The organism is Pseudomonas sp. PSPC2-3 (assembly GCF_049898265.1).
Taxonomy (GTDB): domain Bacteria; phylum Pseudomonadota; class Gammaproteobacteria; order Pseudomonadales; family Pseudomonadaceae; genus Aquipseudomonas; species Aquipseudomonas veronii.
In genome coordinates, this window is sequence record NZ_JAFCXJ010000002.1 from 344,515 (window position 1) to 456,864 (window position 112,350).

Below are 112,350 nucleotides of genomic sequence, written 5' to 3' on the forward strand. Positions count from 1 at the left end.
CGATCAGCACGCTGGTGAAAATGATCAACAGCAGCCAGCCGAACTGCCCTTCCAGCAACGTCCACTCCGGGTGCACCACCAGCATCGCGATCAACAGCACCGCGAGGATCGGCAGGCAGGCCAGGCGCACCAGCACCCCGGCGATGATCAACAGCGGGCACAGCACTTCGGCGCCAATCGCCAGCAGCAACGTGACGTGGGCGCCGAGGTGAAACGGGTCTTCGATCAGTTTCAATTGCTCGCTGTAATTGAGCAGTTTGGGCATGCCATGCACCCAACACAGAAACAGTGCGCCGCTGACCCGCAGAAACAGCAGACCCACATCCTGATTTCTTGATTCGTTCATAAGCGACCTGTCCGTGAGATGACTGCCGCCGATTGTGTGCGCAAAGATGCCGGCGAGCTTGCAAGCGTGTGCTGACCTCACTCCCCGGTGCCGGCAAACCCCGCGACGATTTCATCGATCACCACCCGCACCCGCGCGGTGTGGCGCAGGTCGGCGTGGGTCACCAGCCAGACGTCGTAAGGCATCGGCCGAGTGCGCTCCGGCCAGAGACGCACCAGCCCGTCGCGTTCGCCGGTACACACCGGCATTTCACCGATACCGATGCCGGCGGCAATGGAACGGCGCACCAGCAGGCCGGAGCTCAGGGTGGCCGCGATGCGGCCGCGGCCCAGGGGTTCGCAGACCAGGGTCATGTCCTTCTGGCTCTGCAGATAGGCGTGGTACACCACCAGATCATGGCCTTCGAACAGGCTGCCGGGCTCCGGTGCGCCGTGGCGGTCGATATAAGCCTGGGAGGCAAACAACCCAACCGGCCAACGTGCGATACGCCGCGCGATCAGGTCAGGGCTGTCCGGGCGCATGTTACGCACGGCGATGTCGGTTTCGCGCTTGGCCAGGCTGAGAAACTGGGTGGACGCGTCCAGATGCACGCGCACGTCGGGGTGCTGCTCGTGCAAGCGGGCAATCGCCGGGATCAGAAAATCGATGGCCAACGAGTCGGTGGTACTGACCCGCACGGTGCCGGTCAGGCGTTCGTCCAAGCCTTGTATCTGGCGCTCCAGCTCGAGGGCCGAGCGCTCCATTTTTTCCACGCTGCGCAGGGCGGCTTCGCCGACGGCGGTCAGCGCGTAGCCTTCGGAGGTGCGCAGGAACAGGGTGGCGCTCAAGGACTTTTCCAGCGCGTTGATCCGTCGGCCGACGGTGGCCTGGTCAACCCCCAGCACCCGCGCCGCGCCACGTAAGGTCGACTCGCGGCACACCGCCAGGAAGACCCGTGCATCGTCCCAATTCATGCCCTCTCCTTATGCTGCATATATGCATCGATGTGCCGCATACTCGCAGCGTTATTGCATCATGCAACGGGGCTATGCTGAGCGCCAGAGAAAACCCTCAGGACCGCCGTCATGCCCGACACTCACACCCCGCCCCGCCGCGCACTGTGGTTACCGATCTTCGCCGGCCTGTGCGCCAGCCTGGTCAGCATCGGCCTGGCGCGCTTCGCCTATACCCCGCTGATCCCCTCGCTGATCCAGGCTCACTGGTTTGCCGCCAGTGACGTGGTGTACCTCGGCGCCGCCAACCTGGTGGGCTACCTGGTCGGCGCACTGATCGGACGGCCCCTCGCCCGGCGCACCTCGAACACGGCCGCCTTGCGGCTGATGATGGTGGCCGTGACCCTGGCGTTCTTTGCCTGTGGCTTTCCCTTGTCGTTGCTCTGGTTCTTCGCCTGGCGCCTGCTGTCGGGCATCGCCGGGGGCGCGATCATGGTGCTGGTGGCGGCGACGGTGTTGCCCCACGTACCCGCGGCGCGTCGGGGCCTGGCCAGCGGCGCGATCTTCCTCGGCATCGGCCTGGGCATTGCAGGCTCCGGGACGATTGTGCCGCCGTTGTTGAGCCTGGGTTTGCAACAGACGTGGTTCGGCCTGGGCCTGTTGGCGCTGGTATTGACGGCAGCGAGCTGGTTCGGCTGGCCTTCGGGCACCCTGCATGAAGCGGCACCGCAAGCCAACGCATCCGTCGCGACCCCGCCGGGCGTATACCTGCTGTTTGGGCAATACGCGTTCATGGCCGCCGGGCTGGTGCCAGCCATGGTGTTCCTGGTGGACTACGTCGCCCGTGGCCTGGGGGCCGGGCCGCACGTCGGGGCGATGATCTGGGTAATGTACGGCCTGGGGGCGATTGTCGGCCCGGTCACGTATGGATTTCTCGCCGACAAGCTCGGTGCGCGCCTGAGCATCCGCCTGGTGCTGGCGGTGCAGGCGATTACGATCGGCCTGCTGCCGGTCTCCAGTTCGTTCACCGCGTTGGCGCTGCTGGCGGTGATCCTCGGTTCGTTCCCGCCGGGTATCGTGCCGCTGGCATTGGCGCGGGTTCATGAGCTGGTGCCCAACCATCACCATCAACAGCTCGCCTGGAGCCGCGCAACGGTATCTTTCGCCACGTTCCAGGCGCTGGCAGGCTTTGCCTACTCGGCGCTGTTCAACGGCAGCGGCGGCCAGCATGCCCTGTTGTTCATGATCGCGGCCGGGGCCATCGTGGTCGCGCTGCTGCTGGAACTGGGCATGATCCTGCTGAACCGCCGCCCGTCAGAGGCGGTCCCAACCCATACGCTCATCGCCACAGGAACTCTCGAATGACGCTCCCGCACGAAATGACCCTGATCGAAATCACCCAGCCCGGCGGCCCCGACGTCCTGCAACCGCGGCGGGTCGCCGTACCGGTGGCGGGCCCCGGCGAGATCCTGATCCGTGTGCAGGCGGCCGGGGTCAATCGCCCGGACGCCTTGCAACGCGCCGGCAAGTACCCGCTGAAACCCGGCATGAGCCTGATTCCGGGGCTGGAAGTGGCCGGTGAAGTGGTGGCGCTCGGCGACGGCGTCAGCGCATACGCCATTGGCGACAAGGTGTGTGCCCTGACCAATGGCGGCGGCTATGCCCAGTTTTGCGCGGTGCCCGCCAGCCAGGCGTTGCCGATCCCCGAGGGCATGGACTGGATTCAAGCCGCCGCCGTGCCGGAAACGTTCTTCACGGTGTGGTCCAACCTGTTCGGCCTCGCCGGCGCGCATAAAGGCCAGCGCGTGTTGATCCACGGCGGCACCAGTGGCATCGGCACCACCGCGCTGATGCTCTGCCGCGAATTCGGTATCGAGGCCTTCGCCACCGCCGGCAGCGCCGACAAATGCGCCGCCATCGCCAAGCTGGGCGCCGAACCGATCAACTACCGCGAGCAGGACTTCGCCGACGTCATCGCGCAGAAGACCGCCGATCAGGGGGTTGATGTAATCCTCGACATCATGGGGGCCTCGTACCTGAACAATAACCTCAAGGCCCTGGCCATGGATGGTCACCTGGTCATGCTCGGCTTTCTCGGCGGCGGCAAGGCGCATGACGTCGACCTGCTGACCATCCTCGGCAAACGCGCGGTGATAACCGGTTCACTGTTGCGCCCCCGCACCCGCGAGGAAAAGGCCATGATCGCCGAACAGCTGCGCGAACAGGTATGGCCTGTGCTGGCCGCCGGGCGTTGCCTGCCGATCATCGACAAGGTCTACGCCTACACCGACGCCGCCCAGGCCCATGCCCGGATGGAAGGTGGGGATCATATCGGCAAGATTGTGTTGCAGGTGGCGTGACGCCTGATGCTGTCACTGTCGGGCCTTGGCAGGGCCCGACAGCTCGCACAAGAAATGACCTATTGGGCATGCACCGGGTAATCGATATAGCCCACTTCATTGCCACCATACATCCCCTCCGCCCGCAGCGGATTCAACGGCCAGCCATTGAAGAGCCGTTGCGGTAAGTCCGGGTTGGCAATGAAGGGCCGCCCGAACGCAATCAGGTCGGCCAACCCCGCGTCGACCAACCGCGCACCGCGCTCGGCGGTGTAACGCCCGGCGTAGATAATCCGCCCGGTAAAGGTGTCACGCACGGCCTGACGGAACGTGTCGGGCAGGTCGGGGGCGTTGTCCCAGTCGGCTTCGGCAATCGAGACATAGGCGATGCCCGCCGCTTGCAGCACCTTGATCGCTTCCAGGTAGGTGTGGTGCGGGTCGTCTTCCACCAGGCCGATGTACACGCGGTCCTGATCGGTGCCGCTGAACAACGGCGAAAAGCGCACGCCCAGGCGCTGCGGGCCGACCACCTGGCTCACAGCCTCGACAATCTCCCGCAAAAAACGCAGACGGTTGTGCAGCGAACCACCGTACTCGTCGTCGCGCTGGTTGGCGTGGGCCGAGATGAACTGGTTGACCAGGTAACCGTTGGCCGCATGGATCTCCACCCCGTCAAACCCGGCGTCCAATGCATTGCGTGCCGCCTGTGCGTAGTGCCCGACCAATGCCTTGACCTCAAGGGTGGTCAAGGCACGGGGCACGGGCGGTTGGACCAGTTCACCCTGGCCAGGCCCGGTGGCGATGAACGCCTTCGCCTGTTCCGCCTGGAGCGCGGACGGTGCGACGGGCGCGGCGCCGTCAGGCTGCAACGCATTGTGGGACACCCGGCCCACATGCCAGAGCTGGGCGAAGATCACCCCGCCTTCGGCATGCACCGCGTCGGTGACGGTGCGCCAACCGTCGATCTGCGCCGGGGTGTAGATGCCCGGCGTCCAGGCATAACCCTGGCCACGCGGCTCGATCTGGGTGCCCTCGCTGACCATGAAACCGGCCGAGGCGCGTTGACGGTAATACTCGGCCATCAGCTCGGTGGCGACATCGCCGGGTTGCGCGCTGCGTTGACGCGTCAGCGGTGGCAGAACGACGCGGTTGGCCAAGGTGTGATGCCCGAGTTTTATCGGGGTACTTAAAACACTGTGGGTCATTTGAAAGATTCCAAATTCAGGACGAGCGAAACCGTTGGCGGCTCTTGAGAGCCGCCAATCCATGCAGGTTTAAAACCGTTGATTAACTTATGCGGTGAGCTTCAGCAGGGCCTTGGCAACAGCGCTGGAACTGGCAGGGTTCTGCCCGGTGACCAGCAAACCGTCTTCAAGCACAAAGGATTGCCAATCGGCGCCCTTCTCATACTTGCCGCCCAGTGCCTTGAAATCGTTTTCGATCAGGAACGGCACCACATCGGTCAGGCCGACCGCGGCTTCTTCCGCGTTGGAAAAGCCAGTGACGCGACGGCCCTTGACCAGCGGCTCACCATTGACCGCCTTGACGTGGCGCAAGGCACCCGGTGCGTGGCAGACAAAACCGATGGGCTTGCCGGCCCGCTCGAACGCCTCGATCAGGGCGATGGACACTGGCGACTCCGCCAGGTCCCACAGAGGGCCGTGGCCACCTGGATAGAACACGGTGTCGAAGTCGGCGGTGTTGATCGTGTCCAGCTTGACGGTGTTGGCCAGGGCCTGCTGCGCGGCCGGGTCGGCGGCAAAGCGGCGGGTCTGTTCGGTCTGCGCATCCGCTTGATCGCTCGCCGGGTCCAGTGGCGGCTGGCCGCCGGCCGGGGACGCCAGCACCACATCGGCGCCGGCGTCCTTGAACACGTAGTACGGTGCGGCAAATTCTTCGAGCCAGAAACCGGTCTTGCGCCCGGTATCGCCCAGCTGGTCGTGAGAGGTCAGTACCATTAATACTTTCATGTTCCAGTGCCTCGATAGGGTTAAGGTCAGTGTGTGTCAGGGCAACCCAACAGCTGTCGGGTCAGCAGCAGCGCCTGATCAAACGGCGCGGATGTACGGGTGATCTTGCTCATGACGCTGCTCCCCAGCCATAACGCATACAGGCTCCGGGCCAGGCTTTGCGGGGCTTGCGCCACTGTCAGCGAACCGTCCTCGACGCCGCGCCCGATCGCGTCGGCAAGCAAGGCGATGGTCCTCGACGTGCCGCGATCCAGGGCCAAGCGCATGGGTTCTGAAAGGTCTGACACTTCCGCACCGAGTTTGACGGCAAGGCATTTGCCCGCGTCGGTGCAGCCGGTCTGGTTGTCGATCCAGCCTTGCCAATAGCGCATCAACTTGGCGCGCGGGGACAACCCGGGCTGCTCGAACAGTTGCGCCATGCCCTCTACGTAGTGATCGAAGTAGTGGTCGAGCAATACCACACCGAATGCATCTTTGGAGTGGAAGTAGTGATAGAACGAACCTTTGGGCACATCGGCGGCTTGCAGGATTTCGTTCAACCCCACCGCAGAAAACCCTTTGGCGCCGACAATCGATTGCGCCGCGTCGAGAATGGTCTGCCGTGGACTTTTGCTGGCGCTGTGCATGCTTCACTCCGTCCGATTAGACCAGTCGTCTAGTGCATGGGGTGAATGTTAGGAGCCGGGCCGGGCGCCCACAATGTCATATCCGCAAGGATTGCGGACATGCGCCGAACCCGGTTGCCGTTTTCCCGGCACGCGCCGACAATCGCCCCTCCCGCCCGCGTTGGAGTATGGCGATGCATAGCGTTGCGCTGATGGTTTACCCGAACTTCCAGTCCCTGAGCCTCAGCCTGGGCTCGGTGTTCGAGTGCGCGAACCTGCTGCGCGGCGAGCCGGCCTACGAGTTTCACCTGGTGTCGGAAAGCGGCGGCGCGGTGATGACGTCCCAGGGGTTCTCGGTGAACACCACACCGATCCGGCCGCAGGGCTATGACACCCTGATCGTCAGCGGCTACCTGGAATTTCGCCTGCCGGAGGCCAACCTGCTGGCGCTGGTCAAGGCCGCGTCCGCTCAATCGCGGCGTGTCGCCTCGCTGTGCATGGGCATCTTCGTGCTGGCCGAGGCCGGGTTATTGGCGGGCAAGCGCACCACCACTCACTGGATTCACGCACCGGCGTTTCGCAAGCGCTACCCGGATATTCAGTTGGAAGAAGACAAACTGTTCATCGTCGACGGCCAGATCTGGACCGGCGCCGGCATGAGCGCTGGGGTCGACCTGGCGCTGGCAATGGTGGAGAACGACCTGGGCAGCGACCTCGCCCGGCGTATCGCGCGCAAGCTGGTGATTGCCCAGCGTCGGGGCAGCGAACAGTCGCAGTTATCGGCGTTGCTGGAATTGGACCCCAAATCCGACCGAATCCAACTGGCCCTGGCCTATGCCCGCGAGAACCTGACCCACGACCTGTCGGTGGAAGCCCTGGCCGATGTCGCACGGCTCAGCCCGCGCCAGTTCAGCCGGGTGTTTCGCGAAGAAACCGGGCAGACACCGGCCAAGGCCATCGAATCCCTGCGGGTGGAAGCGGCGCGGGCGATGATGGAAACCAGCCGCCACCCGGTCGAGGTGGTCGCCCGCGAAACCGGCTTCGGCGACCGCGAGCGCATGCGCCAGGCGTTTCTGCGTGCCTTCGGGCAGCCGCCCCAGGCCATGCAGCAGGCTTTTTTCAGCGAGCGCAGCGTTTAGTGCAACGACGCCCGCGTGATCAGGTAACTGGTCAGTTGCGGATCATCGTCCAGTTCGAGGGTCTGCACCGGGCGTGGCAGGTTATCCAGCACGGTGCGCCAGAACGCCTGGGACACTTCATCCTGGTCATAGAAACGCACCAGCCAGTTGGCCGCGCCGCTGCATAGCACCTGGGTGGCGATCGCGCTGCCGATGCCCTTGCGCCGGTAGCGCTTGAGGATGAACAGGTCGGCCAGTTCCAGGGCATCGATGCCCGGCAATTCACTGCCTTCGATCAGCAGGAAACCGGCGATATAACCGTCGACCAGCAGCAGGTTGGCGCTCCACTGCGGGTCGTGCCAATAGCGGTTCAGGTGTTCGTCATGGATGTAGAAACGGCCGTCCGCCTCGACATCTTCCTGCTCCCAGTCCGAGGACTCATAGGCGTAGTACTGGTACAGATTGCGGATCAGCTCGGACGCTTCCGGGCCGGTCTGGATCAATTCGACGGTGGTTTCAGGCATGAGGCTCTCGGTGAAAAAACGCAGGGCGCCATTGTTCACAAAACGCTGCCCCAGTCCAATAGCGGCATGAACCTTTCTACTTGCTGAACCGATTGCAAATAGCTGCCGCCCCGTCCGAACCTTCGAAACATTTCGAATAAACTTCGCCGGCTGCCTCTTTTTTCTCAAGGACATGTACTTTGACCAACGTCTGTTCCGCCGGCCTGGATGTGGGCTTCGCCTCCCTGGATTACCTGCAGATTTTCATCCTGGGCGTGATCCAGGGCATTACCGAATTGTTGCCGGTGTCGTCCACCGCCCATATGCGTGTGGTCCCCGCCCTGCTCGGCTGGCAAGACCCGGGCTCGGCGTTTTCGGCGGCGATGCAACTGGCGGCGCTGGCGGCGGTGGTCAGTTACTTCTGGCGCGATGTGCGCCAGGTGGTCACCGGCAGCATTGGCGCGGTGCGCCAGGGTGACTACAACAATCAGTGGTTCAAGCTGGCGGTGGCGATTGTGCTGGCGACCATTCCGATCTGCATTGCCGGCCTGGCGTTGTCGTCGACCTTGAATGCCTGTAACTCGCCGCTGCGCGGGTTGATGGTGATCGGCATTGCCTGCGTGGTGATGGCAGTGTTGCTGGCGGCCGCCGAACTGCGTGCGCGGCATACGCGGGAGGTGAGCGAAATGCGCCTGCGCGATGCGTTGATCGTCGGTATCGCACAGATTGGCGCCTTGATTCCCGGGGTCTCGCGCTCCGGTTCCACGCTGACCGCCGCGCTGTTCCTCAATTTCAAGCGTGAAGAGGCTGCGCGTTTCTCCTTTCTGCTGGGCCTGCCGGCGATCGCCCTCGCCGGCTTGAAGGAGCTGTGGGTGCTGCTGCACGCCGATATGCCGGTGCATGCCTGGCCGCACTTGCTGTTTGGCCTGGTAGTCGCCAGCGTCTCGGCGTTCTTCGCGATCTGGGGCCTGATGAAGTTCCTGGAGCGGTTCTCCACCTGGCCGTTCGTGATCTACCGTGCGCTGCTGGGGATCTTCCTGATCGTGGCGGTCAGCACCGGGTTGTTGAGCTGAGCCTCATCGACCTCAGCGCTCGAAATCGCGCGCATCGTGCCGCTCCGGCAGTTGCTCTTCGAGCGGCCCGGACACCCGGTTGACCCGTCGTCCACGCTGCACCGCCGGGCGCGCCTCGATTGCATCGGCCCAGCGCAGCACATGTTTGTAATCCTGCACCGAAAGGAACTGCGCCGCGTCATACAGGCGGCCTTTGACCAGGCCGCCGTACCAGGGCCAGATGGCGATGTCGGCGATGGTGTAGTCGTCACCGGCAATGTACTCGCTCACGGCCAGGCGCTTGTCGAGCACATCCAGTTGGCGCTTGGTTTCCATGGCAAAGCGGTTGATCGGGTACTCCATCTTGCTCGGCGCATAGGCGTAGAAATGCCCGAAGCCACCGCCCAGGTACGGCGCGCTGCCCATCTGCCAGAACAGCCACGACAGGCACTCGGCGCGGGCCGCAGGTTCGGTCGGGAAGAACGCCCCGAATTTCTCCGCCAGGTACTGCAGGATCGCACCGGACTCGAACACGCGAATCGGCGTGGCGCCGCTGCGGTCGAGCAAGGCGGGGATTTTCGAGTTCGGGTTCACCGCGACAAAGCCGCTGCCGAACTGGTCGCCGTCGCCGATCTTGATCAGCCAGGCGTCGTATTCCGCGCCGGTATGCCCGAGGGCCAGCAGCTCTTCGAGCAGGATCGTGACTTTCTGCCCATTGGGCGTGGCCAGCGAGTACAGCTGCAGCGGGTGTTTGCCGACCGGCAGTACCTTGTCGTGGGTCGCCCCGGCGATGGGCCGGTTGATACTGGCGAATGTGCCGCCACTTTCGGTGTCCCAGGTCCAGACCTTGGGGGGTACGTATTCGGTCATGCTCACGACTCCTGATGTGCTTGAGGTCAACGAATCGACCCAGACTAAACCAAAGGTTGGGGTTGCGTCACAACCCAGCCTTCATCCTTGAGCGCTGGGTGGACACTTATCGGTAACGCCTTTCAATTGCCCCAGGTAGCTGTCCACTTCCTTGAACAACCACTGGGAAAACGCCTGCTGCTTGGTGTGCGAACCTTCGCGGGGCGGCCAGACCAGCCAGTAGGGATACGCGTAGGGCACACTGATATCGCCGAGCTGCACCAGTTCGCCACGGGCGATGGCGTCCTGCACCAGGCTGCGCCGCTCCAGGGCGATGCCCTGCCCCAGGCGCACCGCCTCCAGGATCAGGTTGGAGTCATTGCTGCATAAGCCGGCGTGCTCGCCGGACATCTCGACGCCCGCCGCCTCGCACCATGGCAGCCAGGACTCGGTGCTATGGATGATCGGGCTGTCGACGATCTGCTGTGGTGTCTGCGGCAGTTGCCCATGATTGAAATGAGGCGCGGCCACGGCGATCACTTCATCGTGAAACAACAGCCGCTGCTCCACGCCGTCCCAATCGCCCTCGCCCATGCGGATGCCGATATCGACCGATTCCTGATGCAGGTTGGAAATGCTCAGGCTGGCTTGCAAGCGAATGCGGATATGCGGGTACAACGCCTGGAACGTCGGCAGGCGTGGGACCAGCCAGGAGCAGCCGAACGAGGGCAGCACCGCGACCACCAGTTCATCGGTCTTGGGTTGGGCCTGGATCAAGCGCGTGGCTTCGGCGATATCTCCCAGCGCCTTGCGAATCTGCAAGGCGTACAGGCGCCCGTCTTCGCTCACCCGCAGGCCGCGACCTTCGCGCACGAACAGGGCCAGACCGACGAGCTCTTCCAGCACCTTGATCTGCTGGCTGATGGCTGAGTGGGTAACGTGCAGTTCCCTGGCCGCCAAGGTCACGCTGCCCAATCGCGAGGTGGCTTCGAAGCTGCGCAGGCAGGTCAAGGGAGGAAATACGCTCATGTAAGCTCAGCTAACCTTTTACGGTAAAAATAATCGATATTGCAGGACCTACAGCCGCTTTAAAGTTACCTAAATTAACCAATCCTGCCAACTACCCATTACCAAGGAGGCTTTATGAAACTGGTCGGCATGCTGGACTCGCCTTATGTACGCCGCGTGGCCATTTCCCTGGAACTGTACGGGGTGGATTTTGTGCATGAGCCCTTGTCCGTGTTCAGCACCTACAACGCATTCGCGCGGATCAACCCCGTGGTCAAGGCGCCCACCCTGGTGCTGGACGATGGGACCGTGTTGATGGACTCCAACCTGATCCTGGATTACCTCGAAACCCTCGCGCCAGCTGACAGAAAGCTGCTGCCGCAGCCCCCCGCGGCACGCGCCAAGGACTTGCAGTTGCTCGGGCTGGCCCTGGCGGCCTGTGAGAAAAGCGTGCAGATCGTCTATGAACACAACCTGCGGCCGGCCGAGAAGCAGCATGCGCCGTGGCTCGACCGCGTCAGCGGGCAATTGCTGGCCGCGTATACGCTGCTGGACAAACACCTGAGCCAGGCCGACAGCGAAGCGCTGACCCAGGCCTCGCTGACGGTGGCGGTCGCCTGGTCCTTCAGCCAGTTCACCGTGGCCTCGGTGGTCAAGGCGGATGCGTTCCCCCATGTGCAACGCCACGCCGAACGCCTGGAGCAGCACCCGGCCTTCAAGCGCTACCCCATCGAGTGACCGGAGTTACACCCAGCCGCCATCGACAATGAAGTTCTGCGCCGAACACATCGCCGACGCCTGCGAGGCGAGAAACAGCGCCATGCTGGCGATGTGTTCCGGCAATACGCTGCCAGGCAGGCACTGGCTGCGGCTGATCAGTTCCTTGGCGGCGTCGTCGACCCACATCGTCAATTGTTTTTCGGTCATCACCCAGCCCGGCACCAGCGTATTGACGCGGATACGGTCCGGGCCCAGCTCACGCGCCAGCGCCCGCGTCATGCCATGGGCGGCGGCCTTGCTGGCGGCGTACACCGGGTAGCCAGCGGAGGCCATCATCCAGCCAACGGAGCCCAGGTTGATGATCGAACCGCCACCCGCACGTTTCATCATCGGCACCACAGCCTTGGCGGCAAAAAAGGCGTGCTTGAGGTTGACCGCGATCAGCTTGTCGAACGTCTCCGAATCAACTTCCTCCAGGGTATGACGCACGTCGTTGGCGGCATTGTTCACCAACACAGTGATCGGCCCCAGGGCGTATTCGAAGCGCGCAATCGCGGCCTTGTAGGCAATCTCGTCGGTGATATCGCAGTGACCGAACTCGACGGTGTGCCCCTGGGCACTCAACAACGCCGCCAGGCGCTCGCCCTGGCCTTGCGCGCGGTCGACGAACGCCACCTTGGCCCCCTGCCCGGCGAAGGCTCGCACCATGAATTCGCCGATCCCCGAAGCGCCTCCGGAAATCAATACGGTCTTGCCCTTGAGGTCGGGATAAACGGCCTGTTCAGTACTCATATCAAGGTTGCCTCGATCAATTAGTCTTATTTTATTTTACGAAATCGGCGTTTAAGGCTATAAATTTGCGGCCTCACCGACAAAATATCGCACATTAGTAGAACTATTCCACTCAAAACAACAAAAGGAAGTTCGACCATGAAGCACCCTCGATACCTGTTGTCCGGCCTCGCCTTGTCCATGCTGATCGCCAGCGGTGGCGCGCAGGCCGCCGGTCTGTCCAGTGAACACAAACCCTTCGGGAAAACCAACGACGGCACCGCTGTCGAGCAGTACATATTGCGCAACAGCCATGGCATGCAAGCCACGGTCATCACCTATGGCGGCGTGTTGCAGGCGCTGAAAGTGCCGGACAAGCACGGCAAGGTCGAGGACGTGGTGCTCGGCTTCGATGATGTGCAGGGCTATCAGCGCGGTACGGCGTTTTTTGGCGCGACCATTGGCCGCTTCGGCAATCGCCTGGCCGGCGGTGCGTTCGAGCTCGACGGCAAGCGTTATCAGGTGCCGCTCAACGACGGTCCCAATTCGCTGCATGGCGGCGCCCAGGGCTTCGACAAGCGCGTGTGGCAAGCCAAGCCCGTCAAGGACAAGGATTCGGTCGGCGTGACCCTGACCTACCTGTCCAAGGACGGCGAGATGGGCTTTCCCGGCAACCTGACCACCGAAGTCACCTATCGGCTCAACGACAACAACGAATTGCACATCGACTACAAGGCCACCACCGACAAACCGACGGTGCTCAACCTCACCAACCACAGCTATTTCAACCTCGCCGGCGCGGGCAACGGCGACATCCTCAAGCAGGTGGCGACCTTGCACGCCAGCCACTACACGCCGGTGAATGCCACCTTGATTCCCACCGGCGAAGTGGCACCGGTCAAGGGCACGCCGATGGACTTTCTCCAGCCCACCGCCATCGGCCAGCACATCAAGGACGCGCATCCGCAACTCAAATTCGCCGAGCCGAAACAGGGCGGGTTTGACTTCAACTGGGCGCTGGATACCCAAGGCGACATCAAGCAACTCGCCGCCGACGTGTACGACCCCGCCTCCGGCCGCCGTTTGCAGCTCTACACCACGGAACCTGGGGTGCAGTTCTATACCAGCAACTTCCTCGATGGCTCGGTGAAGGGCAAGGCAGGCAAAACCTACCTGCATTGGAGCGGTTTCACACTGGAGACCCAGCACTTTCCCGATGCGCCGAACCAACCGACGTTTGCCTCGACACGCTTGGACCCCGGGCAGACCTACACCCAGCGCACCATCTTGAAGTTTTCCGCCGATTGAGGATGGCGGCGGGCTTGCCGGCGACCGAAACGCTGTCGCCGGCAAGCCGGCGTCCGGCGCTAATGTGATGCAAATAGTCCCCAAAACCGTGCTTGGCTGCTATTGTGCCGCGCTTTGAAAAGCCGCCTACCAGCAAGGAATTGGACGTTGAACACTGACGAAAAAATGACCGGGGACCTGTTCGAGGTGGATAAGCGTCTGTCACTCAAACCCGTGGTGGACTTCAACGCCTACCTGCGCAACGCATTCGGCGACGGCCCCTGCACCTGCGTGCGCTGTGCTGCCGCTGGCGGGGAGGAAACCGGCTATGAGTTCCAGCACACCTTCAACCTCGACACCAAACCCACCCACCGCCGCTTTGCCTCGACGGCCGGCAGCGATGTGCTGTTGATGTTGAAAAAGGCGTGGCTGTCGTACACCAAGGCGGAGTTGCCGCTCAGTGGCGTGCTGGCATTGCCGACGGTGAAGGAGTTTGTCGAGCCACAGCTGCACAAGCGCCTCGCCCCGTTGTTTCTGGCCAGTGGGTTGGCCAAGGATGTCGAGGGCGAACTGCGCATCCAACCGCAGGCCATGGCCTGATCCCTCCCTTTGAGCCGCCCTTGAATGTGCGGCTCAGGCGTCGGGGTGATAAATCGAACCGTTGAGTGAGCACAGTAGCGAGCGTCCTACCCAGGGACGCCGCTGTCCCTACGCCAATCCTGCCTATTTCGGCTTTTTCCTTGCGCAAGTTTCATCAGTGGGATCAGCATGGCCCACGATGAATAGGCGCTTGATCGAATAACGCGCCTTCACCGCCAAAGCCGAACACCGTCGCACCGAGACGGGCATCCTGCGCGTGACAATGTCGCCCGACTGCCGCCGCGCAGGGTTGGCGCAGCAAAAGCACAGCTCAGGTTTTGCGTTGATCACAAGGAGTTCTGGATGGCCGCACCAAGCAAGAAGATGAGCCTGTTGGGCCTGACCACCCTGGTAGCGATCAACATGATGGGCTCGGGGATCATCATGTTGCCGGCCAGCATGGCGCAACTGGGCGCGATTTCGCTGCTGTCGTGGGTCGTCACTGCGCTCGGTTCGATGGCGATCGCCTACGGCTTCGCTCAATGCGGGCTGTTCTGTACCCGCAGCGGCGGGATGTCGGCGTATACCGAGGAGGCCCACGGCAAGTCGGGGTTTTTCCTGTGTTCGTTTCTGTATTTTCTGTCGCTGATCATTGCCAATGTGGCGATTGCGATTTCGGCGGTGGGTTATTTGTCGTCGTTCATTCCGTGGCTGGGCAGCGGGCCGGGACCGTTGTTCGTCGGCAGCCTGGCGCTGATCTGGCTGACCACCGTGGCCAACTTCGGCGGCCCGCGCATCACCGGGCGCATCGGAGTGGTCACGGTATGGGGCGTGATCATTCCAGTGGCGGGACTCTGCGTGATCGGTTGGTTCTATTTCAAGCCCGAGGTGTTCACGGCCGCCTGGAACCCACACCAACGGCACCTGTGGGACGCCGTCAGTGCGAGTATTCCTCTGACCCTGTGGGCCTTTCTTGGCATGGAGTCGGCCGCCCAGGGCTACGACGCGGTGGAGAACCCCAACCGCACCGTGCCCCTGGCCTGCCTGCTCGGCACGCTTGGGGTGGCGGTGGTGTATGTGCTGTCGACTGCGGTGATCCAGGGCATCGTGCCCAATGCCGAACTGGCGGCGTCCTCCGCACCGTTCGCACTGGTTTACGCACAGATGTTCAGCCCCTGGGTCGGCAAGCTGATCATGGCGTTGGCGGTGGTGGCCTGTATCGGCTCGTTGCTGGGCTGGCAATTCACCCTGGCGCAAACAGCCAAGATGTCGGCGGACCAACGCCTGTTTCCGCGTTTTTTCAGCCGCATCAGCGCCGCGAATGCACCGGTGCTGGGGCTGCTGGCGTGTGCCACGCTGCAAAGCCTGATTGCCTTGTCGACCATCTCGCCCAGCGCCAGCGCGCAGTTCAGCAAACTGGTGAACCTGGCCGTGGTGACCAACCTGCTGCCCTACGTGACCGCCCTCACCGGCCTGCTGGTGATGATGTACAAGGCACACGCCAGCGCAACGGTGCAGGCGCGCAATACGTTGGTGGTGCTGGTGGCCGTGGGGTATTCGCTGTATGCGATTTATGCCTGCGGTGAAGAGGCGGTGTTTGGCGCGATGCTGGTGCTGGCGTTCGGGTATCTGTTGTATGGCTTCCTGGCCAAGCGGTTTGTCGGGGAACCGGCAGATTCCCCTGGCAGATGAAGATCAAAATGTGGGAGGGGGTTTGCCCCCGATTGCGCCAGTCGATACATGCATTGACTGAACCTCCGCTATCGGGGGCAAGCCCCCTCCTACAGTGTTTACCGCGTTTGCCTGAACTGATTATTTACGCGCCGCCTCCCACTGCTTGAGCAGGTCGCCGTAGGCCACGGTTTCGCCTTTGGGTTTCTCGTTGGCCAGTTTCGGCTTCGGCGCGCCGGGCTGGTCGAACCAGTATTGGGCGTCACGTTCCGGGTTCATTTTCGGACCGCACACCGGTTGCACTTTGGAGCGCTCCAGGCGCGTCATGATCGCGTCTTGCTCCTTGGCCAGGTTGTCGAGCGCCTGTTGCGGGGTTTTCTCGCCGCTGGCCGCCGCCGCAATGTTGCTCCACCACAATTGCGCCAGGCGTGGATAGTCCGGCACGTTGGTGCCGGTCGGGGTCCACTCGACCCGGGCCGGGCTGCGGTAGAACTCCACCAGGCCGCCAAGCTTCGGCGCCAGGTCGGTCATGGCCTGGGAATTGATGTCCGACTCACGGATCGGCGTCAGGCCGACGATGGTTTTCTTCAGCGACACGGTTTTCGAGGTGACGAACTGCGCGTACAGCCAGGCCGCGAGCTTCTGCTTCTCAGGCGTCGACTTGAGGAAGGTCCAGGAACCCACGTCCTGATAACCCTTCTTCATGCCCTTTTCCCAATAAGGCCCGACGGGCGACGGCGCCATACGCCATTTCGGCGTGCCGTCGGCGTTGACCACGGGCAGGCCCGGCTTGGTCATGTCGGCCGTGAACGCGGTGTACCAGAAGATCTGCTGGGCGATGTTGCCCTGGGACGGCACCGGGCCGGATTCGGAGAAGGTCATGCCCGCCGCTTCCGGCGGTGCGTAGGCTTTCATCCAGTCCACGTATTTTTGCGTGGCGAACACCGCAGCCGGGCCGTTGGTGTCGCCGCCCCGGGTGACGCTGGAGCCCACCGGGTGGCAGTCCTCGACGCGAATGCCCCACTCGTCCACCGGCAAACCGTTGGGCAAACCCTTGTCGCCGCCACCAGCCATGGAGAACCAGGCATCGGTGAAGCGCCAGCCGAGGGACGGGTCTTTCTTGCCGTAGTCCATGTGCCCATAGATGCGCTTGCCGTCGATTTGCTTGACGTCCTCGCTGAAGAACTTGGCGATGTCTTCATAGGCCGACCAGTTCACCGGCACGCCGAGGTCGTAGCCGTATTTTTCCTTGAACTTGGCTTTCAGCTCCGGCCGCTCGAACCAGTCAGCGCGGAACCAGTACAGGTTGGCGAATTGCTGGTCGGGTAACTGGTAGATCTTGCCGTCCGGCGCGGTGGTGAAGGAGATACCGATAAAGTCCTTGATATCCAGGGTCGGCGAGGTGAAGTCCTTGCCTTCGTTGGCCATCAGGTCGGTGATGGATTCGGTTTTGCCGTAGCGAAAGTGCGTACCGATCAGGTCGGAATCGTTGACCCAGCCGTCATAGATATTCTTGTCGGACTGCATCTGGGTTTGCAGCTTTTCCACCACATCGCCTTCCTGCAGCAGGTCGTGGGTCAGCTTGATACCGGTGATTTCACTGAAGGCCTTGGCCAGCACCTTGGATTCGTATTCATGGGTGGTGAGGGTTTCCGACACCACGTTGATCTTCATCCCACGGAACGGTTCGGCGGCCTTGATGAACCACTTGAGTTCCTCGAGCTGCTGGTCGGCCGTGAGGGTCGACGGCTTGAACTCGCTGCCGATCCATTTTTTCGCCGCCTCTTCATACGCATCGGCCCAGGCCGTGGCACTCAAACCGCTGAGGGCCAGTACGGCGGCCAATGAAATGCTATGTCGCAGCTTATTGTTTTTATCGAACATAGAGACCTCCTGGTTGATTTCAAAAGGGACTACAAACGCCACACACCCCTTGTAGGAGCGAGCTTGCTCGCGAAAAACGCCCAGACACCGCGCACGCCCAGAAACGCCGCGTTATCGTTGACGAATTTCGCGAGCAAGCTCGCTCCTACAGGGAATAGAGGCATCCGCACTAGCCCCAACGCATCACACACAACAGCCATACAAGGGAGAGCGCGGACGCCACCCAGATGCTCCAGTCGGTTACGCCGATCACCAGCAGGTGCAGGTAGGCGCTACCGAGAAGACCGATAAACAAACGATCACCACGGGTGGTGCTGATCGGCAGAAACCCGCGCCGAGGGATACTCGGCGCGCGCAATTCCCAAGTGGTCATGCCCGCCAGAATCAGGGCGATACCGCCAAAGAACAGCGCAGTGGGGGTGGTCCAGGCCATCCATTCCATCATCGACTCCTCAGACCCGGCCGAGGGCAAAGCCCTTGGCCACGTGGTTGCGTACAAACCAGATCACCAGCATGCCGGGCAGGATGGTCAACACCCCCGCCGCCGCCAGTACGCCCCAGTCGATCCCCGACGCCGAGACGGTGCGGGTCATCACCGCCGCGATGGGCTTGGCGTTGACCGAAGTCAGGGTGCGCGCCAGCAGCAGTTCGACCCAGGAAAACATGAAGCAGAAAAACGCCGTCACGCCGATGCCGGAGCCGATCAATGGGATAAAAATCTTCACAAAGAACTTGGGGAAGGAGTAGCCGTCGATGTAGGCGGTTTCGTCGATTTCCTTGGGCACACCCGACATGAAGCCTTCGAGAATCCACACCGCCAATGGCACGTTGAACAGGCAGTGCGCCAGGGCCACCGCGATATGTGTGTCGAACAGGCCGATGGACGAATACAGCTGGAAAAACGGCAACAGAAACACCGCCGGCGGCGCCATGCGGTTGGTCAGCAGCCAGAAAAACAGGTGCTTGTCGCCCAGGAAGCGATAGCGCGAGAACGCATACGCCGCCGGCAGCGCCACGCTCAAGGAGATCATCGTGTTCAGGCTCACGTAGTACAGCGAGTTGAGATAGCCGGTGTACCAACTCGGGTCAGTGAAAATCACCTTGTAGTTGGCCAGGGTGAAATCCTGCGGAAACAGCGTCAGCCCACCGAGGATTTCGGTATTACTTTTGAAGGACATGTTCAGCAGCCAGTAGATCGGCACCAGCAGGAACAGGATGTAGATCAGCAGCGGTATGACTTTGCGCTTGCTCATGTTGGTGGCCTCAGCGGTTGGCGTCGGAATGGGTCATGGCGGTGTAGAACAGCCAGGACACCAACAGGATGATCAGGAAGTACACCAGGGAAAACGCCGCGGCCGGGCCCAGGTCGAATTGGCCGACAGCCATCTGGGTCAGCGTCTGGCTGAGGAACGTGGTGGCGTTACCCGGCCCGCCACCGGTCAGTACGAAGGGCTCGGTGTAGATCATGAAACTGTCCATGAAGCGCAGCATCACCGCGATCAGCAGCACACTTTTCATCTTCGGCAGCTGGATATGTCGGAAAACCGCCCAGGCCGACGCCCGATCGATACGCGCCGCCTGGTAGTACACGTCTGGAATAGCGCGCAGCCCCGAGTAGCACAGCAGCGCCACCAGGGAGGTCCAGTGCCAGACATCCATCACCAGCACCGTGACCCAGGCGTCCATGGTGTTGGCCGCGTAGTTGTAGCTGATGCCCAGCGCATTGAGGGTAGAGCCGAGCAGGCCGATATCGGCGCGGCCGAAAATCTGCCAGATGGTGCCCACCACGTTCCACGGAATCAGCAACGGAATGGCGAGGATGATCAGCACCAGCGACGACCAGCGGCCCTTGGTCGGCATGGTCAGGGCGATGGCGATGCCCAGCGGGATTTCGATCAGCAGCACGCACGCCGAGTAGATGAACTGGCGCAGCAGCGAGTCGTGCAGACGCGGGTCGAGCAGCACCTGTTTGTACCAGTCGGCGCCGACGAAATAGCGGCTGGACTGGTCGAAAATGTCCTGCACCGAGTAGTTGACCACCGTCATCATCGGGATCACCGCACTGAATGCCACCAGCAGGAACACCGGCAACACCAACCACCAGGCCTTGTTGTTCTGCACCTTGTTCATGGCCGCACCTCCAGCAGGTAATCGTCGGCGTAGAGCATCAGCCACTGCGCGGGGAAGCTGATAGAGGCGGTGCCTTCGGGCACCGGTTTGTCTTCGGCCAGGCGCACTTTCAGGGTGGCGCCGTCCAGGCTCAGGGTCAGGATCTTGTAGGTGCCGAGGTCTTCAATATGGGTGACGTCGGCTTGCAGTGCGTCGGGGTTATGCTCATCCCACACATGAATGAATTCCGGGCGGATGCCCACCTGCAAGGTCGTGTAGGGCGTGTCGGCGAGGCGTTGCTGCACGGCCTCGGACAACCGCAGATGGGTGTCGGCAAAGCGCACTCCGCCGGCCTCGGCCTGCACTTCGATCAGATTCATCCCAGGGCTGCCGATGAAATAGCCGACAAACGTATGGCTCGGTCGCTCGAACAACTCCCGCGGCGTGCCGAATTGCACGATTTGCCCGCCGTACATCACCGCGATCTTGTCGGCGAAGGTCGAGGCTTCCAGCTGGTCGTGGGTCACGTAGACCATGGTGATATTGAACTGCTCGTGGATCTGCTTGAGCTTGCGCCGCAGTTTCCATTTGAGGTGCGGGTCGATCACCGTCAGCGGTTCATCGAACAGGATCGCCGAGACGTCGTCGCGCACCAGGCCCCGGCCCATGGAGACTTTCTGTTTTTCGTCGGCGGTGAGGTTGCGTGCCTTTTTGCTCAGCAGGCTTTGCAGGTCGAGGACTTCGGCAATTTCCTGCACCTTGCTGTGAATTTTCGCCTCGGCCATGCCCTGGTTACGCAACGGGAAAGCCAGGTTGTCGAACACCGTCATGGTGTCGTACACCACCGGGAACTGGAACACCTGGGCGATGTTGCGTTTTTCCGGGGTCAGCTCGTTGACCACTTTATGGTCGAACAGCACGTGCCCTTCGGACGGGCTGAGCAGGCCGGAGATGATATTGAGCAGGGTTGATTTGCCGCAGCCCGAAGGCCCGAGCAAGGCGTAGGCGCCGCCCTGCTCCCATACGTGGTTCATTTCCCGAATGGCGTAGTCCTCGGGACCTGTCGGCGTAGGGCTGTAGCTGTGCGCCAGGTTCTGCAAATGGATCTCGGCCATCAGGCAACCCTCGCGACACGGCGTCCGGGGGCCTGGACCAAGCGGCCCTGGCCATCGAACACAAACAGTTTATGGGTGGGGATATACACACGGATCGGCGCGTCGACGTCGTACTCATGCACCCCCGGCAAGTGCAGCACCAGCAGGAAATGCTCGCTGCGCACATGCAGGAAGGTTTCCGAGCCGCTGATCTCGGCGACTTCCACGGTCACCGCCAGTTCGAGGTCGTCGTCGTTGCTGGGCACCAGGCTGATATGGCTGGGGCGCACGCCAAAGCGGAACTCGCCCTCGCCGATGGGACGCAGGTCAACATTGAGTGGGAAGTGTACGAAATTGGCGAAGCTCACTTCATTGCCGCGGATGCTGCCCGGCATCAGGTTGATCGGCGGTTCGGAAAACAACTCGGCGGCCAATACGGTCTGCGGCTGGTGATAGACCTCGGCCGCCTTGCCGCTCTGGATCACCCGGCCTTCGTGGAGGATGGTGGTGGTGCCGCCGAGTGCCAGCGCTTCGTTGGGCTCGGTGGTGGCGTAAATCGCAATGGTGTGGCGGGCCTTGAACAGCTCGCGCATTTCCTGACGCAGCTCTTCGCGCAGTTTGTAGTCCAGGTTCACCAACGGCTCATCGAACAGGATCAGTTCGGCATCCTTCACCAACGCGCGGGCCATCGCCGTGCGTTGCTGCTGGCCGCCGGACAGCTCCAGCGGGTGGCGCTTGAGGAACTTCTCGATGCGCAGCATCTTCGCGGTTTCCAGCACCTTGCTCTGGATCAGCTCGTTGGACACACCGGCCTGGCGCAACGGCGAGGCGATGTTCTCGAACACGGTCATGGTCGGGTAGTTGATGAACTGTTGATACACCATCGACACGTTGCGCAGGCGCACCGGTTTAGCGGTGACATCCACGCCGTTCATCAGGATGCGGCCGCTGTCGGGCTTGTCCAGGCCGGCCATCAGGCGCATCAGGCTGGTCTTGCCGGACAGGGTGCGACCGAGCAGCACATTGAAGGAGCCGGCCTCGAAACGCAGGTTGGCGTCGTCGATCCAGGTCTGGCCTTCGATGACGCGGGAGACATGTTCCAGGGTCAATGACATGACACGCCCTTTTTTATTATTGGAATGAATCTGGCCAGTGGTCACAGCGAGTTTCGTGCCAACCGCAGCAGGTGCTTGATCCACAAGGAAATGCCCTGAAAGCGAGGTTCGGGAGCGAACAAAAATGAACAATTCGGACTGAACAACTGAACACTCAGCGGGTTGACAATGAACAGTTCTGAACAACACTGTTTGAACCCGATTGACTGAACAACGCAGAACACATGCGGGAGGGGCGGTGCGACGATTCGACTTGCCCCCTCCCACATCGACCGGGTGACATCCGTTAGATTGCGCAAGACCCAAAAACAATAAAAAGAAGGTCTCCATGGCCGAACCGCTGACTCACGACACCCTCATCCAGGAGTCCTGGCGCCGCTGCCGCGCATTCGGCCTGGACCACCAGAGCCCACCCAGCTTTGACCAACTGCCCGCCGAGGGCATCAGCCAATTGCTGGAGAGCCAGCATTCCCTGGTGCAGACCACCCACCAGGAAGTGTTGCCTTACTACGAGAACATCCTGAGCAACTCCAACTGCCTGATCATGCTGGCCGACAACCAGGGCCAGGTTTTGACGTCGTGGGGCACCCAGCGCTTTATCGACCCCAAGTTGGCCCGTGGTTTCAGCCCCGGCGCCAGCTGGATGGAGCGTTCCAGCGGCACCAATGCCATCGGCACCGCGCTGGCCTGTGCCCAGGCGGTGCATATCGAACACGATGAACACTTCCTCAAGGCCAACCGCTTCATGACCGGTTCGGCGGCGCCGATCTTCGACGCCCAGCGCGAAATCATCGCGGTGCTGGACGTGTCCAGCGACAGCTACCTGCCGCCCTCCCACACCCTGGGCATGGTCAAGATGATGAGCCAGACCGTGGAAAACCGGCTGATCCTCAACCTGTTTCGCGGCGAGCATTTCCAGTTGACCTTCAACACCGGGCTGAACAACCTCGACAGCCAATGGGCGGGCCTGCTGATCTTTGATGAAAGCGGCCAGGTGTTATCGGCCAACCGCCGCGCCGACAACCTGCTGGGCATCAGCCTGTCGCGGGTGATGATCGACCGCTTGTTCAAGGTGTCGATGCTGGAGTTACTGAATCAGCCGGAGGGTTTGCCGTTCTCCTTGCAGGCGGCCGGCCGCAATCGTTTCCAGTGTTTATTGAAGCGGCCCAAGCAGATGCCGGTACACGCGCGGGTTTTCAGCGAACCGGCGCCGCCGCAAGCCGCACCGATCAGCCTCAAGACCCTGCATTTCGGCGATGTGCGCGTGGAAAAAGCCGTGCGCCAGGCCGAGCGCCTGCTGGAAAAGGACATTCCGCTGCTGATCCACGGTGAAACCGGCGTGGGCAAAGAGGTATTCGTCAAAGCCCTGCACCAGGCCAGTTCGCGCAGCCAACAGGCCTTTATCGCGGTGAACTGTGCGGCGATTCCCGCTGAGCTGGTGGAATCGGAACTGTTCGGCTACGAAAAAGGCGCCTTCACCGGCGCCAATCAAAAAGGCAGCGTCGGCCTGATCCGCAAGGCCGACAAGGGCACGCTGTTTCTCGACGAGATCGGTGATATGCCACTGCCGACCCAGGCCCGCTTGCTGCGGGTCTTGCAGGAACGCTGCGTGCAACCGGTGGGCAGCAGCGAGTTGTTCCCGGTGGATTTGCGCATCATCTCCGCCACCAACCATGTGCTACGCGAGCAGGTGCAGGCCGGGCGCTTCCGTGAGGATTTGTACTACCGCATTGGCGGGCTGACCCTGGAGTTGCCGCCACTGCGCGAGCGCACTGACAAGCGGGCGTTGTTCCAACAACTGTGGCAGCAACACCGCGAACCGAAGCAATGGGCCGGGCTGAGCGCCGAGGTGCTGGCGTTGTTCGAGCAGCACCCGTGGCCGGGCAATTTGCGCCAGGTCAGCAGTGTGTTGCAGGTGGCGTTGGCCATGGCCGAGGAGCAGCCGATCCGCCCGGAGCATCTGCCGGACGACTTCTTCGTCGATCTGAACGTGACGGCGCCGCTGCCCACCAGCGCGCCTCTGGAGGACAGCATCGACCTGACGCGGCGCTTGAAAGCGGCAGGCGGGAATATTTCCCACCTGGCGCGGGAACTCGGCGTGAGCCGCAACACCCTGTACAAGCGCCTGCGCCAAGGCAATGACTGAAACCCGGGCAGCAATCGACCGCTGCCCTCAGGCTTGAAACCGCCTCGCCCGCACGCGACACTGCGCCGCTCCATCACGAGGACACCGCCGATGACCGCAACCGCCGCCACCGTTTCTGCACGGGAGGCTTATCAAGTGCTCAAGGATATGGCCCTGGAAACGCGGGTCATCAGCGCCTGCGCGGCAGCGGATGACACGGTGAGCGTGGAAACCGACGGCTGGCGGATGGTGCTGCTGACCCAAGGTACGGTGCTGGTGGGGTGCCAGCACTGCCGCTCACCCGACGGGCGGCATGGCTCATTGGACAGCTGGCAACGCTATGGCACCAACCCAGTGGCATTGATGAGTACGTGGGAGCACGCGCAAGTCGAGCGCCTGTTGTCGGTGTCTCAGCGCCAGCTCCACGACACGCCGGTGTAGATGCCCCGACCGTCCCCGGGCGTGGAGCGGGCGGCGTCCAGGCCATTGTCGTCATAACCCGGGGTGACGGTGTTGGCGTAGCGGCGGTTGGTCAGGTTGCGCAGGTCGACCCAGGCTTGCCAGTCCTGCTGCGGGGCGTCGTAGCCGAACGTGGCGCCGAGTAAGGTATAGGCCGCCGCGTAGTAGGAATTGGCGTAATCCACCGCCACCCGCGAGGAATGCTCGGTGTTGAGGCTGGTGTAGAAACCGGTCGGATGGCTGTAGCGCAACTGTGCCTGGTAGTAGTGCTTGGGAATGCCCGGCAAGGTGTTGTCGCCGAAGCGGTCGTCGTTGCGGTAGTGGAAGTCGCTGAAGGTGTAAGCCTGGCGCAGGGCGAGCTTACCGCTGCCGCCGCCGTCCCACAGCGGGCTGAGCAGGCTCAGTTCGACACCTTGGTGAACCGTGGGGCTGGCGTTGGCCTCGGCGAGGATCGCGTTGCTGGTGGGGGTCTGGGCCTGGGTTTCAACGGTGAGCAACTCGTGGCGCACTTCCGAGCGGTACAGTGCCAGGTCCCATTGGCCGAACCACGCGTCACCACGGCCGCCGACTTCCAGGGTGGTGGCGGTCTGGTTTTTCAAACTCACGCCTTCGCGTTGCAGGCCGGTGGCCGGGCCGCTGCCCGGCCCGAAGTATTTGTTGGAACCCCAGATCATCGACCAGGCATGCGGCGGCTCGACCGAGCGGCTCAGGTTGCCGTACACCTGCAATTGCGGGGTGAAGTCATAGCGCAGGCCGATGCGCGGCGCATAGTCCCAGTCATGTTGACTGAGCGGCGCCTGGCCGTCGGGATAGGTCACCTGGGTTTCGCGGCGGGTGTAGATCGCGGCCAGGCCGGTGGTCAGCCACAGGTCCGGGACCAGTTCCAGGTCGTTGCCGATATGCAGCACCGTGTCGGAGCCCAGGTAGCTGTAGTCGCGGGTCTTGGTGCCGGGGGCGTAGCCTGCGGTATTGCCGACAGGAATTCGCACGTATTCCGACGCGCCATTGTTGGGCATCGCCTGGGTGGTGCGCAGGCCGATCGTGGTTTTACTGTCGTGACCGAACAGGGTGTCCTGGCGAATGTAGTTCAGCGTGCCGCTGATATCGGTGTAGGCGACTTTCAGGCGATTGGTGCCCTCGCGCAGGTCCATCGGGTAGTCGTGATAGGCCAGGCCGACTTCGAGCCGTGCGTTGTCGTCGAGCTGCAACGTGGTCTTGTTGGCGATCCAGGTGGAGCCCGGTTGCAGGCGTTTTGAATCGCGGGCGGCGTTGAGGCTGTTGGCGGCACGCGGATCATGGCTGATCTGGTAGCGCGTGAGCTTGCCTGGCGTGTCGTTGGTGGTTTCGCGGTAGCGCAAGTAAAAGCGCGTCTCCAGGTTCGGATTGAAACGGTAGCCGAAGTTGGCCGCGACGCCCTTGCCCGTGCCGGCGCTCTGCTGCTGATAGCCGTCGGATTCGGAATCGGTGAGGCTGATGTAATAGTCGGCATCCCCCAGCACCTGGCCCGAACTGATCTCGCGCTGGGCGTAGCCACGGCTGCCCGCTTCGTAGCGCACTTGCAGCTTGGGGGCGTCGTAGCCGGTGTGGGTCACGTAATTGACCGCCCCACCCAGGGCCAGCGCGCCCTGATCAAAACCGTTGGCACCGCGCAGCACCTCGACGCGGCTTTGCCACAAGGGGTCCTTGAGTTCATAGGGCGTACCGCCGGGGCCTGTCAGCGGCAAGCCGTCGAGCGTCTCGTACAACCCGGAAGCATGGGCGCCGGGGCTGCGGTTGAGGCCCGAGCCACGGATCGAGAGTTTGACGCCTTCATTATTCGCCGCCTTGGCGTACACCCCAGCCTGATACTTGAACACATCCTCGTTGGTGCTCACCCGCCCCTGTTGCACGCTGCCCATGTCGATGTAATTGGTGCCGCCGGGCACGCGCTTGAGCTGCGCCTGCGCCACTTCAGCCGCGCTGGCTTCGCTGGTGGTGACTTCGACCGGCGCCAGTTGCAGGTCTTCGGCCTGCACAAGGGAACTGAGGGTCAGGGCAGCAAAAAGCAGCGGGGGTTGGCGCAGCAACATGGGGCGGGTCCTTGGAATGCGGGGGCGTGAAGGCAAGGCCTGGCACGCGAACTGTGATGGGAAGACCGGGACGCTCGCCAGGTCACGCCTTATTCAAGGCGCAGAACCTTCCCGACCCCTGAAAAAACTACCTGTCTCCTAGCCCGCGGCGGACGCCAGCGCGCACATGAAGTCATCCGCCTCCGACCCCGCCGGAAAGCGGAACCCGTACATTTCGTCGGTCGTCAGAATGCTGTTGAGGGCGTCGCGAAATTGCGCCTCAGTCGGCGACTCCTGCAGCAGTTTGTGTGCCGGTAACAACAGCTCGGCAGAGACGCCTTGCGCACTCGCGGCGTCAATCACCGCAAACAGGATAAATCGCAGGCGAATTTCGCGATCCGTGGGCCAAACCGTTTTTCGCTTACCCAAGGTAGGGCCTCATATTTAAGAAAAGTCCGAGGCTATTGCCGACAGATGGGCGTTTCAAGCAGTGCAGTGCAAGATAGGGCACTTCCTACAGAGGAAACGGAAACACCGCACTCAACGGTCCTAACGCTCACTGCACCGGCAGAAAATTCATCAGCAACAGGCTTTGCGCGTAATTGACGCCAATGCGTCGGTAGCGCTCATCGAGCATCTGGGTCAGCAGGTCGAGTCGCGCGACGATCTTGCCGAACTCGACGGCGAAACTGAGGTTACTGCCCTCCTCCGAGATCTCGTTGGAAAACAGCAGCAGCACGCCATTGGCATCCTGACGCTGGCTGAGCAGCCAGGTGGCCTTTTCGATATTGCGCGCCGCGTTGCTGACGAATTGCGGGTTGATCGTGTCAGAGATATAGAACCGGGTGCGCCCGCCATGTGCAGTCACCAGCATGCTGCCAATCGCATAGATAAACGCCCCGACCCGATCGCCGCGAAACTCGGGGCTCAAGGAGTAACTCAGGGCCGCCAGATCGCGACGATCCCCCAGGGCGGGCAGCGGTTGACGGTTTTCGATGGCCGAACGGATTTCCCGCGCCGCGCTCACCGCGTCCAGGTAACCCGACTGCCGCCACTGGTTGGGGTTGCGCAGGTACAGCTTGTTCATCAGCAAATACAGGCTTTGCAGGTTATCGCGCATGCCGAGGGTGGCCATGCGGTCGACGCTGGTCTGGAGAAACTCATCAGGCTTGCCATTGCTGAATTGCCTGGCGATATCGCGCCCCTGTTGCTGGCTGCAGGCGGTGGTGCAGAGCAGAAACACGAGGACGAGCCAGCGCGGGCGGTTCATCCATCGGCAGGTAAGAGGCGGGAACGTATGATCCATCGGCACCATGTCTAGTTCTTATGTCCACACGCAGTATGAGTATGGCGGGGATAGAGATAGATCCGAAAAATCCGAAAAAGTGCAGGATTGGGCAACAGAAAACCCGGAATGACATGAGAAGCCCCCAGTGCATGTTAATGCGTTTCGCAAAGACACAACTTCGAGCACCCTATGCCGTATCGCGATCGGCAGGATTACCCAATCAGGATCTAGTACCGAGTGGCTTAGTCACAAATACAAAATAAGTGACTTTCAATATTTAAAATCACGCTCTGCAAAGCCCATACGCTGAAATACCGCTTCCTTTCAGACGTCTGCTGTTTAGATTGAAATGGGGACTCTGGCGCTCAACGCCGGTTCAACGACCGAAGTGACGCCGGCATCACCTATCGCTTGAACCAGCAGAAACGAGATTGAATACAATTAACAAAAACATAAAATTGATGAGCCTGCAGCCTGCCAGATCGTTACATCCCTGAGGTATCGGATCTAAACTGCAAAATATACTTAGCTATTTTGAATGAGGTTCCCGATCATGGCGTTCTGTTTTGGTCTATTCGCGCCACATTACCGTTATAAACATTACGTTTTGATCGACAACGACGGTTGCTGTATAGGATTCAAGACCTGCACTCGAAACCCTGGCGCAAAATGGGTTGAAACTGAAGAGATAAACCTGGCCTGGCTGAATAAACCATCTATCAACCGGTGCCCACCGCCCCCTTCAACAGCCCATCTAAAGACATAGAGCAAAAGACATTTTCATTCAAATCTACAGATTGCTTTTGCCTTATCGGCTTTCTTCGCAAACACACTTACAAGTACGCAATCCCTTCACATCAATATCACACTATTTTCACACTCCACGCGATTCAAAACCAACTAAGTTGCTTAAGTATGGGAAGTACTCTCAACTCGTTCTATTGCATTATTTTCACATTAATTGTTAAACAATGATGCTGGTAGCAGACCAGCCGCAATGGGGCAGACCAAAGCGACCTCAGGGTCGGTCGGCACCCGAACCAACACAACCGCGCAACGATCCGCAGGTTCAGGCGCCAAAATCGGCGACCTCAACCTTGCCGTGCAAAGCCCAGACATCAAGCGCTTTATACAAACAAAACGGCCAGTTTCAGCAGAACTGAAACTGGCCGTCAATGCGTTGCGTCTTCCGGGCTTGACCGGCGATCGTCCGCTTAGAAAATCGAGATTGGGTAATCCACGATCAGACGGGTTTCGTTGTAATCCCCTTCCGCCTGATCAGCGTTACCGCGGTGCCAGGCTTGACGCACGCGCATCGACAAGTCTTTGACTGGGCCGCTCTGTACCACGTATTTGGCTTCAAAGTTGGTTTCATGGTGCTTGCCGTCAGCACCATAACCATAGGCACGGTAGGCGCTGCCGACCGGCATGTGCGTGCCGTCGATATTGTCACCGTTGAGGTAGCGCGTCATAAAACTCAGCCCCGGCACGCCATAAGTCGCCATGTTCAAGTCGTAACGGGCCTGCCAGGACTTTTCGCCTGGGCCGTTAAAGTCAGAATATTGAACCGAGTTGGCCAGGAAGATGGAGTCGGCCAGATCACCCGACTTGTTATTACCCACGGCCACATAGTCGAACGGCGTGTCGCCGTGAACCTTCTGGAACGCCAGTGTGACGGTATGAGCACTCAGGAAAGAGTACGCCGCCGCCAACGACCAAGTGGTGTTGTTGATGGAGCCGGCTTTGGACTGGCCGGAGTCGGTGGTGCGGTAGATGTTGAAGTCCAGGTTCAATGATTGATCGGCAGTGAACGGAATCGTGTAGTTGGCATTACCGTAGTATTGATGCCAGACGTCCTTGAGGTCCGAGGCAAACACGCTCATGGACAAGTTATCGGTCAGCGTGTACTTGCCACCGAGGTAGTCAATACTCTTGGCCGGTATGTTGGCATAACCGGCATACAATTCGTGGCTATTGTTGGTCGTGGTCGGACCGTTACTGCTGGTGAAGTGCCCGGCGTCGAGGTTCAACCCTTCAATTTCGCTGCTCAACAGGTTGAAGCCAGTCGCCGTTTGAGGCGTGGCGCGAGTACCCGCCGTGGCCAGGACCGGGTTGTTGGGCTGCAAGTTGCCATAATGCAGTTCAGTTTTGGAGAACCGTGCCTTGATCGACGCGCCTGCACTGCTGAAGTCATTCTCCGGCCGGCCGTTGCTGTCGACCGGCAAGTTGCCAGAGCCTGCATTGCCTTTGCCACCGTCCAACTTTACGCCCCAGTATCCGTAAGCATCCACACCAAAACCGATGGTGCCTTGGGTGAAGCCGGAGGAGAAGTTGCCTTGCATCACCTGCAACCAGTCCTGTTTGTCGCCCGCCGAATTCTTACCGTCACGATCAAAATAAAAGTTGCGAAGCAGCAGGTTCAAACTACTGCCTTCAACAAACCCCTTGGCAGTCGCTTGGTCCTCCACACCCGCGGCTGACGCTAGTTGACTAGCACCCAGCGAGACCGTCAGCGCCACCAAATTCCACTTAAAAGACATTGTTTGTTCCCCTGTTTTTAATAGAGCTGCCTCGTCTCTCAATGCACAGTCAGCAGGATCTCCCCTGAAGTCAGGCGGTCAAAAGCGAAGAGTCATAAGTCGATGGCAGATGAGAAGGTTTCTAAGTCGCAACGCATTGACTGCGCAGCGCAAGGTACCGTTTTATAACGGTTTATTTTTAGTACAGGGCAGAGCCTAAGGTGAAAAACTTATAACACTTTCCCGCCGATGGAATGACCTCGTTTCCCGTGAAAGTAATTTTCCATTTCTGTAACAATTCAGGTTTATACAAGAAAGCCGGACGCGTGAAATGAGCTGGACATCGATGTTTCGCATACATCTAAAGTCCCAACTGCACGATGAAAACGGCACGCTCTGAGCCTGGATATCCGCAAAGGGCCGAACTGATTCAGGCGTTCTTGGAGCTCCCTTATCGAGAGCGGCGAATGCCGCAATATTTAAAGCAACGTTGTGCTAGCGTACCTGTAGGACGGATTACATGATGGTCTTAGACGCATGCCTCGAGGTCGATACGACTACAAGCCTCGAGACAGGACATCACATCGTTATAGAGCCAGCCTGCAGGTATCGCAGCGCCATGGGGGTACAGAACCTGATGACACACATTGCCCCATTGCCCCCCCTTGATTTGAATCACGATCACCCACTCATAACGGCCGCGCTGTGAACGCTGAGCTACCTCATTCAGGTTCGCAGACGCCGCTTGAGGGTTTGTGCGAGGCGCAGGTGCAGCAACGTCTGGCGCAGGACGGGCCGAACGAACTCCCCGCCTCCCGCCGACGCAGCGCCTTGCGCCTGATGTGTGACGTGGCCTTCGAGCCGATGTTTCTCCTGCTGGTCGCGTGCGGCGCTTTGTACATGGTGCTGGGCGATGTCCAGGAAGCCCTGATGTTGCTGGGCTTTGTCTTCGTCGTGATGAGCATCAGCTTTGTCCAACAGCGGCGCAGTGAACGCTCCCTGAATGCGTTGCGGGACCTCTCCAGCCCAAGGGCTAAAGTGCTAAGGGAAGGTAAAGAGTGCAGCGTTCCCTCGCGGGACCTGGTCGTTGGCGATGTTGTAATGCTGGCTGAAGGCGATCGCGTACCCGCTGACCTGCAACTGACAACATGCGCCAACCTATCAATTGATGAGTCCTTGCTGACCGGAGAATCCATGCCAGTCAGCAAGCTGGTCGCGCCGCAGTCTCATACACTTGGTGATCCAGCGCCGCCGCCAATGGATGCGGCCCTAGCGCAGGCATTTTCAGGCACATTGGTCACGTGCGGTACCGCCCAGGGACGTGTCACCGCCACCGGCGAGCGCAGTGCGCTGGGCCGGATTGGCCAGTCACTGGCAGACATCGAGGTGGAACCCACCCCGACACAACAGCAAACGCGTCGTGTGGTCAAGCGGGTCGCTGTCATAGGCCTGGCGCTGGCGGCGGCGCTCGCTATCGCTTTCGGGCTGCTGCGCGGTGACTGGCTGCATGGGATGCTGGCGGGCCTGACGCTGGCGATGGCAATCCTACCGGAGGAGTTGCCGGTTGTACTGACGCTCTTTCTAGGCCTCGGCGCCTGGCGACTCGCCCGTGAGAAGGTGTTAGCGCGTAGCATCCCTGCCGTCGAATTGCTCGGTGCGACCACCGTCTTATGCGTCGACAAGACCGGTACGCTGACGGCTAACAGAATGACGGTCAGGCGCCTTTGGTCCGAGGAGGCTGAGTATGAAGTCGCCAGAGATGGTACTGACGGCGGCACGCCTTTGCAGGAGGCACTCCATGGTGTGCTTGAGTACGCGGTTCTCGCCAGCCACCGCCATGCTTTCGACCCGATGGAGTCGGCCATCGGCGAGACCGGGCAGAGCCTGCTGGCGCTCACCGAGCACCTCCACGCCGACTGGACGCTGATCGACGACTATCCCTTGTCACCCCAGATGCTGGCAATGTCGCGGGTGTGGCAATCGCCGAATCAACGAGAGCGACTCATTGCTGCAAAGGGAGCGCCCGAGGCAATCGTCGATTTGTGCCATATGGATCCCGTTCGCAGCGCGCGCATTGCGGCTCAGGTGCTGGCGATGGCGGCAGACGGGCTTCGCGTTCTCGGCGTCGCACAGGCGACCTTCGCCGCCGAGGTATTGCCCGGTTTACAGCACGACTTCGACTTCAGGTTTCTAGGATTGGTCGGGCTCGAAGATCCGATTCGTCCAGATGTGCCGCAGGCTATTGCCGAGTGCCGGGCCGCAGGCATCCGTGTGGTGATGATGACGGGCGACCACCCGGCCACAGCGATGTCGGTCGCTAGGCAGGCCGGGCTGGGCACCGATGCGCCGGTGATCACTGGAACCGAACTGTCCACACTGAACGATTCTGAGCTGGCCGCACGACTGATCACGACGCAGATCTTCTGCCGTGTTCAGCCAGAGCAGAAACTGCGCCTGGTACGCGCGTTCCGTGCACAGGGTGATGTCGTCGCCATGACCGGCGACGGTGTCAACGACGCGCCTGCGCTGAAGGCAGCCGATATTGGCGTTGCGATGGGTGCGCGTGGCACCGAGGTTGCACGCGAGGCGGCCGCGCTGGTTTTGCTCAATGATGATTTCGAGTCGTTGGTGACCGCCGTGCGCTATGGCCGCCGCATTTTCGCCAACTTGCGCAAGGCGATTGTGTTTGTGGTGGCCGTACACGTGCCGATCGTCGGCCTATCGATGCTTCCAGTGCTTTTCGGCTGGCCGATGGTGCTGATGCCGGCGCACATTTTGTTCTTGCAACTGATCATCGACCCCGCCTGCTCGGTCGTGTTCGAGGCCGAACCGCTTGAGCCGGATGCGATGAAGGCTCCTCCACGTCGAAAGGAGCAACGGTTGTTCGACAGCGCAGTGATGATACGCGGCCTCTGCCAGGGCATTGGCTTACTGATACTGCTTCTCGCGACGTATGCAAGTATGAGGTTCTTTGCGCCGGTTGCGTCTGAGCGAGATGAGCTTGCGAGAACACTGACCTTCGTCGTCCTGGCGCTGGCCAACCTCGCCCTGATCCATACCAATAAGTCATGGGGCCGCACGCGCTGGGTGGGGCCTGGCGCGTTTGGCACCCAGCTCAGTTGGATCGCTTTCGCAACGTTGGCCATGTTGGCGATAGCGCTGTTTTTTCCGCCGGTTACCCAGCTGTTCTCATTCGTGACACCCGCGCCAGTACTGCTACTTTTCGCATTTGGCATCGTCGCGCTGAGCGTAATGTGGTTCGAAGTCGTGAAATGGCTAATACGAATGAGGAGCGGGCATAGCGACTGAGCGAAGCCTTTCGTGCTGATCCCCGAGTTCGCCAGGGGCTGCACATGTCGCAACCCAGGCGAGGTTTGTTCAGCAGTTAATCGCTTAGATTGGCTCCCAGCTTTGGAAAAGCAAACCGGATCAGCAGTGCAGCATCGGGTGCTTCGCCCCTCGAACATTATCGGGTAACGCGGCGAGTGGACTCGTCACGTTGGCGAACCTCTTACTCGGGTCAACGCCTTCATAAAAGGTGTACGTCAGGATTCGAACCCTGGAATCGCCAGTAACGTTCACCGGCTTCCAGGAATCCAAAGTAACTTTTTAAAACAATACGTTAGATTCTAATAATTACCGCACCAAGGCACTTTTGAATGCGTTGGAGCCCGCGCCGATCATGGGGCGCATAAGGTTGCGGAAATCATTCCGCCCTCCCCCGCGTGCTGCCGATCGAACACTATCGCCAATAGTCGTAGTGAAACATCCGGGGGCCGCTGATAATCTGCGACCACGTTCGCCAGCCGTTTAGGGATGGAGGCGAAAATAGAAGCCCTGGAGCCGCGAACCTCCGGGGCTTTGCTTTTTTGGCGCAGGCTGACACCCAACTCTTCTGGGCATTTTTCCTTTGGCCCTAAATTGTTCAGGGCGCTGGGCGAAATCCCTTTTCAGTACCGACATGGCCGAAATCGGAATGGTTGTGATGTGCCTTGATCTTTCCCGATAGGCACGTTCGATTGCACCCGCCGGATTGTTTGGCTGTCATGGATTTGGTGTGTTTGTGCATTGGCGTAGCCGTGAAGCAAGCCTACGATCAGCCCCTGAGGCAGCCGACCTTGCGATTGCTCATGGTCGCGTTTAGCGCGGATACAATAACGCCCGCGTGGCGGCGGGCGTTTGGCATAGATCGTCGAAGCGTTATCGCCTTAATCGAAGGCGCCGTTGAGGACTTCGTAGATTATGCCGGAAGCAATTGCGACCAGTATCAAGTCCGTGCCTGCCTGCTGCCATTCGTAGCCGTCGTAATGTGGAAGTCTGCCCAGCAATCGACCATCAAGCTTCTTGGCGATGCCTGGAGGAAGAGGCTTCCCTCTGGCGAGGTTCTTTTGTATTCCGGGTGGCAGTGAAGGGCCTGGGCTCCAGTAGTCACGGTAGCCGCCGAGCACTCCCAATACGCTGCCGCGGTCAATGCTTGGCCCGCGAGACCAGTCGTATCCGCTGGAACCTTTCCCCTTATTACCCTGGTTGCCATGACCTTGACCACCTTGTGAGTTGCCTTTTCCATTGCCTTGACCTTTCCCATTGCCAGGGTCTGCGAGTGCAGCCACCGAGCCAACGGCCAAAGTAAGGCAGATAGCAGCTACAAGCGTGCGTGATCTAAACATGACTGTCTTCTCCGGAAGGGAATGCTCCCTGAAATGTAGACGGTATTGAAGGTTTTAGTTCCGTAATACCCATCCCACTCGCTGCATCCGTTAACGGAGCGTGGCGCCCAACGATAACCGCCGATTAGGCCCCCTCCAGGTTAAAAAACTGCGGAATCAGGTGCTGCTTTCGATTTCACCAATCGTCGATGCCTTACACCCAGCACTGCCAAATACGTACATACATTCCCCTTGTATTTGATAGCTTAAAGCCATCAAGCGGCATGCCTCATGCGCAGAGCCACCTTGGACAAGACGTGGACGTCTGGCAATCATCACTCATTGGTGAATTGTTTCTATCAGGGAAGAGGATCTGAAGCGGGTGACCGCCACCCCATCCTCCATAGCCAAATGCTCAGGCATGCACGCGCGCCTATGGCTGACCCTGCCCGACCAAAGCGTTAAGCATTGGTGCCTTCCCAGGAATCTGTTTTGCGACCAACAGTCGTTGCCCAGGAGCACCCTCAGGAAATGGATTCCGGAAACCATTCAATAGACGGGGCGAACTCCGAAAAGCCAAACGAGTAGGAACTTAAATATGGAGATTTATAGTATGTCAGCTCAAGAAAACTACGTTGGTGTTGGCGGATGGACTGCTTACCACGAACTGACTCCAAAGGACCATGCTGTATTCAAAGAAGCCTTGGAAGGCTTTGTGGGGGTGCAATACACCCCTGAGACGGTTGCGACCCAGGTCGTCGCCGGCACAAACTATCGCTATCACGCCAAAGCACAGCAGCCTGGTTCGCCAGCAATCTGGGCAGCAATCGTAGAAATCTACGCCCCCCTCAAAGGTAAGCCGCACATCACCCAGATCATCCGCATCTAAGCGCGCTTAACACCCTTCGGGTCACGCGAGGATTGCGGGACTCGAAGGCTGATCGCGCGCCCTTGCTTGTGCTGCGCTTCTGGCTTCTCCCTCCCCTGGAGCCGCAAGCATGACGATTGATGGTATGCGTCCGGCCAAGTCATCTACCCAGCCCTGCAAAGCCAAGGCCTGATGTCCTCTTAATTAGTAGGTGAACACCTTCGCCTGCGAAAACTGGCGCAGAATAGTAGTCTCGTACAGTGCTCTTCCATCATTGCATAGCTGTAGCCGAGTCAGCTCTGCATCAGATGACCCCGCAACATGGCCAGCAACGGATAGGCCGGACGACCACCGTCCCCCTTGGATAATGCGGCTCGATCAAGGCAATCAAACCCTTCCAGGGCATAACCCGATCCATCTCAATCAGGAAGCGCTCGCGGCGGGTCTGCTTACGTTTGCCGGCGTACTCGGCATCCGCGAAGGTCGTCTGCTTCATCGGAAAACTCGACGGGTGGCAGTTGGGTATTTTTGCCAAATCTGGAAGTCTTCTTCAGAGTTTCCTAATTGATTTTAAAGGGTGTTAACAGATCCTCCGTTTGAAAAAATAGATCTTGTACAGCCCAGCAGAACTTGCAAAGTTTCTCCCCATCAAATTTCAACGTGAGGTGCGGAGGAAGAGCTTCACGATGATGTCAGCCATATGCTAGGATTTGTATGCGTATAGGCTCTTATTTCGAACAGCGCTTACAACCGGGTATTCATATTCCTTATGGAGATAAGTATGGCTACTATTACCGGTGACAGCGGCTACAACGTTTTGTCGGCTACTGAAGCTTCATATATCGAGTCCTCATTACACAGTTTGGCTTTGGCGTAACTTGCCAGCGGTAGACCTTGTTTAAACAGAAGGAGATTTATTTTATGGATATTTCCAAAGGCATACGTTTAACGACAAACATGTCGCGCAGCATTGCAGACCTGAATCTGCCGCAAGTGAAACTGCCTGCTAATTTCGCTCATACCTTAGAGAATGTGGCTGAAGATCTTCGTAAAGCGGAAGCGGTAGGACGAGGCGAAGGTCGCCTTGTTGCTGATAACTCACCCGAGAATGCAGTTCAAACTGTTGTAAAGAATAACCAGCTTGTTGCCACAATTTATAAATCCGGCGTAGTAGAGATTTCCAATCAGTTCGCTGAAAATTTAAGAAACTTGAGCCTTCCTGATTCAGGAGCGATTCGCGCCACAATGATAGCAGAGGCTGTGGGTGGGGAGGTTTTAGACGTACGCTCTCTTTCTTCGCAATCTCGGTTTTCAACAACCGTATAGATAAAAAAGTGGGGGGGGTCAGGCACGAGAAGCCATCAACGCATTGGTATGGTCGATCTGGCTCTGCATTTGTATGTCTTACTGTGTAGCCTTAGAGGCGACCTTCAGAGCCGCGTCGAGATCCTGCTCAGCGATGGAAAGAATGATCCATAGATTCTCCATCTCGTAATGATGATCCTTGGATACCGCAGCCATTTTGAGCAAATTCTGTTTATTGATTTCCTCAATTTCGGCGCGGTGCTCCTGGCTTAGGGCGTTCTGACGAACCACCAGTCCCGCTACAACACTTCGCATGTCGTTCCCTCTTTGGTTTGGCGGGACTGTAGCACCTGGCCGCAGAAGGCAAAAAGCCCAGCGCGAGGCTGGGCTCAAAGCAACTAATCTGCAAGAGACTAAGCGTCTGGAACTTCTTTATCGAGTGCAAGCTTTGGATCAGCCACCTCTACCCAGCCCTTCTTCAAATACTCATCTGCCACAATTCTACGTATCAAAAAACAGTAGATGATTGGCAGTCCAGCAATAGGTATAGCTGCCCATGGCGGGCCTGCAAACAGCCCCAACCCTATAGCAATACCCCAGATTAATAAATGGCGCCAAAGGCCGGCGAAGCAAAGATAGAGTGGGCCTAGGAACAATATTGCCAGAACCTGAAACGCATCGACTTCTTCAACCTTGCCATTGTCTAGACTTTTGAAGTATCGGGTCATTGCACTCTCCGTGTGGGGGTTAATTCGGAAAAATAGCACTGGGAAAGCCAGATGCAAAGAGCCCTGCGTGGGGCTGGGCTCTTCTGTTGTGAGTTCAGCCCTTCTTCAGTGCGATGAAAGCACCGCCGATTCCAAAAACAGCACTGTAGCCGGCCCCGCACGGAACGTCGGGTTGTACTTGGCTGCCTCAAGCATATGCGGAGCGAGATCATGGGCATCAAGCGCTTCTTTTGATGCCCACTTCTCGATCAATACAAAGCTATCGCTGTTTCCGACTACAGGGTGGATATCATATTGAATGCACCCTTGCTCAGCCCTGACCAAAGGAGCGAGTTTTTCAAAAGCCGCGAGCTGGTCCGAGCCTCGACCTGGCTGGGTATTGATGATGACGACAAGCCGAACTTCATCAGACATAGGTAACACGCCGCATACTAAAGAGGGGAAAATACAGTACGCTACAACCAAGTACAGATGCAAAAAGCCCAGCGATGAGCTGGGCCTAACTGGTTCAACTAGGCTCCGGTCACGGGAACTCTGCCAGCGTTGCAGTAAGGTAGTTGAATCTTTGATTTAGACTTATCGGCGGACTTCACCGTCCCATAGGCGGTTGCTAGTGTGGACACCGCGTCCACTGCCATCTTCAGTCCGGGTGTCGAATCGGCGCCCACCTTTGCCAAGCTACCGTTATCGTTTAGGTCTACCGAGAATTTAGAGGTTTCGAGCCATCCAGCCTCGTAACGGATATAGCTTTCCTGGGCCGCCGGGATTAGCTTCGTTTCAGTGACTTGGACCGCAAAGCAGCCAGTGTTTTCGTCGCCGCCGGCGTAACGTAGCATCTCACCTTCTTTATTCAGGATTTTGTCCTGAATGTAATGCTCCTTTACCTGAACTAGCCGAAAAAAAGGAACACCCTCACAACCATTCTTGCAGTCAGATTGCTCATACGTGACAATTTTCCCTGAGCATCCTGCCAGCACTGCTATCACTGAAAAAATCATAAACCGTTTCATGCCCACTTCCTCCCCTATATGGCTTATTGCCACAACAAGATCGTAGCGGGCGCTAGCGGAAGCGCCATTTTCTACGATCTCACCTGCTGAGAGATGGTTTGCGAGAAAGCTATCGAACAAGGAGATCCGATGCTCGCTGCAAAGATCGGCGGGTTTCAATTCCGAGATATCCGACCCAAGGCGGCGTCTGAAATTGTGGATATCGGCGATGCGAGCCTGCTATTGGGGCATAGCAATCAGGAAATCACAAAGCGCGTTTATAGGAGACTCGGCGCCACCGCGAAGCCGTCAAAATAGAAAAGTTATGGAACGCTTCCATAATAGTTCTGGAACGCCGAGCAAATTAAGATCGGAAGTGTCCAAGCCCCAGAAACGCAAAAGCCCCGCATCAGCGGGGCTTTCGTGTAAATCTTGGCGGGAAACCAGGGATTCGAACCCTGGGAACGCTATTAACGTTCGCCGGTTTTCAAGACCGGTGCATTCAACCACTCTGCCAATTTCCCTTTTGCATCACAGGATTATAGCAGCCCATCCTGTCTCAGCGGGCGCCATAATACCCGAATGAAACACACTGTCAAACTCTCGCCATCGCTTGTTACAGAGCGTCTGTTATGATCTTTGCGACTGAACGTTTCAAAACCGAAGGAGTGTCGCCATGCGCGAACAGAATTACGCAGTGAATGGTAACGCGCAGGCTGAGCAGCTTGAAGTCAGCCGCGTCTTGCGCAACACCTATGGCTTGCTCGCCCTTACCCTCGCATTCAGCGGCGTGATGGCGTTCATGGCGCAGCAGATGCACGTCGGCTACCCGAATGTCTTTGTCGTGTTGATCGGCTTCTACGGTCTGTTCTTCCTGACCAACAAGCTGCGTGACTCGGCCTGGGGCCTGGTGTCGGCGTTTGCCTTGACCGGTTTCATGGGCTTTATCCTCGGCCCGATCCTTAACCGTTACCTCGGCATGGCCGGCGGCGCGGAAGTGGTCAGCTCGGCGTTTGCCATGACAGCCCTGGTGTTTGGTGGTTTGTCGGCGTATGTGCTGATCACCCGCAAGGACATGAGTTTCCTGGGTGGCTTCATCACCGCCGGCTTCTTCGTGTTGCTGGGGGCAGTGGTCGCTGGCATGTTCTTCCAGATCAGCGGTCTGCAGTTGGCGATCAGCGCAGGTTTTGTGCTGTTCTCCTCCGTGTGCATCCTGTTCCAGACCAGCGCCATCATCCACGGCGGTGAGCGCAACTACATCATGGCGACCATCAGCCTGTATGTGTCGATCTACAACCTGTTCATCAGCCTGTTGCAGATCTTCGGCATCATGAGCCGCGACGACTGATTGCCAGCAGTACAAAAAATGCCCCGTATCGCAAGATACGGGGCATTTTTGTTTCAGGGCGCTTTGTTCAGGGCTCAGTACTGGTTGGGCTCCATCTCCAGATCGACCTTGAAACGCTGGGCAATATCCTGCTGGATACGTAGCGCCAGGTTGGCAATGTCATGCCCGGTGGCGCCGCCGTAGTTGACCAGCACCAATGCCTGCATCTTATGCACGCCGGCATCTCCATCACGAAAGCCCTTCCAACCGGCCTTGTCGATCAACCAGCCGGCAGCGAGTTTCATCTGCCCGTCGGCCTGGGGATAGGCCACCAAGTCCGGATACAAGCCCTGCAGCTCGGCGGCCAGCGCCTGGGACACCAATGGGTTTTTGAAGAAGCTGCCGGCATTGCCCAGTTCTGCGGGGTCCGGCAGTTTTTCCCGACGTATATCGCAGATCGCCCGGCTGACATCGCTCGGGGTGGCGTCGGTAATCCCCTGCCCGGCCAGGCGCTGTTGCACGGGGCCGTAGTCGAGCTTGAGGTGGCTGACGCGGCTCAGGGCAAACCGCACCCGCAGGATCAGCCAACGTCCGGTTTCGTGTTTGAACAGGCTGTCCCGGTAGGCGAAGTTGCATTCTTCCAGGCTGAAATCACGTAACTCGCCGGTCTGGCGATCGAGGGCCGTCAAGCCGGCGAACACATCCTTGATCTCCACTCCGTAGGCGCCGATGTTTTGCATCGGTGCGGCGCCCACGGTGCCGGGGATCAGGCTGAGGTTTTCGAGGCCGCAGAAGCCATGTTCCAGGGTCCACAGTACGAACGGGTGCCAGGCTTCGCCCGCTTCGGCCTCGACCACCACATGCTGGCCGTCATCCTGCAGCACCCGAATACCCTGGGTCGCCATGCGCAATACCAAGGCCGGAATATCCCGGGTCAGCAGCAGGTTGCTGCCACCACCGATCACCAGCAGCGGTACTGCCTGGGCGGCGGCATAGGCCAGGGCCTCGCGAACATCCGCGTCGCTGCGGGCCTCGGCGAAGAGCTGGGCACGCACGTCGATGCCGAAGCTGTTGAATGGCTTGAGCGATACCTGCGCAAGCACTTGCAAGGTCATAACCGCCCCTTCAATTCGATCACCAATAAATCACAGGCTCGTTCAATCAGGTCCAGGACCCGCTCAAAGCCTTGTTCGCCTTCGTAGTAAGGGTCTGGCACCTCGTCCACTTCAGAGTCGTAGCGGCGCAGGAACAGGTCGAGCTCGGCCTTGCCCTGCCCCGGCTGCATCGCTTTGAGGTTACGCAGGTTGCTGTGGTCCATGGCCAGGATCAGGTCGTAACGCGCAAAGTCGGCGCGGGAGACCTGCTGCGCACGCTGGGCCGACAGATCGTAACCGCGCTGCCGCGCTGCCTGTTGGCTGCGCGAGTCCGGTGGGTTGCCGATATGCCATTCCCCCGTGCCGGCGGACGCTACGTCGACCTGGCCAGCCAAACCCGCTTCGCGCAATTTATGGCGCAATACGCCTTCAGCGGTGGGCGAGCGGCAGATGTTGCCCAGGCAGACAAACAGAACCTCCATCAGGCCCCCAGCAGGCGGCGGACGCGCTCGAGGTCTTCGTGGGTGTCAACACCCGCAGGCGGTGCTTCCAGAGCATCGCCGACATGGATACGCACGCCATGCCACAGGGCACGCAGTTGTTCCAGGGATTCGGTGTTTTCCAGCCAGCACGGGCCCCAACTGACGAAGTCATGCAGGAAACCGGCACGGTAGGCATAGATACCGATGTGACGGCGGTACGGCACGCCTTCTGGCAACCGGTCAGGATGCCTGGCAAAAGCATCCCGCGCCCAGGGCAACGTCGAGCGGCTGAATGTCAGCGCCAGGCCGTTGATGTCGCTGACCACTTTGACCACGTTCGGGTTGAACAGCGTTTCAATGTCTTCGATGGGCTCGGCCAGGGTCGCCATGCGCGCTTCGCCATGAGCCGCCAGGTTCGCGGCCACCTGGTCGATCACGCGCGGCGGGATCAACGGCTCGTCACCTTGCACATTGACCACGATGGCATCAGGCGCCAGGCCAAGTTGTGTGGCCACTTCGGCCAGGCGGTCGGTGCCGGAATTATGGTCTTCGCGGGTCAGAATCGCTTCGGCACCGAAGGTTTTGCACGCATCGATAATGCGCGGATCATCGGTGGCCACCACCACGCGTTCGGCGCTGCTTTTGCAGGCCTGTTCCCACACCAGCTGAATCATCGGCTTGTTGCCGATCAGTTGCAGCGGTTTACCCGGCAAGCGGGTCGAGGCGTAGCGCGATGGAATGACAACGGTAAAGGCTGTAGTCATTTATCCAGGCGCTCGTCGGTGGTCAGCGTGCGGGCTTCGCTTTCCAGCATCACCGGGATGCCATCACGGATCGGGTAAGCCAGGCCGGCGCCTTTGCTGATCAGTTCGGTCTTGTCCGCGCTGAGCTTGAGTGGGCCTTTGCAGATCGGGCAAGCGAGGATGTCGAGCAGTTTGGTGTCCATGAGTGTTTCCTGGAATGAAGCGTTTAAGGCAAGAGACGGGCGGGCAACAGACGCATCAGTTGCATGTCGAACCAGGCGACAAACGCTGGCGACGGCACCGCATCCACCGCAAGGTACCACCAGTCGGACTGGGCAAAGGCGCGGCACTTCACCGCGTCCTTCTCGGTCATGACCAGCGGCAATGATGGCGTGAAATTCAAGACTTCCGCGCTGTAGGACGCATGGTCGGCAAAAGCATGGGGTATCGGCTGCCAGTGTAGCGTTTCAAGGGTGTTGAAGAAACGTTGCGGGTTGCCGATACCGGCGACCGCATGCACCTGCTGGCCCGCCGGGAAGTAATCGACCGGCTGGCGTTCGCCGGTTTGCAAGTTGACCAACGCCGTGGGCAGCAGACGAAAGGCGAAACCATCTTCGCGATCGGCCGCGGTGCCATTATAGAGCAGCGCATCCACGCTCTTCAGGCGCTCCGCCGGTTCGCGCAACGGCCCGGCAGGCAGGCAGCGGCGATTGCCCAGGCCCCGGGCGGCGTCGATCAGCACCAGCTCAAGGTCGCGAGCCAGGCGGTAATGCTGCAGGCCGTCGTCGGAGAGGATCAGGTCCAGGGTTTCGCTGGCCAGCAGCGTCTTCACTGCGCGGCTGCGATCGGGGTCGATCATCAAGGGGACGCCGCAGCGCTGCACGATCAGCAAGGGTTCATCGCCAGCCACTTCAGCAGCGTGGCCGGCCTCGACCCGCCACGGCAACTGCGGTGGCTTCGCGCCATACCCGCGACTGACCACGCCCACACGCAAACCTCTGCGCTGACAATGCTCGATCAACCACAGGATCAACGGCGTCTTGCCAGTCCCGCCCACGGTGATATTGCCGACCACCACCACCGGCACCGGCGATTGGTAGATCTCGCCCTCGCCCGCCAGGAAGCGCGCGCGCTTGCGCTGCACCACCGCGCGATACAGCGACTCCAGCGGCCGCAGCAACGTCAGCGCCGGATGGCCTTCGTACCAGGCCTTGAGCAAGCGATCGGACATGGCCATCAGGGTTGGCTCACTGCCTCGACGGTGCTCATGCGCAAGTGGCTGAACCCCAGCTTGCCGGCAGCGTCCATCGCGGTAATGACAGCCTGGTGCTGGGTCTTGCCATCAGCACTGATCGACAGCGGCATCTTGGTATCGCCACCGGACTCTTTCTGCAGGGCTTCCATCAGGCTGTTGAGGTCGTTCTTCTCGAGCAACTGGTTATTCACCGAAAACACGCCGTCGGCACTGATGGCGATATCCAGTTGCTTGACTTCCTGGTCCTCGGCCGGCGAGCCGCTGACCGCTTCCGGCAAATCTACCCGCAGTTGGGTCTGCCGCGTAAAGGTGGTGGTCACGACAAAAAACAGCAGCAGGATAAACACCACGTCGATCAGCGACGCGAGGTTGATATCAACATTTTCCCGTTGCTTGCGGCGAAATTTCACGCTTTGTCCCCGACCAAGTCCACGTCACGGTCGCCCTGCACCACTTCCACCAGCTTGATGGCTTCCTGCTCCATGCCGACCACCAACTCATCGATCCGGCGTTGCAGGAAACGGTGGAAGAACACCGAGGGAATACCGACCATCAGGCCCGCTGCCGTGGTGATCAGGGCCTTGGAGATACCACCGGCCAGCACCGCGGCGTTGGTGCTCATGCCCGAGCCCATGAACGAGCTGAAAATATCGATCATGCCCAGTACCGTGCCCAGCAGGCCGAGCAACGGTGCCATGGCGGCGATGGTGCCGAGGGCGTTGATATAACGCTCCAGCTCATGGATGACCCGCGCGGCGGCCTCTTCGATGCACTCTTTCATGATCTCGCGACCATGCTTGGAGTTGGCCAGCCCGGCCGCGAGAATTTCACCCAGGGGTGAATTGGCACGCAGCTCCTTGAGTTTCTGCTTGTCGAGCTGCTTGTTCTTGATCCAGCCCCAGACCTGCCCCAGCAGATGCTCGGGTGTGACACGGCTGGCGCGCAAGGTCCACAGGCGTTCGGCAACGATGCCGAGTGCGGCGATGGAGCTCAAGATGATCGGCAACATCATCCAGCCGCCGGATTTGACCAATTCCCACACAGTGAATGTCCCCTCGAAAAAGTGCGCCACTTTACCATATAGGTCAGGCAGCGGGGCTCGTCGACCCACGACCCGCCGATCACAGGCTTCGGCCATTGGTAACGTGCGGTTACGGTAGCGCTTCTCGCCAGAAGCGGCGTTGACTGCGCGCAACAATCGGTGGCGCGAAGGCGCCCAATCGCAAACGTACCGCGCCCTGTTCGGCGCTGTCATACACCTGCGCTCCCAACGCTTGATAGCGCTCCACCACTTGTGGATGAGGATGACCGAACGCATTGCCGCGCCCTCGGGAAATCAGCACCGACTTCGGCGCCAGCCGCTGCAGAAACGGCCAGGATGACGAACTGCGGCTACCATGGTGAGGGGCTTGCAGCCAATCGGTCGGCACCGCCAGAGCCGAGGCCAGAAACGCCTGCTCTGCGGCGCGATCGATATCGCCGGTGAGCAGCAGGCGCTCGCCATTGGCCTGTACGTGCAATACACAGGATTTCGGGTTGCCATCAACTGCGTCTGGCCATTGCCACAATTCAAAGGACACGCCGTCCCACGCCCATTGTTCACCGCTGATACAAGGCTGAGTGTCGAGAAGCGCCGGCAACCCTTCAGTTTCACCACCGACGACCCGTTTGATCGGCAGCCCACGGGCGACAGCCGCCGCACCGCCGGCATGATCGGCATCGGCATGGCTCAGTAACATCATGTCCAGAGCGTCTACCCCGAGCCTCTTCAGCGACGGCAACACCACCCGCGCGCCGAGATCGACCGCCCCGGAGCGCGGGCCGGCATCGTAGAGCAAGGTGTGATGGCGGGTGCGCAGGATCAACGCCAGCCCCTGCCCGACATCCAGCTGCAGTACGTCCACCTGCCCGTGGGGCACCGGCTCGCGCGGCGGGAACACCGCCAACAACAGCATCGGCCAGCCGAGCAACCGAAACGGCACACCCTTGGGCAGCAACAGCAACACCGCACCGACCAGGCTAACCAGCCAATAGCCCATGGGCACCTCGGCCGGTATCCACGCGGGCAATTGCCCCGCCAGCAGCGCCAGGGCGTTGAACAAGCCGTCCAGCGCCCCACCCGCCAGCCACAACAAGCCCGCGCCCACGAACGGCACCGCCAGCAATGCCGTCCCGAGCAGGGCCAGGGGCAACACCACCAGGCTGATCCACGGCACCGCAAATAGATTGGCCAGCGGCGCACTGAGGCTGATGGGCAAACCCAGCACCAGTAACACCGGGAAAAGACCGATGGCTATCAACCATTGCGGACGGGTCCATGCCTGCCAAGCGCTCCAGCGGCCTAACCGACCGCCGAACGTCAGCCCCAGTACCGCCACGGCCGCAAAGGACAACCAGAACCCCGGCTGCAAGCTGGCCAACGGCTCAAGGATCAGCACACCATTGAACGCCAGCAACAGCGGCCACCAGATGCCCAGATGACGGAAACGCAAACGCCACAGCAACACCAGCCCCACCATTACACAGGCGCGCTGCACCGGCACGCCGAACCCCGCCAGCAGGCCGTACCCCAACGCCGCGGTAAACGCCAGGCCACATGCACACGGCAGCCACGGCCAGGTGCGCGGCCAGCAGCCGTAGCGCGCCAGAGCGGCGACGAGCGCATAGATCAACCCCGCCAACAGGCCAATGTGCTGGCCGGAAATGACCAGCAAATGCACCGTGCCGGTGTCCTGCAAGACACGCCAGTCGTCGGCCGTCAGCCCGGAGCCGTCTCCCAGCACCAGGGCCGCCAGCCCCGCCTCGCGCCCTTGGGCGTCCACCGCCATCAAGCGCTGACGGACCGCGTCGCGCCAAGCATTGCGGGCCGGCGCCAGGCGTTCGCCGTCCTTTACCGAGCCGGTGGCGCCGATGCGCTGGGCGAGCAGCCAGGCTTCATGGTCGACGCCATGGAAGTTGAGCAGGCCCGACGGACGTTTAAGCGTCACCGCGAGGCGCCAACGCTCACCGCTGCGTACCGGTGGGCCACCGTGCCAGTACAGCCGAATGCGCGCGGGCAAGCGGGCGTTGCGCGACCGGCTGTCGCTCAGTTCGAAACGCACGCCGCTGTCAGTCTGCTGCGGCAAGCCGCTCACACGCCCCTCCAGCCAACGCGTCTGGCCGTCGAGCATCGGACGCAAGCGGTCATCCAGCGCCCACTGCGCGCTCACACATGCCCAACACAAGCCGAACAGGAAAAACGCCAGCGGATAAGTGCGAAACGGCAGCAGCATCAACGCCACCACTGCCAGGGCCAACAGCATCCCGGCAGGCGGCAGTGCGGGTAGAAATCGCAGCGCAAGCAGCCCGAGTGCAAGCGCGAACATCCCTGTCCTCATGGATCATTCCTTTGACGTGATCCATTCAGTCTTAGCTGGCCCCCGGCCGCAGCCTATGATGTTTTGTCACAAAGTCTGAATTTTCTGTTTATAGAATGCGCGCATACTTGCCCCTCGACTTGATCTGGACCCCTTATGCCCCGGCGCTTATTCAAACGGTACATGCCCGACCCCACCAGTATCAGGGAACACAAGTCATTACAGTTTCTGGGCACCTTGCTGCATGACCCGAACCTCTGGCACCTGAATCGGCACTCGGTAGCCCGCGCCATGGCGGTAGGCCTGTTCGCGGCGTTTATCCCGATCCCCTTGCAGATGCTCTTGGCGGCGATGCTGGCGATCACGGTGCGGGGCAATATGCCGATTGCCATCAGCCTGGTGTGGCTGACCAACCCGATCACCATGCCAGTGGTGTTCCTGTGTACCTACATGACCGGCGCCTGGCTGATGAACGTGCCGGCGCGCAGCCTGCCCGACGACCTGACGTGGGAGTGGATCAGCGGTCAGTTGAGCACGCTGTGGCAGCCGTTCCTGCTCGGCTCGCTGGTACTGGGTGTGGTGTTGGGCGCGCTGGCCTATTGTCTGACCATGGGTTACTGGCGCTGGTGGGTCGCGCACCAATGGAATAAACGCAAACTGCGTCGCGCTTGAGCCCTAGGCTGCGCACAAACGCAGATGCACACGCAAGCCCTGGCCGGTATTCTCCGCCCACAAGCTGCCGTCCTGACGTTGCACCGCATTGCGCGCGATGCTCAACCCCAGCCCGAAGCCACCGTCGCCAGGCCGTGAGCCGTCCAGGCGGATGAACGGCGCGAAGATCCGTTCCAGATCGCGTTCATCAATACCCCCGCCCTGATCCTCCAGCCATAGGTGCCAATATGCGCCATCACGGCGCCCATCGAGGCTGACGACACCGCCGGCAGGTGAATGCCGTATGGCGTTGCGCAGGATATTTTCCAGCGCCTGGGCCAGGGCGTTCAGATTGCCGCGTACCCAACAATCCGGCCCCAGCCGGCATGGCAGCAGCGAGGCTGGCCAATCGCTTTCGAAACAGGCGTTGTCCTTGAGCATGTCCCACAACGCCTGAACCTGAATGTCTTCGACAGGCAGCGGCGTCCGCTCGGTGTCCAACCAGGCCAATTGCAGGCTGTCCTCGACCAGGCGCTGCATGACGTCGATCTCCCGCCCCAGCCGTTCACGCAGTTGCGCCAGATCCTGCTCGCTGTCACAGGCCACGCGTAAACGGCTGAGGGGGGTGCGCAGTTCATGGGACATGTCCCGCAACAGCTGTTGCTGCAATACCACCGTGCCCTGCAACCGCTCGGACATATGGTCAAACGCCCGCCCCAGCTCGCCCAATTCATCCTGGCGGCTGGTGGCATCGTGGGACAGCCGCGTGTTCAATTGATCGGCACGCCAGGCGTTGGCCTGCTCGCGCAATTGATTGAGCGGCATGATCAGCAGCCGGTACAGGCCGATGCACAACAACAGGGTAAACAGACCGGGAATCACGCCATTGGTCACCACCCGCCAGAACAGTTGGTAGCGCCCCGGCATAAAGCGCTGGGGCAACTCGATCACCAGCGAGCCGACACTGGGGTCCAGGGGAAACGGGATTTTCAACCATGGCAGGCCTTTGGCGTGGCGGCTGACCGGCCAGTCCAGGCCGCGCAGAAAAGTCAGGCGCTGGCTTTCCTTGTCGGTCAACGGCGTGCTGGCGAGGGATTGCAGGTCGTTGCCGATCACGCCGATCCAGGTGCGCTCACGCGCAGCCATCAGTTGCAACCAGGCGTCCACGCCATCAGCGCCCTGGGTACTCCAGGCCAACTCCGCTCCCGCCGCATAACCGCTGAGAATCTCGCGGGAGGTGTCAGACAGATAAGCGTTCTGCTGCTCCATGTACCGGCCCCAGGACCAACAGAGCCAGATCATCAACAAGCAGAAAGCAATCAGCAGGCGGGCCAACTTCCAGAATAACGAGTGCCTGCCCGGCAGACGTTTCAAGCCCCCCTCAAAGGCCGTCATCGTGACCACTCAACACATAGCCCTTACCCCAGACGGTACGCACTTCACGCTCGCTATAGCCGATGGTCTTGAGTTTGCGGCGAATCTGGCTGATATGCATATCGAGGCTGCGGTCATGGGGCGCATAACCGCGCTGCAGCACGTGCTGATAAAGGAAGGCTTTGCTCAGCACTTCCTCGCCGTTGTTGTGCAAGGTCTGCAGCAGGCGGTACTCGCTGCGGGTCAGCCCGGCCCACTGCTGCTGGTAGAAGACGTCGGACAGTTCATCGTCAAAGCGCAGGCTCCGGGCGTCGTCGCGCACGGGCGGCAAACTCAGCGGCGGACGGCGATCCAGGGCCACCCGGCGCAGGATGGCTTCAATACGCACGCGCAACTCGATCATGCTGAACGGCTTGGGCAGGTAATCGTCCGCACCCAGGCGAAAGCCGTTCACGCGATCGGCTTCGGCGCCCAGGGCCGACACCAGGATCACCGGGACCGCATGGCTCCGGCGCAGATGCGTGAGGATCGACAGCCCGTCCAGCCCCGGCAGCAGAATATCCATCAACACCACGTCGAAGACGTGCTCGCGGGCCATCTGCAGGCCTTGCTGGCCGTTCCGGCACCACGTGACCTGAAAGCCACAGCGCCCCAGATGCTCGTGGACATAGGCGCCCAGCACGGGGTCATCTTCGATGGTCAGGATACTGGGTAGACCAACTTCCACGGGATTCATTAGCGCCTGCAAGTCATTCTCAATCACTGATTATTCAAGATTCCCCCGCGCCAGGCAATCGCCACGTCGCGCCAAATGGCCCGAAGATTGCCTGCTGTCATTAATTTGCAAGATTCCACGCCGCGCAAATGGCTACACTGCGCAGGGGTGCGGGCCGGATGCCTGCACGGGCGATCGATCACAACGTGGTAGCAGGAGAGTGGCGTGCTTAGAAGAATGGGGATAAAAGGCCGCGTACTGTTGCTGACCTTATTACCGACCAGTCTGATGGCCTTGTTGTTGGGCGGCTATTTCACCTGGATGCAGCTCTCGGAGTTGCAATCCCAGTTGCTGCAACGTGGCGAAATGATCGCCGAGCAGTTGGCCCCACTGGTGGCTCCGGCGCTGAGCAGCAAGAACGCCGACCTGCTCGAACGCATCGCCACCCAATCCCTGGAACAACAGGACGTGCGCGCCGTTTCCTTCCTTGCGCCGGACCGCTCGTCGATGGCCCACGCCGGCCCGACCATGCTCAACCAGCCGCCGGTGGGTAACAGCTCGCACCTGTTGCAGCGCACCGGTAACGACGCCACGCGCTATCTGCTGCCGGTGTTTGGCCGTCATCGCAACCTTGCCGGCGAGCTGATTCCCGATGAATCCGACCGCTTGCTTGGCTGGGTCGAGGTGGAACTGTCCCACAACGGCATGTTGCTGCGCGGTTATCGCAGCCTGTTCGCCAGCCTGCTGCTGATCGCCATCGGCCTGATCTGCACGGCAACCTTGGCCCTGCGCATCAGCCGCACCATCAATTCGCCGATCGGCCAGATCAAGCAAGCCGTGGCCCAACTCAAGGACGGCAACCTGGAAACCCGCTTGCCGGCGCTGGGCAGCCAGGAGCTGGACCAACTTGCCTCAGGCATCAACCGCATGGCCGAGACCCTGCAGAACGCTCGGGAAGAACTGCAGCACAGCATCGACCAGGCCACCGAAGACGTGCGCCAGAACCTGGAAACCATCGAGATCCAGAACATCGAGCTGGACCTGGCGCGCAAGGAAGCCCTGGAGGCCAGTCGCATCAAGTCGGAGTTCCTGGCGAATATGAGCCACGAAATCCGCACCCCGCTCAACGGCATCCTCGGTTTCACCCATCTGCTGCAAAAAAGCGAGCTGACACCGCGCCAGCTGGATTACCTGGGCACCATCGAAAAGTCCGCCGATAACCTGCTGGGCATCATCAACGAGATCCTCGATTTCTCGAAAATCGAAGCCGGCAAGCTGGTACTCGACAGCGTGCCCTTCAACCTGCGTGACCTGCTGCAAGACACCCTGACCATCCTCGCCCCCGCCGCCCATGCCAAACAGCTGGAACTGGTGAGCCTGGTGTACCGCGACACGCCGCTGGCATTGGTGGGTGACCCGCTGCGCCTCAAGCAGATCCTGACCAACCTGATCAGCAATGCGATCAAGTTCACCCGCGAAGGCACCATCGTGGCCCGGGCGATGATCGAGGATGAACAAGAAGACAGTGTGCAACTGCGCATCAGCGTGCAGGACACCGGCATCGGCCTGTCCAACCAGGACGTGCGCGCGCTGTTCCAGGCGTTCAGCCAGGCCGACAACTCGCTGTCGCGCCAACCGGGCGGCACCGGCCTGGGCCTGGTGATTTCCAAGCGCTTGATCGAGCAGATGGGCGGCGAAATCGGCGTCGACAGCACACCGGGCGAAGGCTCGGAATTCTGGATCAGCCTGAACCTGCCCAAGACCCGCGACGACGTCGAAGACCTGCCCTGCGCGCCGCTGCTCGGTCGCCGCGTGGCCGTGCTGGAAAACCACGAACTGGCGCGCCAGGCCTTGCAACACCAGCTCGAAGACTGTGGCCTGGATGTTACGCCGTTCAATACCCTGGAAAGCCTGACCAACGGCATCACCGGCGCGCATCAGACCGAACAGGCGATCGACCTGGCGGTACTCGGCGTCACCGCCAATGACCTCCCGCCCGAGCGCCTCAACCAGCATCTGTGGGACCTCGAACACCTCGGCTGCAAGGTGCTGGTGCTGTGCCCGACCACCGAGCAAATGCTGTTCAGCCCGTCGGTGCCCAACCCCAACAGCCAGTTGCAGGCCAAGCCCGCGTGTACGCGCAAGCTGCGCCGCGCCCTGACCGACCTGATCAGCCCGCGCCCCACGCGCTGCGAACCGGGCGAACCGTTGTCCAGCCGCGCGCCGCGGGTGCTCTGCGTGGATGACAACCCGGCGAACCTGTTGCTGGTGCAAACCCTGCTGGAAGACATGGGCGCCAAGGTCCAGGCCGTGGAAAGCGGCTATGCGGCCATCAATGCCGTCCAGCAGGAAACCTTCGACCTGGTGCTGATGGACGTGCAGATGCCCGGCATGGACGGTCGTCAAAGCACCGAGGCGATTCGCCAGTGGGAAAGCGAGCGCCACGGCACACCGCTGCCGGTGGTGGCCCTCACCGCCCACGCCATGGCCAACGAAAAGCGTGCGCTGCTGCAAAGCGGCATGGACGACTACCTGACCAAACCCATCAGCGAACGGCAATTGGCCCAGGTGGTGCTGAAATGGACCGGCCTGGCCCTGCGCAACCAAGGGCCGGAGCGCCCGACCGAAGGCCTCGGCCCAGGCGTGCGATTGCTGGTGCTGGACCACGAAGAAGGACTGCGGCTGGCCGCGGGCAAGGCGGACCTGGCGGCGGACATGCTCGCCATGTTGCTCGCCTCCCTCGAAGCCGACCGCCTGGCCATTACCCTCGCCCGGGAGGCCAATGACAACCATGCCTTGATCGAACGCGTCCATCGCCTGCACGGCGCCACCCGCTACTGCGGCGTACCGCAACTGCGCGCCGCCTGCCAACGCGCCGAAACCCTGCTCAAGCAGGACGACGCCAAGGCCATGGCCGCGCTGGACGAGCTGGACATGGCCATTGCCCGGTTGGCCAGTGAAGCGCGGGTCAGCGCCTGAGATTTTTTACAACGCCGGGCCCGTTCCCACAGGGTCCGCGTTACCAAAACGTACATTGCAGGGAGCTTTTTCATGCGCGTCATTCTTTTCAGCAGCCAGACCTACGACCGCGACAGTTTTCTCGGCGTGTCGCTGCCGCCCGGCCTGGAACTGCAATTCCAGCCCGCCCGGCTCACCCTCGACACCGTGGCCCTGGCCGAACGCCACGAAGTGGTCTGCGCGTTTATCAACGATGACCTCAGCGCGCCCGTGCTCGAGCACCTGGCCACGGGCGGAACCCGCCTGATCGCGCTGCGCTCGGCCGGTTACAACCATGTCGACCTCGCCGCCGCCAAACGCCTGGGCCTGACCATCGTGCGTGTGCCCGCCTATTCGCCTCATGCCGTCGCCGAACATGCCGTGGCGCTGATTCTCGCCCTGAACCGGCGCCTGCACCGTGCCTACAACCGCACCCGCGAGGGCGATTTCAGCCTGCATGGCCTGACCGGCTTCGACCTTGTCGGCAAGACCGTCGGCGTGGTCGGCACCGGGCAGATCGGCGCCACCTTCGCCAAGATCATGGCCGGTTTCGGCTGCCACCTACTGGCCTACGACCCGTTCCCCAACCCGCTGGTCCAAGCGCTCGGTGCGCGCTATGTGAGCCTGCCCGAGCTGCTGGCCGAAGCGCAGATCATCAGCCTGCACTGCCCGCTCACCACCGACAGCAAGCACCTGATCAACGCCCGCTCCCTGGCGCAGATGCAGCCCGGCGCAATGTTGATCAACACCGGGCGCGGCGGCCTGGTGGACACCCCCGCGCTGATCGAAGCGCTCAAGGACGGCCAACTCGGCTACCTGGGGCTGGATGTGTATGAAGAAGAAGCCCAGCTGTTTTTCGAGGACCGCTCCGACCTGCCCCTGCAGGACGACGTGCTCGCGCGCCTGCTGACGTTCCCCAACGTGATCATCACCGCGCACCAGGCATTTCTCACCCGCGAGGCCCTGGCGGCGATCGCCGAGACCACCCTGGCCAACATTGCGGCCTGGGCCGATGGCCGGGCGCAGAATCGTGTCGACGGATGATCAGCGGTCACATACCAGGCGCATGATCCGCAGGCGCGCGTGCTAGGATGCCGCGCCTATTTGGAGGAACCATGGCCGAACACGATTTCCGCTTCAGCTTGCTGAGCCCGCAACACACCCTGATCGAATGCCGCGCCCTGGTGCCGGGCCGCTATCAGGTCACCGGCAACGGTGGTTCGATCAAGCATGGCGACGTACTGATCGTCACCCTGCGCGGCAGTAAAACCCTGTCGATGCGCCTCACCGTCGAAGGCGACGCGCGCTACTCCATCCGCCCGGCAGGTCAGTGGGTCGCCATGGCCCAGGGGCCGAAGTTCGGCGAGCTGGAGATTCACACCTGGAAGGTCAACTGCGACAGCTGCGAGGCCGTGCTGGAGTTTGAATTCGCGGTGGAGACCAAGCTGACCAAGGAACCGCTGCAACCGGCCGCCAATGCGCGCATTGCCGAGTTGGGCTGGGCCAGCGAAGGCGCCAAGCACCGCTGCCCGAAATGCCAGAAGGCCGCGCAATGAAGGGCCTGCTTCTGCTGGCCGCCGTCGGTGCCGGCCTGATGGGCTGCGCCGGTGATGCGGCAAAGCTCGAGCGGGATCACAGCTACGTGGTGGAATGGATCGGTGAGCGGCCGCTGATGGATTACGCGCACCTGAGTGTCACCTTGGGCGCCGATGGGCGCGCCTACGGCAACGGCGGGTGCAACCACTGGTTTGCACCGTACACCGTCGAGGGCGACAAACTCAGCTTCGGCAAGATCGGCAGTACGCGCAAACTCTGCGGCGACGCCCTGATGGAGCAGGAACACCGCTTCTTCCAGGCCCTGCAAGGCGTTGAGCGCTGGGACATCTCGCCGATCGAGCAGACCCGCTTCTGGCCGGCCGAAGGCAAGCCTATCCGCCTGTGGCTGGAAGAAGGCTGATAGCAGGCTCAATGGGATCTAACTGTGGGAGGGGGCTTGCTCCCGATTGCGCTATGTCAGTACCGAATATGCTGGCTGACACACCGCTATCGGGAGCAAGCCCCCTCCCATATGTTCAACCGCGCAGGGCCTTGAGCTTGGCCAGCACGCCTTGTGCCGTCTGTTCGCCCATCAACTGCTCACGCACCTTGCCCTTGTCGTCGATGATGTAAGTCACCGGCAACGCTTCGCTGCGTGGAATATCAAAGATCCCGTCCGGGTTCTGCGCCAGCACGGTGAACTTGATGCCCAGCTTGTCACTGGCTTCCTTCAGTTCCGCGCCCTGCACATTATCGAAATTGACCCCGAACACGCCGACGTTCTGCCCTTTGAGCTGTTCAGCCAAGGCATTGAGCTCCGGGATCTCCGTGCGGCACGGGCCACACCATTCCGCCCAGTAGTTGACCACCAGCCATTGCTTGTCCAGGCGTTCGGCCGCCACTTTCTGGCCATATTGGTCAACGCCGTAGTCATTACCGCAGCCGCTGAGCAGCAGGGTTGTGATGATCGCCAATGCACCGATCAGTCGCCTTGTCATGGGGTAATCCTTCGCAAAAATGAACGTTGGCTGCGACGGATCGCCTCTTACGGTTTAAGGACCGGGCGCAGCGCAGGTAGAATACCCGCCACCTTACGCAAGATGCGACCCGCACATGACCGATCTGACGCTTTATCACAACCCGCGCTGCTCGAAATCCCGCGGAGCGCTCGAACTGCTGGAAGCACGCGGCCTCGCGCCGACGGTGGTGCGCTACCTGGAAACCCCGCTGAATGCCGCGCAACTGAAGACCCTGCTGGGCAAACTGGGGATCAGCGCACGCCAATTGCTGCGCACCGGCGAAGAGGAATACAAAATCCTCAACCTGGCAGACGCGACGCTCAGCGAAACACAGCTGATCGCCGCCATCGCCGAGCACCCCAAGTTGATGGAACGTCCGATCCTCGAAACCCCCGACAAAGCCATCATCGGCCGCCCACCGGAGAGCGTGCTGGAGATCCTGCCGTGAGTGCGCCGTATGTGCTGGTGTTGTATTACAGCCGCAACGGCTCGGTCAGCGAAATGGCCCGGCACATTGCCCGAGGCATCGAACAAGGCGGGATGGAAGCGCGCCTGCGCACCGTACCGGCGATCTCCAGCGAGTGCGAAGCCGTAGCGCCGAGCATTCCGGCCGAAGGCGCGCTGTACGCCAGCCTGGATGATCTGAAGAACTGTTCAGGCCTGGCCCTGGGCAGCCCGACCCGCTTCGGCAATATGGCCGCGCCGTTGAAGTACTTTATCGACGGCACCAGTAACCTGTGGCTGACCGGCGCCCTGGTCGGCAAACCGGCCGGGGTGTTCACCTCCACCGCCAGCCTGCACGGCGGCCAGGAGACCACGCTGATGTCGATGCTGCTGCCGCTGCTGCACCACGGCATGCTGATCACCGGCCTGCCCTATAGCGAACAAGCGCTGCTCGACACCCAGGGTGGCGGTACGCCTTATGGCGCCAGCCACCATGCTGGCCCCGATGGCAAGCGTCTGCTGGATCAACATGAAATCGCCCTGTGCAAGGCCCTCGGCCTGCGCCTGGCGAAAACCGCTGCGTTGCTGGAGAACGGCCGTGGCCAAAAAACCTAAGATCCTGCCACCCCAGGCGTGGCTGGAGCCGCGGGTCAAAGTCGCACGCGCCCTGAGCCTGCTGGCGTTTTTCGGCCTGGTGGGCTTGCTCTGCGTGTATTACCTGTTCGTCGCCGACCTGCACGGCGCACGGCCGTGGGTGATCCTGCTGATCGAACTGGTGCCGCTGCTGGTGCTGGCGCCGGGGATACTGATCGGCAGCGCACGCGGACATTCATGGATGTGCTTTGTGGTGAACCTGTATTTCATCAAGGGCGCACTGGCGGCGTATGACCCGAACCGCCAGTGGTTCGGCGTGCTGGAAATGCTGGCGAGCCTGGCGCTGTTCTGTACGGCGCTGCTGTATGTGCGCTGGCGGTTCCAGTTGGATCGGCGCTTGGCCGGCGAGGGTCAGCCAGCCTGACCCATCATCATCGCGGACAAGCCCACAGTTGAAATGCAGTTTCCTGTGGGAGTGGGCTTGCCCACGATGGCATCACCTCGGTCTCAATGATTGACCGTATACGCCAGCATCATCGACAACTGACACATCGGCCGCCCGCTCTCGGCATGCCACTGGTTGAACGCCCCCTGCACCGTCGCCAGGTCGCGCAGGCTGGTGGGGGCCTTGTCGACGATCTTCTGCGCGTGCAGGGCCGCGACCACGTCATCGCTCGGCACGAACGTATCCTTGCCCACCATGCGCAGGAAGCGCGGCGCCGACAGCCCGCCCAACTGGTGGCCGTGCTTGCTCAGGTATTTCCATAAACCGACGATATCGGTCACCGGCCAGTCGGCGATAAACGCGCCGAAACTACCCTTCTCCTGGGCGATATCCAGGATCATCTGCGCGTTGCGCGGCACACTCTTGAGCTTGCCCAGGTGGCGGATGATGCGCGTGTCCTGCATCAAGCGCTCCAGGTGCTCGGCGCCCATCAGCACGACTTTTTCCGGGTCGAAGCCAAAGAACACCTGCTCGAATGCAGGCCATTTGGCATCCACCACGCTGTGCTTGAGCCCGGCGCGGAAAACCCGCAGCGCCAGGGTCGACAGGTAGCGATCATCACTGATCTGGCGTAATTGCGCCGGCGTCTTGGGCACAGGCAGACGGGCTTCCAGTTCGGCCGCCGAACCGAAGCGGTTCAGACAATATTCGTGCAGCCACTTGTAATCGCGCATGCCCTCTCCTGGGGATTGAAATGAAAACGGCGCCTGTGAGCGCCGTCGTTCAGAGCGTTGAGAAACGTCAGAGGTTCACCACGTTGACGAAGCGCGAAGCGGCGTTCTCGTCGATACGCAGGCTGGTGAAATCGAACAGGTTACGGTCGGCCAACTGCGACGGGATCACGTTCTGCAAGCTGCGGAAGATACTCTCGGTACGCCCTGGGGTCTTGCGTTCCCAGTCCTGGAGCATCTCCTTGACCACCTGGCGCTGCAGGTTTTCCTGGGAGCCGCACAGGTTGCACGGGATGATCGGGAATTGCTTGAAGTCGGAGTAGGCCTGGATGTCCTTCTCGTTGCAATACGCCAGCGGGCGAATCACCACGTTGCGTCCGTCATCGGCGCGCAGCTTGGGCGGCATGGCCTTGAGGGAGCCGTTGAAGAACATGTTGAGGAAGAATGTCTCGACGATATCGTCGCGGTGATGCCCCAGGGCCATCTTGGTCGCACCGATCTCATCGGCAAACGTGTAGAGCGTGCCACGGCGCAGGCGCGAACACAGCGAGCAGGTGGTCTTGCCCTCCGGGATCAGCTCCTTGACCACCGAATAGGTGTCTTTTTCGACGATGTGGTACTCGATGCCCAGTGTCTTGAGGTAGGCCGGCAGCACGTCTTCGGGGAAGCCCGGTTGTTTCTGGTCCATGTTGACGGCAACGATCTCGAACTTGATCGGCGCAACCTTTTGCAGGTGCAGCAGCACGTCGAGCATGGTGTAGCTGTCTTTGCCGCCGGAGAGGCAGACCATGACCTTGTCGCCGTCCTCGATCATGTTGAAATCGGCGACCGCTTCACCGGCCAGGCGACGCAGGCGTTTTTGCAGTTTGTTCTGGTTGACCGTAAGAGTGCCCATGGCGCTTGGATCCGCTAGAGGTGTGTGACGAAAAGCGCGGTATTTTACCGGTAAGGTTGACCAAGTTCCAATGTGAGAAGGAGCAAGCCTCCTTCCCCACTTGAGTGCATTGCCAACGACAGACCGCGCCGCGATTAAGCCCACTGTTTACAGCGCAATTTGCTCTAAAGCCCTACGGTTTTTCCGGTCATCACTTCCTATACTGCGACTTGAGGTCGCACATAACTATCCAGACCTTTCAGGCCATCTGGCCCGTGGGCGCTCCGATGGGGGGCGATGGTAATAACGACAGGAGTGACTGGCATGATCCATCACGTCGTGGGGCTTTTTACCCATCCCGACCAGGAATGGCGGGAAATTCGTGGCGATAAAGAAGAAAGCGTCAGCCACATGTACCTCACTCACACCTTGATTCTCGCGGCGATCCCCGCCGTATCAGCCTTTATCGGCACCACCCAGGTCGGCTGGGTCATCGGCAGTCGCTCCCCGGTCATGCTGACCCAGGAAAGCGCCTTGTGGATGACCGTCATGTCGTACCTGGCGATGCTCGGCGGCGTAGCGGTCATGGGCGCCTTCATTCACTGGATGGCGCGCACCTACGACGCCAGCCCCAGCATGGCGCGTTGTATCGCCTTTGCCACCTACACCGCGACACCGTTGTTCATCGGCGGGCTGGCGGCGCTCTACCCGCACATGTGGCTGGGGATGGTCGTCGGCACGGCGGCGATCTGTTACACGGTGTACCTGCTGTATGTGGGGTTGCCGACGTTCATGAGCATCGATCCGGACGAAGGCTTTCTGTTTTCCAGCTCGGTGCTGGCCGTGGGCCTGGTCGTGCTGGTGGCAATCATGGCGTTCACCGTGATCGTCTGGGGCCTGGGCGTTGGCCCGATCTATACCAACTAAGCGGTTTCACCCAGCAGGCAAGGCCACCGCAAGGTGGCTTTGTGCGTCATGCATGACCATTCGGCGCCTGACCGATTCGGAAACACCCGCCTTTGCGGCATACTGGACATCTCTGGAGAGATGTACAGCATGCCCGAGCAACTCAATACCCGCGTCGAAGATTGTTTCCTGCTAGCCGAATCCTTTTTCAAACGAAGCTTCAAACGCCCCCAGGTCAGCCTCAAGTTGCGGGGCCAGAAAGCCGGTGTCGCGCATTTGCACGAAAACCTGCTGCGCTTCAACCCACAGTTGTACCGCGAAAACAGCCAACACTTCCTGAAACAGACCGTGGCCCATGAAGTGGCGCACCTGATCGCCCACCAATTGTTTGGCGAGCGCATCCAGCCCCATGGCGAGGAATGGCAACTGATCATGCGCGGCGTGTATGAACTGCCGCCAGACCGTTGCCACACCTATGAGATCAAGCGCCGCCAGGTGACCCGCTATATCTACCGCTGCCCGTGTGCGGACAGCGACTTCCCGTTTTCGTCACAGCGCCATGGGTTGGTGAGGCAGGGGCGGCGTTATCTGTGCAGGCGCTGTCGGCAGACGTTGGTGTTTACCGGGGAAACTCGCGTTGAGTGAAATATGCGGTGTGTGTGAGGGCCTCATCGGGGGCAAGCCCCCTCTCACATTTTGACCCTGTTCACAGAGCTAATTGTGGGAGGGGGCTTGCCCCCGATGAGGCCCGCCCAGTCACTACACAATCACCTTGGCAGCACGCAACGCGCTGATGCGCTGTGAGCTCAAGCCCAACTCCATCAGCACTTCATCACTGTGCGCGCCCACCGCCGCCCCGATATGCCGGGGGGCTGGCAACCCTTCGGAGAACTTCAGCGGGCAAGCCATCTGCGCCTGGGTCGAGCCGTCGGGCCGCGGCACCTGGGTGACCAGTTCCCGCGCCTTCAACTGCGGATGCTCCACGGCTTCGCTCAGGCTCAACACCGGTTCGACGCACGCATCGACCCCGGCAAACAACTCGCACAATTCCTCGAAGCTGCGCTTCTCAAACTCAACCTGCAGCGCCTGCTTGAGCGCCTTTTGCTGCTCAGGCTCGGGCGACAAACCTTGTGCCGCCAGTTCCGGTCGCCCCAACGCGGCGCACAATTGCTGCATGAATGCCGGTTCCAGACTGCCGACCGACATCCAGCGCCCATCGCGGGAACGGTAATAATCGTAGAAACTGCCGCCATTGAGCACATGGGTCTCCCACCCCGGCTCCACGCCACAGGCCAGGTAGCCAGCGCCGGCCATGGCATTCAAGCTGAACGAGCAGTCGGTCATGCTCACATCCAGGTACTGGCCAACGCCGCTCTGTTGCCGCGCAATCACCGCCGCGAGCAGGCCCACCACCGCGTGCAGCGAGCCGCCGGCGACATCCGCCAATTGCACGCCCAACGGCAGCGGCCCGCTGTCCCGCCGCCCGGTATGGCTGGCCACTCCGGCCAACGCCAGGTAGTTGATATCGTGCCCAGCGCGGTCCTTGTAGGGGCCGGTCTGACCGTACCCAGTGATCGACACGTAAATCAGCCGCGGGTTGATCGCCTTCAACGCCGCATACCCCAGGCCCAGGCGCTCCATCACCCCGGGGCGAAACTGTTCGAGCACGATGTCGTAGCCCTTGACCAGCTCGCGCACAATCTCCAGCGCCTCGGCCTGCTTCAGATCCAGGGCGAGGCTGCGCTTATTGCGATTGAGGTAAGCATGGCTGGCCGAGGTGCCCTGATCGTGGGGCGGCAGCACGCGCAGCAGGTCCATGCGCGTGGGCGATTCGATGCGCAGCACCTCGGCGCCCATGTCCGCCAGCATCAGCGACGCAAACGGGCCGGGCAGCAAGGTGGAAAAATCCAGTACTTTGAGGGACGCCAAGGGACCTGACATGGAGACTCCGTTTCCGATTCGACTGGCGACAGCGTAGTCAGCCTTCAGCGCCGACGGCAATCGTCAGAACGATCATCGACAATGACCGTTTTGATCACGGCGGGCTTTTTCCCGGCGGCGGCCTTATCATTGGTCCACGTTTGCTTGCAGGGGGTTCCATGAAATTTGCGATAGCACTGTTTTCCACCGCCCATGCGCCCTCCTCGCGTCGCGCCTTGCTGTTCGCCCAGGCGGCGCTGGCCGGCGGGCACGAGATTGTGCGCCTGTTTTTTTATCAGGACGGCGTCTACAGTGCCTCCAACACCATCGTTGCGCCACAGGATGAGCAAGACATCGCTCGCCAATGGCGTGAGTTTGTCAGCGCGCATCAGTTGGACGCCGTGGTGTGCATCGCCGCCGCCCTGCGCCGTGGCGTGCTCGACAGCGAAGAAGCCGCGCGTTACCAGCGCAGCGCGGTGAACCTGGAGGCGCCATGGGAGCTGTCGGGCCTTGGGCAATTGCACGACGCGACCCAGGCCGCCGACCGCCTGATCTGTTTTGGAGGGCCGTGACATGTCCAAATCCTTGCTGGTGATCAGCCGCCAGGCACCGTGGTCCGGGCCGAGCGCGCGGGAAGCCCTGGATATCGTATTGGCCGGCGGCGCGTTCGATCTGCCCATCGGCCTGTTGTTCCTGGATGACGGCGTGTTCCAACTGGCGCCGCACCAGGACGCCAAGGCCGTGCAGCAAAAAGACCTCGGCGCCAACCTGCAGGCACTGGGGCTGTTCGGTATCGACGAGGTGTTTGCCTGCGGCCACAGCCTGGCTGCGCGCGGGCTGACGCACCCGGTCAATGCACAGCCACTGAACGACGAACAGATTTCCCAGTTGATTGACCGTTACGACCAGGTGATAACCCTCTGATGTCGACTTTACATGTGGTGTCCCACTCCCCGTTTACCGATAGCCGCCTCGACAGCTGCCTGCGCGTCTGTGGCAGCGACGATGCGATCCTGCTCTGTGGCGACGGCGCCTACGGGCTGCGTCACCCGGCGCTGCTGACCAAAGGCGTGAAGGTCTTTGTGCTGGCCGAAGACAGCCTGGCGCGCAACCTGCCGCTGCCCGACTGGGCCGACTGCGTGGATTACCCAGGTTTCGTGCAGCTGTCGATCGACTACGACAAGGTCAACACCTGGCTATGAACACCCTGACCGTGGGCGCGCGCACCCTCGAACTGGACAAGGACGGCTACCTCGTCGACCTGAACGAGTGGTCGGCCGACGTGGCCAACGCCCTCGCCGCCGCCGAAGCCCTCGAGCTGACCCCGGCGCATTGGGAAATCCTCGAGCTGCTGCGCCAGTTTTATCAAGAGTTCCAGCTGTCCCCCGCCACACGCCCGCTGATCAAGTACACCGCCTTGAAGCTGGGCGCGGACAAGGGCAACAGCCTGCACCTCAACAAACTGTTCAACGGCACTCCCGCCAAACTCGCCGCCAAGCTGGCCGGCCTGCCCAGACCGACGAATTGCTTATGACCGACTTTGCTCCGCTGACCCTCGAAACCCCTGCCGAGCACCCGTTTGCGCCGTTCGTGCGTATCCTGGGCAAAGGCAAGCGCGGTGCGCGCAACCTGACCCGCGAAGAAGCCCGCGAAGCCATGGGCATGCTGCTTGACGAAAAAGTCGAAGACACCCAGCTCGGTGCCTTCCTCATGCTGCTGCGCCACAAAGAGGAAAGCCCGGAAGAACTCGCCGGTTTCACCGAAGCGGTGCGCGAGCGCCTGCACGCCCCGGCGCTGGAGGTGGATATCGACTGGCCGACCTATGCCGGCAAAAAGCGCCACCTGCCGTGGTTCCTGCTGGCCGCCAAGTGCCTGGCGCAGAACGGTGTACGCATCCTCATGCATGGCGGCGGCGCCCACACGGCCGGCCGGCTGTACACCGAGCAATTGCTGGAAGGTCTACAGATCCCGCTGTGCCGCAATTGGCAGCAGGTCGAGACAGCCTTCGAGCACGGCAACCTGGTATTCATCCCGCTGGGCGACTGGGCCCCGCAACTGCAACGCATGATCGACCTGCGCAACACCCTGGGCCTGCGCTCGCCGATCCACTCCCTGGCACGCCTGCTCAACCCGCTGAATGCACGCTGCGGCCTGCAAAGCATCTTCCATCCCGGCTACCAGGGCGTACACCGCGATGCCAGCGGCCTGCTCGGCGACACGGTGATTGTGGTCAAGGGCGATGGCGGCGAAATCGAGATCAACCCCGACACGATCAGCCACCTCTACGGCACCACCGGTGGCGAAAGCTGGGACGAAGAATGGCCCGCCCTCGCCGCCCAGCGCCATGTCAAACCGGCCAGCCTGGAGCCCGAGCAGTTGAAAGCGCTGTGGCGCGGCGAGGTCGAGGACAGCTACCCGCAACTCGCCTTGATCGCCACCATGGCCCTGGCCTTGCGCGGCCTCGGTCATCCGCGGGAGCAAGCGTTCGAATTGGCCCAGCAATACTGGGACGCACGGGATAAATCGATTTAATCGATCATTCCCCCGCAATCTTTGCGCTTTTAGTTCGAACTCATCCCTTTAGACTGGACTCCAACGCTTATTAGCCAAGGAGCCAGTCATGGGTTTGCTGATTGAAGGACGCTGGCACGACCAGTGGTACGAAAGTAGCGCGGATGGCGCGTTCCAGCGGGAACAGGCACAACGCCGCCACTGGGTGACCGCTGACGGCCAGCCCGGCCCCAGCGGCGAAGGTGGCTTCAAGGCCGAAGCCGGTCGTTACCACCTGTATGTGTCGCTCGCCTGCCCGTGGGCCCATCGCACGCTGATCCTGCGCAAACTCAAGGGGCTGGAAGGTCTGATCGACGTGTCCGTGGTCAGCTGGCTGATGCTGGAAAACGGCTGGACCTTCGACAAGGCCCGCGGCTCCAGCGGCGACTCGCTGGATGGCTTCGCGTTCATGCACCAGCGCTACACCGCCGACACGGCCGATTACACCGGGCGCGTCACGGTGCCGGTGCTGTGGGACAAACAACTCAAGCGCATCGTCAGCAATGAATCAGCGGAGATCATCCGCATGTTCAACAGCGCGTTCAACGGGCTGACCGGCAACACCCTGGACTTCTACCCCGAGGCTCTGCGCCCGCGCATCGATGCGCTGAACGAGCGCATCTACCCCGCCGTGAACAACGGCGTGTACCGCGCAGGCTTCGCCACCTCGCAGCAGGCCTATGAGCGTGCGTTCGATGATGTGTTTGCCGAACTGGACCACTTGGAACAGCACCTGGGCGAGCATCGCTACCTGGCCGGTGAGTACCTGACCGAGGCGGATGTACGGCTGTTTACCACGCTGATTCGATTTGATGCGGTGTATTACAGCCACTTCAAATGCAACCTGCGGCGGATTGCCGATTATCCGAATCTGTCGAATTGGTTGCGGGAAATCTATCAATGGCCGGGAGTGGCCGAGACGGTGGACTTTGCGCACATCAAGGGGCACTACTATGCCAGCCACCGCACCATCAATCCGACGGGGATTGTGCCCAAGGGGCCGTTGCAGGTGTTTGATGCCGAGCATGATCGCGGGCGGTTGAGCGCTAAGGGCGTCTGGCGTTGATCCAGAGGATGGGTTGGATCTAATGGCCTCATCGGGGGCAAGCCCCCTCCCACATTGGAATGCATTCCAAAATGTGGGAGGGGGCTTGCCCCCGATGCATTCAGGCTCAGACCTGAGCCTGGGCGCCTTCAAACCATTTGAGCTTCTCGCGCAGCACCACCACTTCACCCACGATCACCAGCGTCGGCGCATGCACTTCATGCTCCGCCACCAGGCGCGGCAGGTCGGCCAGGGTGCCGGTGAACACGCGCTGGTTGGACGTGGTGCCCTGCTGGATCAACGCCGCTGGCGTGTCCGCCGAACGTCCATGCTTGATCAACTGTTCGCAGATGATCGGCAAACCGATCAAGCCCATGTAGAACACCAGGGTCTGCGACGGGCCCACCAGATCACTCCAAGGCAGGTCCGAGGTGCCGTTCTTCAAGTGCCCGGTGATAAAGCGTACCGATTGCGCATAGTCACGGTGGGTCAACGGAATCCCGGCATACGCCGCGCAGCCGCTGGCCGCCGTGATCCCCGGCACCACCTGGAACGGAATGCCATGGGCCGCCAGCTCTTCGATCTCTTCGCCGCCACGGCCGAAGATGAACGGATCGCCGCCCTTGAGGCGCAGAACGCGCTTGCCTTGCTTGGCCAGGTCGACCAATTGCTGGTTGATCTGGTCCTGGGGCACGGCGTGATCGGCGCGACGCTTGCCCACGTAGACGCGCTCGGCATCACGACGGCACAGCTCAAGTATCGCTGGGGCCACCAGACGGTCGTAGAGCACCACATCGGCTTGCTGCATCAAACGCAAGGCGCGGAAGGTCAACAGGTCCGGATCGCCGGGGCCGGCGCCCACCAGGTAGACTTCGCCTGGGGCATAAGGCGGCGCGCCGTTGACCTTTTCGATCAGCAAACGCTCGGCTTCATCGCCCTGCCCGGCCAGTTGCCGGTCGGCAATCGGGCCCTGGAAGACTTCTTCCCAGAACGCGCGGCGCTGCTGCACGTCCGGGTACAAACGCTTGACCTGGGCCCGAAAGCGCGCCGCCAGCCCGGCCAACTGGCCATACGTGGACGGAATCCAGGTTTCCAGCTTGGCCCGGATCAAGCGCGCCAACACCGGCGCATCGCCGCCGCTGGACACCGCGATCACCAGGGGCGAACGGTCGACAATCGCCGGGAAGATCACGCTGCACAGGGCTGGCGCATCCACCACGTTGACCGGTACGCAACGGCGCTTCGCATCACTGGACACTTGCGCGTTCAGTGGTTCGTCGTCCGTTGCGGCGATGATCAGGGTGCAACCGTCAAGGTCGGCCTCCTGATAACCGCGCACGATCAGTTCCCCGCCACTGCCCAGCACCAGTTCACGCAACTGGTCTTCGATCTGGGGAGCAACCACCCGCAGCAGCGCGCCGGCGTCGGCCAGCAGGCGGGACTTGCGCAAGGCAATCTCCCCGCCACCGACGACCAACACACGACTGCCGCGCAGGTTATGAAACAGCGGCAGAAATTCCATTTAGCCGATGACCTCGATGCCCGCCATGTACGGCTTGAGCACGTCCGGCACACGGATCGAACCGTCGGCCTGCTGGTAGTTTTCGAGCACGGCCACCAGGGTACGGCCTACGGCCAGGCCCGAACCGTTGAGGGTATGCACCAGTTCCGGCTTGCCGGTTTCCGGGTTGCGGAAACGCGCCTGCATGCGACGGGCCTGGAAATCACCGCAGTTGGAGCACGACGAGATCTCGCGGTATTTATCCTGGCTCGGCACCCACACTTCGAGGTCGTAGGTCTTCACGGCGCTGAAACCCATGTCGCCGGTACACAGCGCCAGCACGCGGTACGGCAGCTCCAACAGTTGCAGCACGCGTTCGGCGTTGGCGGTCAGGCCTTCGAGGGCTTCCATGGAGGTCGACGGCTCGACAACCTGCACCATCTCGACTTTGTCGAACTGGTGCTGGCGGATCATGCCGCGGGTGTCGCGCCCCGATGCACCGGCTTCACTGCGAAAGCACGGCGTGTGGGCGACGAGCTTGAGCGGCAGGTGCTTGGCGTCGAGGATCTCGCCGGCGACGATGTTGGTCAGCGACACTTCGGCGGTCGGGATCAGGTACAGGTCGGCTTCGCCATCGCGGCTGATCTTGAACAGGTCTTCCTCGAACTTCGGCAACTGGCCGGTGCCCTGCAGGGCCGGCGCCTGAACCAGATACGGGGTGTAGGCCTCTTCGTAGCCGTGCTCGCCGGTGTGCAGGTTGATCATGAACTGCGCCAGGGCGCGATGCAGGCGGGCAATCGGGCCGCGCAGCAAGGCAAAGCGCGCACCGGACAGCTTGGCGGCGGTTTCGAAATCCAGGCCGCCGTTCAGTTCGCCCAGGGCGACGTGGTCCTTGATCGCGAAATCAAAGGCCTTTGGCGTGCCCCAGCGGCGCACTTCGACGTTGCCGTCTTCGTCCGCACCGACCGGCACCGACTCGTGCGGCAGGTTCGGAATGCCCAGCAGGATCGAATCCAGCTCGCCCTGGATCTTGTCCAGTTCGAGTTTGCCGTCGGACAGCTCGGTGCCCATGCGCTCGACATCCGCCATCAACGGCGCGATGTCTTCACCGCGCTGCTTGGCCTGCCCGATGGACTTGGAACGCGCATTACGCTCAGCCTGCAGTGCTTCGGTGCGGGTCTGGACGGTCTTGCGCTGTTCTTCCAGCGCTTCGATGCGCGCAACATCCAAGGCAAAGCCACGGGATGCCAGGCGGTCCGCTACGTCCTGAAGGTTGCTACGTAACAGTTTGGAATCGAGCATGTCGGTCTCTCGTTTATCAAAGTTTGGTCAAGGACAGGCCGGCCCAGGTGGCGAGCAGCCCGCCGAACACGCTGATGCCCAGGTACCCGAAGGCGACCAGGGCCTGCCCGCTTTCCAGCAGGCGCACCGTATCCAGTGAAAAGGATGAAAAGGTCGTCAGACCGCCTACAAAGCCGACAATCAAGCCGGCACGAATTTCAATCGGCACTTCCGGGCGCAACAGGAACCAACCGTACAACAGCCCGATGATCAGGCAGCCGACCAGGTTGACCGCCAGGGTCGCCGTATAAAAATGCCTCGGCCAGTTGGCGTTAACCCAATTACCAGTGGCGAAACGCAATAATGTACCAGCGATGCCGGCAACGGACACGGCAAGAATCGTCTTGAGCACTACTTTCTCCGCTGTTTGGGGCTGAGACGGTCGAGTTGAGCGAGGTGATTGAGCTTTTCACCGATCTTCAGCTCCAGGCCACGGGGCACCGGCTGGTAGAACGGCTGCGGCTCGAGCGCATCAGGGAAGTAATCTTCGCCGGCGGCATAGGCGTCCGGCTCATCGTGGGCGTAGCGGTATTCATCGCCGTAACCCAGTTGTTTCATCAATTTGGTCGGCGCATTGCGCAGGTGCAGCGGCACCTCGAGGGAGCCATGTTCGGCTGCGGCGCGCAGTGCCGATTTGAAGCCCATGTACACCGCGTTGCTTTTCGGCGCGCAGGCCAGGTAGGTAATGGCCTGGGCCACCGCCAGCTCGCCTTCGGGGCTGCCCAGGCGCTCCTGCACTTCCCACGCCGCAAGGCACAGGCTCAAGGCGCGCGGGTCGGCGTTGCCGATGTCTTCGCTGGCCATACGCACCACGCGGCGCGCGAGGTAGAGCGGGTCGCAGCCACCGTCGATCATGCGCGCGAACCAGTACAACGCGCCGTCGGGGTTGGAGCCGCGCACCGATTTGTGCAGCGCCGAAATCTGATCGTAGAACGCTTCGCCACCCTTGTCGAAACGCCGGCGCGTGTCGCCGAGCAGGCTTTGCAGGAGTTCGACGCCAATCTCGCTGCCGTCCTCGGCCAGGTCGGAGGCGTTCTCCAGCAGGTTCAGAAAGCGCCGCCCATCGCCGTCGGCGGCGCTGAACAGGATCTTGAAGCCTTCTTCGCTGAGGCTCAACTGGCGCTTGCCCAAGCCCTTGTCTTCGCTCAAGGCGCGCTGCAGCAGCTTTTGCATCGCCGCTTCATCCAGGCTCTTGAGCACATACACCCGCGCCCGCGAGAGCAAGGCGTTGTTCAATTCGAAGGACGGGTTCTCGGTGGTCGCACCGATAAAAATCAGCGTGCCGTCTTCGACATACGGCAAGAACGCGTCCTGCTGCGACTTGTTGAAGCGATGCACTTCGTCGACGAACAAGATGGTGCGCTTGCCGTATTGCCCGGCCTGCTGCTTGGCCACTTCCACGGCCTGGCGGATCTCTTTGACCCCAGCCAGCACCGCCGAGACCGTTTCGAAGTGGGCATCCGAGACTTTCGCCAACAGCCGCGCCAGCGTGGTTTTACCCACCCCCGGCGGCCCCCAGAAAATCATCGAGTGCAGCGCACCCTGCTCCAGGGCTTCGCGCAAAGGCTTGCCGCGAGCGAGCAGGTGTTCCTGACCGACGTACTCATCCAGGTTGGTCGAACGCAAGCGTGCGGCCAGGGGTTGAGCGATCGGGTCACTTCGAAACAGGTCCATGGGCAGCGTTTGAAACCTCTAGGCAGGTTATTCCTGGATCACGTCGGCACCCTTGGGGATGTCGAACTTGAACGTGGACGCGGGCACCGGCACGTTGGCCTTGACCCCGGTGAACAGGATATCGGTGCGCTGGCCGACGCTGTCGATCAGGCGCATGTTATTGATCACGCCGTTACCGAACGAAAGGTGCAGGCTGTCGAACAGCGTGTCCTTGGATTTCGGCTTGAGGGTGAATTCGATCACGTTGCTGGTTTGCTTGGAGGTGATCTCGAAGCTGTCGTTGATCTTCGACACATCGCCCGACAGCAACAGCGCCGGGGTCTGGTTCAAGCGCGGATCGAGCTTTTTGATGGTCGCCTGTTCCAGGTCCGGGTCCCACAGCGTGACTTTCTGGCCATCGGAAACGATGATCTGCTCGGCCTTCCCTTCCGTGTGCCAGTAAAACAGCCCAGGGCGCTGCACGGCCATTTCACCGGCGGTTTCCTGCAACTGGGTGCCGCCGGCATCCAGGGTCAGCTGGGAGAAGCGCGCGGTCAGGGTCTTGGATTTGTCCAGCAGGTTGGTCAGGCTGGCGACGGAGGCCGGATCAGCGTGAGCCGAAACAGCAGTCAGGGCCAGTGCCGGCAACAACAGCATGCGGATAAGACGCATGGGAGTCCTCATTGAGTCGTTAGGGCGCGCCGCGTGCTGCCACGCGGCGCGTGATCAGTCGCGCATCTGCCCGGGGGCGATGACTTCGCGCGAGCCGTTGGTGTTCATTGCGGTGACGACGCCGGCATTTTCCATGGCTTCGATCATGCGGGCGGCGCGGTTGTAGCCGATTTTCAGCTTGCGCTGCACGGCGGAGATCGAGGCGCGACGGCTTTCCAACACGAAGGCCACCGCTTCGTCGTACAGCGCGTCGGTTTCGGCATCATCGTCGCCACCGCTGCTGCCGCCGTCGAAGCCGCTGCCGGCTTCTTCAACACCGGCGAGGATGTCGTCGTTGTATTCCGGCGCACCGCGCAGTTTCCAGGCTTCCACCACGCGATGCACTTCATCGTCGGAAACGAACGCGCCATGCACGCGAATCGGCAGGCTGGTGCCCGGCGGCATGTAGAGCATGTCACCGTGGCCCAGCAATTGTTCGGCGCCGCCCTGGTCGATGATGGTCCGCGAGTCGATCTTGCTCGACACCTGGAACGCCATGCGCGTCGGGATGTTGGCCTTGATCAGACCGGTGATCACATCCACCGACGGCCGCTGGGTTGCGAGGATCAAGTGGATACCGGCAGCACGCGCCTTCTGTGCGATACGTGCGATCAACTCTTCAACCTTCTTGCCGACGATCATCATCATGTCGGCAAATTCGTCGACCACCACGACGATGGTCGGCAACTTGGTCAGCAATGGCGCTTCGTCGTGGATGCTTTCGCGCTTGTACAGCGGGTCGGTCAGCGGCGTGCCGGCGTCCTGGGCTTCCTTGACCTTGGCATTGAAGCCCGACAGGTTGCGCACGCCCATCTTCGCCATCAGCTTGTAGCGCCGCTCCATCTCGGCAACGCTCCAGCGCAGGGCGTTGGCGGCGTCCTTCATATCGGTGACCACCGGGCAGAGCAAGTGCGGAATGCCTTCGTAGATCGACAATTCGAGCATCTTCGGGTCGATCATGATCAGCTTGGCGTCTTCCGGGCCGGACTTGAACAGGATCGACAGGATCATTGCGTTGACCCCCACCGACTTACCCGAACCGGTGGTACCGGCCACCAGCAGGTGAGGCATTTTCGCCAGGTCGGTGATTACCGGCTTGCCGCCGATGTCATGGCCCAGGGCCAGGGTGACCGGCGATTTGAAGTTGTCGTATTCCGGGGTCGACAGCACCTCGGAGAAGCGCACGATCTGGCGGTCTTCGTTGGGAATCTCGATGCCCACGGTGGTTTTGCCGGGGATCACTTCCACCACGCGCACGCTGGTCACGGCCAGGGAGCGGGCGAGGTCTTTGGCCAGGTTGGAGATTCGGCTGACCTTGACCCCGGCCGCTGGCTGGATTTCGTAACGGGTAATCACCGGGCCGGGGTGGATCGAGTCCACCGAGACTTCGACGCCGAATTCCTTGAGTTTGATTTCCAGCAGATGGCCGACGGCCGCCAGGGACTCCGGGGAATAGTTGAGTTGTTTCTTCTCGGCCGGGTCGAGAATCGAGATCGGCGGCAGCGTGCCTTCGACCGCGCTGTCGACAAACAACGGCGCCTGTTTTTCTTTCTGCACGCGATGGCTCGGTTCGGGAGCCTTGGGCGGTGCCGGGGCAATCACCGGCGGCACCTGTTTCTCGCGCTCCGACATGTGCTTGCTCAGGGCTTGTTCGCGTTCAATCAGGCGTTCCTTGACCTTGGCCTGTTCACGCCGGTCCGGCGTGCTCGGGGCCACGACCTCGTTGACGCGGGTGTCCACCTCGCGCAATTGGGCCACCATGCGCTTGCGCTCCACCCGGGCCGCCCACCAGCGGTTGGCGGCGCCCTGGAACAGCTCCAGCAGGTCGAGGGTGATTTTGCCGGTCACGTCCATCACTTTGAACCACGACAGGTCGGTGAACACGGTGAGGCCGAACAGGAACAGCGCGATAAACATCAGGGTGCTGCCCTGGATATTCAGGGTCTTGCGGGCCAGGTCGCCGAGGCTCTCACCCAGCGCGCCGCCAGCGCCCGCCGGCAGGCCGGTCGGCGCATGGAAATGGATATGCGCCAGCGCCGCGCCGGACAGCACCAGGAACACCAGGCCGATCAGGCGCCAGGAAAACAGCCAACCGCTCCACTGCCACGGCTCATGACGCTGGCGGAAGATCTGCCAGGTCTTGATCGCCAGCAGCAACGGGAAGATGTACGCGAAATAACCCAGCACCATGAACAGGATATCGGCGCTGTAGGAACCGGCAGGCCCACCGAAGTTCTGCACGTCATCGATCTTGCTGTTGTGGCTCCAGCCCGGATCGTCCTTGCCATAGGTGAGCAAGGCCATCATCAGGAACAGGCACAGCGCGCCGATGGCGATCAGCGCACCTTCCTTGAGCCGATAATGCAGGTGCTGACGCCAGGCCGGCACGACTGTTTTTTGTGTCGCGGTGGATTTCTTCAAAACGGGTCTTTTCCTGCGCCTTTAGCGCGTCCATCTGTTGAATGACTGCACACTGCCGCCCAATCCGAGCAGCCGAAAAATAAACGAACGCCGTTAAATCTACCTTTAACACCGAGCGATTGACGAGTGAAACGGCGATAACGCCAGAATGCCCGCATTGTACGGGTTTGTGTCCGCGATGCCACGCCCTTGCCCCTTGCGCGGCAGCCTGGACAATTCAAGTGTCACACACTGTTCAATTTGAGCATGCATTGTCTTTGCTGACAAAGGCTTATGCGCTGTTTTTAGCAATCCAGGCAAGCTTGGCAATTGGCCTGCATGGGGCAGCCCCGAATACGACCACGTCTCTGCGAGAGAGTTGCAGAAACACCCGCTCACGCTAATCCACAGCAATGCCCGATTCGGGCTGGCCCCCTGACGCCGGGTCGACAATAATCAACCCTCCGGGCAGGCCCGACGCCTGCCACTCCCCTCCCCTTCCGTAAGCCTGGATGCCATGCTGACCTGGTTACAACGCGACACCCTGACCTTCCCGCCGCTGGCCAAAGCCATGCGCGAACCCAATGGCCTGCTCGCCGCCGGTGGCGACCTGTCGGCCGAGCGACTGATCCAGGCCTATCGCCACGGCTGCTTTCCGTGGTTCTCGCAGGGCCAGCCGATTCTCTGGTGGTCGCCGGACCCTCGCACGGTGATTTTCCCCGACGAACTGCACGTATCCCGCAGCCTGGGCAAATTATTGCGCCAGCAGCGCTATCGCGTGACCTTCGACCAGGACTTCGCTGCGGTCATCCAGGCCTGCGCCGCGCCTCGCGCCTATGCAGATGGCACCTGGATCACCGAAGGCATCCAGAGCGCCTACCAGGAGCTGCACGCGCGGGGTTACGCGCACTCGGTCGAGGTCTGGGACAACGGCGAACTGGTGGGCGGCCTGTATGGGCTGGCGATGGGCCGGCTGTTTTTTGGCGAATCCATGTTCAGCCGCGCCGATAACGCCTCGAAGTTCGGTTTTGCCACGCTGACCCGGCAGCTGCAGGCATGGGGTTTTGTGCTGATCGACTGCCAGATGCCCAACGATCACCTGCACAGCCTGGGCGCCCGCGCCATACCGCGCAGCGAGTTCGCCGGCTTCCTGCGCGACTATCTGGACCAACCCAACGCTGGACCGTGGGTTTCCTAGGCGACTTCCTCGCACCTGGCTTACACTTATTTCAAAGCTTATCCGAGGGTTGATCATGACCGAGCTGGCGCGCTTGAAGTTTTATGCCACTCAAGCCCACTCTTGCAGCTATCTGCCCGACGAACAGGCCACCACGCTGTTCCTCGACCCCAGCCAGCCGATGGACGTGCATGTGTATGCCGACCTTTCGGAAATGGGCTTTCGGCGCAGCGGCGATCACCTGTACCGACCGCACTGCCAAAACTGCAATGCCTGCGTGCCGGCACGCATTCCCGTGGCGCAGTTTGTGCCGGACCGCAACCAGAAGCGCATCCTCAAGCGCAACGCCGACCTGACGGTCACGGCGGCCAACCCCAGGTTCAGCGAAGAATACTTCGATCTTTACCAGCGCTACATCGAACAACGCCACGCCGACGGCGACATGTTCCCACCCAGTCGCGACCAGTTTTCCACCTTCCTGGTGCGTGAACTGCCTTTCTCACGCTTCTACGAATTCCGACTCGACGGGCGCCTGCTGGCCGTCGCCGTGACCGATTTGCTGCCCAACGGCCTGTCGGCGGTGTACACCTTCTATGAACCCGACGAAGAGCGGCGCAGCCTGGGACGCTTCGCGATCCTCTGGCAAATCAGCGAAGCCCGGCGCCTGGAACTGGAGGCGGTGTACCTTGGATACTGGATCAAAAACTGCAAAAAGATGAACTACAAGACCCAATATCGGCCGATTGAACTGCTGATTAATCAAAGATGGGTCACGCTTAACTAGAACCTCTTGGCTTAAACACCCTTTTTCGGGCACAATGCACGCCGCTTTTGCCTGGCGCAGTTGCACCGGGCCATTCACTGGATACCGAGGGCTTTACTGCATGTCGAAAGAAGACAGCTTCGAAATGGAAGGCACTGTCGTCGACACCCTGCCCAACACCATGTTTCGTGTGGAGTTGGAAAATGGGCACGTCGTAACCGCGCATATCTCCGGCAAGATGCGCAAGAACTACATTCGTATTCTTACCGGTGACAAAGTGCGCGTCGAGCTGACGCCCTATGACTTGAGCAAAGGGCGCATCACTTACCGCGCCCGCTAATCAAGTCAATACAAGACGCCCGGTTATGCCGGGCGTTTTTGTGTGTATAGCATTTACCTGACAGCCGAAACCCAATGCGGGAGGGGGCTTGTTCCCTCCCGCATTGGATCGCCATTGTTCTGGCAATTACATCTCAAGACAGCAAAAAGGCGCCTTTCGGCGCCTTTTGCGTAGCTGCAGAACGATCAGGCCATTTCGGCCGTGGTTTCGAACTCGAAGGTCAGCTCGCCGTCCTTCAGGTCGATATGCACCACGCCACCATGGTCGGAGAGCTCGCCGAACAGGATCTCTTCGGCCAATGGCCGCTTGATCTTGTCCTGGATCAGACGCGCCATCGGGCGAGCGCCCATTGCCGCGTCGTAACCACCTTCGGCCAGCCAATTGCGCGCCGCGTCCGTCACTTCCAGCTGCACGCGCTTGTCTTCCAACTGCGCTTGAAGCTCGGTGAGGAACTTGTCCACCACGTTTTTGATGACCTCATGGCTGAGGCGACCAAACTGGATAATGGTGTCCAGGCGGTTGCGGAACTCCGGCGTGAAGCTCTTCTTGATCACTTCCATCGCATCGGAAGAGTGATCCTGATGCGTAAAGCCGATCGACGCCCGCGCCGCGGTTTCAGCACCGGCGTTGGTGGTCATGATCACGATCACGTTGCGGAAATCCGCCTTGCGCCCGTTGTTGTCGGTCAGAGTGCCGTGGTCCATGACCTGCAGCAGTAGGTTGAAGACTTCCGGGTGAGCCTTCTCGATTTCATCGAGCAGCAATACGCAATGCGGCTGCTTGGTGATCGCCTCGGTCAACAGGCCGCCCTGATCAAAACCGACATAGCCCGGAGGCGCACCGATCAGGCGCGACACGGTGTGACGTTCCATGTATTCGGACATGTCGAACCGCACCAACTCAATGCCCATGGCCTTGGCCAACTGCCGAGCCGCTTCGGTCTTGCCGACGCCGGTCGGGCCGGCGAACAGGAACGAACCGACGGGCTTGTCCGGCGACTTGAGGCCCGCCCGCGACAACTTGATCGCAGTGGACAGCGAGTCGATGGCCGCATCCTGGCCAAACACGGTGAGCTTGAGGTCGCGCTCCAGGTTACGCAGCAGCTCTTTGTCGGAGGTGGTGACGTGTTTTGGCGGAATCCGCGCGATCTTGGCCACGATATCCTCGACCTGAGCCACGTCGATGCGCTTCACACGCTTCTCGACCGGCTGCAGACGCTGATAGGCACCCGCCTCGTCGATCACGTCGATGGCCTTGTCCGGCATGTGCCGATCGTTGATGTAGCGCGACGCCAGCTCGGCAGCGGCCCGCAACGCTTCATCGGTGTACTCGATGCCATGGTGCGCTTCGAAACGCCCCTTGAGCCCACGCAGGATGCCGATGGTGTCTTCAACCGAAGGCTCGGACACGTCGACTTTCTGGAAGCGACGCGCCAGGGCACGGTCTTTCTCGAAGATCCCGCGGAATTCCTGGAACGTGGTCGAGCCGATGCAGCGGATATCACCCGACGACAACAACGGCTTGAGCAGGTTGGAAGCATCCATCACACCACCGGAGGCCGCACCGGCCCCAATGATCGTGTGGATTTCATCGATGAACAGGATCGCCTGCGGGCGTTTTTTCAGCTCGCCGAGCAGCGCCTTGAAGCGCTTCTCGAAATCGCCGCGGTACTTGGTCCCGGCGAGCAACGCGCCGAGGTCAAGGGAGTAGACGACGCTGCTGGCCAGCAAGTCCGGCACCTGGTTGTCGACGATACGCTTGGCCAGGCCTTCGGCAATCGCGGTTTTACCCACGCCCGCCTCACCCACCAGCAACGGGTTGTTCTTGCGACGACGTGCGAGGATCTGCGCCACGCGCTCAACTTCAGCCTCGCGCCCCACCAGCGGATCGATCCGCCCCTGGCGCGCCAGCTCATTGAGATTGCTGGCATAGGCATCCAATGGGTTGCCCGAAGAAGAAGACTCACCGCCCTCGTCGTCCTGCATTTCCTGCTCACCCTCGGAATGATCGCCGTGCCCAGGCACTTTGGAGATACCGTGGGCGATGTAGTTGACGACATCGATACGGGCAACGCTCTGCTGCTTGAGCAGGAACACTGCCTGGCTTTCCTGTTCGCTGAAGATGGCGACAAGCACATTGGCGCCCGTGACTTCACGCTTACCGGAGCTCTGTACGTGGAAAACAGCACGCTGCAATACCCGCTGAAAGCCCAGGGTCGGCTGGGTTTCACGGTCCTCGTCATGCACGGGGATCAGTGGCGTCGTGGAGTCGATGAACTCCTGCAGGTCATGCTTGAGTTTGTCGAGGTTGGCGCCGCACGCACGCAAAACGGTGGCGGCAGCTTCGTTATCCAAAAGTGCCAGCAGCAGGTGCTCGACGGTCATGAATTCATGACGCTTCGAACGGGCCTCTTTGAAGGCAAGATTGAGGGTGACTTCGAGCTCGCGGTTTAACATAGCTTCACCTCATACCCAAGTGGTCGGCGTTAACCGTCCTTCTCGATTTCACAGAGTAGCGGATGCTGGCTTTCCCTGGCGTACTGGTTGACCTGCATGGCCTTTGTCTCGGCGATGTCGCGGGTAAACACTCCACATACTGCCCGTCCTTCTGTGTGAACGGCCAGCATTACCTTGGTCGCCAACTCGCGGTTCAGGTTAAAAAACACCTCGAGTACTTCGACCACGAAATCCATCGGTGTGTAGTCATCGTTGAACAAAACCACCTTGTACATCGGCGGCGCCTGTAGAGCAGGCTTGGCCTCCTGAACAGCAATGCCTGCAGAACCGTCGTCATCGTGCTCGTGATCCGGTCGATCCTGATTGAATGTTAGTCGAATCTGGCTGATTGCATGCATGGAAAGAAAGGTTCGTCAGTGGTTCAAATACAGTGGTGGGGGCGACCTGTCAGAATTTCAACTCCGACCGTTCGGTCACCTTGACTATCGGCAAATCGGTGTTACAACCAATAGAACCCACAGTGGGTAAAAAAGGTCCGCGCAGTCAACCTTATTTATTCGGGTTAGGACGGATAAACTGGATGATACTCCAGTGATGGAGTCTGGTGCAGAGGGATATGGGTATGTCTGGCGTCAAGATCAGTGGCAAGGTCAAATGGTTCAACAATGCCAAGGGTTACGGCTTCATTAATGAAGAAGGTAAGACCGAGGACCTTTTTGCGCATTATTCAGCGATCCATATGGATGGCTACAAAACGCTGAAAGCGGGCCAAGCTGTGAGCTTTGAGATCATTCAAGGACCGAAAGGGCTGCACGCCGTGAACATCTGTGCAAGCACGATCACTACATCTGCAAAACCCGTTGTATCCGCCGCTCAAAAAGAAAAGAAGCTAACGGCCTGATTCACTGCCAAGCGAGAAGCATGCAAATAAAAAACGGCCACCCAACCCATTGGAGTAGCCGTTTTTTATGCCTGCGTGCTTACATGTGCGAGATCAGCGCATCGCCAAAGCCCGATGACGACACCAACTTCGCGCCCTCCATCAGGCGCTCGAAGTCATAGGTCACGGTCTTGGCCGAGATAGCGCCATTGGTGCCCTTGATGATCAGATCCGCCGCTTCGGTCCAGCCCATGTGGCGCAGCATCATTTCCGCCGACAGGATCAGCGAACCCGGGTTGACCTGGTCCTTACCGGCATATTTCGGCGCAGTACCGTGGGTGGCTTCAAACATTGCCACGGTGTCAGACAAGTTGGCGCCCGGCGCAATACCGATACCACCGACTTCCGCCGCCAGGGCGTCAGACAGGTAATCACCGTTGAGGTTGAGGGTCGCGATCACGTCGTATTCAGCCGGACGCAGCAGGATCTGCTGCAGCATGGCATCGGCAATCGCATCCTTGACCACGACATTCTTGCCGGTCTTCGGGTTCTTGAACTGCATCCACGGCCCGCCATCGAGCAGGGTTGCGCCGAATTCTTCAGCCGCCACTTCGTAGGCCCATTCCTTGAAGGCACCTTCGGTGAACTTCATGATATTGCCTTTGTGTACGATGGTCAGCGACTCGCGGTCGTTATCCACGACATATTGCAGGGCCTTGCGCGCCAGGCGCTTGGTGCCCTCTTTGGACACCGGCTTGATGCCGATACCGCAATCCTGGTCGAAGCGGATCTTGGTGACGCCCATTTCCTCCTTGAGGAACTTGATCACTTTGATCGCTTCCGGCGAACCGGCTTTCCACTCGATCCCGGCGTAAATATCTTCGGAGTTTTCACGGAAGATGGTCATGTCCACGTCGCCAGGCTTTTTGACCGGGCTCGGCACGCCTTCGAACCAGCGCACCGGGCGCAGGCACACATACAGGTCGAGTTGTTGGCGCAGGGCCACGTTCAACGAACGGATGCCACCACCGACCGGCGTGGTCAGCGGGCCTTTGATGGAGACTACGTAATCGCGCACCGCGTCCAGGGTTTCCTGGGGCAGCCAGGTGTCCTGGTCATAGACTTGGGTCGCCTTCTCACCGGCGTAAACTTCCATCCACGAAATCTTGCGCTTGCCGCCGTAAGCTTTTTCAACAGCGGCGTCGACCACCTTGATCATCACTGGGCTGATGTCGACACCGATACCGTCACCTTCGATATAAGGGATGATCGGTTGGTCAGGAACATTGAGAGAATGGTCTGCATTGACGGTGATTTTGTCGCCGACTGCCGGAACCTGAATCTTCTTGTATCCCATGCTGAACTCCATCTATGGATTGAACATCTGGCTGCGTTCGAGCCTACTCCAGATAAATGACGACTTAAACCTCACGCCACGCTCATTTGCATCGAAAACAGCATATTTAGTCGCCTACAAGCTTGAAAGCAAAGGGAAAAGCGCCAATCTTGAGCACATCATGCGACTTTAGGCGCAACTTGGTCCCTGCGACCTTTAGACCAATGGACGACCCACCTTTTGTATGAAGGCTCGGCGTAAGCATAGCGACCTATGTATAATGCCGCCGCTGACCAAAGAGTCACGACGGCCGACCGCCTGCTTCTTCAATAGAAAGCAGCGCCCAGCGCCAGAAAAGCCGGACTAAACAATAGTCCACCCGCTTGACGCTCGACTGATGCAACCCAACATCACCGCGAAGAAACCTCGACCTTTCGCTCATGGATGACTTTGAACGAACGCGCTCTACCCGGCGCATCTCGAGTTTCTGCGCACGCTTTCAGCAAAGAAGAGAGTTAATCCGAATATGCCCACCCGCTCGAAGATCATCTACACCTTCACCGACGAAGCACCAGCCCTCGCCACCTATTCACTGCTGCCTATCGTAGAGGCCTTCACCGCTTCCGCTGATATTGCCGTGGAAACCCGCGACATCTCCCTCGCCGGGCGCATCCTCGCAAGCTTCCCCGAGCAACTGGGCACCAAAGCCGTCCCGGACCACCTCGCCGAACTGGGCGCCCTGGCCGTTACGCCTGAAGCCAACATCATCAAGCTGCCTAACATCAGCGCCTCGACGCCTCAACTGCAGGCGGCGATCAAAGAACTGCAAGCCAAGGGCTACGCCCTGCCGGACTACCCGGAAACCGTAACCACCGACGCGGAAAAAGAAACCCGTGCACGTTACGACAAGATCAAGGGCAGCGCCGTGAACCCGGTACTGCGCGAAGGCAACTCCGACCGCCGCGCACCGCTGTCGGTCAAGAACTACGCACGCAAGCACCCGCACAAGATGGGCGCCTGGGCTGCCGACTCCAAGTCCCACGTCGCTTACATGAGCCACGGCGACTTCTACGGCAGCGAAAAAGCCGTACAGATCGAGGCAGCCGACGCGGTCAAAATCGAACTGATCGCTAAAGACGGCACCGCGACCGTACTGAAGGAAAAGACTTCCGTACAAGCTGGCGAAATCATCGACAGCTCCGTGCTGAGCAAGAACGCCCTGCGCAGCTTCATCGCCGCTGAAATCGAAGACGCCAAGAAACAAGGCGTACTGCTGTCGGTTCACCTGAAAGCCACCATGATGAAGGTCTCCGACCCGATCATGTTCGGCCAGATCGTTGCCGAGTTCTATAAAGACGCCCTGACCAAGCACGCCGCCGTGCTGGAGCAGATCGGCTTCAACCTGAACAACGGCATCGGCGACCTGTACGCTCGCATCAAGGCCCTGCCGGCCGAGCAGCAAGCGCAGATCGAAGCCGATATCCAGGCGGTCTACGCCGCTCGCCCTTCCTTGGCGATGGTCAACTCCGACAAAGGCATCACCAACCTGCACGTGCCGAGCGACGTGATCGTCGACGCCTCGATGCCGGCCATGATCCGTGACTCCGGCAAAATGTGGGGCACCGACGGCCAGCTGCACGACACCAAGGCCGTGATCCCAGATCGCTGCTACGCCACCATCTACCAAGCCGTCATCGAAGACTGCAAGGCCAATGGCGCGTTCGATCCGACCACCATGGGCAGCGTGCCAAACGTTGGTCTGATGGCACAGAAAGCCGAAGAGTACGGCTCTCACGACAAGACCTTCCAGGTCAAGGCTGACGGCGTCGTCCGCGTTACCGACAGCAAGGGCAACCTGCTGATGGAACAGGCCGTCGAAGCCGGCGACATCTTCCGCATGTGCCAGGCCAAAGACGCGCCGATCCAGGACTGGGTCAAACTCGCCGTCAACCGCGCCCGCGCCAGCAACACCCCGGCCATCTTCTGGCTGGACCCACAGCGCGCCCATGACGGTGCGGTGATCGAGAAAGTCCAGACCTACCTGAAAGACCACAACACCGACGGCCTGGACATCCGCATCATGTCGCCGGTCGACGCGATGAAGTTCACCCTGGAGCGCACCCGCAAGGGCCTGGACACCATCTCGGTGACCGGTAACGTACTGCGCGACTACCTGACCGACCTGTTCCCAATCATGGAACTGGGCACCAGCGCCAAGATGCTGTCGATCGTGCCGCTGATGAACGGTGGCGGTCTGTTCGAAACCGGCGCTGGCGGTTCGGCACCCAAGCACGTGCAGCAACTGCTGGAAGAAAACTTCCTGCGTTGGGATTCCCTGGGCGAGTTCCTGGCCCTGGCCGCATCGCTTGAGCATTTGGGCGTGACTTACAACAACCCGAAAGCCCTGGTGCTGTCCAAGACCCTGGACCAGGCCACCGGCCAGTTCCTCGACAACAACAAGTCGCCATCGCGCAAAGTCGGCAACATCGACAACCGCGGCAGCCACTTCTACCTGGCGCTGTACTGGGCCCAAGCCCTGGCCGCACAGACCGAAGACACCGCGCTGCAAGCGCAATTCGGCGAACTGGCCAAGACCCTCGCCGCGAACGAGGCAACCATCGTTGCCGAGCTCAACGCCGTACAGGGCAAGCCAGTGGACATCGGCGGCTACTACGCGCCGAACCCGGAGCTGACCAGCAAAGTCATGCGCCCGAGCAACACCCTCAACGCGGCAATTGCCAAGCTGAAGTAAGGTTGTAAGGATGCAAACAAACCCCGGCCCCGTGCCGGGGTTTGTGTTTCCAGCGAATAAACCGGATTCAAATGTGGGAGGGAGCTTGCTCCCGATGGCAGTGAGTCAGCTACCAATAAGTCGACTGCCCCACCGCCATCGGGAGCAAGCACCCTCCCACACCGACTGCAATCCTGCCTGAAGACCGCACCGCACTCAGAATCGAGAGGTATCCAATGACCTGGCAACCCCACATCACCGTCGCCACCATCGTCGAAGACAACGGCCGCTTCCTGATGGTCGAAGAACTCAAGGGCGGCCGCGCCGTGCTCAACCAGCCCGCCGGCCACCTCGACCCGCACGAAACCCTGACCGAAGCCGCCGTGCGTGAAACCCTCGAAGAAACCGGCTGGGACGTCGAAGCCACCGGCATCGTCGGCATCTACCTGTACACCGCGCCGAGCAACGGCGTGACCTACCAGCGGGTCTGCTTCACCGCCAAGGCGCTGAAACACCGCCCGGACTATCAACTTGACGACGGCATCGTGCGCGCCCGCTGGCTGAGCCGTGACGAGCTGATGGGCCTGCGCGACGCCTGGCGCAGTGAGCTGATCATCCGGTGTATCGATGATTATCTGGCCGGCTTTCGCCACAGTCTCGAATTGATCCGACCTTCTCTTTAGCCTTGAAGGCTTGGGCCTGTTAGAATCGCGTCCTTTTTCAAGACACCCGTTGAAACCCTATGCGTGATCCAGCCCCTTCTGACACACAAAAGAAGCGCGTCATCGTCGGCATGTCCGGCGGCGTGGATTCTTCCGTTTCCGCCGTTCTGCTCATGGAGCAGGGTTATGAGGTGGAAGGCCTGTTCATGAAGAACTGGGAAGAAGACGATGGAACGGAATATTGCACCGCCATGGACGACCTGGCGGATGCCCAGGCCGTGTGCGACAAGATCGGCATCAAGCTGCACACCGCCAACTTCGCCGCCGAGTACTGGGACAACGTGTTCGAGCACTTCCTGGCCGAATACAAGGCCGGCCGCACGCCGAACCCGGACATCCTGTGCAACCGCGAGATCAAGTTCAAGGCGTTCCTCGACTACGCCATGATGCTCGGCGCCGACCTGATTGCCACCGGCCACTACGTGCGCCGTCGTGACATCGACGGGCGCACCGAACTGCTCAAGGGCCTGGACCCCAACAAGGACCAGAGCTACTTCCTGCACGCCGTTGGCGGCGAACAGATCGCCAAGACCCTGTTCCCGGTCGGCGAACTGGAAAAGCCCGAAGTGCGCCGGATCGCCGAGCAGCACGACCTGGCCACCGCCAAGAAGAAGGATTCCACCGGGATCTGCTTTATCGGCGAGCGCCGCTTCAGCGACTTCCTCAAGCAATACCTGCCAGCGCAACCGGGCGAGATCAAAACCACCGAAGGCGAGGTCATCGGCCGCCATCACGGCCTGATGTACCACACCATCGGCCAGCGCCAGGGCCTGGGCATCGGCGGCTTGAAAGACGCCGGCGACGAGCCATGGTACGTGCTGGTCAAGGACCTGGAGCACAACGAACTGATCGTCGGCCAGGGCAATGACCACCCATGGCTGTTCTCCCGCGCACTGCTCGCTTCGGATATCTACTGGGTCAACCCGGTGGACCTGAGCACGCCGCGCCGCCTGACCGCCAAGGTGCGCTATCGCCAGAGCGACCAGCCCTGCACCCTGGAAAAAACCGCCGACGGTTACCGCGCCACCTTCGATGACCCGCAGCGCGCGGTCACGCCTGGCCAGTCCGTGGTGTTCTACGATGGCGAGGTGTGCCTGGGGGGCGGCGTGATTGAAGTCGCCGAACCCTGGAGCAACCCGGCATGAGCCCGATCCAGGAGCAACTGACGGCACTCGGCGGGGTCTTCCTCGCCGCAGTGCTGGTGGACAAGATCGCCAAAACCGGCCAGGTTACCGAGGCCGGCCTGACCTGCATGCTCGGCAGCCTGCTGGTTCGCGACCCCAAGGACACCCTGGAAGTCTATGGCGGTGACGACCTGGCGCTGCGTGAAGGCTACCGCGCGCTGGTCGGCGCACTGGAACGCGACCCGAGCACCTTGCAGCGCGAACCGCTGCGCTACGCCCTGTCGATGCTCGGCCTCGAGCGCCAACTGGCCAAGCGTGACGACCTGCTGGAGACCATCGGCAAGCGCCTGCCGCAGATCCAGTCCCAGGTTGAACACTTCGGCCCGGCCCACGAAAACGTCATCGCCGCCTGCGGCGCGCTGTACCAGGACACCTTGAGCACATTGCGCCAGCGCATCCAGGTGCATGGCGACATGCGCAACCTGCAACAACCGAACAACGCCTCGAAGATCCGCGCCCTGCTTCTGGCCGGTATCCGCTCGGCGCGGTTGTGGCGCCAGTTGGGCGGTCATCGTTGGCAGTTGGTCATCAGCCGTCGCAAATTGCTCAAAGAGCTTTACCCGTTGATGCGCAACGAATAAGTCGCAGCCACGGGCTATTTTCAAGCCGTTACGCGTAATACGCCGGTCAGTTGGCAACGGACCGGCGGATTTTTTCATGTATGATACGCGCCCCATTTCGTTGCCCGACTGTCCGAGAACACCCCATGCAGCTCTCTTCGCTCACTGCGGTTTCCCCTGTTGACGGCCGCTACGCCGGCAAGACCCAGGCCCTGCGCCCGATTTTCAGTGAATACGGCCTGATCCGTGCCCGCGTACTGGTTGAAGTGCGCTGGCTCCAGCGCCTGGCCGCTCACCCTGCCATCAGTGAAGTGCCGGCGTTCTCCGCCGAAGCCAACGCGGTATTGAACACCCTGGCGGAAAACTTCTCTCTGGAGCACGCCGAGCGTGTCAAAGAGATCGAGCGCACCACCAACCACGACGTCAAAGCCATCGAATACCTGCTCAAAGAGCAAGCGGCCAAGCTGCCGGAACTGGCCAACGTCAGCGAATTCATCCACTTCGCCTGCACCAGCGAGGACATCAACAACCTGTCCCACGCCCTGATGCTGCGCGAAGGCCGTGATGAGGTGATGCTGCCGCTGATGCGCCAGACCGCCGAAGCCATCCGCGAACTGGCGATCCGCTTCGCCGCTGTGCCGATGCTGTCGCGCACCCACGGTCAACCGGCCTCGCCGACCACCCTGGGCAAAGAACTGGCCAACGTGGTGTATCGCCTGGAGCGCCAGATCGCTCAAGTGGCGGCCGTCCCGCTGCTGGGCAAGATCAACGGCGCCGTGGGCAACTACAACGCCCACCTGTCGGCCTATCCGGAGATCGACTGGGAAGCCAACGCCCGCGCCTTCATCGAAGACGAACTGGGCCTGGGCTTCAACCCGTACACCACGCAGATCGAACCGCACGACTACATCGCCGAGCTGTTCGACGCGATTGCGCGCTTCAACACCATCCTGATCGACTTCGACCGTGACGTCTGGGGCTACATCTCCCTGGGCTACTTCAAACAGCGCACCATTGCCGGCGAAATCGGTTCGTCGACCATGCCGCACAAGGTCAACCCGATCGACTTCGAAAACTCCGAAGGCAACCTCGGCATCGCCAACGCCCTGTTCCAGCACCTGGCCAGCAAGTTGCCGATCTCCCGCTGGCAGCGCGACCTGACCGACTCCACCGTACTGCGCAACCTCGGCGTGGGCTTTGCCCACAGCGTGATCGCCTACGAAGCCAGCCTCAAAGGCATCAGCAAGCTGGAACTCAACGAGCAGAAAATCGCCGCTGACCTGGATGCATGCTGGGAAGTTCTGGCCGAACCGATCCAGACCGTGATGCGCCGCTACAACATCGAAAACCCGTATGAGAAGCTCAAAGAGTTGACGCGCGGCAAAGGCATCAGCCCTGAAGCACTGCAAACTTTCATCGACGGCCTGGACATGCCCGCCGCCGCCAAGGCCGAGCTGAAACTGCTCACCCCGGCCAACTACATCGGCAACGCCGTGGCCCAAGCCAAACGCATCTGATCATCGCAAGCCCCTTTGAGACGCCCGGCCGCGCCGGGCGTTTTTATTCCAGTCTGAAAAGTGCTTTTTTTCAATAGGTTACACATGAATCCTGATATCCCTCTTCAACTTCTGGGCGGCATCACGGCACGGGAATTCCTGCGCGACTACTGGCAGAAAAAACCGCTGCTGATCCGTCAGGCCATTCCTGATTTCGAAAGCCCGATCGACGCCGATGAACTGGCCGGCCTGGCCCTGGAAGAAGAAGTCGAGTCGCGCCTGGTGATCGAACACGGCGAGCGTCCGTGGGAACTGCGCCGCGGCCCGTTCGCCGAAGACACCTTCAGCACCCTGCCCGAGCGCGAGTGGACCCTGCTGGTGCAGGCGGTCGACCAGTTCGTGCCGGAAGTCGCCGAACTGCTCGAACAGTTCCGCTTCCTGCCCAGCTGGCGCATCGACGACGTGATGATCAGCTTCGCCGCGCCCGGCGGCAGCGTGGGTCCGCACTTCGATAATTACGACGTGTTCCTGCTGCAAGCCCATGGCAAGCGCAACTGGAAGATCGGCCAGATGTGCAGCTCTGACAGCCCGATGCTGCAACACGCCGACCTGCGCATCCTCGCCGAATTCGAAGAGATCGCCGAATGGGTGCTGGAACCGGGCGACATGCTCTACCTGCCGCCACGCCTGGCCCACTATGGCATTGCCGAAGATGACTGCATGACCTACTCGGTCGGCTTCCGCGCGCCAAGCGCCGCCGAAGTGCTGACCCACTTCACCGACTTCCTCAGCCAGTACCTGACCGACGAAGAGCGTTACACCGACGCCGACATCCAACCGGCCAGCGATCCACACCAGATCCAGAGCGATGCCCTCGACCGCCTCAAGAGCCTGCTGGCCGAGCACATGAGCGACGAGCGCATGCTGCTGACCTGGTTCGGCCAGTTCATGACCGAGCCGCGCTACCCGGAACTGGTCGCCGGCCCGGAAGAGCTGCTGGAAGAAGACGTGGTCGGCAGCCTGGAAGATGGCGGCGTGTTGATCCGCAACCCAAGCGCGCGCATGGCCTGGTCCGAAGTCGACGACGACCTGCTGCTGTTCGCCAGCGGCCAGAGCCGTTACCTGCCGGGCAAGCTGCGCGAACTGCTGAAAATGATCTGCGCAGCCGACGCCCTGCACATCGACAACCTGAGCGAATGGCTGGCGGACGACGATGCCCGCGACCTGCTGTGCGAGCTGGTCAAGCAGGGAAGCCTGGGGTTTGCCGATGAATAAGATTCACGTCAATGTCGCGAACTGGCATAAGGATATCGCCGAGATTCGGCGCATTCGTGAAGCGGTATTTATCGCCGAACAATCGGTCCCACCCGAACTGGAATGGGACGCAGACGACGCGGACGCCGTGCATTTCCTCGCGTTCGAGGGCGACTTTCCGATTGGCACCGCGCGCCTGCTGCCCAGCGGCGAGATCGGCCGCGTGTCGGTCCTCAAGGACTGGCGCGGGCTTAAAGTCGGCGACAAGCTGATGGAAGCCGTGATTGGCGAAGCCGAGAAGCGCGGCCAGAATAAACAGTTCCTCAGTGCGCAGGTCTATGCCGCGCCGTTCTATGAGCGACTGGGCTTCAAGATCGTCAGCGAGGAATTCCTTGAAGTCGGGATTCCGCACGTCGATATGGTGCGCGAGGGCTGATCCGGGACCGCGTCGTTGCTATCGGGGGCAAGCCCCCTCCCACATTTTGACCGAGAGCATCCCTTGGAATGCCGTCAAGTGTGGGAGGGGGCTTGCCCCTCCCACATTTTGACCGAGAGCGTCCCTTGAAATGCCGTCAAGTGTGGGAGGGGGCTTGCCCCTCCCACATTTTGACCGAGAGCGTCCCTTGGAATGCCGTCAAGTGTGGGAGGGGGCTTGCCCCTCCCACATTTTGACCGAGAGCGCCCCTTGGAATGCCGTCAAGTGTGGGAGGGGGCTTGCCCCCGATAGCATTACCAGCAGCACCCCAAAACACCCTGCCATCCACCGATGCCAGGGTGTTTTGCCGTCTACGATTCAACTTGCGACCCGCCAGGCCGACAAACTGGCACTATCAAGCCTTATGACTCGCAGAGATAACGGACATGTCCCTACGCACCCTGCTCACCGCCCTCCTCCTGACCGCCAGCTTCACAGCGGCGGCCGACACCGAAGTCGTCAATTTGAGCCACCGCACCAGCGCCGACCTGCTGCCCGTGGCGCAGAACTTCCTCGGCAAGGACGGCACCGTCAGCGCCTACGGCAATCAACTGATCGTCAATGCCGACCCCGTCAGGATCCAGGACCTGCGCACCCTGCTCTCGCAACTGGACATACCGGCCAAGCGCCTGCTGATCACCGTCGACACCAACGAAAACAACCAGCAAAGCAGCGGCGACAGCCAGACCCGCATCATCAGCTACGGCACCGCCAGCCGCGACGGCGGCATCCAGCAGATCCAGGCCAGTGAAGGCGTGCCCGCACTGATCCAGGTAGGCCAGAGCGTGCCACTGACCACCACCCAGCCCGATGCCTACGGCCGCCCGCAGAACCAGACCCAATACCGCAACGTCACCCAGGGGTTCTACGTCACCGCCAGCGTGACCGGCGACACCGTACACCTGGCGATCAGCACCAACCGTGACCGCATGAGCCAGGAGCGTCCTGATGTAGTGAACGTGCAAAGCACCGACACAACCGTCAGCGGCCGCCTGGGCGAGTGGATTCCGCTGGCCGGCATCAATCGCGAAACCCAGGCCGACAAATCCTCTACGACCCGCACTTACGCTACCCAGGGCCGCGACGACCTGACTTTACGGGTTAAAGTCGACACCTTGAACTGAAGCACCGATAACTGACTGATGAGTCGTATAAGACTAAAGATGTAGTGCCTGAAAAAAAGCACTACAAAACATTTGACGATCCAAAAAAGCATGGGCATGATGGCCTCGCTCCCGCTAATCAGAGGCCCTGGCAAGGGCCTTCGGATCGTCGCTCTAAGCTACCCAACTGAGCCGATTCGTGTCTGTACCGCCCACAAGGTGTGTTTGACGAGGTTGCGACTGGAACGAAGTTGTCCCGAGGGACGGAAGCTAACCAGGTAACCCGGCTACACACTGATGAATCGCCCCAAGGCCCACGACGCCCGAAGACCGTTCGCAGTTCGCCCCTACCTGCCCTACTCCCCCCTCGTCATTCGTTCATCCCGTCGCTTCCCCGCCAGACTTGACTTGAACACCTGTGCTTCTGGTCAGCGAGCAGCCAAGCCCACGCACTGTATACGTGGCTGGCAAACGGAATTTTCCACCCAGACCTATGCGACGAGGTTTATCTCCATGGCACTGACACGCGAACAGCAAATTGCAGCCCTTGAAAAAGACTGGGCTGAAAACCCACGCTGGAAAGGCGTGACCCGCGCTTATTCCGCTGCTGACGTCGTCCGCCTGCGTGGCTCGGTTCAACCTGAGCACACTTTTGCAAAACTCGGCGCCGAGAAGCTGTGGAACCTGGTCACCCAGGGCGCCAAGCCATCCTTCCGTCCCGACAAAGATTTCGTCAACTGCATGGGCGCCCTGACCGGTGGCCAGGCAGTCCAACAGGTAAAAGCCGGCATCCAGGCGATCTACCTGTCCGGCTGGCAAGTGGCAGCGGACAACAACTCCGCTGAATCCATGTACCCCGACCAATCGCTGTACCCGGTGGACTCCGTACCGACCGTGGTCAAGCGCATCAACAACTCGTTCCGTCGCGCCGACCAGATCCAGTGGAAAGCCGGTAAAGGCCCAGGCGACGAAGGCTACATCGACTACTTCGCACCGATCGTGGCTGACGCCGAAGCCGGTTTCGGCGGCGTGTTGAACGCCTACGAGCTGATGAAGAGCATGATCGAAGCAGGCGCCGCCGGCGTTCACTTCGAAGACCAACTGGCCTCGGTGAAGAAATGCGGCCACATGGGCGGCAAGGTACTGGTACCGACCCAGGAAGCTGTACAGAAGCTGACCGCTGCCCGTCTGGCGGCTGACGTTGCCGGCACACCGACCATCATCCTGGCCCGTACCGACGCCAACGCTGCCGACTTGCTGACTTCGGACTGCGACCCGTATGACCAACCGTTCGTCACTGGCGAACGTACCCAGGAAGGCTTCTACAAAGTGCGCGCCGGTCTCGACCAGGCCATCGCTCGCGGCCTGGCCTATGCGCCTTACGCCGACCTGATCTGGTGCGAAACCGCCAAGCCGGACCTGGCAGAAGCCCGTCGCTTCGCCGAAGCGATCAAAAAGGAATACCCGGACCAACTGCTGTCCTACAACTGCTCGCCTTCCTTCAACTGGAAGAAAAACCTGGACGACGCGACCATCGCCAAGTTCCAGCGCGAACTGTCCGCCATGGGCTACAAGCACCAGTTCATCACCCTGGCCGGCATTCACAACATGTGGCACAGCATGTTCAACCTGGCGCACGACTACGCCCGCAACGACATGACCGCCTACGTGAAACTGCAGGAGCAGGAATTCGCTGACGCCGCCAAGGGTTACACCTTCGTGGCTCACCAGCAGGAAGTGGGCACCGGCTACTTCGACGACATGACCACCGTGATCCAGGGCGGCACCTCGTCCGTGACCGCGCTGACCGGTTCGACCGAAGAAGAACAGTTCCACTGAGTGACTGAGCAAACGGCCATTGCGCCCCCAGTAAACAGCTAACCGCAATGCCGCACGACCTGACGCCCCGACTGGTTCGGGGCGTTTTTTTGCCCGAAGAAAATCCCCCCTGACACCACAAAGATCAAACATGTGGGAGGGGGCTTGCCCCCGATTACGGTGTGCCAGTCAATACGTCTGTTGCTGATCCACCGCCATCGGGGGCAAGCCCCCTCCCACATTGAGGAATGGGCCAACCAGAAGAATTTGTGTGAAACATTGATCCAAAGCGGTATTTGGTTCAGATAAATCAGTTAAAAGATGCGCTCCGGCAACTAGCGGTAATCAAGCAAGTAACGACAACTTCCTGCACCACACCGCAACCACCCGCTTAACGCCCGCCCAAATAACATTCATTATCATTTGGACCATGAAAGCGTCGTTACAGGTTAAACAAAACATATTTGATAAAAAGCCCGCTAATGCCCGTAACTCAAGGGCTGCAGCCCTACGGAGGCGTACTATGTGCTTATTCCACCGAATAATTTCGCTATATGAATTTTACTTGCCCGGTGTTTAGCCATAAAATCACCGCGATTGATTGCGCTGCGACATATCGTCACTGCATTGTTACTTTTTCGAGCTCAGAGACCTTTGCTCTCTGCTAAGGATTACCAGCATGACCGAAGCGACAGGACTCATGGCCCACAACTGGGGCTTTGCCATTTTCCTCCTCGGTGTTGTCGGCCTCTGTGCCTTCATGCTCGGCGTCTCCAGCCTACTCGGGTCAAAAGCCTGGGGCCGCAGCAAAAACGAACCGTTCGAGTCCGGCATGCTGCCCACAGGTGGCGCCCGCTTGCGGCTCTCAGCCAAATTCTATCTGGTCGCGATGCTCTTCGTGATCTTCGATATCGAAGCCCTCTTTCTCTTTGCCTGGTCTGTGTCTGTCCGCGAAAGCGGCTGGACCGGATTCGTCGAAGCCCTCGTTTTCATAGCAATTCTGTTGGCAGGCCTTGTCTACCTATTTCGAGTGGGCGCCCTTGATTGGGCTCCGGAAGCTCGTCGCAAGCGGCAAGCGAAGCTGAAACAATGAGGCTTTGGCGATGCAATACAATCTCACCAGGATCGACCCGGATGCTCCTAACGAGCAGTACCCCATCGGCGAACGGGAAACCGTTTCCGATCCGTTAGAAGACCAAGTCCACAAAAACATCTACATGGGCAAGCTGGAAGACGTGCTGAGCGGCGCGGTCAACTGGGGGCGTAAAAACTCCCTGTGGCCGTACAACTTCGGTCTGTCCTGCTGCTACGTGGAAATGACCACCGCCTTCACGGCGCCCCACGACATCGCGCGCTTCGGCGCCGAAGTGATCCGGGCCTCGCCGCGTCAGGCGGATTTCATGGTTATCGCCGGTACCTGCTTTATCAAGATGGCGCCGATCATTCAGCGTCTCTACGAGCAAATGCTCGAGCCGAAGTGGGTTATCTCCATGGGTTCGTGCGCCAACTCCGGTGGCATGTACGACATCTACTCCGTTGTTCAGGGGGTGGACAAGTTCCTGCCCGTGGACGTCTACGTGCCTGGCTGCCCGCCCCGCCCCGAAGCATTTCTGCAAGGCTTGATGCTGTTGCAGGAATCGATTGGCAAGGAGCGTCGCCCACTTTCCTGGGTTGTCGGAGATCAAGGCGTTTACCGCGCCGAGATGCCGTCACAAAAGGAACAGCGCCGCGAACAGCGTATTCAGGTCACCAACCTGCGCAGCCCCGACGAAGTCTGATCCAGAGCCGCTTCTTTTATAGAACGAAAACCTGGCTTCATTCTTTACGTTGACCGAAAGCGATAAAAAACCATGACTACAGGCAGTGCTCTGTACATCCCGCCTTATAAGGCAGACGACCAGGATGTGGTCGTCGAACTCAATAACCGTTTTGGCCCTGACGCCTTCACCGCCCAGGCCACACGTACCGGCATGCCGGTGCTGTGGGTGGCGCGCGCCAAGCTCGTCGAAGTCCTGACCTTCCTGCGCAACCTGCCCAAGCCGTACGTCATGCTCTATGACCTGCATGGCGTGGACGAGCGTCTGCGCACCAAGCGCCAGGGGCTGCCGAGCGGCGTCGACTTCACCGTGTTCTATCACCTGCTGTCGATCGAACGTAACAGCGACGTGATGATCAAGGTCGCCCTCTCCGAAAGCGACTTGAGCGTGCCGACCGTCACCGGCATCTGGCCCAACGCCAGCTGGTACGAGCGTGAAGTCTGGGACATGTTCGGTATCGACTTCCCGGGCCACCCGCACCTGTCGCGCATCATGATGCCGCCGACCTGGGAAGGTCACCCGCTGCGCAAGGACTACCCTGCCCGCGCCACCGAATTCGACCCGTTCAGCCTGACCCTGGCCAAACAGCAACTGGAAGAAGAAGCCGCACGCTTCCGTCCGGAAGACTGGGGCATGAAGCGTTCCGGCACCAACGAGGACTATATGTTCCTCAACCTGGGCCCGAACCACCCTTCGGCGCACGGTGCCTTCCGTATCATCCTGCAGTTGGACGGCGAAGAAATCGTCGACTGCGTGCCGGACATCGGCTACCACCACCGTGGTGCCGAGAAGATGGCCGAACGCCAGTCCTGGCACAGCTTCATCCCGTACACCGACCGTATCGACTACCTCGGCGGCGTGATGAACAACCTGCCTTACGTGCTCTCGGTCGAGAAGCTGGCCGGCATCAAGGTGCCCGACCGCGTCGACACCATTCGCGTCATGATGGCCGAGTTCTTCCGGATCACCAGCCATCTGCTGTTCCTGGGGACCTACATCCAGGACGTCGGCGCCATGACTCCGGTGTTCTTCACCTTCACCGACCGTCAGCGCGCCTACAAAGTCATCGAAGCCATCACCGGTTTCCGCCTGCACCCGGCCTGGTACCGCATCGGCGGTGTGGCCCACGACCTGCCGCGCGGCTGGGAAAAACTGGTCAAGGAATTCGTCGACTGGCTGCCCAAGCGTCTCGACGAATACACCAAGGCCGCCCTGGACAACAGCATCCTCAAGGGTCGGACCATTGGCGTCGCAGCCTACAACACCAAAGAGGCCCTGGAATGGGGCGTCACCGGTGCCGGCCTGCGTTCCACCGGTTGCGATTTCGACCTGCGCAAGGCCCGTCCGTACTCCGGCTACGAGAACTTCGAATTCGAAGTACCGCTGGCCGCGAACGGCGATGCCTATGACCGCTGCATGGTCCGCGTCGAAGAGATGCGCCAGAGCATCAAGATCATCGACCAGTGCCTGCGCAACATGCCGGCCGGCCCGTACAAGGCGGATCACCCGCTGACCACGCCGCCGCCGAAAGAGCGCACGCTGCAGCACATCGAAACCCTGATCACGCACTTCCTGCAAGTTTCGTGGGGCCCGGTGATGCCGGCCAACGAATCCTTCCAGATGATCGAAGCGACCAAGGGTATCAACAGTTATTACCTGACGAGCGATGGCGGCACCATGAGCTACCGCACCCGGATTCGTACTCCAAGCTTCCCGCACTTGCAGCAGATCCCTTCGGTGATCAAAGGCGAGATGGTCGCGGACTTGATTGCGTACCTGGGTAGTATCGATTTCGTTATGGCCGACGTGGACCGCTAAGCATGAATAACACGCTTATCCAGACAGACCGTTTCACCTTGAGTGAAACCGAGCGCTCGGCCATCGAGCACGAGCTGCATCACTACGAAGACCCGCGCGCGGCGTCGATCGAAGCCTTGAAGATCGTCCAGAAGGAACGTGGCTGGGTGCCGGACGGCGCCCTCTACGCCATCGGCGAGATCCTCGGCATCCCCGCCAGCGACGTTGAAGGCGTGGCCACGTTCTACAGCCAGATCTTCCGCCAGCCCGTGGGCCGCCACATCATTCGCGTATGCGACAGCATGGTCTGCTACATCGGTGGTCACGAGTCGGTGGTCAGCGAGATCCAGAACAAGCTTGGCATCGGCCTCGGCCAGACCACCCCGGACGGCCGCTTCACGCTGCTGCCGGTGTGCTGCCTGGGCAACTGCGACAAGGCGCCGGCGTTGATGATCGACGACGACACATTCGGTGACGTGCAGCCTGCTGGCGTGACCCAATTGCTCGAGGGCTACCCATGACCCTGACTTCCTTCGGCCCGGCCAACCGCATCAAGCGGTCGCCCGAGACTCACCCGCTGACCTGGCGCCTGCGTGACGATGCCGAGCCGGTATGGCTCGAGGAGTACCAGGCCAAGAACGGTTACGCCGCTGCGCGCAAAGCCTTCGCCGACATGGCCCAGGACGATATCGTCCAGACCGTGAAGGACGCCGGCCTCAAGGGCCGCGGCGGCGCAGGCTTCCCCACTGGCGTGAAGTGGGGCCTGATGCCCAAAGACGAATCCATCAACATCCGCTACCTGCTGTGCAACGCGGATGAAATGGAGCCAAACACCTGGAAAGACCGCATGCTGATGGAGCAACTGCCCCATCTGCTGATCGAAGGCATGCTGATCAGCGCCCGCGCGCTGAAAACCTACCGCGGCTACATCTTCCTGCGTGGCGAATACACCACCGCCGCCAAGCACCTCAACCGTGCCGTGCAAGAAGCCAAGGCTGCGGGCCTGCTGGGCAAGAACATCCTCGGTTCGGGTTTCGACTTCGAACTGTTCGTACACACCGGCGCCGGACGTTATATCTGCGGTGAAGAAACCGCACTGATCAACTCCCTCGAAGGCCGCCGCGCCAACCCGCGCTCCAAGCCGCCCTTCCCTGCCGCCGTCGGCGTGTGGGGCAAGCCGACCTGCGTGAACAACGTCGAAACCCTGTGCAACGTGCCGGCGATCATTGCCGACGGCGTGGACTGGTACAAATCGTTGGCCCGCGAAGGCAGTGAAGACATGGGCACCAAGCTCATGGGCTTCTCCGGCAAGGTCAAGAACCCTGGCCTGTGGGAACTGCCATTCGGCGTGACCGCGCGCGAGCTGTTCGAGGACTACGCCGGCGGCATGCGCGACGGCTACACCCTCAAGGCCTGGCAGCCAGGCGGCGCCGGCACCGGCTTCCTGCTCCCCGAGCACCTCGACGCGCAGATGTATGCCGGCGGCATCGGCAAGGTGGGCACCCGGATGGGTACCGGCCTGGCGATGGCGGTGGACAACACCGTGAACATGGTCTCGCTGCTGCGCAACATGGAGCAGTTCTTCGCCCGCGAATCCTGCGGTTTCTGCACCCCGTGCCGCGACGGTCTGCCGTGGAGCGTCAAGCTGCTGATGGCGCTGGAAAAAGGCGAAGGCCGCGAGGGTGACATCGATACCCTGCTGGGGCTGGTCGGTTTCCTCGGCCCAGGCAAGACCTTCTGTGCTCACGCACCGGGCGCCGTGGAGCCATTGGGCAGCGCAATCAAATATTTCCGCTCGGAGTTCGAAGCCGGCATCGCGCCTACCAGCGCCGCCGTCCCGCCTCTGGCGAGGCCGATCGTAGTCGGCGCGTAACGCTTAAACAGGCGAAGGGTCCGTGCCCTTCGCCTCGTCATGTGCTGACGCCGTCAAGGCTGTGTTGATGCACATGAATAACAAGATTCCATTAGCCACGCCCGCTGACAACGGGCCAACGAAGATCTTTGAACCATGGCCACTATCCACGTAGACGGCAAAGCGCTCGAAGTCGATGGGGCAGACAACCTGTTACAGGCGTGTCTGTCACTAGGCCTCGACATCCCTTATTTCTGCTGGCACCCCGCTCTTGGTAGCGTCGGTGCCTGTCGCCAGTGTGCGGTCAAGCAGTACACCGACGAGAACGACACCCGTGGTCGCATCGTCATGTCCTGCATGACCCCAGCCACCGACAACACCTGGATCTCCATCGACGATGAAGAATCCAAGGCGTTCCGCGCCAGTGTCGTCGAATGGCTGATGACCAACCACCCTCACGACTGCCCGGTCTGTGAGGAAGGCGGCCACTGCCACCTGCAAGACATGACGGTGATGACCGGCCACAACGAGCGCCGCTATCGCTTCACCAAGCGCACCCACCAGAACCAGGAACTGGGCCCGTTCATTTCCCACGAAATGAACCGCTGCATCGCCTGCTACCGCTGCGTGCGCTTTTATAAAGACTACGCGGGCGGCACCGACCTCGGCGTCTTCGGCGCCCACGACAACGTGTACTTCGGTCGCGTTGAAGACGGCGTACTGGAAAGCGAATTCTCCGGCAACCTCACCGAAGTCTGCCCGACCGGTGTGTTCACCGACAAGACGCACTCCGAGCGCTACAACCGCAAGTGGGACATGCAGTTCGCCCCGAGCATCTGCCATGGCTGCTCCAGCGGTTGCAACATCTCCCCGGGCGAGCGCTACGGCGAACTGCGTCGCATCGAAAACCGCTTCAACGGTTCGGTCAACCAGTACTTCCTGTGCGACCGTGGCCGTTTCGGCTATGGCTACGTCAACCGCGAAGACCGCCCACGCCAGCCACTGCTGGCCGGCGGCGCGAAGCTGAACACCGACGAAGCCCTGGATAAAGCCGCCGACCTGCTGCGCGGTCGCAACATCGTCGGCATCGGTTCGCCGCGTGCCAGCCTCGAAAGCAACTATGCGTTGCGCGAACTGGTCGGCGCCGAGCACTTCTACTGCGGTATCGAAGCCGCTGAACTGGAGCGCATCCGCCTGGTCCTGCAAGTGCTGAACGACAGCCCGCTGCCAGTGCCGAACATGCGCGACATCGAAGACCACGATGCGATCTTCGTGCTCGGTGAAGACCTCACCCAGACCGCCGCACGTATGGCCCTGTCGCTGCGCCAGTCGGTCAAAGGCAAGGCCGAAGCCATGGCCGACGCCATGCGCGTACAGCCTTGGCTCGACGCCGCGGTGAAAAACATCGGCCAGCACGCGCTGAACCCGCTGTTTATCGCCAGCCTGGCCGAAACCAAGCTCGACGACATCGCCGAAGAATGCGTACACGCAGCGCCAGATGACCTGGCCCGCCTCGGTTTCGCCGTGGCCCACGCCCTTGACGCCAGCGCGCCGGCCGTCGAAGGTCTGGACGCTGAAGCCGTGGCACTTGCCCAACGCATCGCCGACGCCCTGCTGGCGGCCAAGCGCCCACTGATCATCGCCGGCACCTCGCTGGGTTCCAAGGCGCTGATCGAAGCGGCGGCCAACATCGCCAAGGCCTTGAAGCTGCGCGAGAAGAACGGTTCCATCAGCCTGATCGTGCCGGAAGCCAACAGCCTCGGCCTGGCCATGCTCGGTGGCGAGTCCGTCGACAGCGCCCTGCAAGCCGTGATCGACGGCAAAGCCGACGCCCTGGTAGTGCTGGAAAACGACCTGTACACCCGCACGGATTCGGCCAAGGTCGACGCCGCGCTGAACGCTGCCAAAGTGCTGATCGTCGCCGACCACCAGAAGACCGCTACCAGCGAGCGTGCCGACCTGGTATTGCCGGCCGCGACCTTCGCCGAAGGCGATGGCACCCTGGTCAGCCAGGAAGGCCGCGCCCAGCGCTTCTTCCAGGTGTTCGATCCGAAGTACATGGACGCCAGCATCCTGGTTCACGAAGGCTGGCGCTGGCTGCATGCCCTGCGCTCGACTCTGCTCAATCAGCCGATCGACTGGACCCAACTCGACCACGTCACCGCAGCCGTCGCGGCGAGCGCCCCGCAACTGGCGCGTATCGTCGACGCTGCACCGTCCGCCGCGTTCCGCATCAAGGGCATGAAACTCGCCCGTGAGCCGCTGCGCTACTCCGGTCGTACCGCCATGCGGGCCGACATCAGCGTGCATGAACCGCGTACTCCGCAAGACAACGACACCGCGTTCGCCTTCTCCATGGAAGGTTACTCGGGTTCGGTCGAGCCGCGTCAGCAAGTGCCATTTGCCTGGTCGCCGGGCTGGAACTCGCCGCAGGCCTGGAACAAGTTCCAGGACGAAGTCGGTGGTCACATCCGCGCTGGCGACCCGGGCACCCGCCTGATCGAACCCCAGGGCGATGCGTTGAACTGGTTCGCCGCCGTACCGCGTCCGTTCAACCCGGCCCAGGGCACCTGGCAGGTTGTGCCGTTCTTCCACCTGTTCGGCAGCGACGAGACCTCGTCCAAAGCCGCACCGGTTCAAGAACGCATCCCGGCTGCCTACGTGTCCCTGGCCAAGTCCGAAGCCGACCGTCTCGGCGTCAACGATGGTGCCCTGCTCAGTCTGAACGTCGCTGGCAAGACCCTGCGTCTGCCGCTGCGCATCAACGACGAGTTGGGTGCCGGCCTGGTTGCACTGCCAAAAGGCATCGCCGGTATTCCACCGTCGATCTTTGGCCAAACCGTTGACGGTCTGCAGGAGGCAGCGCAATGACCTGGTTCACCCCTGAAGTCATCGATGTGATCATTGCGGTCGTCAAGGCCATCGTGATCCTGTTGGCCGTGGTCGTGGCGGGCGCCCTGCTCAGCTTCGTCGAACGTCGCCTGCTGGGCTGGTGGCAGGACCGTTACGGTCCGAACCGCGTTGGCCCGTTCGGCATGTTCCAGATCGCTGCCGACATGCTGAAAATGTTCTTCAAGGAAGACTGGACCCCGCCGTTTGCCGACAAGGTGATCTTCACCCTGGCACCGGTCGTGGCCATGAGCGCCTTGCTGATCGCCTTCTCGATCATCCCGATCACCCCGACCTGGGGCGTGGCGGACCTGAACATCGGCTTGCTGTTCTTCTTCGCCATGGCCGGTTTGTCGGTCTACGCGGTGCTGTTCGCCGGCTGGGCCAGTAACAACAAGTTCGCCCTGCTGGGCAGCTTGCGGGCCTCGGCCCAGACCGTGTCCTACGAAGTGTTCATGGGCCTCGCGCTGATGGGCATCGTGGTGCAGGTCGGCTCGTTCAACATGCGCGACATCGTCGAGTACCAGGCGCAGAACCTGTGGTTCATCATTCCGCAGTTCTTTGGCTTCTGTACGTTCTTCATCGCTGGCGTCGCCGTGACTCACCGTCACCCGTTCGACCAACCGGAAGCGGAACAGGAACTGGCCGACGGTTACCACATTGAATATGCCGGCATGAAATGGGGCATGTTCTTCGTCGGTGAGTACATCGGCATCATCTTGATCTCGGCCCTGCTGGTCACGCTGTTCTTCGGCGGCTGGCACGGTCCGTTCGGCATCCTGCCGCAGCTGGCGATCTTCTGGTTCTTACTGAAGACCGCGTTCTTCATCATGCTGTTTATCCTGCTGCGCGCTTCCATTCCGCGTCCACGGTATGACCAGGTGATGGATTTCAGCTGGCGCTTCTGCCTGCCGCTGACCCTGATCAATTTGCTGGTGACGGCTGCCGTTGTGTTGTTGAACACGCCCGCGGGCGCGGTTCAGTGAGGATTTGACCCATGTTCAAATATATTGGCGACATCGTTAAGGGTACCGGTACCCAGTTGCGAAGCCTGGTGATGGTGTTCGGTCACGGCTTTCGCAAACGCGACACCCTGCAATACCCGGAAGAAGCGGTGTACCTGCCGCCGCGCTATCGCGGCCGCATCGTACTGACCCGCGACCCCGATGGCGAAGAGCGTTGCGTAGCCTGCAACCTGTGCGCCGTGGCGTGCCCGGTGGGTTGCATCTCCCTGCAGAAAGCTGAAACCGAAGACGGTCGCTGGTACCCGGACTTCTTCCGCATCAACTTCTCGCGCTGCATTTTTTGCGGCCTCTGCGAGGAAGCTTGCCCGACCACCGCGATCCAGCTCACACCGGATTTCGAGATGGCCGAGTTCAAACGTCAGGACCTGGTGTACGAGAAAGAAGATCTGCTGATCTCTGGTCCCGGTAAAAACCCTGATTACAACTTCTATCGTGTTGCAGGTATGGCCGTTGCCGGTAAGCCGAAAGGCGCCGCACAAAACGAAGCCGAGCCGATCAACGTGAAGAGCTTGCTGCCTTAAGGAAGAAAGATGGAATTCGCTTTCTATTTCGCATCGGGTATTGCAGTGGTGTCCACGCTTCGCGTGGTCACCAACACCAACCCCGTGCACGCCCTGCTCTACCTGATCATTTCGCTGATCGCCGTGGCCATGACCTTTTTCAGCCTCGGCGCACCGTTCGCCGGTGTACTGGAAGTGATCGCCTACGCTGGCGCCATCATGGTGCTGTTCGTGTTTGTGGTGATGATGCTCAACCTCGGGCCGGCCTCGGTCGCCCAGGAACGCGTCTGGCTCAAGCCGGGCATCTGGCTCGGCCCGGTGGTCCTCGCCGCGCTGCTGCTGGCTGAACTGCTGTATGTCCTGTTCGCTCACCAGAGCGGCCAGGCCATCGGCCACACCACCGTTGGCGCGAAGGCCGTGGGCGTCAGCCTGTTCGGCCCGTATCTGCTGGTGGTCGAACTGGCTTCGATGCTGCTGCTCGCCGCAGTCATCACCGCCTTCCACTTGGGCCGTAACGAAGCCAAGGAGCAATGATGATGCCTGCTATCCCTTTGGAGCATGGTCTGGCGGTCGCCGGCATCCTGTTCTGCCTTGGCCTGGTCGGCCTGATGGTTCGCCGTAACATTTTGTTCGTGTTGATGAGCCTGGAAGTCATGATGAACGCTGCGGCACTGGCGTTCATCGTGGCAGGTAGCCGTTGGGGCCAACCAGATGGACAAGTCATGTTCATCCTGGTGATCAGCCTGGCAGCCGCCGAGGCCAGTATTGGCCTGGCGATCCTGCTGCAACTGTATCGTCGCTTCCACACGCTTGATATCGACGCTGCCAGTGAGATGCGCGGATGAACATGATCTTTCTGACTTTCGTATTTCCCCTGATCGGTTTCCTGCTGCTGTCGTTCTCTCGCGGACGCTGGTCGGAAAACCTCTCGGCCCTGGTCGGCGTGGGCTCCATCGGCCTGTCGGCGATTGTCGCCGCCTACGTCATCTGGCAATTCAACGTCGCGCCGCCGGAAGGCGGCCACTACACCCTGGTGTTGTGGCAGTGGATGTCGGTGGAGGGCTTCAAGCCCAACTTCGCCCTCTACGTCGACGGCCTGTCGATCACCATGCTCGGCGTGGTGGTGGGTGTAGGTTTCCTGATCCACCTGTTCGCGTCCTGGTACATGCGCGGTGAAGCCGGTTACTCGCGCTTCTTCGCGTACACCAACCTGTTTATCGCCAGCATGCTGTTCCTGGTGCTGGGCGATAACCTGTTGTTCCTGTACTTCGGCTGGGAAGGCGTGGGCCTGTGCTCGTACCTGTTGATCGGTTTCTACTACAGCAACCGCAACAACGGTAACGCGGCACTCAAAGCCTTTATCGTGACCCGGATCGGCGACGTGTTCATGGCCATCGGCCTGTTCATCCTGTTCCAACAGGTGGGCACGCTGAACATCCAGGAACTGCTGGTGCTGGCACCGCAGAAATTCCAGGTCGGCGACTTCTGGATCACCCTGGCGACCCTGATGCTGCTGGGCGGCGCTGTCGGTAAATCCGCGCAACTGCCGCTGCAAACCTGGCTCGCGGATGCGATGGCCGGCCCGACACCTGTTTCGGCACTGATCCACGCCGCAACGATGGTGACCGCGGGTGTCTACCTGATCGCCCGTACCCACGGCCTGTTCACCCTGGCGCCGGACGTCCTGCACCTGGTGGGCGTGGTCGGCGGCGTGACCCTGGTACTGGCCGGCTTCGCCGCGCTGGTGCAGACCGACATCAAGCGTATCCTCGCCTACTCGACCATGAGCCAGATCGGCTACATGTTCCTGGCCCTGGGCGTCGGCGCCTGGGACGCGGCGATCTTCCACCTGATGACCCACGCGTTCTTCAAGGCCCTGCTGTTCCTCGCCTCCGGTGCGGTGATCGTCGCCTGCCACCACGAGCAGAACATCTTCAAGATGGGCGGCCTGTGGAAGAAACTGCCACTGGCCTACGCCAGCTTCATCGTCGGCGGTGCCGCACTCGCAGCACTGCCATTGGTGACCGCCGGTTTCTACTCGAAAGACGAAATCCTCTGGGAAGCCTTTGCCAGCGGTAACCAGAACCTGCTCTACGCAGGCCTGGTGGGTGCGTTCATGACCTCGCTGTACACCTTCCGCCTGATCTTCATCACCTTCCACGGTGAAGCCAAGACCGAAGCACACGCAGGCCACGGTATCTCGCATTGGCTGCCGCTGTCGGTGCTGATCATCCTGTCGACCTTCATCGGCGCCATGATCACCCCGCCACTGGCCGGCGTACTGCCGGAAAGCGTCGGCCATGCCGGCGGCGAGGCCCAGCACAGCCTGGAAATCGCCTCGGGCGCCATTGCCATCGCGGGTATCCTGCTGGCGGCCCTGCTGTTCCTCGGCAAGCGTCGCTTCGTCACTGCCGTCGCCAACAGTGGCATCGGCCGTTTCCTTTCGGCCTGGTGGTTCGCCGCCTGGGGCTTCGACTGGATCTACGACAAACTGTTCGTCAAGCCTTACCTTGCGATCAGCCACGTACTGCGCAAAGACCCGCTCGACCAGACCATCGGTTTGATCCCGCGTGCCGCCAAGGCTAGCCACACCGCCCTGAGCCGCAGCGAGACTGGCCAATTACGATGGTATGCAGCTTCCATGGCGGCCGGTGCCGTTCTGGTGATCGGCGCCATCGTTGTGGTAGCGGTCTGACCATGTCTAAGTACATTGCGAACTTTGCGAACTTGCGAAAGGAAACGAGCCCGTCATGATTCTGCCCTGGCTAATCCTGATCCCCTTTATCGGCGGCCTGCTCTGCTGGATGGGTGAACGCTTCGGCGCCACCCTCCCCCGCTGGATTGCGTTGCTGACCATGTCCCTGGAACTCGCGCTCGGCCTCTGGCTGTGGGCCCATGGCGACTATTCATTTGCTCCGGCGCCTGGCGCCGATCCGACCTGGGCGCTTGAGTTCAAGCACGTCTGGATCCAGCGCTTCGGCATCAACGTACACCTGGCCCTCGACGGCCTGTCGTTGCTGATGATCCTGCTGACCGGCCTGCTGGGTGTCCTCTCGGTACTCTGCTCCTGGAAAGAGATCCAGCGTCACGTGGGCTTCTTCCACCTGAACCTGATGTGGATCCTGGGCGGCGTAGTCGGCGTGTTCCTCGCCCTCGACCTGTTCATGTTCTTCTTCTTCTGGGAAATGATGCTGGTGCCGATGTACTTCCTCATCGCGCTCTGGGGTCATAGTTCTTCGGACGGCAAGAAAACCCGGATCTACGCGGCGACCAAGTTCTTCATCTTCACCCAGGCTTCCGGCCTGATCATGTTGGTGGCGATCCTGGGTCTGGTCTTGGTCAACTTCAACAGCACGGGCGTGATTACCTTCAACTACGCCGATCTGTTGAAAACCAAGATGTCCCTGACCACCGAGTACATCCTGATGCTGGGCTTCTTCATCGCCTTCGCGGTGAAGCTGCCGGTGGTGCCGTTCCACTCCTGGCTGCCGGATGCCCACGCCCAGGCGCCGACCGCCGGTTCCGTGGACCTGGCCGGTATCCTGCTGAAGACGGCGGCCTACGGCCTGCTGCGTTTCGCCCTGCCGCTGTTCCCGAATGCCTCGGCCGAGTTCGCGCCGATCGCCATGACCCTGGGTCTGATCGGGATCTTCTACGGTGCGTTCCTGGCCTTCGCGCAAACCGACATCAAGCGTCTGGTTGCCTTCTCGTCCGTTTCCCACATGGGTTTCGTACTGATCGGTATCTACTCCGGCAGCCAGGTGGCGTTGCAAGGCGCCGTGATCCAGATGTTGGCGCACGGTGTTTCAGCCGCCGCACTGTTTATCCTCAGTGGTCAGTTGTACGAGCGCCTGCACACCCGTGACATGCGTGAGATGGGTGGCGTGTGGTCGCGCATCGCCTACCTGCCGGCGATCAGCCTATTCTTTGCCGCCGCGTCCCTGGGCTTGCCGGGCACCGGTAACTTCATCGGCGAGTTCCTGATCCTGATGGGGACCTTCGTGCAGACACCGTGGATCAGCGCCATCGCTACTTCCGGCCTGGTATTCGGTTCGGTCTACTCGCTGATCATGATCCACCGTGCGTACTTCGGTCCGGCCAAGTCCGACACCGTCCTGCGCGGGATGGATGCTCGCGAACTGATCATGGTGCTCGGTATGGCGGTCCTGCTGATCTACATCGGCGTGTACCCGCAACCGTTCCTGGACACTTCTGCCGCAACGATGCATGGCGTGCAGCAGTGGTTCGGCACCGCCTTCTCTCAACTCGCTTCGGCCCGGTAAGAGCGCTATGGAATTCACGATCCAACACTTTATCGCGCTTGCGCCGCTGCTGATCACCAGCCTCACCATTGTGGTGGTGATGCTGTCGATCGCCTGGCGTCGCAATCATGCGCAAACCTTCCTGCTGTCCTGTGCGGGTTTGAACCTGGCCTTGCTGTCGATCATCCCGGCACTCAAGGTCGCGCCCCTGGCGGTGACCCCGCTGATGATGATCGATGACTTCGCGCTGCTGTATATCGCGTTGATCCTCGTCGCCACCCTGGCCTGCGTCACCCTCGCCCACGCCTACCTCGGCGAAGGCGGCACCGGCTACCCGGGCAACCGCGAAGAGCTGTACCTGCTGATCCTGCTGGCTGCGGCCGGCGGCATCGTGCTGGTCAGCGCGCAGCACCTGGCCGGTTTGTTCATCGGCCTGGAACTGCTGTCGATCCCGACCTACGGCCTGGTGGCCTACGCCTTCTTCAACAAGCGCTCCCTGGAAGCCGGCATCAAGTACATGGTGCTGTCGGCCGCCGGTTCCGCGTTCCTGTTGTTCGGTATGGCCCTGCTCTACGCCGAAGCCGGCAGCCTGAGCTTCACCGGTATCGGCCACGCCCTGGCGGCCACCAGCATGCCTGCGCCGATCGCCCAACTGGGCCTGGCGATGATGCTGATCGGCCTGGCTTTCAAACTGTCGCTGGTGCCCTTCCACCTGTGGACACCGGACGTGTACGAAGGCGCTCCGGCGCCGGTGGCCGCGTTCCTGGCCACGGCGACGAAAGTTGCGGTGTTTGCGGTGGTGGTGCGTCTGTTCCAGATCTCCCCGGCGGCCAACACCGGCGTGTTGAGCGACGTACTGAGCGTGATCGCCGTTGCCTCGATCCTGTTCGGTAACCTGCTGGCGCTGACCCAGAACAACCTCAAGCGTCTGCTGGGTTACTCGTCCATCGCCCACTTCGGCTACCTGCTGATCGCCCTGGTGGCGAGCAAAGGCCTGGCCCTGGAAGCGATCGGCGTGTATCTGGTCACCTACGTGATCACCAGCCTCGGCGCCTTCGGTGTCATCACCCTGATGTCCTCGCCTTACAAAGGCCGTGACGCCGACGCCCTGTACGAATACCGCGGCCTGTTCTGGCGCCGTCCGTACCTGACCGCCGTGTTGACCCTGATGATGCTGTCCCTGGCCGGTATCCCGCTGACTGCGGGCTTTATCGGCAAGTTCTACATCATCGCGACCGGCGTTGAAGCGCATCAATGGTGGCTGGTTGCCTCGCTCATCCTGGGTAGCGCCATCGGCGTGTTCTACTACCTGCGCGTGATGGTCACCCTGTACCTGATCGAGCCAAACCTGCGTCGTGTGGATGCCGAGCTGCACTGGGAACAGAAAGCCGGTGGCGTGATGCTGCTGGCCATCGCCGTGCTCGCCTTCTTCCTCGGCGTGTACCCACAACCGTTGCTCACTTTGGTGCAGCACGCGGTACTGGGCGTTTGATCGCTTAGCGGTATGCAGTAAACAGAAACGGCACCTTCGGGTGCCGTTTTTGCGTTTATGGGCCAGAGAAGATGCGGCCTCAATGCGTCTAAAGATTGGCCGACACTAAACCATCGAGCGTTTCGCGAAGCCGCTGATGCACTGGCAAGCGAAGGCCAAAGGTGCCGCGCAGCACATCAAGCAATTCATCGGCACTGGCTATCGCGCGTTTTTCGCTGGGACCGTCCAGGGAGTGCATCGCGTAGTGGCCGTTGTTCAAGGTGTGACGCTTACCCGGCGCGAGCAGTGCCACTTTCAACTGACCGAGAAACGGCGAGCCCGCGTGGGTGGAGACGTACCAGTTGCCGATTTCATAGTCGATGTCTGCCTGCACCTGCAGGTCGAACACATACAAGCCACGCCACTCCCCGCCGACCTCGGCCCACAGGGTGTAGCTGCCGTGCTTAACGGTCAGCCGAAAGGGTTCGTGGGCGGTGGCCTGGATCGCTGCGCTGTCCAGCAGCAACGGGCTGCTCGGCACCATGCCGCCAAAGCCGACGTCGCAGATATAGCGCACACCGTCCACCGTCACCAGGCTCAGGCGATGGGTACGCGCGGTGTGTGCGTCCGGTGGCCCGCCCATCACGACCCGTCCGGTGATGCCGCGTGCGTCGAAGCCCAACTCCTGCAGCAGTTCCAGAAACAGTTGGTTCAGTTCATAGCAATACCCGCCGCGTCCATCGAGCAAGACTTTTTGTTCGACGCTGGGCAGGTCGATCGGCACCGGCAAGCGCAGCAGGGTCGACAGGCTTTCAAAGGCGAACGTACACACATGCCGCAATTGCAGGTCCTGCAAGGTTTGCAGGGTCGGCGGCGGCGGCGCAGCGTAGCCCAGGCGTTGCAGGTACAGGTGGCTTTGGGTCAGGCGGGACATGACGCGATCCTTGGGCGCGTGGCGAAGGCCCCACTATGCCGTCCGGACCGGCAATTTGTCATTTCGAATGAACCTTTTTAAACGCTTTCCTATCCATCTATAACAAGACAGGGAGGCAACATGAGTAGCGCAAAAATCTACACCATTACCTATCAACTGCACGGTCAACCGAAGTCTTTCGTGGTGCGTGCCGAAGTGATGAATAACGCCGAGGCCTGGCACTGGGCGGCCGTTGATGCCGATATTGCGCATGTCAGCCGCATCGGTCGGGTCGGCCACGAACAGGTGAAAAAAACCACCCGGCCCTGGGCCGAGAAGTACGGCATCACCGACGTCAACTGGGTACCGCCCAAATAAACAAACGCCCCGTTCAACGACGGGGCTTTTTTTTCGACAGCATTTGGTTGCTCACGCTCTTTCGGGACATTGCGTGTGCGATCCGGGCCGGGGCTGCTTGTAATCGATCATCGAGAACGCCCCACACGCCTTCGCTCAACGTGTTTACCGCACACCCCATCGCCAAGCATGAGAAGATGCCGCCCTGCCCTATCCCCTACAAACGCCAAGGAGATTTTCCCCGGATGTTCGAACTCAAACCCTGCGACCCCATCACCTACCGCCAGCAGACCCGTCGCAGTACGTTGATCGTGGCCGTGTTGTTCGTGGCCCTGGCGATGCTGTTGTCGAGCCTGGCGGTGATGCTGTTTGGCGAAGCCGGCGGCGACAACTTTCGCTACAACGTGGGTGGGGTGTTTGCCGGGGTGTTGATCACCGTCGCCCTGGTGCGCGGCCCGTTCTGGACCCAGCCATGGCTGGCGCCGGCGGTGTATGGCTGGCAGCTCAAGCGCAACCTGATGCGCGTGACCAACGTGATGCACAAGGTCACCGACCGCGTGCAAGCCAATGACCCGACGGCGCTCAAGGTGCTGCGGTTCTATCACCTGGGGCTGACGCAGATGCATGAGCTGGACGCCAACTCCAGCGCCCAGGTGCAGTTGGTCGGCGAGATCGAGGCACATAGGGCGAAGATGCAAGCGTTGGGGCTCGATACCGAGCAAACCCGTTTCGACCCGTCCTGGCTGGACAGTTTCAAAGGCGCTTAAGCCAACACCCCGATACGCTGCGCATCCGGCCAGAACAGCGCCGCCTGCCCACACGGCAGGCCGGCGGCATCGAGCAACGTCCACACCACACCGGCATGGATCATGAACGGCTGCTGATGTGCATCCACCCGCCAGCCGCTGTAGCCATGGGCGATGCCGTTGGCGCTGACGTGCTCCAATAACACCTGGCGCGCGGCGCGGTCGAGTTCCGAGGCGCTGAAGCGTGACGGCATGCCGATGAAGGTCTCGCGCGGGTATTTGAAGCACGCCAAGGCGCACGCATTGGCGTAGTTAAACCGCGGGTCCGCCGCGCCATCGTGGGCCAGCAGGCTGTAGGGCGCATGGGCATGCAGCCAGGTCAGGCGTTGCTGCGCGTCCAGATGCTCGGGCGCCGGCAAGCCCTGGCCGGTCCAGTGTCGATAGGCGTCATCCAGCACGCGTACACAGTCTTCTTGTCGGGTCACACACTACCTCACATTGTCAGTTGGAACGCTTTGCCCGCCAGCAGAACACGGCGCTGATGGCTATCGCGGCGCCCGCCAGGCCAAACACCCAAGGGGCCGCGGCGACCGGCAGCAACAACCCCGCCAGCAGCGGCCCGAGGCCGGCGCCGATATCGCGCCATACCGCGTTGGAGGCCAATGCCGACACGCGCATCGAACCGGGGTTGCGTTCGGCCACCAAGGTCGTCACCAGGGGTAACTGCAACGCCCGCAACACCAGCACTGCCGCCGCGCCGACGATCACCCAATAACTGCCGAATGCCGCCAGGGCCAAAGCGCTCAGGAACGAAAACAACAACAGCATCGACGTGGCGCCGAAGCGTTGCGCGGCGCGACCGCCCAGCGGGCTCAGGAGCATTTCCGAGACATAACGCAAGGCCATCAAGGCACCGGCGATCAGCACCGCGTCGCCCCCGAGAAGCTTCTGTGCCTGGATCGACAGGCCAAAGATAAACAGCCCATCCAGCGCCACGCCTTCAATAAACGACCACAGCGCCACGCTATCGGGCCACTTGAAACGGCGCCCCGGACTGCTGTGCAAATCATGGCCGACAGTAGGCAACCGCCGCGCCATCCACAAGCCCAGCAGGCAGCATCCGGCGAGAATCAGAAAGATCGGACGCGGCCCGGCCCATAAGGTCAGCCCGCCGCCGAGCGGCAATGCGAGCATCGGCCCGAGGGCGATCAAGGCCCGCGACCGCCCTGCCCGGCGTGCGGCACCCGTCGGCTCGGCGGTCGCCAGCACTTGGGTCGACAGGTTCAACGCGGCAAAACACAAGCCCCAGACCAGCCGCAAGCCCAGCAATGCAGCGAAGCCCGACAGCATCGAGTTACCCAAGGCACACAGCGTCGCGGCACCGGCGGCGATCATGCAGGTCAGACGATCGCCGTGGCGGGCATAGAAATTGAGCACGTGGCGGTAACCGAAAATCCGCACCAGTCGGTTGGCCGCCAGCAGCACCCCGGCCTGGGCCAGCGTGATGCCGAACGCCTGGGATTCCATGGGCAGCAGCAGATAAAGCAACACGTCACTGGGCAGGCATAAAGCCAAGGTCAGCGCGGCGCGGCGGGAGGTGATGTCGGCAGTGCGTTGGGCCTGGCTTGCCATAAATCTGAAACATCCCGAAATATTCAGGTCGCCACCGTAGCCTTCTCGAACGGCTTTTTACAACGCTCGATTAAACCTTTTTGTCATACGGCAACAACCGCAGGCCGCTGGCCACGCTGCCCACCAACGCAAACGCGCAGCCTAGCCACAACGCGTAGTGCGGGCCGCTGCCCAGGGACCAGTGAAAACACAACGCCACCAGCGACGCTCCCAGCGTCTGCCCCAGCAACCGCGAGATCGCCACAATGCCACTGGCCCCGCCGCTGCGGGCCAAGGGCGCGCTGGTCATCAATGCCTTGAGGTTGGGCGACTGGAAGAACCCGAAACCGGCTCCGCACAAGGCCATGCGCCAGCCGATCTCGAACGCCGACGCATCATTGTGCAACGTCGCCAGGGCCGCCATGCCCACGCTCAGCATCAACAGGCCGATCCCACACAACAGGCCGAGGGACACGCGGTCGGCCAGGCGCCCGGCGACCAAGGCCATCACCGCCACGACCGCAGGCCAGGGCGTCATCAGAAAGCCGGTCTCCACCTGGCTGTGCCCGAGCACTGCCTGCAGCAGAAACGGCAGCGACACAAAGGCCAGGCCCTGGGCACTGAAGGCGCAGATCGCCGTGAGCGAAGACAGCGCAAACACCGGGCGCTTGAACAAGTCCACTGCCAGCATCGGCGCCGGGTGCCCGGCCTGGCGGCGCAGCAGCAGCGCGCCGCAGACCAGCGCCAGCGCGATCAGGCCCAGGGTCAACGCACCTTGGGCGCCATGCACCGCCGTCCCCAGGCCAAGTACCAGCAAGGCGAACAGCCCAGCACACAACAACGCGGCGAGGCGATCGAAGGCATGCCCGGCCATGGGAATGACCGGCAATGAGCGCAGGCCCAACAGCAGCGCCAACAAGCCCAGCGGCACGTTGATCAGGTACAGCCAGTGCCAACTCGCCACCGACAGGATCGCCGACGCCGCCGTCGGCCCGAGCGTGAACGCCAGCCCCACCACCAGCGAGTTATAGCCCAGGCCGCGCCCGAGCATGCGCGACGGATAGATATGCCGCAGCAACGCCGTGTTGACGCTCATGATCGCGGCCGCACCGAGCCCCTGCACCACCCGCGCCGCCGTGAGCGTCACCAGCGACCCGGCGATCCCGCAAAACAGCGACGATACGATAAACAGCAACAAGCCACCGAGGTACACCCGACGGTGCCCGAGCACATCGCTCAGCGAAGCGAAGGGCAACACCGTGGCAATGATCGCCAACTGGTAGGCATTGACCACCCAGATCACCGACGCGGAGTCGGTGCCAATGCCGTCGGCCAGGGTCGGCAGCGCCGTGTTGACGATGGCCGTGTCCAGGGTCGCCATGCCGATGCCCAGGGAAATGGCGATCACCGCCGGCAGGCGTTTATTCAGGGGCAGCCCATCGGCAACAGAAGACATGCACAATCCGCACAGGTGACAAAAGGCCTCTAGATTACGGGCTGCGACGATTTTTTCCAGTCGCCAATGCGTTGGCTGTCAACATCTTCATGTTGCCTGCACCCGTAAAAAAAACGCGCCAACTCCGTATCGGTGATGGCGCGTGGGCTGACGCAATGACCCAGGCAAACGCCTGGTCAGATCGACACGGCACTCAGGTCCAGGCGCCCGTCCTTGAGCGGCGGGCACCAGTAATAGCCGCCGGTCAACGGTGTGCTGATGCGGTACAGGCCGTCGACGATGCCGTCTTCCAACCCGCTCATGCGGCGCAGTTGCGCTTCAAACGCATCGAAGGAATGCCCGAACGCGAGGAACATCAAGCCAGCCTGGCCGTTTTCTGCCCAGGGCATCGAGCGGCGCACCACGAACGCTTCCGGGGTGAAGCTTTCCTGGGCGGTGCGTTTGGTGTGGGCGGACTCGGGCGCGTCCTCCAGTTCTTCGTTGTCGCCGTGGCGGCGACCGATGATGTGGTCACGTTCCTGGGCAGGCAACGCGGCAAAACCATCGAGGTCGTGCTGCCATTGCTGGATCGCGGCGAAGCTGGCGCCGCTGTCGGTCAGCGCGGCTTCGACGGCGGCATCGTCGTGGGGGTTTTCGGTGCCGTCTTCGTAATCGGTCAGGTCAAAACCGCTCTTGTAGCGGAAGCCTTCAGTCGACTGCACCAGGCGGAACGCCGGGGCCAGGGCTTTCTCCAGCGCGCGGCTGCGCAAGAGCAATTCGCCGCGATCC

Annotated in this window: 110 protein-coding genes, 1 tRNA gene and 2 pseudogenes (2 of these 113 cut by a window edge); 59 read left to right on the forward strand and 54 right to left on the reverse strand. The window is 61.0% G+C overall.

The features are described from left to right. On the reverse strand, positions 1–346 hold the 5' portion of the coding sequence (locus ACP7E3_RS05450) for a DoxX family protein (protein WP_026139987.1). 41 nt of this gene lie to the left of the window's left edge; only the first 346 of its 387 coding nucleotides appear in the window; the start codon lies at positions 344–346; its stop codon lies off the left edge, out of view. A gap of 77 nt (positions 347–423) precedes the next feature. After that, on the reverse strand, positions 424–1,299 hold the full coding sequence (locus ACP7E3_RS05455; RefSeq protein ID WP_017846689.1) for a LysR family transcriptional regulator: 876 nt from the start codon (positions 1,297–1,299) through the stop codon (positions 424–426). Positions 1,300–1,410: 111 nt separating this feature from the next. Between ACP7E3_RS05455 and ACP7E3_RS05460 the strand changes: the two genes are divergently transcribed. Both ACP7E3_RS05460 and ACP7E3_RS05465 read left to right on the forward strand, forming a co-directional pair. Further along, positions 1,411–2,643, forward strand: a complete 1,233-nt coding sequence (locus ACP7E3_RS05460; protein ID WP_079444153.1) for a YbfB/YjiJ family MFS transporter — start codon at positions 1,411–1,413, stop codon at positions 2,641–2,643. Next, positions 2,640–3,638, forward strand: coding sequence for an NAD(P)H-quinone oxidoreductase (locus ACP7E3_RS05465; protein ID WP_057004383.1), 999 nt, complete (start codon positions 2,640–2,642; stop codon positions 3,636–3,638). The genes ACP7E3_RS05460 and ACP7E3_RS05465 overlap by 4 nt, the downstream gene beginning before the upstream one ends. Before the next feature lie 59 nt (positions 3,639–3,697). On the opposite strand, the gene ACP7E3_RS05470 is transcribed toward ACP7E3_RS05465, so the two are convergent. The 3 genes from ACP7E3_RS05470 to ACP7E3_RS05480 form a co-directional block, all read right to left on the reverse strand. Further along, positions 3,698–4,822: an alkene reductase gene (locus ACP7E3_RS05470; protein WP_017846692.1), complete on the reverse strand. Its 1,125-nt coding sequence runs from the start codon at positions 4,820–4,822 to the stop codon at positions 3,698–3,700. 87 nt (positions 4,823–4,909) lie between these two features. Further along, positions 4,910–5,587 (reverse strand): type 1 glutamine amidotransferase domain-containing protein, encoded by a 678-nt coding sequence (locus ACP7E3_RS05475; RefSeq protein WP_057004385.1) that lies wholly within the window; start codon positions 5,585–5,587, stop codon positions 4,910–4,912. A 26-nt stretch (positions 5,588–5,613) separates the two neighbouring features. After that, positions 5,614–6,213 (reverse strand): TetR/AcrR family transcriptional regulator, encoded by a 600-nt coding sequence (locus ACP7E3_RS05480; protein WP_128191867.1) that lies wholly within the window; start codon positions 6,211–6,213, stop codon positions 5,614–5,616. A 173-nt stretch (positions 6,214–6,386) separates the two neighbouring features. Between ACP7E3_RS05480 and ACP7E3_RS05485 the strand changes: the two genes are divergently transcribed. Then, positions 6,387–7,331: a GlxA family transcriptional regulator gene (locus ACP7E3_RS05485; RefSeq protein WP_046383029.1), complete on the forward strand. Its 945-nt coding sequence runs from the start codon at positions 6,387–6,389 to the stop codon at positions 7,329–7,331. On the opposite strand, the gene ACP7E3_RS05490 is transcribed toward ACP7E3_RS05485, so the two are convergent. Next, positions 7,328–7,834, reverse strand: coding sequence for a GNAT family N-acetyltransferase (locus ACP7E3_RS05490; protein ID WP_026139989.1), 507 nt, complete (start codon positions 7,832–7,834; stop codon positions 7,328–7,330). The two genes, ACP7E3_RS05485 and ACP7E3_RS05490, sit on opposite strands and share 4 nt — an antisense overlap. Before the next feature lie 179 nt (positions 7,835–8,013). On the opposite strand from ACP7E3_RS05490, the gene ACP7E3_RS05495 reads away from it, so the two are divergent. Continuing rightward, the gene (locus ACP7E3_RS05495) at positions 8,014–8,886 is read left to right on the forward strand and encodes an undecaprenyl-diphosphate phosphatase (RefSeq protein WP_017846697.1); all 873 of its coding nucleotides are present in this window, start codon (positions 8,014–8,016) and stop codon (positions 8,884–8,886) included. A gap of 12 nt (positions 8,887–8,898) precedes the next feature. Here ACP7E3_RS05495 and yghU read toward each other — a convergent pair whose 3' ends face one another. Further along, positions 8,899–9,735 (reverse strand): glutathione-dependent disulfide-bond oxidoreductase, encoded by an 837-nt coding sequence (gene yghU / locus ACP7E3_RS05500; RefSeq protein ID WP_046383028.1) that lies wholly within the window; start codon positions 9,733–9,735, stop codon positions 8,899–8,901. A gap of 81 nt (positions 9,736–9,816) precedes the next feature. Next, complete coding sequence (locus tag ACP7E3_RS05505) at positions 9,817–10,743, reverse strand: LysR substrate-binding domain-containing protein (protein ID WP_426122505.1); 927 nt, start codon at positions 10,741–10,743, stop codon at positions 9,817–9,819. Between the two features lie 114 nt (positions 10,744–10,857). On the opposite strand from ACP7E3_RS05505, the gene ACP7E3_RS05510 reads away from it, so the two are divergent. Next, positions 10,858–11,460: a glutathione S-transferase family protein gene (locus ACP7E3_RS05510; protein WP_426122507.1), complete on the forward strand. Its 603-nt coding sequence runs from the start codon at positions 10,858–10,860 to the stop codon at positions 11,458–11,460. 6 nt (positions 11,461–11,466) lie between these two features. Here the strand turns inward: ACP7E3_RS05510 and ACP7E3_RS05515 are convergent, their stop codons facing one another. After that, positions 11,467–12,234 (reverse strand): SDR family NAD(P)-dependent oxidoreductase, encoded by a 768-nt coding sequence (locus tag ACP7E3_RS05515; RefSeq protein ID WP_017846701.1) that lies wholly within the window; start codon positions 12,232–12,234, stop codon positions 11,467–11,469. A gap of 138 nt (positions 12,235–12,372) precedes the next feature. On the opposite strand from ACP7E3_RS05515, the gene ACP7E3_RS05520 reads away from it, so the two are divergent. The 3 genes from ACP7E3_RS05520 to potE all read left to right on the forward strand — a co-directional run bounded on the left by ACP7E3_RS05520 (position 12,373) and on the right by potE (position 15,771). Continuing rightward, a complete protein-coding gene (locus ACP7E3_RS05520) occupies positions 12,373–13,521 on the forward strand; it encodes an aldose epimerase family protein (RefSeq protein WP_057004388.1) in 1,149 nt (382 codons plus the stop codon). Between the two features lie 147 nt (positions 13,522–13,668). Beyond that, complete coding sequence (locus tag ACP7E3_RS05525; RefSeq protein WP_046383024.1) at positions 13,669–14,100, forward strand: hypothetical protein; 432 nt, start codon at positions 13,669–13,671, stop codon at positions 14,098–14,100. Positions 14,101–14,442: 342 nt separating this feature from the next. After that, positions 14,443–15,771 (forward strand): putrescine-ornithine antiporter, encoded by a 1,329-nt coding sequence (gene potE / locus ACP7E3_RS05530; RefSeq protein WP_046487170.1) that lies wholly within the window; start codon positions 14,443–14,445, stop codon positions 15,769–15,771. 120 nt (positions 15,772–15,891) lie between these two features. Here potE and ACP7E3_RS05535 read toward each other — a convergent pair whose 3' ends face one another. From ACP7E3_RS05535 to ACP7E3_RS05560, 6 genes are all read right to left on the reverse strand, one after another. Further along, a complete protein-coding gene (locus tag ACP7E3_RS05535; protein ID WP_057004393.1) occupies positions 15,892–17,634 on the reverse strand; it encodes an ABC transporter substrate-binding protein in 1,743 nt (580 codons plus the stop codon). A gap of 169 nt (positions 17,635–17,803) precedes the next feature. Next, positions 17,804–18,076 (reverse strand): DUF2160 domain-containing protein, encoded by a 273-nt coding sequence (locus ACP7E3_RS05540; protein WP_010567825.1) that lies wholly within the window; start codon positions 18,074–18,076, stop codon positions 17,804–17,806. Positions 18,077–18,086: 10 nt separating this feature from the next. Further along, positions 18,087–18,887: a carbohydrate ABC transporter permease gene (locus tag ACP7E3_RS05545; protein WP_046383021.1), complete on the reverse strand. Its 801-nt coding sequence runs from the start codon at positions 18,885–18,887 to the stop codon at positions 18,087–18,089. Between the two features lie 10 nt (positions 18,888–18,897). Further along, positions 18,898–19,764, reverse strand: coding sequence for a carbohydrate ABC transporter permease (locus ACP7E3_RS05550; RefSeq protein WP_003192014.1), 867 nt, complete (start codon positions 19,762–19,764; stop codon positions 18,898–18,900). Further along, complete coding sequence (locus ACP7E3_RS05555; protein WP_046383020.1) at positions 19,761–20,858, reverse strand: ABC transporter ATP-binding protein; 1,098 nt, start codon at positions 20,856–20,858, stop codon at positions 19,761–19,763. The genes ACP7E3_RS05550 and ACP7E3_RS05555 overlap by 4 nt, the downstream gene beginning before the upstream one ends. Next, on the reverse strand, positions 20,858–21,952 hold the full coding sequence (locus ACP7E3_RS05560) for an ABC transporter ATP-binding protein (RefSeq protein WP_017846710.1): 1,095 nt from the start codon (positions 21,950–21,952) through the stop codon (positions 20,858–20,860). Before ACP7E3_RS05560 ends, ACP7E3_RS05555 begins: the two co-directional genes overlap by 1 nt. 328 nt (positions 21,953–22,280) lie before the next feature. On the opposite strand from ACP7E3_RS05560, the gene ACP7E3_RS05565 reads away from it, so the two are divergent. Then, the gene (locus ACP7E3_RS05565) at positions 22,281–24,098 is read left to right on the forward strand and encodes a sigma-54-dependent Fis family transcriptional regulator (RefSeq protein WP_108525129.1); all 1,818 of its coding nucleotides are present in this window, start codon (positions 22,281–22,283) and stop codon (positions 24,096–24,098) included. A 90-nt stretch (positions 24,099–24,188) separates the two neighbouring features. After that, the gene (locus ACP7E3_RS05570) at positions 24,189–24,518 is read left to right on the forward strand and encodes a DUF7693 family protein (protein WP_057004397.1); all 330 of its coding nucleotides are present in this window, start codon (positions 24,189–24,191) and stop codon (positions 24,516–24,518) included. Here ACP7E3_RS05570 and ACP7E3_RS05575 read toward each other — a convergent pair. From ACP7E3_RS05575 to ACP7E3_RS05590, 4 genes are all read right to left on the reverse strand, one after another. Then, positions 24,488–26,605, reverse strand: coding sequence for a TonB-dependent receptor family protein (locus ACP7E3_RS05575; RefSeq protein WP_046383017.1), 2,118 nt, complete (start codon positions 26,603–26,605; stop codon positions 24,488–24,490). The two genes, ACP7E3_RS05570 and ACP7E3_RS05575, sit on opposite strands and share 31 nt — an antisense overlap. 138 nt (positions 26,606–26,743) lie before the next feature. Beyond that, entirely contained in the window at positions 26,744–27,013 is a 270-nt protein-coding gene (locus ACP7E3_RS05580; RefSeq protein ID WP_169883889.1) for a hypothetical protein, read from the reverse strand. A 127-nt stretch (positions 27,014–27,140) separates the two neighbouring features. Next, positions 27,141–27,854, reverse strand: a complete 714-nt coding sequence (locus ACP7E3_RS05585) for a hypothetical protein (RefSeq protein WP_017846714.1) — start codon at positions 27,852–27,854, stop codon at positions 27,141–27,143. Between the two features lie 1,232 nt (positions 27,855–29,086). Further along, positions 29,087–30,412, reverse strand: a complete 1,326-nt coding sequence (locus tag ACP7E3_RS05590) for an OprD family porin (RefSeq protein WP_108525125.1) — start codon at positions 30,410–30,412, stop codon at positions 29,087–29,089. Positions 30,413–31,096: 684 nt separating this feature from the next. Here ACP7E3_RS05590 and ACP7E3_RS05595 point away from each other — a divergent pair. After that, the gene (locus ACP7E3_RS05595) at positions 31,097–33,700 is read left to right on the forward strand and encodes a cation-translocating P-type ATPase (RefSeq protein WP_079444166.1); all 2,604 of its coding nucleotides are present in this window, start codon (positions 31,097–31,099) and stop codon (positions 33,698–33,700) included. An 899-nt stretch (positions 33,701–34,599) separates the two neighbouring features. On the opposite strand, the gene ACP7E3_RS05600 is transcribed toward ACP7E3_RS05595, so the two are convergent. Continuing rightward, on the reverse strand, positions 34,600–35,058 hold the full coding sequence (locus ACP7E3_RS05600; protein ID WP_426122515.1) for an anti-virulence regulator CigR family protein: 459 nt from the start codon (positions 35,056–35,058) through the stop codon (positions 34,600–34,602). Between the two features lie 592 nt (positions 35,059–35,650). Between ACP7E3_RS05600 and ACP7E3_RS05605 the strand changes: the two genes are divergently transcribed. Next, positions 35,651–35,926, forward strand: coding sequence for a hypothetical protein (locus tag ACP7E3_RS05605; protein WP_046385245.1), 276 nt, complete (start codon positions 35,651–35,653; stop codon positions 35,924–35,926). Between the two features lie 207 nt (positions 35,927–36,133). Here the strand turns inward: ACP7E3_RS05605 and ACP7E3_RS05610 are convergent. Further along, positions 36,134–36,401 (reverse strand): annotated as a pseudogene (locus ACP7E3_RS05610) (transposase); the annotation flags it as partial. Positions 36,402–36,826: 425 nt separating this feature from the next. On the opposite strand from ACP7E3_RS05610, the gene ACP7E3_RS05615 reads away from it, so the two are divergent. Beyond that, positions 36,827–37,231 carry a hypothetical protein gene (locus ACP7E3_RS05615; protein WP_152032031.1) on the forward strand — a complete coding sequence of 135 codons (405 nt, stop codon included), beginning with the start codon at positions 36,827–36,829 and terminating at the stop codon, positions 37,229–37,231. A 78-nt stretch (positions 37,232–37,309) separates the two neighbouring features. Here ACP7E3_RS05615 and ACP7E3_RS05620 read toward each other — a convergent pair whose 3' ends face one another. The 4 genes from ACP7E3_RS05620 to ACP7E3_RS05635 all read right to left on the reverse strand — a co-directional run bounded on the left by ACP7E3_RS05620 (position 37,310) and on the right by ACP7E3_RS05635 (position 39,107). Then, positions 37,310–37,525: a hypothetical protein gene (locus ACP7E3_RS05620; RefSeq protein ID WP_301556359.1), complete on the reverse strand. Its 216-nt coding sequence runs from the start codon at positions 37,523–37,525 to the stop codon at positions 37,310–37,312. Positions 37,526–37,623: 98 nt separating this feature from the next. Then, positions 37,624–37,938: a hypothetical protein gene (locus ACP7E3_RS05625; RefSeq protein WP_256822795.1), complete on the reverse strand. Its 315-nt coding sequence runs from the start codon at positions 37,936–37,938 to the stop codon at positions 37,624–37,626. Positions 37,939–38,043: 105 nt separating this feature from the next. Next, positions 38,044–38,352 carry a putative quinol monooxygenase gene (locus tag ACP7E3_RS05630; RefSeq protein ID WP_256822796.1) on the reverse strand — a complete coding sequence of 103 codons (309 nt, stop codon included), beginning with the start codon at positions 38,350–38,352 and terminating at the stop codon, positions 38,044–38,046. Positions 38,353–38,450: 98 nt separating this feature from the next. Then, entirely contained in the window at positions 38,451–39,107 is a 657-nt protein-coding gene (locus ACP7E3_RS05635; protein WP_261754910.1) for a hypothetical protein, read from the reverse strand. Between ACP7E3_RS05635 and ACP7E3_RS05640 the strand changes: the two are divergent. Further along, a pseudogene (locus ACP7E3_RS05640) lies at positions 39,057–39,245 on the forward strand (integrase); the annotation flags it as partial. The gene ACP7E3_RS05635 and the pseudogene ACP7E3_RS05640 overlap by 51 nt on opposite strands. 115 nt (positions 39,246–39,360) lie before the next feature. Here the strand turns inward: ACP7E3_RS05640 and ACP7E3_RS05645 are convergent. Beyond that, a tRNA-Ser gene (locus ACP7E3_RS05645) sits at positions 39,361–39,451 on the reverse strand. Positions 39,452–39,603: 152 nt separating this feature from the next. Here ACP7E3_RS05645 and ACP7E3_RS05650 point away from each other — a divergent pair. Continuing rightward, a complete protein-coding gene (locus ACP7E3_RS05650; protein WP_057004407.1) occupies positions 39,604–40,275 on the forward strand; it encodes a Bax inhibitor-1/YccA family protein in 672 nt (223 codons plus the stop codon). Positions 40,276–40,349: 74 nt separating this feature from the next. Here ACP7E3_RS05650 and murB read toward each other — a convergent pair whose 3' ends face one another. From murB to ACP7E3_RS05690, 8 genes are all read right to left on the reverse strand, one after another. Continuing rightward, a complete protein-coding gene (murB, locus tag ACP7E3_RS05655; protein WP_426122519.1) occupies positions 40,350–41,369 on the reverse strand; it encodes a UDP-N-acetylmuramate dehydrogenase in 1,020 nt (339 codons plus the stop codon). Then, positions 41,366–41,830 (reverse strand): low molecular weight protein-tyrosine-phosphatase, encoded by a 465-nt coding sequence (locus ACP7E3_RS05660; protein WP_017848010.1) that lies wholly within the window; start codon positions 41,828–41,830, stop codon positions 41,366–41,368. Before ACP7E3_RS05660 ends, murB begins: the two co-directional genes overlap by 4 nt. Continuing rightward, on the reverse strand, positions 41,830–42,594 hold the full coding sequence (gene kdsB / locus ACP7E3_RS05665; RefSeq protein WP_426122522.1) for a 3-deoxy-manno-octulosonate cytidylyltransferase: 765 nt from the start codon (positions 42,592–42,594) through the stop codon (positions 41,830–41,832). Before kdsB ends, ACP7E3_RS05660 begins: the two co-directional genes overlap by 1 nt. Next, positions 42,591–42,776 carry a Trm112 family protein gene (locus ACP7E3_RS05670; RefSeq protein ID WP_003174668.1) on the reverse strand — a complete coding sequence of 62 codons (186 nt, stop codon included), beginning with the start codon at positions 42,774–42,776 and terminating at the stop codon, positions 42,591–42,593. The genes kdsB and ACP7E3_RS05670 overlap by 4 nt, the downstream gene beginning before the upstream one ends. A gap of 23 nt (positions 42,777–42,799) precedes the next feature. Next, positions 42,800–43,810: a tetraacyldisaccharide 4'-kinase gene (gene lpxK, locus ACP7E3_RS05675; protein WP_426122524.1), complete on the reverse strand. Its 1,011-nt coding sequence runs from the start codon at positions 43,808–43,810 to the stop codon at positions 42,800–42,802. After that, positions 43,810–44,238, reverse strand: coding sequence for an ExbD/TolR family protein (locus ACP7E3_RS05680; protein ID WP_046382925.1), 429 nt, complete (start codon positions 44,236–44,238; stop codon positions 43,810–43,812). The genes lpxK and ACP7E3_RS05680 overlap by 1 nt, the downstream gene beginning before the upstream one ends. Continuing rightward, positions 44,235–44,870, reverse strand: a complete 636-nt coding sequence (locus ACP7E3_RS05685; protein ID WP_046382924.1) for a MotA/TolQ/ExbB proton channel family protein — start codon at positions 44,868–44,870, stop codon at positions 44,235–44,237. The genes ACP7E3_RS05680 and ACP7E3_RS05685 overlap by 4 nt, the downstream gene beginning before the upstream one ends. A 109-nt stretch (positions 44,871–44,979) precedes the next feature. Beyond that, the gene (locus ACP7E3_RS05690; protein WP_426122527.1) at positions 44,980–47,193 is read right to left on the reverse strand and encodes a DNA internalization-related competence protein ComEC/Rec2; all 2,214 of its coding nucleotides are present in this window, start codon (positions 47,191–47,193) and stop codon (positions 44,980–44,982) included. Positions 47,194–47,340: 147 nt separating this feature from the next. Here ACP7E3_RS05690 and ACP7E3_RS05695 point away from each other — a divergent pair, with 147 nt between their 5' ends. Next, positions 47,341–47,856, forward strand: coding sequence for a DUF2062 domain-containing protein (locus ACP7E3_RS05695; protein ID WP_046485254.1), 516 nt, complete (start codon positions 47,341–47,343; stop codon positions 47,854–47,856). A gap of 3 nt (positions 47,857–47,859) precedes the next feature. Here the strand turns inward: ACP7E3_RS05695 and ACP7E3_RS05700 are convergent, their stop codons facing one another. Both ACP7E3_RS05700 and ACP7E3_RS05705 read right to left on the reverse strand, forming a co-directional pair. Continuing rightward, complete coding sequence (locus tag ACP7E3_RS05700; RefSeq protein WP_426122529.1) at positions 47,860–49,230, reverse strand: histidine kinase sensor domain-containing protein; 1,371 nt, start codon at positions 49,228–49,230, stop codon at positions 47,860–47,862. Then, positions 49,217–49,945: a response regulator transcription factor gene (locus ACP7E3_RS05705; protein WP_126588667.1), complete on the reverse strand. Its 729-nt coding sequence runs from the start codon at positions 49,943–49,945 to the stop codon at positions 49,217–49,219. The genes ACP7E3_RS05700 and ACP7E3_RS05705 overlap by 14 nt, the downstream gene beginning before the upstream one ends. A gap of 204 nt (positions 49,946–50,149) precedes the next feature. Here ACP7E3_RS05705 and ACP7E3_RS05710 point away from each other — a divergent pair, with 204 nt between their 5' ends. The 4 genes from ACP7E3_RS05710 to ACP7E3_RS05725 all read left to right on the forward strand — a co-directional run bounded on the left by ACP7E3_RS05710 (position 50,150) and on the right by ACP7E3_RS05725 (position 54,878). After that, positions 50,150–52,903, forward strand: a complete 2,754-nt coding sequence (locus ACP7E3_RS05710) for a response regulator (protein WP_046382920.1) — start codon at positions 50,150–50,152, stop codon at positions 52,901–52,903. Between the two features lie 72 nt (positions 52,904–52,975). Next, on the forward strand, positions 52,976–53,965 hold the full coding sequence (locus ACP7E3_RS05715; RefSeq protein WP_057004413.1) for a 2-hydroxyacid dehydrogenase: 990 nt from the start codon (positions 52,976–52,978) through the stop codon (positions 53,963–53,965). A gap of 71 nt (positions 53,966–54,036) precedes the next feature. Continuing rightward, positions 54,037–54,477: a hypothetical protein gene (locus ACP7E3_RS05720; protein WP_017848021.1), complete on the forward strand. Its 441-nt coding sequence runs from the start codon at positions 54,037–54,039 to the stop codon at positions 54,475–54,477. Continuing rightward, positions 54,474–54,878 carry an META domain-containing protein gene (locus ACP7E3_RS05725; protein ID WP_057004414.1) on the forward strand — a complete coding sequence of 135 codons (405 nt, stop codon included), beginning with the start codon at positions 54,474–54,476 and terminating at the stop codon, positions 54,876–54,878. Before ACP7E3_RS05720 ends, ACP7E3_RS05725 begins: the two co-directional genes overlap by 4 nt. A 115-nt stretch (positions 54,879–54,993) precedes the next feature. On the opposite strand, the gene ACP7E3_RS05730 is transcribed toward ACP7E3_RS05725, so the two are convergent. Further along, entirely contained in the window at positions 54,994–55,455 is a 462-nt protein-coding gene (locus ACP7E3_RS05730; protein WP_017848023.1) for a TlpA disulfide reductase family protein, read from the reverse strand. A gap of 115 nt (positions 55,456–55,570) precedes the next feature. Here ACP7E3_RS05730 and arsC point away from each other — a divergent pair, with 115 nt between their 5' ends. From arsC to ACP7E3_RS05745, 3 genes are read left to right on the forward strand one after another with little or no spacing between them, the layout of a single operon-like run. Further along, positions 55,571–55,924, forward strand: coding sequence for an arsenate reductase (glutaredoxin) (gene arsC / locus ACP7E3_RS05735; protein ID WP_256822801.1), 354 nt, complete (start codon positions 55,571–55,573; stop codon positions 55,922–55,924). Further along, entirely contained in the window at positions 55,921–56,535 is a 615-nt protein-coding gene (gene wrbA / locus ACP7E3_RS05740; protein ID WP_046485241.1) for an NAD(P)H:quinone oxidoreductase, read from the forward strand. Before arsC ends, wrbA begins: the two co-directional genes overlap by 4 nt. Then, a complete protein-coding gene (locus ACP7E3_RS05745; RefSeq protein WP_017848026.1) occupies positions 56,519–56,938 on the forward strand; it encodes a DUF2069 domain-containing protein in 420 nt (139 codons plus the stop codon). Before wrbA ends, ACP7E3_RS05745 begins: the two co-directional genes overlap by 17 nt. A gap of 83 nt (positions 56,939–57,021) precedes the next feature. Here ACP7E3_RS05745 and ACP7E3_RS05750 read toward each other — a convergent pair whose 3' ends face one another. Together ACP7E3_RS05750 and ttcA are read right to left on the reverse strand one after the other, a co-directional pair. Continuing rightward, entirely contained in the window at positions 57,022–57,693 is a 672-nt protein-coding gene (locus ACP7E3_RS05750) for a DNA-3-methyladenine glycosylase I (RefSeq protein WP_017848027.1), read from the reverse strand. A gap of 67 nt (positions 57,694–57,760) precedes the next feature. Further along, on the reverse strand, positions 57,761–58,585 hold the full coding sequence (gene ttcA / locus ACP7E3_RS05755) for a tRNA 2-thiocytidine(32) synthetase TtcA (protein ID WP_017848028.1): 825 nt from the start codon (positions 58,583–58,585) through the stop codon (positions 57,761–57,763). Positions 58,586–58,888: 303 nt separating this feature from the next. On the opposite strand from ttcA, the gene ACP7E3_RS05760 reads away from it, so the two are divergent. Both ACP7E3_RS05760 and ACP7E3_RS05765 read left to right on the forward strand, forming a co-directional pair. Then, positions 58,889–59,491 carry a Yip1 family protein gene (locus ACP7E3_RS05760; protein WP_057004416.1) on the forward strand — a complete coding sequence of 201 codons (603 nt, stop codon included), beginning with the start codon at positions 58,889–58,891 and terminating at the stop codon, positions 59,489–59,491. Positions 59,492–59,620: 129 nt separating this feature from the next. Continuing rightward, positions 59,621–60,115 (forward strand): SprT family zinc-dependent metalloprotease, encoded by a 495-nt coding sequence (locus ACP7E3_RS05765; RefSeq protein WP_026140162.1) that lies wholly within the window; start codon positions 59,621–59,623, stop codon positions 60,113–60,115. 114 nt (positions 60,116–60,229) lie between these two features. Here ACP7E3_RS05765 and ACP7E3_RS05770 read toward each other — a convergent pair whose 3' ends face one another. Beyond that, entirely contained in the window at positions 60,230–61,411 is a 1,182-nt protein-coding gene (locus ACP7E3_RS05770; RefSeq protein WP_057004417.1) for a CaiB/BaiF CoA transferase family protein, read from the reverse strand. Positions 61,412–61,569: 158 nt separating this feature from the next. Here ACP7E3_RS05770 and tusD point away from each other — a divergent pair, with 158 nt between their 5' ends. From tusD to ACP7E3_RS05800, 6 genes are all read left to right on the forward strand, one after another. Further along, complete coding sequence (tusD, locus tag ACP7E3_RS05775) at positions 61,570–61,962, forward strand: sulfurtransferase complex subunit TusD (RefSeq protein WP_426122536.1); 393 nt, start codon at positions 61,570–61,572, stop codon at positions 61,960–61,962. 1 nt (position 61,963) lies between these two features. Further along, complete coding sequence (tusC, locus tag ACP7E3_RS05780; RefSeq protein ID WP_017848033.1) at positions 61,964–62,314, forward strand: sulfurtransferase complex subunit TusC; 351 nt, start codon at positions 61,964–61,966, stop codon at positions 62,312–62,314. After that, the gene (gene tusB, locus ACP7E3_RS05785) at positions 62,314–62,592 is read left to right on the forward strand and encodes a sulfurtransferase complex subunit TusB (RefSeq protein ID WP_017848034.1); all 279 of its coding nucleotides are present in this window, start codon (positions 62,314–62,316) and stop codon (positions 62,590–62,592) included. The genes tusC and tusB overlap by 1 nt, the downstream gene beginning before the upstream one ends. Beyond that, positions 62,589–62,924: a TusE/DsrC/DsvC family sulfur relay protein gene (locus tag ACP7E3_RS05790; RefSeq protein WP_017848035.1), complete on the forward strand. Its 336-nt coding sequence runs from the start codon at positions 62,589–62,591 to the stop codon at positions 62,922–62,924. The genes tusB and ACP7E3_RS05790 overlap by 4 nt, the downstream gene beginning before the upstream one ends. Continuing rightward, entirely contained in the window at positions 62,921–63,922 is a 1,002-nt protein-coding gene (locus ACP7E3_RS05795) for a glycosyl transferase family protein (RefSeq protein ID WP_426122539.1), read from the forward strand. Before ACP7E3_RS05790 ends, ACP7E3_RS05795 begins: the two co-directional genes overlap by 4 nt. A gap of 88 nt (positions 63,923–64,010) precedes the next feature. Beyond that, positions 64,011–65,006, forward strand: coding sequence for a glutathione S-transferase family protein (locus ACP7E3_RS05800; protein ID WP_057004419.1), 996 nt, complete (start codon positions 64,011–64,013; stop codon positions 65,004–65,006). 106 nt (positions 65,007–65,112) lie between these two features. Here ACP7E3_RS05800 and cysG read toward each other — a convergent pair whose 3' ends face one another. From cysG to ftsK, 6 genes are read right to left on the reverse strand one after another with little or no spacing between them, the layout of a single operon-like run. Then, entirely contained in the window at positions 65,113–66,507 is a 1,395-nt protein-coding gene (cysG, locus tag ACP7E3_RS05805) for a siroheme synthase CysG (protein WP_057004420.1), read from the reverse strand. Continuing rightward, positions 66,508–67,788, reverse strand: coding sequence for a serine--tRNA ligase (gene serS / locus ACP7E3_RS05810; RefSeq protein WP_017848039.1), 1,281 nt, complete (start codon positions 67,786–67,788; stop codon positions 66,508–66,510). Positions 67,789–67,804: 16 nt separating this feature from the next. Then, a complete protein-coding gene (gene crcB / locus ACP7E3_RS05815; protein WP_017848040.1) occupies positions 67,805–68,179 on the reverse strand; it encodes a fluoride efflux transporter CrcB in 375 nt (124 codons plus the stop codon). After that, positions 68,179–69,501, reverse strand: a complete 1,323-nt coding sequence (locus tag ACP7E3_RS05820; protein WP_057004422.1) for a replication-associated recombination protein A — start codon at positions 69,499–69,501, stop codon at positions 68,179–68,181. The genes crcB and ACP7E3_RS05820 overlap by 1 nt, the downstream gene beginning before the upstream one ends. Before the next feature lie 27 nt (positions 69,502–69,528). Further along, positions 69,529–70,152, reverse strand: coding sequence for an outer membrane lipoprotein chaperone LolA (gene lolA / locus ACP7E3_RS05825; RefSeq protein WP_426122543.1), 624 nt, complete (start codon positions 70,150–70,152; stop codon positions 69,529–69,531). A gap of 54 nt (positions 70,153–70,206) precedes the next feature. Continuing rightward, positions 70,207–72,612, reverse strand: a complete 2,406-nt coding sequence (ftsK, locus tag ACP7E3_RS05830) for a DNA translocase FtsK (protein WP_017848043.1) — start codon at positions 72,610–72,612, stop codon at positions 70,207–70,209. A gap of 496 nt (positions 72,613–73,108) precedes the next feature. On the opposite strand from ftsK, the gene aat reads away from it, so the two are divergent. The 3 genes from aat to infA all read left to right on the forward strand — a co-directional run bounded on the left by aat (position 73,109) and on the right by infA (position 74,871). Next, on the forward strand, positions 73,109–73,789 hold the full coding sequence (aat, locus tag ACP7E3_RS05835; RefSeq protein WP_017848044.1) for a leucyl/phenylalanyl-tRNA--protein transferase: 681 nt from the start codon (positions 73,109–73,111) through the stop codon (positions 73,787–73,789). Positions 73,790–73,844: 55 nt separating this feature from the next. After that, complete coding sequence (locus ACP7E3_RS05840; RefSeq protein ID WP_017848045.1) at positions 73,845–74,552, forward strand: arginyltransferase; 708 nt, start codon at positions 73,845–73,847, stop codon at positions 74,550–74,552. Between the two features lie 100 nt (positions 74,553–74,652). Beyond that, entirely contained in the window at positions 74,653–74,871 is a 219-nt protein-coding gene (infA, locus tag ACP7E3_RS05845) for a translation initiation factor IF-1 (protein ID WP_002553999.1), read from the forward strand. A 185-nt stretch (positions 74,872–75,056) separates the two neighbouring features. On the opposite strand, the gene clpA is transcribed toward infA, so the two are convergent. Together clpA and clpS are read right to left on the reverse strand one after the other, a co-directional pair. Then, positions 75,057–77,327, reverse strand: coding sequence for an ATP-dependent Clp protease ATP-binding subunit ClpA (gene clpA / locus ACP7E3_RS05850; RefSeq protein ID WP_017848046.1), 2,271 nt, complete (start codon positions 77,325–77,327; stop codon positions 75,057–75,059). A gap of 29 nt (positions 77,328–77,356) precedes the next feature. Continuing rightward, positions 77,357–77,725 carry an ATP-dependent Clp protease adapter ClpS gene (clpS, locus tag ACP7E3_RS05855; RefSeq protein ID WP_010567912.1) on the reverse strand — a complete coding sequence of 123 codons (369 nt, stop codon included), beginning with the start codon at positions 77,723–77,725 and terminating at the stop codon, positions 77,357–77,359. A gap of 224 nt (positions 77,726–77,949) precedes the next feature. Between clpS and cspD the strand changes: the two genes are divergently transcribed. Further along, positions 77,950–78,228, forward strand: coding sequence for a cold shock domain-containing protein CspD (gene cspD, locus ACP7E3_RS05860; RefSeq protein ID WP_057004490.1), 279 nt, complete (start codon positions 77,950–77,952; stop codon positions 78,226–78,228). Between the two features lie 79 nt (positions 78,229–78,307). On the opposite strand, the gene icd is transcribed toward cspD, so the two are convergent. Next, positions 78,308–79,564, reverse strand: a complete 1,257-nt coding sequence (gene icd / locus ACP7E3_RS05865; RefSeq protein WP_026140163.1) for an NADP-dependent isocitrate dehydrogenase — start codon at positions 79,562–79,564, stop codon at positions 78,308–78,310. 505 nt (positions 79,565–80,069) lie between these two features. Between icd and ACP7E3_RS05870 the strand changes: the two genes are divergently transcribed. The 22 genes from ACP7E3_RS05870 (at position 80,070) to nuoN (ending at position 106,520) form a co-directional block, all read left to right on the forward strand. Further along, positions 80,070–82,295 carry an NADP-dependent isocitrate dehydrogenase gene (locus ACP7E3_RS05870; protein WP_017848049.1) on the forward strand — a complete coding sequence of 742 codons (2,226 nt, stop codon included), beginning with the start codon at positions 80,070–80,072 and terminating at the stop codon, positions 82,293–82,295. Positions 82,296–82,510: 215 nt separating this feature from the next. After that, positions 82,511–82,957: an NUDIX hydrolase gene (locus ACP7E3_RS05875; protein ID WP_017848050.1), complete on the forward strand. Its 447-nt coding sequence runs from the start codon at positions 82,511–82,513 to the stop codon at positions 82,955–82,957. Between the two features lie 59 nt (positions 82,958–83,016). After that, the gene (mnmA, locus tag ACP7E3_RS05880) at positions 83,017–84,141 is read left to right on the forward strand and encodes a tRNA 2-thiouridine(34) synthase MnmA (RefSeq protein ID WP_026140164.1); all 1,125 of its coding nucleotides are present in this window, start codon (positions 83,017–83,019) and stop codon (positions 84,139–84,141) included. Further along, positions 84,138–84,761 carry a high frequency lysogenization protein HflD gene (gene hflD / locus ACP7E3_RS05885; RefSeq protein WP_017848052.1) on the forward strand — a complete coding sequence of 208 codons (624 nt, stop codon included), beginning with the start codon at positions 84,138–84,140 and terminating at the stop codon, positions 84,759–84,761. Before mnmA ends, hflD begins: the two co-directional genes overlap by 4 nt. A gap of 125 nt (positions 84,762–84,886) precedes the next feature. After that, entirely contained in the window at positions 84,887–86,257 is a 1,371-nt protein-coding gene (gene purB, locus ACP7E3_RS05890; RefSeq protein WP_046382910.1) for an adenylosuccinate lyase, read from the forward strand. A gap of 84 nt (positions 86,258–86,341) precedes the next feature. Further along, positions 86,342–87,511, forward strand: coding sequence for a cupin domain-containing protein (locus ACP7E3_RS05895; RefSeq protein WP_017848054.1), 1,170 nt, complete (start codon positions 86,342–86,344; stop codon positions 87,509–87,511). Beyond that, entirely contained in the window at positions 87,504–87,926 is a 423-nt protein-coding gene (locus tag ACP7E3_RS05900; RefSeq protein ID WP_017848055.1) for a GNAT family N-acetyltransferase, read from the forward strand. The genes ACP7E3_RS05895 and ACP7E3_RS05900 overlap by 8 nt, the downstream gene beginning before the upstream one ends. 425 nt (positions 87,927–88,351) lie before the next feature. After that, positions 88,352–89,089 (forward strand): secretin N-terminal domain-containing protein, encoded by a 738-nt coding sequence (locus tag ACP7E3_RS05905; RefSeq protein ID WP_017848056.1) that lies wholly within the window; start codon positions 88,352–88,354, stop codon positions 89,087–89,089. A gap of 492 nt (positions 89,090–89,581) precedes the next feature. Then, a complete protein-coding gene (aceA, locus tag ACP7E3_RS05910) occupies positions 89,582–90,907 on the forward strand; it encodes an isocitrate lyase (protein WP_024076175.1) in 1,326 nt (441 codons plus the stop codon). A gap of 658 nt (positions 90,908–91,565) precedes the next feature. Continuing rightward, positions 91,566–91,979: an NADH-quinone oxidoreductase subunit A gene (locus tag ACP7E3_RS05915; RefSeq protein ID WP_003219575.1), complete on the forward strand. Its 414-nt coding sequence runs from the start codon at positions 91,566–91,568 to the stop codon at positions 91,977–91,979. Positions 91,980–91,989: 10 nt separating this feature from the next. Further along, on the forward strand, positions 91,990–92,664 hold the full coding sequence (locus ACP7E3_RS05920) for a NuoB/complex I 20 kDa subunit family protein (protein WP_003219572.1): 675 nt from the start codon (positions 91,990–91,992) through the stop codon (positions 92,662–92,664). 72 nt (positions 92,665–92,736) lie between these two features. Beyond that, entirely contained in the window at positions 92,737–94,521 is a 1,785-nt protein-coding gene (nuoC, locus tag ACP7E3_RS05925; RefSeq protein ID WP_017848058.1) for an NADH-quinone oxidoreductase subunit C/D, read from the forward strand. A gap of 2 nt (positions 94,522–94,523) precedes the next feature. Next, positions 94,524–95,021 (forward strand): NADH-quinone oxidoreductase subunit NuoE, encoded by a 498-nt coding sequence (nuoE, locus tag ACP7E3_RS05930; RefSeq protein ID WP_017848059.1) that lies wholly within the window; start codon positions 94,524–94,526, stop codon positions 95,019–95,021. Further along, positions 95,018–96,373 (forward strand): NADH-quinone oxidoreductase subunit NuoF, encoded by a 1,356-nt coding sequence (gene nuoF / locus ACP7E3_RS05935; protein WP_108525107.1) that lies wholly within the window; start codon positions 95,018–95,020, stop codon positions 96,371–96,373. Before nuoE ends, nuoF begins: the two co-directional genes overlap by 4 nt. Before the next feature lie 135 nt (positions 96,374–96,508). Further along, on the forward strand, positions 96,509–99,223 hold the full coding sequence (nuoG, locus tag ACP7E3_RS05940) for an NADH-quinone oxidoreductase subunit NuoG (RefSeq protein ID WP_017848061.1): 2,715 nt from the start codon (positions 96,509–96,511) through the stop codon (positions 99,221–99,223). After that, the gene (gene nuoH / locus ACP7E3_RS05945; RefSeq protein WP_017848062.1) at positions 99,220–100,227 is read left to right on the forward strand and encodes an NADH-quinone oxidoreductase subunit NuoH; all 1,008 of its coding nucleotides are present in this window, start codon (positions 99,220–99,222) and stop codon (positions 100,225–100,227) included. The genes nuoG and nuoH overlap by 4 nt, the downstream gene beginning before the upstream one ends. Before the next feature lie 11 nt (positions 100,228–100,238). Beyond that, positions 100,239–100,787 carry an NADH-quinone oxidoreductase subunit NuoI gene (gene nuoI / locus ACP7E3_RS05950; RefSeq protein WP_003174725.1) on the forward strand — a complete coding sequence of 183 codons (549 nt, stop codon included), beginning with the start codon at positions 100,239–100,241 and terminating at the stop codon, positions 100,785–100,787. A 9-nt stretch (positions 100,788–100,796) separates the two neighbouring features. Beyond that, positions 100,797–101,300 (forward strand): NADH-quinone oxidoreductase subunit J, encoded by a 504-nt coding sequence (gene nuoJ, locus ACP7E3_RS05955; protein WP_017848063.1) that lies wholly within the window; start codon positions 100,797–100,799, stop codon positions 101,298–101,300. A gap of 2 nt (positions 101,301–101,302) precedes the next feature. Next, entirely contained in the window at positions 101,303–101,611 is a 309-nt protein-coding gene (gene nuoK, locus ACP7E3_RS05960; protein WP_026140165.1) for an NADH-quinone oxidoreductase subunit NuoK, read from the forward strand. Further along, on the forward strand, positions 101,608–103,461 hold the full coding sequence (gene nuoL, locus ACP7E3_RS05965; RefSeq protein WP_017848065.1) for an NADH-quinone oxidoreductase subunit L: 1,854 nt from the start codon (positions 101,608–101,610) through the stop codon (positions 103,459–103,461). Before nuoK ends, nuoL begins: the two co-directional genes overlap by 4 nt. 55 nt (positions 103,462–103,516) lie before the next feature. Continuing rightward, positions 103,517–105,049: an NADH-quinone oxidoreductase subunit M gene (nuoM, locus tag ACP7E3_RS05970; protein WP_010566880.1), complete on the forward strand. Its 1,533-nt coding sequence runs from the start codon at positions 103,517–103,519 to the stop codon at positions 105,047–105,049. A gap of 7 nt (positions 105,050–105,056) precedes the next feature. Further along, entirely contained in the window at positions 105,057–106,520 is a 1,464-nt protein-coding gene (nuoN, locus tag ACP7E3_RS05975) for an NADH-quinone oxidoreductase subunit NuoN (protein WP_017848066.1), read from the forward strand. 88 nt (positions 106,521–106,608) lie between these two features. On the opposite strand, the gene ACP7E3_RS05980 is transcribed toward nuoN, so the two are convergent. Continuing rightward, positions 106,609–107,433 (reverse strand): arylamine N-acetyltransferase family protein, encoded by an 825-nt coding sequence (locus ACP7E3_RS05980; protein ID WP_201021180.1) that lies wholly within the window; start codon positions 107,431–107,433, stop codon positions 106,609–106,611. Between the two features lie 120 nt (positions 107,434–107,553). On the opposite strand from ACP7E3_RS05980, the gene ACP7E3_RS05985 reads away from it, so the two are divergent. Both ACP7E3_RS05985 and ACP7E3_RS05990 read left to right on the forward strand, forming a co-directional pair. Next, positions 107,554–107,790, forward strand: a complete 237-nt coding sequence (locus tag ACP7E3_RS05985) for a DUF6555 family protein (RefSeq protein ID WP_046382905.1) — start codon at positions 107,554–107,556, stop codon at positions 107,788–107,790. 224 nt (positions 107,791–108,014) lie between these two features. Further along, on the forward strand, positions 108,015–108,536 hold the full coding sequence (locus tag ACP7E3_RS05990; protein WP_426122553.1) for a DUF3087 domain-containing protein: 522 nt from the start codon (positions 108,015–108,017) through the stop codon (positions 108,534–108,536). Here ACP7E3_RS05990 and ACP7E3_RS05995 read toward each other — a convergent pair. The 4 genes from ACP7E3_RS05995 to ACP7E3_RS06010 form a co-directional block, all read right to left on the reverse strand. After that, a complete protein-coding gene (locus ACP7E3_RS05995) occupies positions 108,533–108,973 on the reverse strand; it encodes an MEKHLA domain-containing protein (protein WP_046382903.1) in 441 nt (146 codons plus the stop codon). The genes ACP7E3_RS05990 and ACP7E3_RS05995 overlap by 4 nt on opposite strands. A gap of 43 nt (positions 108,974–109,016) precedes the next feature. Next, on the reverse strand, positions 109,017–110,147 hold the full coding sequence (locus tag ACP7E3_RS06000) for an MFS transporter (RefSeq protein ID WP_201021181.1): 1,131 nt from the start codon (positions 110,145–110,147) through the stop codon (positions 109,017–109,019). 70 nt (positions 110,148–110,217) lie between these two features. After that, positions 110,218–111,582 (reverse strand): MFS transporter, encoded by a 1,365-nt coding sequence (locus ACP7E3_RS06005; RefSeq protein ID WP_046382901.1) that lies wholly within the window; start codon positions 111,580–111,582, stop codon positions 110,218–110,220. Positions 111,583–111,758: 176 nt separating this feature from the next. Next, a protein-coding gene (locus tag ACP7E3_RS06010; RefSeq protein ID WP_017848073.1) for a Dyp-type peroxidase crosses the window boundary here: on the reverse strand, positions 111,759–112,350 show its 3' portion. Its footprint extends 272 nt past the window's final position; 592 of the gene's 864 nt are visible here — the last part of the coding sequence; the start codon falls outside the window, past its right edge; it ends in the stop codon at positions 111,759–111,761.

Excerpts from the sequence above, each read along its gene's own strand:
- ACP7E3_RS05455 (WP_017846689.1), bottom strand. The coding sequence starts at position 1,299 with ATGAATTGGGACGATGCACGGGTCTTCCTGGCGGTGTGCCGCGAGTCG.
- ACP7E3_RS05460 (WP_079444153.1), top strand. The coding sequence starts at position 1,411 with ATGCCCGACACTCACACCCCGCCCCGCCGCGCACTGTGGTTACCGATC.
- ACP7E3_RS05465 (WP_057004383.1), top strand. The coding sequence starts at position 2,640 with ATGACGCTCCCGCACGAAATGACCCTGATCGAAATCACCCAGCCCGGC.
- ACP7E3_RS05470 (WP_017846692.1), bottom strand. The coding sequence starts at position 4,822 with ATGACCCACAGTGTTTTAAGTACCCCGATAAAACTCGGGCATCACACC.
- ACP7E3_RS05475 (WP_057004385.1), bottom strand. The coding sequence starts at position 5,587 with ATGAAAGTATTAATGGTACTGACCTCTCACGACCAGCTGGGCGATACC.
- ACP7E3_RS05480 (WP_128191867.1), bottom strand. The coding sequence starts at position 6,213 with ATGCACAGCGCCAGCAAAAGTCCACGGCAGACCATTCTCGACGCGGCG.
- ACP7E3_RS05485 (WP_046383029.1), top strand. The coding sequence starts at position 6,387 with ATGCATAGCGTTGCGCTGATGGTTTACCCGAACTTCCAGTCCCTGAGC.
- ACP7E3_RS05490 (WP_026139989.1), bottom strand. The coding sequence starts at position 7,834 with ATGCCTGAAACCACCGTCGAATTGATCCAGACCGGCCCGGAAGCGTCC.
- yghU (WP_046383028.1), bottom strand. The coding sequence starts at position 9,735 with ATGACCGAATACGTACCCCCCAAGGTCTGGACCTGGGACACCGAAAGT.
- ACP7E3_RS05505 (WP_426122505.1), bottom strand. The coding sequence starts at position 10,743 with ATGAGCGTATTTCCTCCCTTGACCTGCCTGCGCAGCTTCGAAGCCACC.
- ACP7E3_RS05510 (WP_426122507.1), top strand. The coding sequence starts at position 10,858 with ATGAAACTGGTCGGCATGCTGGACTCGCCTTATGTACGCCGCGTGGCC.
- ACP7E3_RS05515 (WP_017846701.1), bottom strand. The coding sequence starts at position 12,234 with ATGAGTACTGAACAGGCCGTTTATCCCGACCTCAAGGGCAAGACCGTA.
- ACP7E3_RS05520 (WP_057004388.1), top strand. The coding sequence starts at position 12,373 with ATGAAGCACCCTCGATACCTGTTGTCCGGCCTCGCCTTGTCCATGCTG.
- potE (WP_046487170.1), top strand. The coding sequence starts at position 14,443 with ATGGCCGCACCAAGCAAGAAGATGAGCCTGTTGGGCCTGACCACCCTG.
- ACP7E3_RS05535 (WP_057004393.1), bottom strand. The coding sequence starts at position 17,634 with ATGTTCGATAAAAACAATAAGCTGCGACATAGCATTTCATTGGCCGCC.
- ACP7E3_RS05540 (WP_010567825.1), bottom strand. The coding sequence starts at position 18,076 with ATGGAATGGATGGCCTGGACCACCCCCACTGCGCTGTTCTTTGGCGGT.
- ACP7E3_RS05545 (WP_046383021.1), bottom strand. The coding sequence starts at position 18,887 with ATGAGCAAGCGCAAAGTCATACCGCTGCTGATCTACATCCTGTTCCTG.
- ACP7E3_RS05550 (WP_003192014.1), bottom strand. The coding sequence starts at position 19,764 with ATGAACAAGGTGCAGAACAACAAGGCCTGGTGGTTGGTGTTGCCGGTG.
- ACP7E3_RS05555 (WP_046383020.1), bottom strand. The coding sequence starts at position 20,858 with ATGGCCGAGATCCATTTGCAGAACCTGGCGCACAGCTACAGCCCTACG.
- ACP7E3_RS05560 (WP_017846710.1), bottom strand. The coding sequence starts at position 21,952 with ATGTCATTGACCCTGGAACATGTCTCCCGCGTCATCGAAGGCCAGACC.
- ACP7E3_RS05565 (WP_108525129.1), top strand. The coding sequence starts at position 22,281 with ATGGCCGAACCGCTGACTCACGACACCCTCATCCAGGAGTCCTGGCGC.
- ACP7E3_RS05570 (WP_057004397.1), top strand. The coding sequence starts at position 24,189 with ATGACCGCAACCGCCGCCACCGTTTCTGCACGGGAGGCTTATCAAGTG.
- ACP7E3_RS05575 (WP_046383017.1), bottom strand. The coding sequence starts at position 26,605 with ATGTTGCTGCGCCAACCCCCGCTGCTTTTTGCTGCCCTGACCCTCAGT.
- ACP7E3_RS05585 (WP_017846714.1), bottom strand. The coding sequence starts at position 27,854 with ATGAACCGCCCGCGCTGGCTCGTCCTCGTGTTTCTGCTCTGCACCACC.
- ACP7E3_RS05590 (WP_108525125.1), bottom strand. The coding sequence starts at position 30,412 with ATGTCTTTTAAGTGGAATTTGGTGGCGCTGACGGTCTCGCTGGGTGCT.
- ACP7E3_RS05600 (WP_426122515.1), bottom strand. The coding sequence starts at position 35,058 with ATGTTTAGATCACGCACGCTTGTAGCTGCTATCTGCCTTACTTTGGCC.
- ACP7E3_RS05605 (WP_046385245.1), top strand. The coding sequence starts at position 35,651 with ATGTCAGCTCAAGAAAACTACGTTGGTGTTGGCGGATGGACTGCTTAC.
- ACP7E3_RS05615 (WP_152032031.1), top strand. The coding sequence starts at position 36,827 with ATGGATATTTCCAAAGGCATACGTTTAACGACAAACATGTCGCGCAGC.
- ACP7E3_RS05620 (WP_301556359.1), bottom strand. The coding sequence starts at position 37,525 with ATGCGAAGTGTTGTAGCGGGACTGGTGGTTCGTCAGAACGCCCTAAGC.
- ACP7E3_RS05625 (WP_256822795.1), bottom strand. The coding sequence starts at position 37,938 with ATGACCCGATACTTCAAAAGTCTAGACAATGGCAAGGTTGAAGAAGTC.
- ACP7E3_RS05630 (WP_256822796.1), bottom strand. The coding sequence starts at position 38,352 with ATGTCTGATGAAGTTCGGCTTGTCGTCATCATCAATACCCAGCCAGGT.
- ACP7E3_RS05650 (WP_057004407.1), top strand. The coding sequence starts at position 39,604 with ATGCGCGAACAGAATTACGCAGTGAATGGTAACGCGCAGGCTGAGCAG.
- murB (WP_426122519.1), bottom strand. The coding sequence starts at position 41,369 with ATGACCTTGCAAGTGCTTGCGCAGGTATCGCTCAAGCCATTCAACAGC.
- ACP7E3_RS05660 (WP_017848010.1), bottom strand. The coding sequence starts at position 41,830 with ATGGAGGTTCTGTTTGTCTGCCTGGGCAACATCTGCCGCTCGCCCACC.
- kdsB (WP_426122522.1), bottom strand. The coding sequence starts at position 42,594 with ATGACTACAGCCTTTACCGTTGTCATTCCATCGCGCTACGCCTCGACC.
- ACP7E3_RS05670 (WP_003174668.1), bottom strand. The coding sequence starts at position 42,776 with ATGGACACCAAACTGCTCGACATCCTCGCTTGCCCGATCTGCAAAGGC.
- lpxK (WP_426122524.1), bottom strand. The coding sequence starts at position 43,810 with ATGGCCATGTCCGATCGCTTGCTCAAGGCCTGGTACGAAGGCCATCCG.
- ACP7E3_RS05690 (WP_426122527.1), bottom strand. The coding sequence starts at position 47,193 with ATGTTCGCGCTTGCACTCGGGCTGCTTGCGCTGCGATTTCTACCCGCA.
- ACP7E3_RS05695 (WP_046485254.1), top strand. The coding sequence starts at position 47,341 with ATGCCCCGGCGCTTATTCAAACGGTACATGCCCGACCCCACCAGTATC.
- ACP7E3_RS05700 (WP_426122529.1), bottom strand. The coding sequence starts at position 49,230 with ATGACGGCCTTTGAGGGGGGCTTGAAACGTCTGCCGGGCAGGCACTCG.
- ACP7E3_RS05705 (WP_126588667.1), bottom strand. The coding sequence starts at position 49,945 with ATGAATCCCGTGGAAGTTGGTCTACCCAGTATCCTGACCATCGAAGAT.
- ACP7E3_RS05715 (WP_057004413.1), top strand. The coding sequence starts at position 52,976 with ATGCGCGTCATTCTTTTCAGCAGCCAGACCTACGACCGCGACAGTTTT.
- ACP7E3_RS05720 (WP_017848021.1), top strand. The coding sequence starts at position 54,037 with ATGGCCGAACACGATTTCCGCTTCAGCTTGCTGAGCCCGCAACACACC.
- ACP7E3_RS05725 (WP_057004414.1), top strand. The coding sequence starts at position 54,474 with ATGAAGGGCCTGCTTCTGCTGGCCGCCGTCGGTGCCGGCCTGATGGGC.
- ACP7E3_RS05730 (WP_017848023.1), bottom strand. The coding sequence starts at position 55,455 with ATGACAAGGCGACTGATCGGTGCATTGGCGATCATCACAACCCTGCTG.
- arsC (WP_256822801.1), top strand. The coding sequence starts at position 55,571 with ATGACCGATCTGACGCTTTATCACAACCCGCGCTGCTCGAAATCCCGC.
- ACP7E3_RS05750 (WP_017848027.1), bottom strand. The coding sequence starts at position 57,693 with ATGCGCGATTACAAGTGGCTGCACGAATATTGTCTGAACCGCTTCGGT.
- ttcA (WP_017848028.1), bottom strand. The coding sequence starts at position 58,585 with ATGGGCACTCTTACGGTCAACCAGAACAAACTGCAAAAACGCCTGCGT.
- ACP7E3_RS05760 (WP_057004416.1), top strand. The coding sequence starts at position 58,889 with ATGATCCATCACGTCGTGGGGCTTTTTACCCATCCCGACCAGGAATGG.
- ACP7E3_RS05765 (WP_026140162.1), top strand. The coding sequence starts at position 59,621 with ATGCCCGAGCAACTCAATACCCGCGTCGAAGATTGTTTCCTGCTAGCC.
- ACP7E3_RS05770 (WP_057004417.1), bottom strand. The coding sequence starts at position 61,411 with ATGTCAGGTCCCTTGGCGTCCCTCAAAGTACTGGATTTTTCCACCTTG.
- tusD (WP_426122536.1), top strand. The coding sequence starts at position 61,570 with ATGAAATTTGCGATAGCACTGTTTTCCACCGCCCATGCGCCCTCCTCG.
- tusC (WP_017848033.1), top strand. The coding sequence starts at position 61,964 with ATGTCCAAATCCTTGCTGGTGATCAGCCGCCAGGCACCGTGGTCCGGG.
- tusB (WP_017848034.1), top strand. The coding sequence starts at position 62,314 with ATGTCGACTTTACATGTGGTGTCCCACTCCCCGTTTACCGATAGCCGC.
- ACP7E3_RS05790 (WP_017848035.1), top strand. The coding sequence starts at position 62,589 with ATGAACACCCTGACCGTGGGCGCGCGCACCCTCGAACTGGACAAGGAC.
- ACP7E3_RS05795 (WP_426122539.1), top strand. The coding sequence starts at position 62,921 with ATGACCGACTTTGCTCCGCTGACCCTCGAAACCCCTGCCGAGCACCCG.
- ACP7E3_RS05800 (WP_057004419.1), top strand. The coding sequence starts at position 64,011 with ATGGGTTTGCTGATTGAAGGACGCTGGCACGACCAGTGGTACGAAAGT.
- cysG (WP_057004420.1), bottom strand. The coding sequence starts at position 66,507 with ATGGAATTTCTGCCGCTGTTTCATAACCTGCGCGGCAGTCGTGTGTTG.
- serS (WP_017848039.1), bottom strand. The coding sequence starts at position 67,788 with ATGCTCGATTCCAAACTGTTACGTAGCAACCTTCAGGACGTAGCGGAC.
- ACP7E3_RS05820 (WP_057004422.1), bottom strand. The coding sequence starts at position 69,501 with ATGGACCTGTTTCGAAGTGACCCGATCGCTCAACCCCTGGCCGCACGC.
- lolA (WP_426122543.1), bottom strand. The coding sequence starts at position 70,152 with ATGCGTCTTATCCGCATGCTGTTGTTGCCGGCACTGGCCCTGACTGCT.
- aat (WP_017848044.1), top strand. The coding sequence starts at position 73,109 with ATGCTGACCTGGTTACAACGCGACACCCTGACCTTCCCGCCGCTGGCC.
- ACP7E3_RS05840 (WP_017848045.1), top strand. The coding sequence starts at position 73,845 with ATGACCGAGCTGGCGCGCTTGAAGTTTTATGCCACTCAAGCCCACTCT.
- infA (WP_002553999.1), top strand. The coding sequence starts at position 74,653 with ATGTCGAAAGAAGACAGCTTCGAAATGGAAGGCACTGTCGTCGACACC.
- clpA (WP_017848046.1), bottom strand. The coding sequence starts at position 77,327 with ATGTTAAACCGCGAGCTCGAAGTCACCCTCAATCTTGCCTTCAAAGAG.
- clpS (WP_010567912.1), bottom strand. The coding sequence starts at position 77,725 with ATGCATGCAATCAGCCAGATTCGACTAACATTCAATCAGGATCGACCG.
- cspD (WP_057004490.1), top strand. The coding sequence starts at position 77,950 with ATGTCTGGCGTCAAGATCAGTGGCAAGGTCAAATGGTTCAACAATGCC.
- icd (WP_026140163.1), bottom strand. The coding sequence starts at position 79,564 with ATGGGATACAAGAAGATTCAGGTTCCGGCAGTCGGCGACAAAATCACC.
- ACP7E3_RS05870 (WP_017848049.1), top strand. The coding sequence starts at position 80,070 with ATGCCCACCCGCTCGAAGATCATCTACACCTTCACCGACGAAGCACCA.
- ACP7E3_RS05875 (WP_017848050.1), top strand. The coding sequence starts at position 82,511 with ATGACCTGGCAACCCCACATCACCGTCGCCACCATCGTCGAAGACAAC.
- mnmA (WP_026140164.1), top strand. The coding sequence starts at position 83,017 with ATGCGTGATCCAGCCCCTTCTGACACACAAAAGAAGCGCGTCATCGTC.
- hflD (WP_017848052.1), top strand. The coding sequence starts at position 84,138 with ATGAGCCCGATCCAGGAGCAACTGACGGCACTCGGCGGGGTCTTCCTC.
- purB (WP_046382910.1), top strand. The coding sequence starts at position 84,887 with ATGCAGCTCTCTTCGCTCACTGCGGTTTCCCCTGTTGACGGCCGCTAC.
- ACP7E3_RS05895 (WP_017848054.1), top strand. The coding sequence starts at position 86,342 with ATGAATCCTGATATCCCTCTTCAACTTCTGGGCGGCATCACGGCACGG.
- ACP7E3_RS05900 (WP_017848055.1), top strand. The coding sequence starts at position 87,504 with ATGAATAAGATTCACGTCAATGTCGCGAACTGGCATAAGGATATCGCC.
- ACP7E3_RS05905 (WP_017848056.1), top strand. The coding sequence starts at position 88,352 with ATGTCCCTACGCACCCTGCTCACCGCCCTCCTCCTGACCGCCAGCTTC.
- aceA (WP_024076175.1), top strand. The coding sequence starts at position 89,582 with ATGGCACTGACACGCGAACAGCAAATTGCAGCCCTTGAAAAAGACTGG.
- ACP7E3_RS05915 (WP_003219575.1), top strand. The coding sequence starts at position 91,566 with ATGACCGAAGCGACAGGACTCATGGCCCACAACTGGGGCTTTGCCATT.
- ACP7E3_RS05920 (WP_003219572.1), top strand. The coding sequence starts at position 91,990 with ATGCAATACAATCTCACCAGGATCGACCCGGATGCTCCTAACGAGCAG.
- nuoC (WP_017848058.1), top strand. The coding sequence starts at position 92,737 with ATGACTACAGGCAGTGCTCTGTACATCCCGCCTTATAAGGCAGACGAC.
- nuoE (WP_017848059.1), top strand. The coding sequence starts at position 94,524 with ATGAATAACACGCTTATCCAGACAGACCGTTTCACCTTGAGTGAAACC.
- nuoF (WP_108525107.1), top strand. The coding sequence starts at position 95,018 with ATGACCCTGACTTCCTTCGGCCCGGCCAACCGCATCAAGCGGTCGCCC.
- nuoG (WP_017848061.1), top strand. The coding sequence starts at position 96,509 with ATGGCCACTATCCACGTAGACGGCAAAGCGCTCGAAGTCGATGGGGCA.
- nuoH (WP_017848062.1), top strand. The coding sequence starts at position 99,220 with ATGACCTGGTTCACCCCTGAAGTCATCGATGTGATCATTGCGGTCGTC.
- nuoI (WP_003174725.1), top strand. The coding sequence starts at position 100,239 with ATGTTCAAATATATTGGCGACATCGTTAAGGGTACCGGTACCCAGTTG.
- nuoJ (WP_017848063.1), top strand. The coding sequence starts at position 100,797 with ATGGAATTCGCTTTCTATTTCGCATCGGGTATTGCAGTGGTGTCCACG.
- nuoK (WP_026140165.1), top strand. The coding sequence starts at position 101,303 with ATGCCTGCTATCCCTTTGGAGCATGGTCTGGCGGTCGCCGGCATCCTG.
- nuoL (WP_017848065.1), top strand. The coding sequence starts at position 101,608 with ATGAACATGATCTTTCTGACTTTCGTATTTCCCCTGATCGGTTTCCTG.
- nuoM (WP_010566880.1), top strand. The coding sequence starts at position 103,517 with ATGATTCTGCCCTGGCTAATCCTGATCCCCTTTATCGGCGGCCTGCTC.
- nuoN (WP_017848066.1), top strand. The coding sequence starts at position 105,057 with ATGGAATTCACGATCCAACACTTTATCGCGCTTGCGCCGCTGCTGATC.
- ACP7E3_RS05980 (WP_201021180.1), bottom strand. The coding sequence starts at position 107,433 with ATGTCCCGCCTGACCCAAAGCCACCTGTACCTGCAACGCCTGGGCTAC.
- ACP7E3_RS05985 (WP_046382905.1), top strand. The coding sequence starts at position 107,554 with ATGAGTAGCGCAAAAATCTACACCATTACCTATCAACTGCACGGTCAA.
- ACP7E3_RS05990 (WP_426122553.1), top strand. The coding sequence starts at position 108,015 with ATGTTCGAACTCAAACCCTGCGACCCCATCACCTACCGCCAGCAGACC.
- ACP7E3_RS06000 (WP_201021181.1), bottom strand. The coding sequence starts at position 110,147 with ATGGCAAGCCAGGCCCAACGCACTGCCGACATCACCTCCCGCCGCGCC.
- ACP7E3_RS06005 (WP_046382901.1), bottom strand. The coding sequence starts at position 111,582 with ATGTCTTCTGTTGCCGATGGGCTGCCCCTGAATAAACGCCTGCCGGCG.